General features: G+C 51.8%; 111 protein-coding genes (1 of these 111 running past the window's edge). 37 read left to right on the forward strand and 74 right to left on the reverse strand.

The features are described from left to right. Positions 1–410: 410 nt before the first annotated feature. Entirely contained in the window at positions 411–977 is a 567-nt protein-coding gene (gene gmhB, locus ACHHZ7_RS06055; protein ID WP_008786280.1) for a D-glycero-beta-D-manno-heptose 1,7-bisphosphate 7-phosphatase, read from the reverse strand. A gap of 189 nt (positions 978–1,166) precedes the next feature. Between gmhB and metN the strand changes: the two genes are divergently transcribed. The 6 genes from metN to proS all read left to right on the forward strand — a co-directional run bounded on the left by metN (position 1,167) and on the right by proS (position 6,761). Further along, on the forward strand, positions 1,167–2,198 hold the full coding sequence (gene metN / locus ACHHZ7_RS06060; protein WP_003829140.1) for a methionine ABC transporter ATP-binding protein MetN: 1,032 nt from the start codon (positions 1,167–1,169) through the stop codon (positions 2,196–2,198). Further along, on the forward strand, positions 2,191–2,844 hold the full coding sequence (locus tag ACHHZ7_RS06065) for a methionine ABC transporter permease MetI (RefSeq protein WP_003018471.1): 654 nt from the start codon (positions 2,191–2,193) through the stop codon (positions 2,842–2,844). The genes metN and ACHHZ7_RS06065 overlap by 8 nt, the downstream gene beginning before the upstream one ends. A 44-nt stretch (positions 2,845–2,888) precedes the next feature. Then, entirely contained in the window at positions 2,889–3,704 is an 816-nt protein-coding gene (metQ, locus tag ACHHZ7_RS06070; protein ID WP_003829145.1) for a methionine ABC transporter substrate-binding lipoprotein MetQ, read from the forward strand. Between the two features lie 116 nt (positions 3,705–3,820). Next, positions 3,821–4,225, forward strand: coding sequence for an Rcs stress response system protein RcsF (gene rcsF, locus ACHHZ7_RS06075; RefSeq protein ID WP_003018477.1), 405 nt, complete (start codon positions 3,821–3,823; stop codon positions 4,223–4,225). Next, on the forward strand, positions 4,222–4,929 hold the full coding sequence (gene tsaA / locus ACHHZ7_RS06080; protein WP_008786279.1) for a tRNA (N6-threonylcarbamoyladenosine(37)-N6)-methyltransferase TrmO: 708 nt from the start codon (positions 4,222–4,224) through the stop codon (positions 4,927–4,929). Before rcsF ends, tsaA begins: the two co-directional genes overlap by 4 nt. Before the next feature lie 113 nt (positions 4,930–5,042). Then, on the forward strand, positions 5,043–6,761 hold the full coding sequence (proS, locus tag ACHHZ7_RS06085; protein WP_003829149.1) for a proline--tRNA ligase: 1,719 nt from the start codon (positions 5,043–5,045) through the stop codon (positions 6,759–6,761). A 44-nt stretch (positions 6,762–6,805) separates the two neighbouring features. Here the strand turns inward: proS and nlpE are convergent, their stop codons facing one another. Genes nlpE through ACHHZ7_RS06100 form a run of 3 tightly spaced genes read right to left on the reverse strand, consistent with a single transcriptional unit; the run spans position 6,806 to position 8,499 of the window. Further along, the gene (nlpE, locus tag ACHHZ7_RS06090) at positions 6,806–7,504 is read right to left on the reverse strand and encodes an envelope stress response activation lipoprotein NlpE (protein ID WP_085951559.1); all 699 of its coding nucleotides are present in this window, start codon (positions 7,502–7,504) and stop codon (positions 6,806–6,808) included. A 30-nt stretch (positions 7,505–7,534) separates the two neighbouring features. Continuing rightward, positions 7,535–7,957, reverse strand: coding sequence for an alternative ribosome rescue aminoacyl-tRNA hydrolase ArfB (gene arfB / locus ACHHZ7_RS06095; RefSeq protein WP_032942412.1), 423 nt, complete (start codon positions 7,955–7,957; stop codon positions 7,535–7,537). Beyond that, entirely contained in the window at positions 7,954–8,499 is a 546-nt protein-coding gene (locus tag ACHHZ7_RS06100) for a YaeQ family protein (RefSeq protein ID WP_003018497.1), read from the reverse strand. The genes arfB and ACHHZ7_RS06100 overlap by 4 nt, the downstream gene beginning before the upstream one ends. Before the next feature lie 188 nt (positions 8,500–8,687). On the opposite strand from ACHHZ7_RS06100, the gene ACHHZ7_RS06105 reads away from it, so the two are divergent. Both ACHHZ7_RS06105 and rof read left to right on the forward strand, forming a co-directional pair. Next, complete coding sequence (locus ACHHZ7_RS06105; protein ID WP_003018499.1) at positions 8,688–8,888, forward strand: YaeP family protein; 201 nt, start codon at positions 8,688–8,690, stop codon at positions 8,886–8,888. Then, positions 8,875–9,135, forward strand: coding sequence for a Rho-binding antiterminator (gene rof / locus ACHHZ7_RS06110; RefSeq protein WP_003018503.1), 261 nt, complete (start codon positions 8,875–8,877; stop codon positions 9,133–9,135). The genes ACHHZ7_RS06105 and rof overlap by 14 nt, the downstream gene beginning before the upstream one ends. A gap of 42 nt (positions 9,136–9,177) precedes the next feature. On the opposite strand, the gene tilS is transcribed toward rof, so the two are convergent. From tilS to rpsB, 20 genes are all read right to left on the reverse strand, one after another. After that, a complete protein-coding gene (gene tilS / locus ACHHZ7_RS06115; protein ID WP_060682718.1) occupies positions 9,178–10,473 on the reverse strand; it encodes a tRNA lysidine(34) synthetase TilS in 1,296 nt (431 codons plus the stop codon). 61 nt (positions 10,474–10,534) lie between these two features. Next, positions 10,535–10,924, reverse strand: a complete 390-nt coding sequence (locus ACHHZ7_RS06120; RefSeq protein ID WP_060682719.1) for a VOC family protein — start codon at positions 10,922–10,924, stop codon at positions 10,535–10,537. Positions 10,925–10,990: 66 nt separating this feature from the next. Further along, positions 10,991–13,129, reverse strand: coding sequence for a lysine decarboxylase LdcC (ldcC, locus tag ACHHZ7_RS06125; protein WP_048236098.1), 2,139 nt, complete (start codon positions 13,127–13,129; stop codon positions 10,991–10,993). Between the two features lie 99 nt (positions 13,130–13,228). Continuing rightward, positions 13,229–14,188: an acetyl-CoA carboxylase carboxyl transferase subunit alpha gene (gene accA, locus ACHHZ7_RS06130; RefSeq protein ID WP_003829164.1), complete on the reverse strand. Its 960-nt coding sequence runs from the start codon at positions 14,186–14,188 to the stop codon at positions 13,229–13,231. A gap of 12 nt (positions 14,189–14,200) precedes the next feature. Next, positions 14,201–17,683, reverse strand: coding sequence for a DNA polymerase III subunit alpha (gene dnaE, locus ACHHZ7_RS06135; RefSeq protein WP_008786271.1), 3,483 nt, complete (start codon positions 17,681–17,683; stop codon positions 14,201–14,203). 24 nt (positions 17,684–17,707) lie between these two features. Next, complete coding sequence (gene rnhB, locus ACHHZ7_RS06140; protein ID WP_008786270.1) at positions 17,708–18,304, reverse strand: ribonuclease HII; 597 nt, start codon at positions 18,302–18,304, stop codon at positions 17,708–17,710. Continuing rightward, the gene (gene lpxB, locus ACHHZ7_RS06145; protein ID WP_003829168.1) at positions 18,301–19,449 is read right to left on the reverse strand and encodes a lipid-A-disaccharide synthase; all 1,149 of its coding nucleotides are present in this window, start codon (positions 19,447–19,449) and stop codon (positions 18,301–18,303) included. Before lpxB ends, rnhB begins: the two co-directional genes overlap by 4 nt. Next, positions 19,449–20,237, reverse strand: a complete 789-nt coding sequence (gene lpxA / locus ACHHZ7_RS06150; RefSeq protein ID WP_003018525.1) for an acyl-ACP--UDP-N-acetylglucosamine O-acyltransferase — start codon at positions 20,235–20,237, stop codon at positions 19,449–19,451. The genes lpxB and lpxA overlap by 1 nt, the downstream gene beginning before the upstream one ends. 3 nt (positions 20,238–20,240) lie before the next feature. After that, on the reverse strand, positions 20,241–20,696 hold the full coding sequence (fabZ, locus tag ACHHZ7_RS06155) for a 3-hydroxyacyl-ACP dehydratase FabZ (protein WP_003018528.1): 456 nt from the start codon (positions 20,694–20,696) through the stop codon (positions 20,241–20,243). A gap of 103 nt (positions 20,697–20,799) precedes the next feature. After that, the gene (gene lpxD / locus ACHHZ7_RS06160) at positions 20,800–21,825 is read right to left on the reverse strand and encodes a UDP-3-O-(3-hydroxymyristoyl)glucosamine N-acyltransferase (protein WP_003018531.1); all 1,026 of its coding nucleotides are present in this window, start codon (positions 21,823–21,825) and stop codon (positions 20,800–20,802) included. A 3-nt stretch (positions 21,826–21,828) separates the two neighbouring features. Then, on the reverse strand, positions 21,829–22,314 hold the full coding sequence (gene skp / locus ACHHZ7_RS06165; protein WP_016151765.1) for a molecular chaperone Skp: 486 nt from the start codon (positions 22,312–22,314) through the stop codon (positions 21,829–21,831). Positions 22,315–22,436: 122 nt separating this feature from the next. After that, positions 22,437–24,848 (reverse strand): outer membrane protein assembly factor BamA, encoded by a 2,412-nt coding sequence (bamA, locus tag ACHHZ7_RS06170; protein ID WP_060682720.1) that lies wholly within the window; start codon positions 24,846–24,848, stop codon positions 22,437–22,439. Positions 24,849–24,877: 29 nt separating this feature from the next. Next, entirely contained in the window at positions 24,878–26,230 is a 1,353-nt protein-coding gene (rseP, locus tag ACHHZ7_RS06175; RefSeq protein ID WP_060682721.1) for a sigma E protease regulator RseP, read from the reverse strand. Between the two features lie 11 nt (positions 26,231–26,241). Further along, complete coding sequence (gene cdsA / locus ACHHZ7_RS06180; RefSeq protein ID WP_008786267.1) at positions 26,242–27,099, reverse strand: phosphatidate cytidylyltransferase; 858 nt, start codon at positions 27,097–27,099, stop codon at positions 26,242–26,244. A 12-nt stretch (positions 27,100–27,111) separates the two neighbouring features. Further along, positions 27,112–27,870 (reverse strand): (2E,6E)-farnesyl-diphosphate-specific ditrans,polycis-undecaprenyl-diphosphate synthase, encoded by a 759-nt coding sequence (ispU, locus tag ACHHZ7_RS06185; protein WP_060682722.1) that lies wholly within the window; start codon positions 27,868–27,870, stop codon positions 27,112–27,114. A gap of 187 nt (positions 27,871–28,057) precedes the next feature. Continuing rightward, positions 28,058–29,254 carry a 1-deoxy-D-xylulose-5-phosphate reductoisomerase gene (gene ispC / locus ACHHZ7_RS06190; protein WP_003829176.1) on the reverse strand — a complete coding sequence of 399 codons (1,197 nt, stop codon included), beginning with the start codon at positions 29,252–29,254 and terminating at the stop codon, positions 28,058–28,060. Between the two features lie 183 nt (positions 29,255–29,437). After that, positions 29,438–29,995: a ribosome recycling factor gene (frr, locus tag ACHHZ7_RS06195; RefSeq protein ID WP_003018547.1), complete on the reverse strand. Its 558-nt coding sequence runs from the start codon at positions 29,993–29,995 to the stop codon at positions 29,438–29,440. Positions 29,996–30,134: 139 nt separating this feature from the next. Then, positions 30,135–30,860, reverse strand: coding sequence for a UMP kinase (gene pyrH / locus ACHHZ7_RS06200; RefSeq protein WP_003018549.1), 726 nt, complete (start codon positions 30,858–30,860; stop codon positions 30,135–30,137). Positions 30,861–31,005: 145 nt separating this feature from the next. Continuing rightward, positions 31,006–31,857, reverse strand: coding sequence for a translation elongation factor Ts (gene tsf / locus ACHHZ7_RS06205; protein ID WP_003018551.1), 852 nt, complete (start codon positions 31,855–31,857; stop codon positions 31,006–31,008). A 264-nt stretch (positions 31,858–32,121) separates the two neighbouring features. Then, positions 32,122–32,847, reverse strand: coding sequence for a 30S ribosomal protein S2 (gene rpsB / locus ACHHZ7_RS06210; RefSeq protein ID WP_003018553.1), 726 nt, complete (start codon positions 32,845–32,847; stop codon positions 32,122–32,124). 449 nt (positions 32,848–33,296) lie between these two features. Here rpsB and map point away from each other — a divergent pair, with 449 nt between their 5' ends. The 4 genes from map (at position 33,297) to ACHHZ7_RS06230 (ending at position 38,229) form a co-directional block, all read left to right on the forward strand. Beyond that, positions 33,297–34,091, forward strand: a complete 795-nt coding sequence (gene map, locus ACHHZ7_RS06215; RefSeq protein ID WP_008786263.1) for a type I methionyl aminopeptidase — start codon at positions 33,297–33,299, stop codon at positions 34,089–34,091. A 113-nt stretch (positions 34,092–34,204) separates the two neighbouring features. After that, positions 34,205–36,877, forward strand: coding sequence for a bifunctional uridylyltransferase/uridylyl-removing protein GlnD (gene glnD / locus ACHHZ7_RS06220; protein ID WP_003829184.1), 2,673 nt, complete (start codon positions 34,205–34,207; stop codon positions 36,875–36,877). A gap of 31 nt (positions 36,878–36,908) precedes the next feature. After that, positions 36,909–37,733: a 2,3,4,5-tetrahydropyridine-2,6-dicarboxylate N-succinyltransferase gene (gene dapD, locus ACHHZ7_RS06225; RefSeq protein WP_003829186.1), complete on the forward strand. Its 825-nt coding sequence runs from the start codon at positions 36,909–36,911 to the stop codon at positions 37,731–37,733. 109 nt (positions 37,734–37,842) lie between these two features. After that, positions 37,843–38,229, forward strand: a complete 387-nt coding sequence (locus tag ACHHZ7_RS06230; protein ID WP_005132126.1) for a DUF3461 family protein — start codon at positions 37,843–37,845, stop codon at positions 38,227–38,229. A gap of 87 nt (positions 38,230–38,316) precedes the next feature. On the opposite strand, the gene cdaR is transcribed toward ACHHZ7_RS06230, so the two are convergent. The 3 genes from cdaR to dgt form a co-directional block, all read right to left on the reverse strand. Then, on the reverse strand, positions 38,317–39,474 hold the full coding sequence (gene cdaR / locus ACHHZ7_RS06235; RefSeq protein ID WP_003018564.1) for a DNA-binding transcriptional regulator CdaR: 1,158 nt from the start codon (positions 39,472–39,474) through the stop codon (positions 38,317–38,319). A gap of 148 nt (positions 39,475–39,622) precedes the next feature. Continuing rightward, positions 39,623–41,056: a serine endoprotease DegP gene (gene degP / locus ACHHZ7_RS06240; protein ID WP_003829191.1), complete on the reverse strand. Its 1,434-nt coding sequence runs from the start codon at positions 41,054–41,056 to the stop codon at positions 39,623–39,625. A gap of 129 nt (positions 41,057–41,185) precedes the next feature. Beyond that, positions 41,186–42,703 (reverse strand): dGTPase, encoded by a 1,518-nt coding sequence (gene dgt / locus ACHHZ7_RS06245; RefSeq protein WP_060682723.1) that lies wholly within the window; start codon positions 42,701–42,703, stop codon positions 41,186–41,188. A gap of 83 nt (positions 42,704–42,786) precedes the next feature. Here dgt and mtnN point away from each other — a divergent pair, with 83 nt between their 5' ends. Genes mtnN through ACHHZ7_RS06260 form a run of 3 tightly spaced genes read left to right on the forward strand, consistent with a single transcriptional unit; the run spans position 42,787 to position 44,939 of the window. After that, on the forward strand, positions 42,787–43,485 hold the full coding sequence (gene mtnN, locus ACHHZ7_RS06250) for a 5'-methylthioadenosine/S-adenosylhomocysteine nucleosidase (RefSeq protein WP_060682724.1): 699 nt from the start codon (positions 42,787–42,789) through the stop codon (positions 43,483–43,485). Continuing rightward, on the forward strand, positions 43,478–44,278 hold the full coding sequence (gene btuF, locus ACHHZ7_RS06255; RefSeq protein ID WP_003829197.1) for a vitamin B12 ABC transporter substrate-binding protein BtuF: 801 nt from the start codon (positions 43,478–43,480) through the stop codon (positions 44,276–44,278). Before mtnN ends, btuF begins: the two co-directional genes overlap by 8 nt. A gap of 37 nt (positions 44,279–44,315) precedes the next feature. Then, positions 44,316–44,939 (forward strand): TRIC cation channel family protein, encoded by a 624-nt coding sequence (locus tag ACHHZ7_RS06260; protein WP_003829199.1) that lies wholly within the window; start codon positions 44,316–44,318, stop codon positions 44,937–44,939. 119 nt (positions 44,940–45,058) lie between these two features. Here the strand turns inward: ACHHZ7_RS06260 and erpA are convergent, their stop codons facing one another. From erpA to clcA, 3 genes are read right to left on the reverse strand one after another with little or no spacing between them, the layout of a single operon-like run. Beyond that, positions 45,059–45,403, reverse strand: a complete 345-nt coding sequence (gene erpA / locus ACHHZ7_RS06265; protein WP_008786260.1) for an iron-sulfur cluster insertion protein ErpA — start codon at positions 45,401–45,403, stop codon at positions 45,059–45,061. Then, positions 45,396–45,461 (reverse strand): small protein YadW, encoded by a 66-nt coding sequence (gene yadW, locus ACHHZ7_RS06270; RefSeq protein ID WP_122973801.1) that lies wholly within the window; start codon positions 45,459–45,461, stop codon positions 45,396–45,398. Before yadW ends, erpA begins: the two co-directional genes overlap by 8 nt. Before the next feature lie 23 nt (positions 45,462–45,484). Continuing rightward, a complete protein-coding gene (gene clcA, locus ACHHZ7_RS06275) occupies positions 45,485–46,906 on the reverse strand; it encodes a H(+)/Cl(-) exchange transporter ClcA (RefSeq protein WP_060682725.1) in 1,422 nt (473 codons plus the stop codon). A 168-nt stretch (positions 46,907–47,074) separates the two neighbouring features. Here clcA and hemL point away from each other — a divergent pair, with 168 nt between their 5' ends. Continuing rightward, positions 47,075–48,355 carry a glutamate-1-semialdehyde 2,1-aminomutase gene (gene hemL, locus ACHHZ7_RS06280; RefSeq protein WP_060682726.1) on the forward strand — a complete coding sequence of 427 codons (1,281 nt, stop codon included), beginning with the start codon at positions 47,075–47,077 and terminating at the stop codon, positions 48,353–48,355. Positions 48,356–48,468: 113 nt separating this feature from the next. Here hemL and fhuB read toward each other — a convergent pair whose 3' ends face one another. From fhuB to hrpB, 10 genes are all read right to left on the reverse strand, one after another. Then, positions 48,469–50,508 (reverse strand): Fe(3+)-hydroxamate ABC transporter permease FhuB, encoded by a 2,040-nt coding sequence (fhuB, locus tag ACHHZ7_RS06285; RefSeq protein WP_123969806.1) that lies wholly within the window; start codon positions 50,506–50,508, stop codon positions 48,469–48,471. A gap of 14 nt (positions 50,509–50,522) precedes the next feature. Beyond that, positions 50,523–51,413, reverse strand: a complete 891-nt coding sequence (gene fhuD / locus ACHHZ7_RS06290) for a Fe(3+)-hydroxamate ABC transporter substrate-binding protein FhuD (protein WP_060682728.1) — start codon at positions 51,411–51,413, stop codon at positions 50,523–50,525. Further along, the gene (gene fhuC, locus ACHHZ7_RS06295) at positions 51,413–52,210 is read right to left on the reverse strand and encodes a Fe3+-hydroxamate ABC transporter ATP-binding protein FhuC (protein ID WP_060682729.1); all 798 of its coding nucleotides are present in this window, start codon (positions 52,208–52,210) and stop codon (positions 51,413–51,415) included. Before fhuC ends, fhuD begins: the two co-directional genes overlap by 1 nt. A 47-nt stretch (positions 52,211–52,257) precedes the next feature. After that, positions 52,258–54,507, reverse strand: coding sequence for a ferrichrome porin FhuA (gene fhuA, locus ACHHZ7_RS06300; protein ID WP_048227070.1), 2,250 nt, complete (start codon positions 54,505–54,507; stop codon positions 52,258–52,260). A 210-nt stretch (positions 54,508–54,717) separates the two neighbouring features. After that, positions 54,718–55,716, reverse strand: coding sequence for a fimbrial protein (locus tag ACHHZ7_RS06305; RefSeq protein ID WP_225623032.1), 999 nt, complete (start codon positions 55,714–55,716; stop codon positions 54,718–54,720). Between the two features lie 34 nt (positions 55,717–55,750). Continuing rightward, positions 55,751–58,237, reverse strand: coding sequence for a fimbria/pilus outer membrane usher protein (locus ACHHZ7_RS06310; RefSeq protein WP_060682731.1), 2,487 nt, complete (start codon positions 58,235–58,237; stop codon positions 55,751–55,753). A gap of 43 nt (positions 58,238–58,280) precedes the next feature. After that, positions 58,281–58,994 (reverse strand): molecular chaperone, encoded by a 714-nt coding sequence (locus ACHHZ7_RS06315; protein ID WP_060682732.1) that lies wholly within the window; start codon positions 58,992–58,994, stop codon positions 58,281–58,283. A gap of 47 nt (positions 58,995–59,041) precedes the next feature. Further along, positions 59,042–59,608: a fimbrial protein gene (locus ACHHZ7_RS06320; protein WP_060682733.1), complete on the reverse strand. Its 567-nt coding sequence runs from the start codon at positions 59,606–59,608 to the stop codon at positions 59,042–59,044. 406 nt (positions 59,609–60,014) lie between these two features. Next, entirely contained in the window at positions 60,015–62,555 is a 2,541-nt protein-coding gene (mrcB, locus tag ACHHZ7_RS06325) for a bifunctional glycosyl transferase/transpeptidase (RefSeq protein ID WP_060682734.1), read from the reverse strand. A gap of 135 nt (positions 62,556–62,690) precedes the next feature. Further along, entirely contained in the window at positions 62,691–65,120 is a 2,430-nt protein-coding gene (gene hrpB / locus ACHHZ7_RS06330; protein ID WP_060682735.1) for an ATP-dependent helicase HrpB, read from the reverse strand. A gap of 73 nt (positions 65,121–65,193) precedes the next feature. On the opposite strand from hrpB, the gene thpR reads away from it, so the two are divergent. From thpR to panD, 16 genes are all read left to right on the forward strand, one after another. Then, complete coding sequence (gene thpR / locus ACHHZ7_RS06335; protein WP_060682736.1) at positions 65,194–65,724, forward strand: RNA 2',3'-cyclic phosphodiesterase; 531 nt, start codon at positions 65,194–65,196, stop codon at positions 65,722–65,724. Positions 65,725–65,739: 15 nt separating this feature from the next. Beyond that, positions 65,740–66,444 (forward strand): DNA/RNA nuclease SfsA, encoded by a 705-nt coding sequence (sfsA, locus tag ACHHZ7_RS06340; RefSeq protein WP_008786246.1) that lies wholly within the window; start codon positions 65,740–65,742, stop codon positions 66,442–66,444. Between the two features lie 177 nt (positions 66,445–66,621). Further along, the gene (gene dksA / locus ACHHZ7_RS06345) at positions 66,622–67,077 is read left to right on the forward strand and encodes an RNA polymerase-binding protein DksA (protein WP_003829221.1); all 456 of its coding nucleotides are present in this window, start codon (positions 66,622–66,624) and stop codon (positions 67,075–67,077) included. A 70-nt stretch (positions 67,078–67,147) separates the two neighbouring features. Beyond that, positions 67,148–68,044: a tRNA glutamyl-Q(34) synthetase GluQRS gene (gene gluQRS / locus ACHHZ7_RS06350; RefSeq protein WP_060682737.1), complete on the forward strand. Its 897-nt coding sequence runs from the start codon at positions 67,148–67,150 to the stop codon at positions 68,042–68,044. Positions 68,045–68,115: 71 nt separating this feature from the next. Continuing rightward, a complete protein-coding gene (gene pcnB / locus ACHHZ7_RS06355; RefSeq protein WP_204192014.1) occupies positions 68,116–69,513 on the forward strand; it encodes a polynucleotide adenylyltransferase PcnB in 1,398 nt (465 codons plus the stop codon). Positions 69,514–69,564: 51 nt separating this feature from the next. Continuing rightward, positions 69,565–70,056, forward strand: coding sequence for a 2-amino-4-hydroxy-6-hydroxymethyldihydropteridine diphosphokinase (folK, locus tag ACHHZ7_RS06360; RefSeq protein ID WP_008786242.1), 492 nt, complete (start codon positions 69,565–69,567; stop codon positions 70,054–70,056). A 360-nt stretch (positions 70,057–70,416) separates the two neighbouring features. Next, on the forward strand, positions 70,417–71,013 hold the full coding sequence (locus ACHHZ7_RS06365; RefSeq protein ID WP_060682738.1) for a fimbrial protein: 597 nt from the start codon (positions 70,417–70,419) through the stop codon (positions 71,011–71,013). 178 nt (positions 71,014–71,191) lie between these two features. Further along, positions 71,192–71,926, forward strand: a complete 735-nt coding sequence (locus ACHHZ7_RS06370) for a fimbrial chaperone (protein WP_008786240.1) — start codon at positions 71,192–71,194, stop codon at positions 71,924–71,926. A gap of 59 nt (positions 71,927–71,985) precedes the next feature. Then, positions 71,986–74,595: an outer membrane usher protein gene (locus ACHHZ7_RS06375; RefSeq protein WP_060683752.1), complete on the forward strand. Its 2,610-nt coding sequence runs from the start codon at positions 71,986–71,988 to the stop codon at positions 74,593–74,595. After that, positions 74,582–75,145 carry a fimbrial protein gene (locus ACHHZ7_RS06380; RefSeq protein ID WP_008786238.1) on the forward strand — a complete coding sequence of 188 codons (564 nt, stop codon included), beginning with the start codon at positions 74,582–74,584 and terminating at the stop codon, positions 75,143–75,145. The genes ACHHZ7_RS06375 and ACHHZ7_RS06380 overlap by 14 nt, the downstream gene beginning before the upstream one ends. Positions 75,146–75,159: 14 nt before the next feature. Next, the gene (locus tag ACHHZ7_RS06385; RefSeq protein WP_008786237.1) at positions 75,160–75,735 is read left to right on the forward strand and encodes a hypothetical protein; all 576 of its coding nucleotides are present in this window, start codon (positions 75,160–75,162) and stop codon (positions 75,733–75,735) included. Positions 75,736–75,786: 51 nt separating this feature from the next. Then, positions 75,787–76,368 carry a fimbrial-like protein gene (locus tag ACHHZ7_RS06390; protein WP_008786236.1) on the forward strand — a complete coding sequence of 194 codons (582 nt, stop codon included), beginning with the start codon at positions 75,787–75,789 and terminating at the stop codon, positions 76,366–76,368. A 33-nt stretch (positions 76,369–76,401) separates the two neighbouring features. Further along, positions 76,402–77,622 carry a fimbrial protein gene (locus ACHHZ7_RS06395; protein ID WP_081003605.1) on the forward strand — a complete coding sequence of 407 codons (1,221 nt, stop codon included), beginning with the start codon at positions 76,402–76,404 and terminating at the stop codon, positions 77,620–77,622. A 116-nt stretch (positions 77,623–77,738) separates the two neighbouring features. After that, the gene (gene panB, locus ACHHZ7_RS06400; protein ID WP_048236117.1) at positions 77,739–78,533 is read left to right on the forward strand and encodes a 3-methyl-2-oxobutanoate hydroxymethyltransferase; all 795 of its coding nucleotides are present in this window, start codon (positions 77,739–77,741) and stop codon (positions 78,531–78,533) included. A gap of 78 nt (positions 78,534–78,611) precedes the next feature. Beyond that, positions 78,612–79,466, forward strand: a complete 855-nt coding sequence (gene panC, locus ACHHZ7_RS06405; protein WP_008786233.1) for a pantoate--beta-alanine ligase — start codon at positions 78,612–78,614, stop codon at positions 79,464–79,466. Positions 79,467–79,561: 95 nt separating this feature from the next. Beyond that, the gene (gene panD / locus ACHHZ7_RS06410) at positions 79,562–79,942 is read left to right on the forward strand and encodes an aspartate 1-decarboxylase (RefSeq protein WP_000621526.1); all 381 of its coding nucleotides are present in this window, start codon (positions 79,562–79,564) and stop codon (positions 79,940–79,942) included. Positions 79,943–79,948: 6 nt separating this feature from the next. On the opposite strand, the gene ACHHZ7_RS06415 is transcribed toward panD, so the two are convergent. The 4 genes from ACHHZ7_RS06415 to ACHHZ7_RS06430 all read right to left on the reverse strand — a co-directional run bounded on the left by ACHHZ7_RS06415 (position 79,949) and on the right by ACHHZ7_RS06430 (position 83,477). Further along, positions 79,949–81,178 (reverse strand): polysaccharide deacetylase family protein, encoded by a 1,230-nt coding sequence (locus ACHHZ7_RS06415; RefSeq protein WP_060682740.1) that lies wholly within the window; start codon positions 81,176–81,178, stop codon positions 79,949–79,951. A gap of 61 nt (positions 81,179–81,239) precedes the next feature. After that, the gene (locus tag ACHHZ7_RS06420) at positions 81,240–81,680 is read right to left on the reverse strand and encodes a PTS sugar transporter subunit IIA (RefSeq protein WP_032942385.1); all 441 of its coding nucleotides are present in this window, start codon (positions 81,678–81,680) and stop codon (positions 81,240–81,242) included. Positions 81,681–81,783: 103 nt separating this feature from the next. Continuing rightward, a complete protein-coding gene (locus ACHHZ7_RS06425) occupies positions 81,784–82,554 on the reverse strand; it encodes an ABC transporter permease (protein ID WP_003829467.1) in 771 nt (256 codons plus the stop codon). Further along, positions 82,551–83,477, reverse strand: a complete 927-nt coding sequence (locus tag ACHHZ7_RS06430) for an ABC transporter ATP-binding protein (protein WP_003829469.1) — start codon at positions 83,475–83,477, stop codon at positions 82,551–82,553. Before ACHHZ7_RS06430 ends, ACHHZ7_RS06425 begins: the two co-directional genes overlap by 4 nt. Before the next feature lie 108 nt (positions 83,478–83,585). Here ACHHZ7_RS06430 and can point away from each other — a divergent pair, with 108 nt between their 5' ends. Continuing rightward, on the forward strand, positions 83,586–84,248 hold the full coding sequence (gene can, locus ACHHZ7_RS06435; protein ID WP_003018654.1) for a carbonate dehydratase: 663 nt from the start codon (positions 83,586–83,588) through the stop codon (positions 84,246–84,248). Between the two features lie 70 nt (positions 84,249–84,318). Here can and hpt read toward each other — a convergent pair whose 3' ends face one another. The 18 genes from hpt to ACHHZ7_RS06525 form a co-directional block, all read right to left on the reverse strand. Beyond that, positions 84,319–84,855: a hypoxanthine phosphoribosyltransferase gene (gene hpt / locus ACHHZ7_RS06440; RefSeq protein WP_181490572.1), complete on the reverse strand. Its 537-nt coding sequence runs from the start codon at positions 84,853–84,855 to the stop codon at positions 84,319–84,321. Positions 84,856–85,264: 409 nt separating this feature from the next. After that, entirely contained in the window at positions 85,265–87,148 is a 1,884-nt protein-coding gene (locus ACHHZ7_RS06445) for a phage tail tape measure protein (RefSeq protein ID WP_395148799.1), read from the reverse strand. Positions 87,149–87,271: 123 nt separating this feature from the next. After that, positions 87,272–87,556: a phage tail assembly protein gene (locus ACHHZ7_RS06450; protein ID WP_191212506.1), complete on the reverse strand. Its 285-nt coding sequence runs from the start codon at positions 87,554–87,556 to the stop codon at positions 87,272–87,274. Positions 87,557–87,567: 11 nt separating this feature from the next. Beyond that, complete coding sequence (locus ACHHZ7_RS06455) at positions 87,568–87,759, reverse strand: hypothetical protein (RefSeq protein WP_279083420.1); 192 nt, start codon at positions 87,757–87,759, stop codon at positions 87,568–87,570. Continuing rightward, positions 87,749–89,410, reverse strand: a complete 1,662-nt coding sequence (locus ACHHZ7_RS06460) for a terminase large subunit (protein WP_395148801.1) — start codon at positions 89,408–89,410, stop codon at positions 87,749–87,751. Before ACHHZ7_RS06460 ends, ACHHZ7_RS06455 begins: the two co-directional genes overlap by 11 nt. After that, complete coding sequence (locus ACHHZ7_RS06465) at positions 89,394–89,750, reverse strand: phage terminase small subunit P27 family (protein WP_191212508.1); 357 nt, start codon at positions 89,748–89,750, stop codon at positions 89,394–89,396. Before ACHHZ7_RS06465 ends, ACHHZ7_RS06460 begins: the two co-directional genes overlap by 17 nt. Positions 89,751–89,856: 106 nt before the next feature. After that, on the reverse strand, positions 89,857–90,315 hold the full coding sequence (locus ACHHZ7_RS06470; RefSeq protein ID WP_395148803.1) for an HNH endonuclease: 459 nt from the start codon (positions 90,313–90,315) through the stop codon (positions 89,857–89,859). Then, positions 90,315–90,617: a head-tail connector protein gene (locus ACHHZ7_RS06475; RefSeq protein ID WP_279083469.1), complete on the reverse strand. Its 303-nt coding sequence runs from the start codon at positions 90,615–90,617 to the stop codon at positions 90,315–90,317. The genes ACHHZ7_RS06470 and ACHHZ7_RS06475 overlap by 1 nt, the downstream gene beginning before the upstream one ends. Continuing rightward, positions 90,598–91,827 carry a phage portal protein gene (locus tag ACHHZ7_RS06480; RefSeq protein ID WP_395148805.1) on the reverse strand — a complete coding sequence of 410 codons (1,230 nt, stop codon included), beginning with the start codon at positions 91,825–91,827 and terminating at the stop codon, positions 90,598–90,600. Before ACHHZ7_RS06480 ends, ACHHZ7_RS06475 begins: the two co-directional genes overlap by 20 nt. A gap of 1 nt (position 91,828) precedes the next feature. Continuing rightward, positions 91,829–92,389 (reverse strand): HK97 family phage prohead protease, encoded by a 561-nt coding sequence (locus tag ACHHZ7_RS06485; RefSeq protein WP_395148807.1) that lies wholly within the window; start codon positions 92,387–92,389, stop codon positions 91,829–91,831. Between the two features lie 48 nt (positions 92,390–92,437). Then, positions 92,438–93,607 (reverse strand): phage major capsid protein, encoded by a 1,170-nt coding sequence (locus ACHHZ7_RS06490; RefSeq protein ID WP_395148809.1) that lies wholly within the window; start codon positions 93,605–93,607, stop codon positions 92,438–92,440. Positions 93,608–93,819: 212 nt separating this feature from the next. Continuing rightward, positions 93,820–94,041, reverse strand: a complete 222-nt coding sequence (locus ACHHZ7_RS06495) for a hypothetical protein (RefSeq protein WP_191212513.1) — start codon at positions 94,039–94,041, stop codon at positions 93,820–93,822. A gap of 585 nt (positions 94,042–94,626) precedes the next feature. Beyond that, positions 94,627–96,306: a primase-helicase family protein gene (locus ACHHZ7_RS06500; RefSeq protein WP_395148811.1), complete on the reverse strand. Its 1,680-nt coding sequence runs from the start codon at positions 96,304–96,306 to the stop codon at positions 94,627–94,629. Further along, positions 96,306–96,671: a hypothetical protein gene (locus ACHHZ7_RS06505; RefSeq protein ID WP_395148813.1), complete on the reverse strand. Its 366-nt coding sequence runs from the start codon at positions 96,669–96,671 to the stop codon at positions 96,306–96,308. The genes ACHHZ7_RS06500 and ACHHZ7_RS06505 overlap by 1 nt, the downstream gene beginning before the upstream one ends. Further along, entirely contained in the window at positions 96,668–97,036 is a 369-nt protein-coding gene (locus tag ACHHZ7_RS06510; protein WP_395148815.1) for a hypothetical protein, read from the reverse strand. The genes ACHHZ7_RS06505 and ACHHZ7_RS06510 overlap by 4 nt, the downstream gene beginning before the upstream one ends. Before the next feature lie 2 nt (positions 97,037–97,038). Beyond that, positions 97,039–97,347, reverse strand: a complete 309-nt coding sequence (locus ACHHZ7_RS06515; RefSeq protein ID WP_395148817.1) for a hypothetical protein — start codon at positions 97,345–97,347, stop codon at positions 97,039–97,041. After that, positions 97,340–97,528 carry a hypothetical protein gene (locus ACHHZ7_RS06520; protein WP_395148819.1) on the reverse strand — a complete coding sequence of 63 codons (189 nt, stop codon included), beginning with the start codon at positions 97,526–97,528 and terminating at the stop codon, positions 97,340–97,342. The genes ACHHZ7_RS06515 and ACHHZ7_RS06520 overlap by 8 nt, the downstream gene beginning before the upstream one ends. Further along, on the reverse strand, positions 97,521–97,721 hold the full coding sequence (locus ACHHZ7_RS06525) for a host cell division inhibitor Icd-like protein (RefSeq protein WP_191212519.1): 201 nt from the start codon (positions 97,719–97,721) through the stop codon (positions 97,521–97,523). Before ACHHZ7_RS06525 ends, ACHHZ7_RS06520 begins: the two co-directional genes overlap by 8 nt. 130 nt (positions 97,722–97,851) lie before the next feature. On the opposite strand from ACHHZ7_RS06525, the gene ACHHZ7_RS06530 reads away from it, so the two are divergent. After that, the gene (locus ACHHZ7_RS06530) at positions 97,852–98,031 is read left to right on the forward strand and encodes a hypothetical protein (protein ID WP_191212520.1); all 180 of its coding nucleotides are present in this window, start codon (positions 97,852–97,854) and stop codon (positions 98,029–98,031) included. Between the two features lie 123 nt (positions 98,032–98,154). On the opposite strand, the gene ACHHZ7_RS06535 is transcribed toward ACHHZ7_RS06530, so the two are convergent. The 4 genes from ACHHZ7_RS06535 to ACHHZ7_RS06550 all read right to left on the reverse strand — a co-directional run bounded on the left by ACHHZ7_RS06535 (position 98,155) and on the right by ACHHZ7_RS06550 (position 101,431). Continuing rightward, positions 98,155–98,829: a phage antirepressor KilAC domain-containing protein gene (locus ACHHZ7_RS06535; protein WP_395148821.1), complete on the reverse strand. Its 675-nt coding sequence runs from the start codon at positions 98,827–98,829 to the stop codon at positions 98,155–98,157. Positions 98,830–98,872: 43 nt separating this feature from the next. Further along, positions 98,873–99,157 carry an AlpA family transcriptional regulator gene (locus ACHHZ7_RS06540; RefSeq protein ID WP_126287080.1) on the reverse strand — a complete coding sequence of 95 codons (285 nt, stop codon included), beginning with the start codon at positions 99,155–99,157 and terminating at the stop codon, positions 98,873–98,875. Between the two features lie 211 nt (positions 99,158–99,368). Beyond that, the gene (locus ACHHZ7_RS06545; protein WP_395148823.1) at positions 99,369–100,217 is read right to left on the reverse strand and encodes a hypothetical protein; all 849 of its coding nucleotides are present in this window, start codon (positions 100,215–100,217) and stop codon (positions 99,369–99,371) included. After that, on the reverse strand, positions 100,214–101,431 hold the full coding sequence (locus ACHHZ7_RS06550; RefSeq protein ID WP_395148825.1) for a tyrosine-type recombinase/integrase: 1,218 nt from the start codon (positions 101,429–101,431) through the stop codon (positions 100,214–100,216). Before ACHHZ7_RS06550 ends, ACHHZ7_RS06545 begins: the two co-directional genes overlap by 4 nt. Before the next feature lie 391 nt (positions 101,432–101,822). Here ACHHZ7_RS06550 and ACHHZ7_RS06555 point away from each other — a divergent pair, with 391 nt between their 5' ends. Next, positions 101,823–104,213, forward strand: coding sequence for a glucose/quinate/shikimate family membrane-bound PQQ-dependent dehydrogenase (locus ACHHZ7_RS06555; RefSeq protein ID WP_060683754.1), 2,391 nt, complete (start codon positions 101,823–101,825; stop codon positions 104,211–104,213). Positions 104,214–104,247: 34 nt separating this feature from the next. Here ACHHZ7_RS06555 and ACHHZ7_RS06560 read toward each other — a convergent pair whose 3' ends face one another. Together ACHHZ7_RS06560 and cueO are read right to left on the reverse strand one after the other, a co-directional pair. Continuing rightward, a complete protein-coding gene (locus tag ACHHZ7_RS06560; RefSeq protein WP_032942383.1) occupies positions 104,248–104,769 on the reverse strand; it encodes a hypothetical protein in 522 nt (173 codons plus the stop codon). 121 nt (positions 104,770–104,890) lie between these two features. Further along, entirely contained in the window at positions 104,891–106,507 is a 1,617-nt protein-coding gene (gene cueO, locus ACHHZ7_RS06565) for a multicopper oxidase CueO (protein WP_060682741.1), read from the reverse strand. 153 nt (positions 106,508–106,660) lie between these two features. Between cueO and ACHHZ7_RS06570 the strand changes: the two genes are divergently transcribed. Further along, a complete protein-coding gene (locus ACHHZ7_RS06570) occupies positions 106,661–107,008 on the forward strand; it encodes a YacC family pilotin-like protein (RefSeq protein WP_032941691.1) in 348 nt (115 codons plus the stop codon). A gap of 30 nt (positions 107,009–107,038) precedes the next feature. On the opposite strand, the gene ACHHZ7_RS06575 is transcribed toward ACHHZ7_RS06570, so the two are convergent. The 6 genes from ACHHZ7_RS06575 to acnB all read right to left on the reverse strand — a co-directional run bounded on the left by ACHHZ7_RS06575 (position 107,039) and on the right by acnB (position 114,325). Continuing rightward, positions 107,039–107,806, reverse strand: coding sequence for a DeoR/GlpR family DNA-binding transcription regulator (locus ACHHZ7_RS06575; RefSeq protein WP_008786221.1), 768 nt, complete (start codon positions 107,804–107,806; stop codon positions 107,039–107,041). Between the two features lie 9 nt (positions 107,807–107,815). Beyond that, on the reverse strand, positions 107,816–108,799 hold the full coding sequence (locus tag ACHHZ7_RS06580) for a D-threonate 4-phosphate dehydrogenase (protein ID WP_081003606.1): 984 nt from the start codon (positions 108,797–108,799) through the stop codon (positions 107,816–107,818). Continuing rightward, positions 108,789–110,060: a D-threonate kinase gene (locus ACHHZ7_RS06585; RefSeq protein WP_060682743.1), complete on the reverse strand. Its 1,272-nt coding sequence runs from the start codon at positions 110,058–110,060 to the stop codon at positions 108,789–108,791. Before ACHHZ7_RS06585 ends, ACHHZ7_RS06580 begins: the two co-directional genes overlap by 11 nt. Further along, entirely contained in the window at positions 110,057–111,010 is a 954-nt protein-coding gene (locus tag ACHHZ7_RS06590) for a 2-keto-3-deoxygluconate permease 1 (RefSeq protein ID WP_008786218.1), read from the reverse strand. The genes ACHHZ7_RS06585 and ACHHZ7_RS06590 overlap by 4 nt, the downstream gene beginning before the upstream one ends. 180 nt (positions 111,011–111,190) lie before the next feature. After that, positions 111,191–111,553 carry a protein YacL gene (gene yacL / locus ACHHZ7_RS06595; protein ID WP_020996227.1) on the reverse strand — a complete coding sequence of 121 codons (363 nt, stop codon included), beginning with the start codon at positions 111,551–111,553 and terminating at the stop codon, positions 111,191–111,193. A gap of 174 nt (positions 111,554–111,727) precedes the next feature. Further along, the gene (gene acnB / locus ACHHZ7_RS06600) at positions 111,728–114,325 is read right to left on the reverse strand and encodes a bifunctional aconitate hydratase 2/2-methylisocitrate dehydratase (RefSeq protein WP_008786215.1); all 2,598 of its coding nucleotides are present in this window, start codon (positions 114,323–114,325) and stop codon (positions 111,728–111,730) included. A 448-nt stretch (positions 114,326–114,773) separates the two neighbouring features. Here acnB and ACHHZ7_RS06605 point away from each other — a divergent pair, with 448 nt between their 5' ends. Continuing rightward, a protein-coding gene (locus ACHHZ7_RS06605) for a DUF3300 domain-containing protein (RefSeq protein WP_060682744.1) crosses the window boundary here: on the forward strand, positions 114,774–115,343 show its 5' portion. It continues 1,002 nt past the right edge of the window; only the first 570 of its 1,572 coding nucleotides appear in the window; the start codon lies at positions 114,774–114,776; its stop codon lies beyond the right edge, outside the window.

Raw genomic sequence — 115,343 nt, forward strand, 5'->3', positions numbered from 1 at the left:
CGCCAGCGTTCAATCTGAGCCATGATCAAACTCTTCAATTTAAAAGTTTGATGCTCAATGAATTAAACTTCGTAATGAATTACGTGTTCACTCGTTGAGACTTGGTATTCATTTTTCGTCTTGCGACGTTAAGAATCCGTATCTTCGAGTGCCCACACAGATTGTCTGATAAATTGTTAAAGAGCAGTTGCGACGCGCTTTAGCGCTCTGTCGCGAGGTGGCGTATATTACGCTTTCCTCTTTCAGAGTCAACCCTCATTTTCAGGTTTTTCTCTTCAACCGAACCGGCTGTTTGTGTGAAGTGATTCACATCCGCCGTGTCGATGGAGGCGCATTATAGGGAGTCGACTCAGGAAGACAAGCGGAAAAATGCATTTTTGTTTCAACCGCTCACCTTTTATCCACAACGCTTACTTTTGCTGCTTTTTTATCGCCATCGGCAGGTCTGCCAGACTATTTATAACCAAATCTGCCGCATTTTCTGCTTCCGGCGTGACGGGTTTGCCTGTGCGGACCAATACCTTCGTGCCAACATTCGCAGCTGTCGCCGCCTGCATATCTTCAATTTTATCGCCTACCATATAAGAAGCGGCCATATCGATGTGCAAGAAGTCTCGGGCGGAGATAAACATGCCAGGATGCGGTTTACGGCAGTCGCAGACCTGACGATACTCTTCTACAGTACCCTGCGGGTGATGCGGGCAGTAGTAGATACCATCCAGCTCAACGTCGCGATCGGCCAGCGACCAGTCCATCCATTCGGTCAACGTTTCAAACTGCGCCTCAGTAAATTTACCACGCGCGATACCAGACTGGTTCGTCACGATAATAAGCGCGTAACCCATCTTTTTAAGTTCACGCATGGCATCAATAACGCCGTCGATAAACTCAAACTCGTCGATCTCATGTACATAACCGTGGTCCACATTAATGGTACCGTCACGGTCGAGAAAAATTGCGGGTACAGACTTTGCCACCTTTTATAGCTCCTGAATAAGGCATGTGACTCTAGTATCGCATGTTTCAGCGGGCAAGAAAGTGCTCATCGTGCAAAGCCCGATTGATTTAGACGTCTGGATGCCTTAACATCCATCTTGTTGACGGCTTCGACCGTACCTGACAGACGAAAATGCCACGGCTAACTTAATTACGATAATAAATAACCAATGATTAAACTTTCGAATATCACCAAAGTGTTCCAGCAGGGGACTCGCACCATTCAGGCGCTAAATAATGTCAGCCTGCATGTTCCTGCCGGGCAGATTTATGGCGTTATTGGCGCCTCCGGCGCCGGTAAAAGTACGCTCATCCGCTGCGTTAACCTACTCGAACGCCCTACCGAAGGCAGCGTTCAGGTTGGCGGTCAGGAGCTGACCACGCTTTCTGAGTCGGAGTTGACTAAAGCTCGCCGTCAAATCGGCATGATTTTTCAGCACTTTAACCTGCTCTCTTCCCGTACGGTGTTCGGTAACGTCGCACTACCGCTGGAATTGGATAACACGCCAAAAGAAGAGATCAAACGCCGCGTAACAGAACTGTTGGATTTGGTTGGTCTTGGCGACAAGCACGATAGCTACCCGGCCAACCTTTCCGGTGGACAAAAACAGCGTGTGGCGATCGCCCGTGCGCTGGCAAGTAACCCCAAAGTGTTGCTGTGCGATGAAGCCACCAGCGCACTCGATCCGGCAACGACACGCTCGATTCTGGAATTATTGAAAGATATTAATCGTCGTCTGGGACTCACCATTCTGCTGATTACTCACGAGATGGACGTTGTAAAACGTATTTGTGACTGCGTGGCGGTCATCAGTAATGGTGAACTGATTGAGCAGGACACCGTTAGTGAAGTGTTCTCACACCCGAAAACGCCGCTGGCACAGAAATTTATCCAGTCCACGCTGCACCTGGATATTCCGGAAGATTATCTGGAACGTTTAAAAGCGGAGCCGGAAGCCGACAGCGTGCCGATGCTGCGTATGGAATTCACCGGCCATTCGGTCGATGCACCGCTACTTTCTGAGACGGCCCGTCGCTTTAATGTGAATAACAACATTATTAGCGCGCAGATGGATTACGCCGGCGGCGTGAAGTTCGGCATCATGCTGACTGAAATGCACGGCACACAGGAAGATACACAAGCAGCCATTAGCTGGTTGCAGGAACACCATGTAAAAGTAGAGGTACTGGGTTATGTCTGAGCCGATGATGTGGCTGCTGGTTCGCGGCGTATGGGAAACGCTGGCAATGACCTTTGTGTCCGGTTTTTTTGGCTTTGTGATTGGTCTGCCGGTCGGCGTGTTGCTGTACGTAACGCGTCCGGGGCAAATTATTGAGAACGCGAAGCTCTACCGTACGCTCTCTGCGCTGGTGAACATTTTCCGTTCCATCCCGTTCATCATCTTACTGGTGTGGATGATTCCGTTCACCCGCATGATCGTAGGCACCTCAATCGGACTGCAGGCCGCTATCGTTCCGCTGACCGTCGGTGCCGCGCCGTTTATCGCCCGTATGGTGGAAAACGCGCTGCTCGAAATCCCGACCGGGCTGATAGAAGCCTCTCGTGCGATGGGCGCCACGCCGCTGCAAATTGTACGTAAGGTATTACTGCCAGAAGCGCTGCCAGGACTGGTCAATGCGGCCACCATCACCCTTATCACGCTGGTTGGTTACTCCGCGATGGGCGGTGCCGTCGGTGCCGGTGGTCTTGGACAGATTGGCTATCAGTACGGCTATATTGGTTACAACGCTACCGTAATGAATACAGTACTGGTATTGCTCGTCGTTCTGGTTTATTTAATTCAGTTATCCGGCGATCGCATCGTCCGGGCTGTCACGCACAAATAACGTTGCACACAACACTAAAAACTCATTAAGAAAAGGAAATAAGCATGGCGTTCAAATTCAAAACCTTTGCGGCAGTTGGAGCCCTGATCGGTTCTCTGGCACTTGTGGGTTGCGGTCAGGATGAAAAAGATCCTAATCACATCAAAGTGGGCGTTATTGTTGGCGCAGAGCAGCAGGTTGCAGAAGTCGCGCAGAAAGTGGCAAAAGAAAAATACGGTCTGGACGTTGAGCTGGTCACGTTTAACGATTACGTTCTGCCTAACGAAGCGCTGAGCAAAGGCGATATCGATGCTAACGCCTTCCAGCACAAACCATACCTGGACCAGCAGATCAAAGATCGTGGTTACAAGCTGGTTGCTGTAGGCAATACTTTTGTTTACCCGATTGCGGGCTACTCCAAAAAAATCAAATCACTGGATGAGCTGCAGGACGGTTCCCAGGTCGCGATTCCAAACGACCCGACTAACCTTGGCCGTTCCTTGCTGCTGCTGCAAAAAGTGGGCTTAATCAAACTGAAAGACGGTGTTGGCCTGCTGCCAACCGCGCTGGACGTGATTGAAAACCCGAAAAACCTGAAGCTGGTTGAACTGGAAGCACCGCAGCTGCCGCGTTCCCTGGACGATGCACAAATCGCACTGGCGGTCATCAACACCACCTACGCCAGCCAGATCGGCCTGACTCCGGCAAAAGACGGTATCTTTGTTGAAGATAAAGATTCCCCGTACGTAAACCTGATTGTAACTCGTGAAGACAATAAAGATGCTGAGAACGTGAAGAAATTCGTTGAAGCATACCAGTCTGACGAAGTGTACGAAGCAGCAAACAAAGTCTTCAACGGCGGTGCTGTTAAGGGCTGGTAATTTTAGGCTGTTTACAGAATCTGTAATATCATCAGGACGGGCGCTTGCCCGTCTTGTCATTTATGCAAGCACCTGATTCAATATCTGACGTTTAGATCATTCATTGAGGAAATATTATGCGTGCTTTACCGATCTGTTTAGTAGCACTCTTGCTGAGCGGCTGTTCTATGTTAAGCAGATCCCCTGTTGAACCCGTTCAAAGCACCGCAACCCCGCCGAAAGCGGAGCCGGAAAAACCGAAAGCACCGCGCGCTACGCCGGTAAGAATCATTACTAACGCTGAAGATTTAGTAGGCAAACCGTTCCGCGATCTTGGCGAAGTTAGCGGTGAATCCTGCCAGGCTTCAAACCAGGATTCCCCTCCGAGCATTCCAACCGCACGCAAACGCATGCAGATTAACGCATCAAAAATGAAAGCTAATGCGGTATTGCTGCACAGTTGCGAAGTGACCAGCGGAACGCCGGGTTGCTATCGTCAGGCGGTTTGCATCGGTTCTGCACTGAACATTTCGGCGAAATGAGCCATTTTCAGTTCGAGCAAATAGGCGTTATCCGCTCACCTTATAAAGAAAAGTTCGCCGTTCCACGTCAGCCCGGTCTGGTGAAAAGCGCCAGCGGTGAACTGCATTTGCTCGCACCTTATAACCAGGCCGATGCCGTTCGCGGCCTGGAAGCCTTCAGTCATTTGTGGGTGATTTTTGTTTTTCACCAGACAATGGAAGGTGGATGGCGTCCGACCGTGCGCCCTCCCCGCCTTGGCGGCAACGCCAGAATGGGTGTCTTTGCCACGCGTTCAACGTTTCGTCCTAACCCTGTTGGCATGTCGTTGGTTGAGCTACGGGGCATCCGCTGCCATAAAGAGCACGTGATCCTCGAACTCGGTGGGCTGGATCTTGTTGATGGCACGCCAGTCGTAGATATAAAACCGTATCTGCCGTTTGCCGAATCGTTACCCGATGCTCGCGCCAGCTATGCTCAGGATGCCCCCAAGGCCAGCATAGACGTGACGTTCAGTGAAGATCTCGCGGAGCAGCTACCGAAGCTCGAACAACGTTACCCGCATCTTCGTCAGTTTATTGCCGAAGTGCTGGCGCAGGATCCGCGTCCTGCCTATCGTAAAAACGAGGAAGAAGGCAAAACCTACGCCGTCTGGCTGCTGGACTTTAACGTCCGCTGGCGCGTCACGCCGTCAGGATTTGAGGTCTTTGCTCTGGAAGCCCGCTAATTTGCGTCGCGTACTCTTTTGACATCCCTTTCTCGCTGGTAAACTAAACCACTTTTGTTTTGTGCCAGGCTCGTTTTGAGCCTGTTCGATCGTTCAACTGGAACCGTAACAACATGCGTACTAGCCAATATCTGCTCTCCACTCTGAAGGAGACACCTGCCGACGCCGAAGTCATCAGCCACCAGCTGATGCTGCGCGCCGGGATGATCCGCAAGCTGGCCTCCGGGTTATATACCTGGCTGCCGACCGGCGTGCGCGTCCTGAAAAAAGTCGAAAACATCGTGCGTGAAGAGATGAACAACGCCGGTGCGATCGAGGTGTTGATGCCGGTCGTTCAGCCTTCTGAACTGTGGGAAGAGAGCGGCCGTTGGGAACAATACGGCCCGGAACTGCTGCGAATTGCTGACCGTGGCGATCGTTCGTTCGTCCTCGGCCCAACGCATGAAGAAGTGATCACCGACCTGATCCGTAACGAGCTGAGCTCTTACAAACAGCTGCCGCTGAACTTCTATCAGATTCAGACCAAATTCCGTGACGAAGTCCGTCCACGCTTCGGCGTGATGCGCTCCCGCGAATTCCTGATGAAAGATGCATACTCTTTCCACACCTCTCAGGAATCCCTGCAGGAAACCTACGACGCGATGTACGCTGCGTATAGCAAAATCTTCAGCCGTATGGGGCTGGATTTCCGTGCAGTACAAGCGGATACCGGTTCTATCGGCGGCAGCGCCTCTCACGAATTCCAGGTGCTGGCGCAGAGCGGCGAAGACGATGTGATCTTCTCCGACTCCTCTGACTATGCGGCGAACATCGAATTTGCCGAAGCCGTTGCGCCGAAAGAGCCGCGCGCGGCAGCAACCCAGGAAATGACGCTGGTAGATACGCCGAACGCTAAAACCATCGCCGAACTGGTTGAGCAGTTCAACCTGCCTATCGAAAAAACCGTGAAAACCCTGCTGGTGAAAGCGGTTGAAGGCAGCAGCTACCCGCTGGTCGCCCTGCTGGTTCGTGGCGATCACGAGCTGAACGAAGTCAAAGCGGAAAAACTGCCGCAGGTTGCCAGCCCGCTGACCTTTGCCACCGAAGAAGAAATTCGTGCGCTGGTAAAAGCAGGTCCTGGCTCGCTCGGTCCGGTGAATATGCCAATTCCGGTGGTTATCGACCGTACCGTTGCAGTAATGAGCGATTTCGCTGCCGGTGCCAACATCGACGGTAAACACTATTTCGGTATCAACTGGGATCGCGACGTGGCCACCCCGGAAGTTGCTGACATCCGTAACGTGGTCGCCGGCGACCCTAGCCCGGACGGCAAAGGTACGCTGATGATCAAACGCGGTATCGAAGTCGGCCACATCTTCCAGTTGGGTACCAAGTACTCTGAAGCGATGAAAGCCGCTGTTCAGGGCGAAGATGGCCGTAACCAGACGCTGACTATGGGCTGCTACGGTATCGGGGTCACTCGCGTAGTCGCTGCTGCTATTGAACAAAACTTTGACGATCGTGGCATCGTATGGCCAGATGCCATTGCCCCGTTCCAGGTCGCCATTCTGCCGATGAACATGCACAAATCCTACCGTGTGCAGGAGCTGGCTGAAAAGCTGTACGCTGAGTTGCGCGCACAGGGTATCGAAGTGCTGATGGACGATCGTAAAGAGCGTCCGGGCGTGATGTTTGCCGATATGGAACTGATCGGTATCCCACACACCATCGTGCTGGGCGACCGTAACCTCGACAACGACGATATCGAATACAAATACCGTCGTAACGGCGAGAAAGAGCTGATTAAAACCGGCGACATCGTTGACTTCCTGGTCAAAGCCATTAAAGGCTAATACCAACAAAAAGGCCCTGATTATCAGGGCCTTTTTTCTATCGATTAATTACACGCTTTACCAGGGATAAATTTCGCGTCTTTATCCGCCATCAACGTTTTCACTTTCTCACCCGTATCCGGGTTTGACTCCAGCGTGAAATGCGCCTCAAGCGTCAGCAGTACGGACTGTCCGTTTTCCGCACGAGCGGCTAAATAGTCGCGTTCAAGCTGAGCGTTATTCGCCACCGGCATCCGTTTACCCGTTGCGCAGTCGGTAAAGATTGCCGCGTCAGCCATATAGAAATACATGCCTCGCATCGGCATTGGCGTCACCGGTAAGCTGGCGGAAACCGGCTGGAGCGTGTAGTTAAACTGTGACTCAATCGGGTTACCTTCACGATCGAGCATTTCCAGCGCCTCGCCTTTAGCCCGGTAGTACGATTTTTCACCTTTGCTGTCGGTCAGCACCAGTTTGTCGGCTGTACGCGCCCATGTGCCATAAGAGGCAAATGAAGACGGTTCATCCCGCACGCCCTGATAGCGTTCGTTCATCACCCATGTACCGTCTTTTTCCAGAAACAGAGAGGTTTCAATCCCTTCGCAGTCCGCGCAAGGTAAGATGCCACGCCAGCTTTGCTGCATCGGTTTTAATTCTGCCGCCCGCGTCGGCTGTAGTACTTCAACTTCAGTACGGTTATTACAGCCGATCAAGGAAAAAAGCGTGCATGCAGCGACCACGGACAATATTGCTGTTTTCACTATCAATTCCTTATTAATTTTTATTCCCGCTCGTCAGTCTTGCGTTCGACGAACTCTCCCGCGCAGTGCTTTCACTGTGGATTTTTGCGCCTTCGATGACAACCTGCGCTCTTTCGAGGCGCGCGTAGGGCGAGTTGCCTGTCGGCTTTTTTGCACCGCGGTTAATTCTTTTATCACCGCCACCAGTCGGGAGATTGCCGCTTCCCGATTGAGCTCCTGGCTACGGTATTCCTGCGCCTTAATGATAATAATGCCATCGCCGCTAATCAGATGATGGCTGGCGGCCAGCAGGCGTTCCTTGTAATACTCTGGCAGGCTCGAGGCCCGAATGTCAAAGCGCAAATGGATAGCCGTCGAGGTCTTGTTAACGTGCTGACCACCCGCGCCTTGTGCCCGAATCGCCGTGATTTCCAGCTCATTATCAGGGATAGAGACGTTTCGGGAGAGAACAATCATGAACGCGGCTGCCACGCGGTCAGATGAATTTCCAGATTGTTCTGAGAGTCGGACAGCCAAATAGCGCCGTCCTGAATAGTCGCCTGCAGCGCCATTGTACGACCAGCAAAATCACTCAGTTGCGCCAGCTGTTCATCATCCAGATACCACACGGTGAGATTTTTAAACTGCGCACATTTGTTCTGGTTTTGCTGCCACCAGATCTGAGCCGCACGGCTGTTGTAGGCAAACAGAGCAACCTCACCAGACTGGGTACAGGCTTTCTTGATACGGCGCTCATCCGGCAGACCCAGCTCAATCCAAAGATCGATGCCCAGATGGTCGTTACGCAGCCATGCTTCAGGCTCGTCTTCCGCGCTCAGGCCACGCGTGAACTGCAGCCGTTCATCGGCATATTTAATCCAGGCCAGCAGGCGCAGCATCATGCGCTCCTGGGTTTCAGAGGGGTGACGCGCCAGCGTCAAGGCCGCGTCAAGAAACTGGTTGCGGTCAAGATCCGCTACGTTGACGACGGCTTTATAAATTGTCGCTTTAAGCGCCATGGGAGAACTCCTTTCGAATCAGGCGCACATTGTAGCGAAAACTGCGGCAAAAGGCTGCTAACTGCTCATCTATCAAGGCGCTGATATTGCTTGAATGAGTATGGTATAGTCACCTTGCTAAACAGAGTTTATCTTCGTAGGCTTAGACTTGCATCCACGGTTAAGTCAGAGTGCTGACAGGAGGGCATGTGGAAAAATATTGTGAGTTAATACGCAAGCGGTACGCGGAAATCGCCAGCGGAGACTTAGGGTATATCCCGGATGCGCTGGGTTGCGTATTGAAGGTGCTTAATGAAGTGGCGGCAGACAGCGCCCTTCCAGAGTCGGTCAGGGAAAAAGCGGCCTATGCTGCCGCGAACTTACTGGTGAGCGATTATGTCAATGAATGAAACGTATCAACCCATCAACTGCGATGATTACGACAATCTTGAACTCGCCTGCCAGCACCATTTGTTACTGACGCTGGCGTTAAAAGATGGCGAAGTTTTGCAGGCGAAAGCGAACGACCTGGTTTCACGCAAAAACGTGGAGTATCTGGTCGCAGATGTCGCAGGTGAAACCCGGGAGCTTCGCCTCGACAAAATTGCCAGCTTCAGCCACCCGCAGATCGGTACCGTGGTGGTCAGCGAATCCTGATTATTTTGGTGCCGGATGACGGTGCAAAGCACCTTATCCGGCCTACTTTCCACGCCAAACCAGACTCACGCCTTCTTCATCTTCCGCCGCTCCCTCACGCGTCACGAAAACACCCGCAGCCGCAATCAACGTTTCGCCGTAAAACAGCATCGGTGTGGTATCTCGTCGCCAGGGTGGAATCCCCTGCTCCTGCCAGATTTTCTTTAATTTCCGTCCACCGTTACGCCCGACAATATGCAATAACCCTGGTGCTTTGAAACGAATGCTGACAGCTTCATCCGCTTGCGGCATGCGCAATTCACCCGCAGAGATTAACTGAACCGAACCCAATCCGGCAGGCAGCGCCAACGGTGTTTTCCACTCTAACCATGGGATAACGGTTTCGCTTTGCCCATCGACTGACTTCACCCACCACAGCTGTGACTGATAACGACGGACCTCGTACTCCCCGAGGCGAAAACAGGGTGAGGCATCTTCCCGCGCCAGCGCCACTTCCTGCCAGATACGTTCCAGTCCATCACGAGAAGGCATCGGCGCATTTAACCCCGCCAGCCAGCGACGAAGCAGCGCGGCACGACGCACGTCGCTCATCATCATTAACGGTACTAGTAGCAGTGTGCCATGGGCTGTGATGCAATCGGCTAAATCGCTGGCCAGCAGTTCATCCAGTAAACTCTCCTGCTCAGCACACAGCGCGGCGCTGCGGGCTACGGCTTGCGCGAAGTGCGGCCAGCGCTGTTGCAGCAATGGGGTAACGCGCAATCTGAGAAAATTGCGATCGTAGGTATCATCCTGATTGCTTTCATCTTCAATCCAGCATAATTCATGCTGCCGCGCCCATGCTTCAAGCGCCTCTCGCGTTTGCGCCAGCAGCGGTCGAATCAGCTGGGTTCCGGCGAACGGTGAGTTTTCGCCCATGGCGGAAAGTCCGGCAGGGCCGCTGCCGCGCTTAAGCGCCAGCAGAAAGGTTTCACACTGGTCATCGAGATGCTGGGCAGTCATTAGCACCTCGCCCGGTAGTAAGGTCTGCGCAAATGCCTGATAGCGCGCGCGTCGTGCCTGAGCTTCGATGCCCAGACCATCATCCTCAAGGTGTACCCGCTCAACCACCAGCGGCACCTGCCACTGCATACATACTGACTCACAGTGCTGCACCCAACTGTCTGCATGTGGGCTTAATCCGTGATGAATATGGATTGCGCGTAAAGCGACCTCAGGATGCTGCGCTCGCCACTGCACCAGCTGATGCAGGAGTACGGTTGAGTCCAGCCCGCCGCTAAAGGCGACCAAAATCGATTGAGAATTCAGCAGTGAAGTGTTCAGCGTGAGTGTCGTCATGATGGTTACTTACAATGGCATTGCCCGGCACGTTACCGGGCTAACGCCACAATGACAAGCCTTACATCTCGTACAGTTCGAGGGGCAATCCGTCCGGATCGTTGAAAAACGTAAAGCGTTTACCGGTAAATGGATCGATACGTATGGATTCACACTTCACGTGGTGTGCTTCCAGATGCGCGATCGACTTTTCCACATCCTCCACGCTGAACGCCAGATGACGCAAACCGCAGGCTTCCGGTCGGCTCGGACGGCAAGGTGGAAACGGGAAAGAAAAAAGCTCAATCACATACTGGCCGTTCAATGCCAGATCGCCTTTCCACGAGTCTCTCTCTTCCCGATAGGCTTCGCTCGTCAGTGTAAAGCCAAGCACATCGCAGTAAAATGCCTTACTCGCCGCGTAGTCCGTCGCAATAATGGCAATATGGTGAACCTGTTTTAATCCCAGCATAGCGTCATCGCCTCTTTCATTTTTCTGTCAGCACGTTACTCGTACGTCTTAGGGTCAGGCAAGTCGTTATGCCATTTTTAAGACTCTCACGCGATACACGCCATCCTCGCCCAGTTTAGCGCCATGGATATCGGTTTCAAATCCCGGGTAGCGCTGCCCCACTGAACACAGCATCAGAAGAAAATCGAGGACAGCCCGGCTTTTGGCAGTGATCATTTCCCCGGGCATCAAGAGCGGCACGCCTGGAGGATAAGGCAGGATCATATTGGCGGACACGCGTCCTACCAGTTGATCAAGCGCCACGGTTTCCACCTCACCTTTGATCTGCCTCTGCCAGGCCTGGTGCGGTGTCATTTTCATTTCCGGCAAGGTATCAAATGCCCGCAGCATCAGTCCGGAGAGATCGTGCTGGCGGATCAGCTTATGGATCCCCTGTGCCAGATCCTGAATACGCATATTGCGATAGAAATCGGGATCTTCAGCATACAGATCCGGCAGCATATTTTTCACGCGTAAATTCAGATCGTACGAGCGCTTAAATTCCGTCAGGCCACGTAGCAGCCCCATCGCCCGGGTTTTATCTATGCCAATACTGAACAGGAACAACAGGTTATACGGTCCCGTTTTTTCGACGACGACGCCGCGTTCATCAAGGAATTTCGCCACCAGCGCCGCGGGGATCCCCTCTTCGCTCATATTTCCCTGTTCATCCATTCCCGGCGTCAGAATCGTGACCTTCACCGGGTCGAGGAACATGTGGTCGGCATCAGCATCAACAAATCCGTGCCAGTCTTCACCTGGCGCTACCGGCCAACATTCTGCTTCATCGACCTTTTCCGGCTGCCAGATATCAAAGAACCAGCCATCCGACTCTTCGCGCAGACGCTGCACTTCTTTACGGAAATGCAACGCCCGTTCCACCGAACGATTGATTAACCGCTTGCCGGAATTGCCACGCAGCATTGCCGCCGCCGTTTCTATCGACGCCACAATCGGATAGCTCGGAGACGTGGAGGTGTGCATCATAAAGGCTTCGTTGAACGTGTCTTCATCATAGTCACCCTTAATGTGGATCAGCGAAGCCTGTGACAACGCCGCCAGCATCTTGTGGGTGGACTGGGTTTCAAATATCACCTTTCCCGGTACCCGTTCGCCGCTCATCCCGCTTTTCCCCTGATAGATCGGATGAAAATGGGTATACGGCACCCAGGCTGAATCAAAATGGATGGAGGACACATCCAGGGTTTGCTTGATCCAGTTGGTGTTATAAAGCAGCCCGTCATAGGTGGAGTTGGTGATCACCGCGTGTACCGGCCATTGCGCCTGAGTCGTCTCTTCTACCTTGCGTTCAATACTTGCACGGGTAAATTCCCGACGGGGTATACCGCCGAGGATCCCCAACGCGTTACGCGTAGGCTTCAGCCAGATTGGCACCACATCGCTCATCATCAGCAAATGCGCCAGCGACTTATGGCAGTTGCGGTCAATCAGTAACGTACTGCCTGCAGGCGCAGCATACATGCCGACAATCTTGTTCGATGTCGAGGTGCCGTTGGTCACCATATAGCTCTGTTCGGCACCAAAAGTACGCGCGATGTACTCCTCCGCTTCGAGGTGTGGTCCGGTATGATCAAGCAATGAACCCAGTTCGGTTACGGAAATGGACACGTCGGCTTTCAGCGTATTGCCGCCAAAGAAATCATAGAACAGGCAGCCGACCGGGCTTTTCTGGTACGCCGTACCCGCCATGTGCCCGGGCGTACAGAAGGTATACTTTCCTTCCTTCACATAGGTAAACAGCGCCTTGGTGAACGGAGGCGTGATGTTATCGAGGTATTCGCTGGTGTACTGGCGAATGCGGGTGGCAATGTCTTCAGACTGACCCAGCGCATACTCAAAAAACCACAGCGCCATGCGCAGGTCGTGCGCACTGACATCCATCGTCGAATGGGTATTAATAAAGGCGTAGAGCGGGAGATACTCGTTGAGCTGGTTGATGTCACTACACAGCTCCAGGCTATATTCATCCCAGTCAAAAATGACGCCGCAAATTCGCGGGTTGTGTTCGATAAACTTCAGCAGGTCAACGCTATTCTGCGGCCAGATAATCTGAAATCCCTGCTGTTGCAGCGCACGTTCAAGTTCCTTGATGGGCTCATCTTTATAAAAGACGCCATGCGGTCCCATGATGGCAATGATATTCATGCGTTCCTCCTGGAAAAACCTTAGTTAATCATAGCCTGGCCAAACCACAGGTAAAAAAAAGGGCCACAACGTTGTGGCCCTTTTCGGAATTAATGCAGTTTACGCGTAACCGTAGCTCATCAGACGCTGGTAACGACGGTTTTTCAGATCGTCTTTGCTTAACACGTCGAGATCGGCGAGATCGGCCAGCAGCTGTGCTTTCAGGGACGCAGCCATCACTTCCGGATTGCGGTGTGCGCCGCCTAACGGTTCCGGAATGATAGAGTCGATAAGCTTCAGCTCTTTCAGACGCGGGGCAACAATTCCCATCGCTTCTGCGGCCAGCGGTGCTTTGTCGGCGCTTTTCCACAGAATTGAAGCACAACCTTCCGGGGAGATAACGGAATAGGTGCTGTATTGCAGCATATTCACTTTATCGCCTACACCGATCGCCAGCGCGCCACCGGAACCACCTTCACCGATAACGGTACAGATTACCGGTACGCTCAGACGCGACATTTCACGCAGGTTGCGTGCGATCGCTTCTGACTGACCACGCTCTTCCGCGCCCACGCCCGGGTAAGCCCCTGGGGTGTCGATGAAGGTAATGATCGGCATGTTGAAACGCTCGGCCATTTCCATCAGACGCAGCGCTTTGCGATAGCCTTCCGGCGCTGGCATGCCGAAATTACGGCGAATCTTTTCTTTGGTCTCACGGCCTTTCTGATGACCAATGATCATCACCGGACGGCCATCCAGACGCGCGATACCGCCGACAATAGCTTTATCATCCGCATAGGCACGATCGCCCGCCAGCTCATCAAATTCATCAAACGCCAGGCGGACATAATCCAGGGTGTACGGACGCTGTGGATGGCGCGCCAGTTGGGCTACCTGCCATGCGCCAAGATCGGCGAAGATTTTACGCGTCAGTTCTACGCTTTTTTCACGCAGGCGATGCACTTCTTCATCGATGTTAATATCCAGTTTCTCATCCTGACGGCTAACCGCAGTCAAAGAATCGATTTTTGCTTCCAGCTCTGCAATCGGCTGTTCAAAATCAAGGAAATTCAGACTCATAGTATTCCTGTATTAGTCAAACTCCAGTTCCACCTGCTCCGAACCAATAAGGCCACGGAGATCGTTTAGCAAACGATCGCTCGGAGAAACACGCCACGTCGCGCCAAAACGCAACCGCGCACGTGCATCCGCCCTCTGATAGTAGAGATGTACTGGAATTGTCCCCGAGCGGTGGGGTTCCAGAGACTGACGGAGTCGGTTTAAAAGCTGGTCATCAATTTGCCTGTCCGTCAGCGAGATAGCAAGCCCGCGAGCATATTTTTCCCGGGCTTCGTCAATATCCATGACTTCACGGGCCATCATTTTAAGCCCGCCGCTGAAGTCATCAAAGCTGACCTGTCCGCTGACGATAAGTATGCGGTCTTTTTCCAGCAATTGCTGGTATTTATCCAGAGCATCGGTAAACAACATAACTTCCAGACGTCCGGAACGGTCATCCAGTGTACAGATGCCGATACGATTGCCGCGCTTGGTGACCATTACCCGCGCAGCAATGACGAGCCCCGCAGCCGTGGTGACTTTACCACGTTCTGTCGGATGCATGTCTTTCAGCCTGTAGCCTCCGACATAGCGCTCAATTTCTTTTAAATACTGGTTGATGGGGTGTCCCGTCAGGTAAAGCCCCAACGTTTCACGCTCACCATCTAATACCACCTGCTCCGGCCACGGTTGGCAACTGGCATAGGATTGTTCAATTTGCTCCGGTTCTTCCGCCAGCACGCCAAACATATCGGCCTGACCGATGGCTTCGGCTTTTGCATGCTGATCGGCGGCTTTTAGCGCATCGTTGAGCGAATTCATCAACGCCGCGCGATGCGGACCAAGGCGATCAAACGCCCCAGACATAATTAGCTTTTCCAGCACCCGGCGGTTAAGTTTTTTGATATCCGTGCGCGCACAGAGATCAAACAGCTCACGGAAGTAACCGCCTTCGTTACGCGCCTCAATAATAGCTTCAATTGGTCCTTCACCCACGCCTTTTATCGCGCCGATGCCATAAACAATCTCGCCATCATCATTCACGTGAAAATGGTAAAGCCCGGAGTTGATATCCGGCGGCAGGATTTTGAGCCCCATACGCCAGCATTCATCTACCAGCCCGACCACTTTCTCAGTGTTATCCATATCGGCGGTCATTACCGCCGCCATAAACTCAGCAGGATAATGCGCCTTCAGCCACAGCGTCTGGTAAGAGACGAGCGCATAGGCTGCGGAGTGCGATTTGTTAAATCCGTAACCGGCGAATTTCTCCACCAGGTCAAAGATTTTCATCGCCAGTTCGCCGTCTACGCCGCGCTTTTTCGCCCCTTCTTCAAAGGTGCCGCGCTGCTTAGCCATCTCTTCCGGCTTTTTCTTACCCATCGCACGACGCAGCATATCCGCGCCGCCAAGGGTGTACCCGGACAACTCCTGGGCAATCTGCATAACCTGTTCCTGATACAGGATAATGCCGTAGGTCGGCTCCAGTACCGGTTTCAGACACTCATGCTGCCATTGTACGTCCGGGTAGGAAATCTCTTCGCGACCATGCTTACGGTCGATAAAGTTATCTACCATCCCCGACTGTAGCGGACCTGGGCGGAACAGAGCCACCAGTGCGATCATGTCTTCGAAGCAGTCAGGCTGCAGACGTTTGATCAGGTCTTTCATACCGCGGGATTCAAGCTGGAAGACCGCCGTGGTCTCCGAGCGTTGCAGCATATCGAAGCTTTTCTTGTCATCCAGCGGGATAGCCGCAATATCCAGCGGTGGCTCACCGTTCTTTTCACGGCGCGCGTTGATCATTTCCAGCGCCCAGTTGATGATGGTGAGCGTACGCAGGCCGAGGAAGTCGAACTTCACAAGACCGGCATATTCCACGTCGTTCTTATCAAACTGAGTAACCGGGTGCAGCCCCTGCTCATCGCAGTACAGCGGCGCAAAATCAGTAATTTTTGTCGGTGCGATAACCACACCACCGGCGTGCTTACCAGCGTTACGCGTGACGCCTTCCAGCTTACGCGCCATATCAATCAGCGCTTTAACCTCTTCATCTGCCTCATAGATTTCTGGCAGTTGGGGTTCGGCTTCAAAGGCTTTTGCCAGCGTCATGCCCGGGTCGGGCGGCACCAGTTTCGAAATACGGTCAACGAAACCGTACGGATGCCCCAGCACGCGGCCCACGTCGCGGATAACCGCTTTTGCAGCCATCGTACCAAAGGTAATAATCTGCGAAACCGCATCACGACCGTACATTTCCGCCACGTGCTCGATAACCTGGTCGCGTTTCTCCATACAGAAGTCAACGTCGAAGTCGGGCATTGAGACACGTTCCGGGTTAAGGAAACGTTCGAACAGCAGGTCAAATTCCAGCGGATCGAGATCGGTAATTTTCAGCGCATAGGCGACAAGTGAGCCAGCGCCGGAACCACGTCCCGGGCCTACCGGTACGCCGTTATCTTTCGACCACTGGATAAATTCCATAACGATCAGGAAGTAGCCAGGGAATCCCATCTGGTTGATAACTTTAAGTTCAACTTCCAGACGTTCATCGTAAGGCGGGCGCTTCTGCGCACGAACTTCAGGGTCAGGGAACAAAAATTCGAGACGTTCTTCCAGCCCTTCGCGTGATTTCGCCACGAGGAAATCCTCGGTGGTCATATCGCCGGTCGGGAACTGCGGCAGGAAGTATTCGCCCAGACGCACCGTCACGTTGCAGCGTTTGGCTATCTCGACGGTGTTTTGCAGTGCTTCCGGAATATCGGAGAACAGCTCGCACATCTCATCTTCGCTGCGCATGTACTGCTGCGGCGAATAGTTACGCGGGCGTTTCGGGTCATCAAGGGTGAACCCGTCGTGGATTGCTACGCGGATTTCATGCGCGTCGAAATCTCCGGTTTCCAGGAAGCGGACATCGTTAGTCGCCACCACCGGTAGACCACGCGTTTCGGCCAGTGCTACGGCTGCATGCAGATAATTTTCTTCATCTTGCCTGCCGGTGCGAATCAGTTCGAGGAAATAGCAATTGGGAAAATGTTCTTCGTAAAACGCCACGCACTCGTCAACCAGTGCGCTATTGCCGCGCAGCAGGCTGCGTCCGACATCGCCCATGCGACCGCCGGAGAGCAAAATCAAACCTTCTTTTAGCTCGACCAACCAGTCCCGGTCGATAACCGGCCCTTCTGCGCCATAGCCGCGCTGATAGGCTTTCGAAATCAACAACGTCAGGTTCTGATAGCCGGTATTATTTGCGGCCAGTACGGTGAGCTGCGTGAGTTCATCGCCCAACAGCTCACTGCGGACATGAAAATCTGCGCCAACTATCGGCTTGATACCCGCGCCGTGGCCCGCTCCGTAAAACTTCACCAGACCACACAAGTTGGTAAAATCGGTGATCGCCAGCGCAGGCATGCCTAACGCGGCCGCCTTTTTCACCAGCGGCCCGGTTTTCGCCAGCCCATCGATCATGGAGTAGTCGCTGTGCACCCGTAGGTGGACGAAACGTGGTTCAGACATCTTCAGATTCCTTCGACACAAGAATCAGGACGAGAGTCCCAGTGCGCGTTTGACGGGGCCAAAGCTGCGGCGATGGTGCTCAGTCGCACCATGCAGTGCCAATTTTTCCAGATGAAATGCGGTTGGATAGCCTTTGTGCTGTGCAAAACCATACTGTGGAAAAACCGTATCCAGCGCCGCCATTTCAGCGTCACGGGTCACTTTTGCCAGAATCGATGCGGCGCTAATCTCCGCCACGCGGCTATCACCTTTGACCACCGCCATCGACGGTACCGGTAATGCCGGGCAACGATTGCCGTCAATCAGCACGTATTCAGGCGCAATATGCAGACCCGCAACCGCACGCTGCATGGCCAGCATGGTGGCCTGCAAAATGTTCAGCTCGTCGATTTCATGCGGTTCCGCCCGACCCAGGCTCCAGCTTAACGCTTTTTCTTTAATTTCATCAAACAGCGCCAGGCGACGTTTTTCTGACAGTTTTTTTGAGTCGTTAAGACCGATAATAGGGCGAGCCGGATCCAGAATGACGGCAGCAGTGACGACTGCGCCAACCAAAGGGCCGCGCCCGACTTCATCCACACCCGCCACTAAATGCGTATGCGGATACACAAATTCAATCATTGCGCTAACTCCAGGACCGCATCCGCCGCCTGCTCATCAGCATTGCAACGGATCTGCTGGTGCAGTTCACGGAATGTGTCGTGCATCGCATGGCTGGTTTTACCATTTGCCAGCAATGGCAACAGCGCTTGCGACAGCGCCTGCGGTTCACACTCTTCCTGCAACAGCTCTTTAACCAGTTCTCTTCCCGCCAGCAGGTTAGGTAGCGAAACGTAATCCGTTTTCACCAGGCGCTTCGCCAGCCAAAAGGTGAAGGGTTTCATACGGTAGCCAACCACCATCGGGCATTTTGCCAGCATACATTCCAGCGCGGCGGTACCTGAAGCCAGCAGTGCGGCATCGCTGGCCACCATTGCTTCACGTCCCATCCCATTGAGCAGATGTACAGAAAGCTCCGGTGCAACTTCCGCTTTAATGCGTTCAAACTGCTCGCGACGTTTGGCATTCACCAACGGCACCACCACTTCGAGATCCGGATAATGCTGGCGTAATAGCTGCGCCGTTTTCAGAAAATCGGCGCTGAGCATCTCCACTTCTGCACCACGGCTTCCTGGCAGTAGCGCCAGGCAGTGAGCGTCATGAGGAATACCCAGAACATCACGGGCCGCATTTTTATCCGGGTCCAACGGCATGGCATCCGCCATGGTATGACCGATAAAGCGGCACGGGACGTTAAATTTGTCATAAAACGCCTTTTCGAAAGGCAGAAAGGCCAGCACCATGTTGGTGGATCTGCCTATTTTGAAAACGCGTTTCTGTCGCCACGCCCAGACGGACGGACTGACATAATGAATGGTTTTAATGCCCTGTTTTTTCAAGTTCCCTTCGAGGGTAATATTGAAATCAGGCGCATCAATGCCGACGAAAACATCCGGCTTTAAGTCGGTGAATCGGCGAGTGAGGTCGGCACGAATATGCAGTAAACGGCGCAGGCGTCCGAGCACTTCAACAATGCCCATGACCGCCAGCTCTTCCATTTCGTACCAGGCTTCACAGCCTTCGGCCTGCATCAGCGGACCCGCCACGCCAACAAAGCGCGCATTGGGAACGCGAGCCTTGAGTGCACGGATTAACCCTGCACCAAGAATATCGCCGGAGGTTTCTCCGGCGACGAGGGCAATCGTTAAAGGACGCTGTTCAGTCATTAACGAATCAGGCCACGCGTTGAGCGCTCAAAGAAGTCGCTGAAAGCCTGAACTTCGGGGTACTGTTTCGCCAGTTCCGCGATTTCTGGTTTCACTTCTTCCAGCGTTTTACCGCTACGGTACAACGCTTTGTAGGCGTTACGAATCGCGGTAATCGCTTCGCGGGTGAATCCACGACGCTTCAGACCTTCGATATTGACGCCAAACGGCGTCGCGTGGTTGCCCTGGGCGATAACGTACGGAGGCACGTCCTGGGCTACACCAGAACAGCCGCCAACCATCACATGAGCACCGATGATGCAGAACTGATGCACCGCAGTCATGCCGCCGATGATAACAAAATCATCAAGCGAAACATGTCCGGCAAGCGTGGCGTTATTCGCCAGAATACAGCGGTTGCCTACCGTACAATCATGCGCGACGTGCGCATTAATCATCAGTAAGTTATCGCTGCCCACCTTCGTCACTCCACCGCCCTGCACTGTGCCACGATGAATGGTGACGCTTTCGCGGATGCGGTTGCGATCGCCAATTTCCACACGGGTCGGTTCGCCAGCATATTTAAGATCCTGGTTAACTTCACCGATGGAGGCAAACTGATAGATCTCGTTATCGCGACCAATTTTTGTATGGCCATTCACGACAACGTGAGACTTCAGTACGGTACCCTCACCAATTTCAACATGGGGTCCAACAATACAAAATGGGCCAATGTGAGCATTGGCACCAATGCTGGCGCCCTCTTCTACAATGGCGGTCGGGTGAATAAAGGCGGATTTATCAATCACGTATCAGGCCTCCCGGCTACGGGCACACATCATCGTTGCTTCGCACACAACTTTACCGTCGACCAGCGCAACCCCTTTAAAACGGGTCAGGCCACGGCGCGTTTTCTCGAAAGTCACTTCCATGATCATCTGATCGCCAGGCACGACAGGACGCTTAAAGCGTGCTTCATCAATACCAGCGAAATAATACAGTTCGCCTGGTTCCAGTTTTCCTACGCTTTTAAACGCGAGGATACCGGTAGCCTGTGCCATCGCTTCCAGAATCAATACGCCAGGGAAAATAGGTTTACCCGGGAAGTGGCCCTGAAAGAAAGGCTCGTTAACGGATACATTTTTCACTGCGCGCAGAAAACGACCTTCTTCAAAATCCAGCACGCGGTCAACCAGCAGAAACGGAAAACGGTGCGGCAGAAGTTCTAAAATCTCTTCAATATGCAGAGTATGAGTGTTAGTAGTCAAAATACTCTTCCTGTCAAAATATACTAAAAGGCAATAATAACACGGCCTGTCGCAATCGTATGAATGGGACAGGCCGAAAAGTCAGACATGCAAAAACGGTGCTTTAGTCTTGTTGATTAACCTTGCGCTCAATCGCTTTGAGGCGCTTGCTCATATCATCAATATTCATCACCAGTGCAGCTGTTTTACGCCATACCTTGTTGGGTTGTAGCGGAATGCCTGAGGAGTAGACGCCAGGTTCAGTGATAGGACGCATCACCATACCCATGCCAGTTACCGTAACTTTGTCGCATATTTCCATATGCCCATTGATCACGCTGGCACCGCCAATCATGCAATAACGGCCAATCTTCAGGCTACCCGCCATAATGACGCCACCGGCTACCGCCGTATTGTCGCCAATCACAACGTTATGCGCAATCTGGCACTGGTTATCAATGATAACACCATTACCGATCACAGTATCGTCCAGAGCACCACGGTCAATGGTGGTACAAGCGCCGATCTCGACGCGATCGCCGATAATCACGCGACCAAGCTGGGGGATCTTCACCCAGTTACCACGATCGTTCGCGTAACCAAATCCATCAGATCCAACGACAGTGCTGGACTGGATCAGACAATTTTCACCGATCTGGATGTCGTGGTAAATCGTCACATTCGCCCACAAGCGTGAACCTGCACCGATTTTGGTATTTTTTCCGACGAAGCAGCCTGCACCGATAACCACGTTATCGCCCAGTTCTACGCCAGACTCAATGACCGCATTTGCGCCCACAGAGACATTATTACCCAGCTTCGCCGTTGCATCGATCACTGCACTGGGTGCAATGTTCTGTGCAGGCTGAGGCGTGGTATCTAAAATTTGCGCCATACGTGCATAGGTCAGGTAGGGATTCTTCACTACCAGCGCCGCACTCTTAGCAAAAGGAAGATCGTCCTGCGTCATCACAACGGCAGACGCCTGGCATACGCCTAAATGTTCACGGTATTTAGGATTCACCATGAACGTGATATTGCCAGTTTGCGCAGATTGCATGGACGCTACGCCGGTGATGACGATATCGCCATCACCGTGTAATTCTGCATCCAACTGCTCTGCTAAATCAGCCAGTCGAATTGAAGGCATTACTTATTTAACCTGTTTCAGTACGTCAGCGGTGATGTCTTTTACATCGCTGCTGTTGTATGCAACGGTGTTTGCGTCAACGACCAGATCAATGCTCTGGCTGTTAGCAACAGATTTCACCGCTGTCTGGATACGAGTAACCAGTTTGCCACGTTCTTCGTTGGAACGACGTGCACGATCCTGCTCGAAAGCCTGAGCTTTCTGAGAGAAAGTCTGGCGCTGAGCCATAACGTCTTTTTCCAGCTTGGTACGATCGCTACCCGCTTTCATTGATTGCAGACGCTGCATTTTAGATTGCAGATCGGATTCCATACGCTGCAGTTCGCTGGCACGGCCTTTGAACTCGTTTTCCAGAGTAGCAGAAACACCCGTCTTCTGTGCAACCTGTTGGAACAGGCTACCCATATTGACGATTGCAATTTTGTCAGCAGCCTGTGCGGACGTTGCCATCGCTAAACCGAGACCTGCAGCTAATAACCACTTTTTCACAATTAACTCCTTACCATCCCATTTGCACCCGAAGGTGCAGTTCTTTGCGTGGCCAGGCGATCCCATGCAAGATCGCCTAAAGTCATCGCTACACTACCACTACATTCCTTTGCGAAGAACAGTTACCAGGTTTTACCAATGTTAAACTGGAACTGTTCCGCTTTGTCTCCATCGTACTTCTTGAACGGCTGGGCGTAGGAGAAAACCAACGGCCCCAATGGGGACATCCATTGTAACGCGATACCCGCTGACATACGGATATTGCTCGGATCACTATAGTCCGGCACATCCGACGGCGCAGATGACGGATCCCAGTTCGTATCCCAAACGGTACCCATATCCCAGAAGAAGGAGGTACGGACCGAGTTAGCATACTTATCGCTGATGAACGGCGTCGGGGTAATAAATTCCAGGCTGGCGACAGCCATGGCGTTACCACCTACCGCATCATCTGATTTACAGCCTGAAGCCTGAGTACATTCTTCGTTATCACCGTCGTCCCAGTCAGTTCTGGCACCATTTTTATAAACCGCTTTCGGACCAATGGTGTTGGACTGGAAGCCACGCACGGTACTGGAACCACCGGCGTAGAAGTTCTCGTAGAACGGCATCTCTTTGCTGCCAATGCCATCCCCATAACCTACCTTGGTACGGCCCAGAACAACCCACTTGTGATCGTCATCGATCGGCACATAGGTCGCGGTATCCATCGACAGTTTGTAGTATTCGTTGTCTGAACCCGGAATGGTGACTTTACCGTTCAGGTTGACACGCGAACCGTCTGTCGGGAAATAACCACGGTCTAACTTGTTGTATGTCCAACCGTAGTTAAAGGTGAAATCATCAGCGGCAAAACTGCTGGTATCAGCGGATTGTCCCATCGACTCAAGATAACGATCCATCGCAACCTGCGGCTGCATATTGGACAGTTTGTTATGTACATAACCCAGGCCCGCACGCAACGTGTTGTATTCGTTGACCGGGAAGCCCAGCGTCACGTCTGTACCATAACTTTTGTTGGTATAGTCGGACAGGTCTGCATCATCCGCTTCAAAGTCGTTATAGAAGACGCGGCCACCAAGGCTCACACCATCAACGGTGAAGTACGGGTTAGTGACAGACAACTCAGTATAGGTCTGGTAGTCGTTTTTGGTGCCGTTAATCCCGACAGAATAACCGGTACCTAACCAGTTATCTTGCTGAACGCCAGCCTGGAAACTCACGCCGCTCTCGGTACCGTAACCGACGCCGAAGTTAAAGCTACCGGTGTTACGCTCTTTAACCTTGTAGACCACATCAACCTGATCTGGACGGCCCGGAACACGCTGAGTATCGGTATCAACGGTTTCAAAGTAACCCAGACGGTTCAGACGCTCTTTACCCTGGTCGACCAGATCGCTGCCCAACCATGCGCCTTCCATCTGACGCATTTCGCGACGCAGAACGGAGTCTTTAGAAGTGTCGTTACCTTCAAAACGGATCTTACGCACATAGAAACGGTTACCCGCATCCACGTTTACACGTAATTTAACGGTTTTGTCGGCGTCGTTGATTTCAGGCTGCGACTGAACGCGCGGATAGGCATAGCCATAGCGACCCAGAAGCTTCTTGATGTCATCTTCCATTTTGGTCACTTTGGTGCCGTTATAGAGTTCACCTGGCTCGATCTTCGTCAGGGTCTCAATTTCGGCGGAGTGCCCGGCCAGGTTACCGCTCACCTGAACCCCAGAAAGCTTGTACTGCTCGCCTTCAGTGATATTAACGGTGATGTAGATGCCTTTTTTATCCGGCGTCAGGCTGACCTGAGTGGAATCAATATTGAAGCGAGCATAACCGCGATCCAGATAGTAGCTACGCAGGGTTTCAAGGTCGCCCGCCAGCTTCTGTTTCTGGTATTTACGATCGCCCACCACGTTCCACCACGGTACTTCGTCACGCAACTGGAAGTGAGAGATAAGTTCGTCAGTCGAGAAGGCATGGTTGCCGACGATATTGATCTGTTGGATCTTCGCCGAAACACCTTCCTGGAAGACCAGCTTGAGGTCAACGCGGTTACGCGGCAACGGCGTCACCACCGCTTTCACACTGGCGCTGTACTTACCGACGCTATAGTAGAAATCTTCCAGGCCCTTTTCGATATCGGCAAGCGTTGTGCGATCCAGAGACTCGCCAACACGCACGCCAGACGCCTCGAGGTTTTGCTTCAGCATGTCATCTTTCACCGATTTGTTACCGGAGAAAGTGATGCTGGCAATCGTCGGACGTTCTTTTACCTGAACCAGAAGGGTATCACCATCGCGCAGGACGCGGACATCCTCAAAGTTTCCGGTGGCGAACAGAGCACGAATGGTATTACTGATGTCTTCATCATTAACCGTGTCGCCTGTGCGCACCGGCATACTGAGGAGAGCCGCACCAACGGCGACTCGCTGTAGGCCTTCGAAATGAATGTCCTTCACTACGAACCCTTCAGCACCGTATACGGTGGCGCTGCTAAACAGCAGCGACGCTATGAGCAACTTTTTCATCGCCATCGTTATTATGCGTTCTTCCTAACACTCTCTTACAACCGAGAGAAATCATTGAAAAGTGCAAGCCCCATTAACAACACCAGCAAGATAGAGCCAATGCGATAACTAAAGTCTTGAACCCGCTCGGATACCGGACCGCCCTTCAGCTTTTCTATCGCCAGGAACAGCAGATGCCCCCCGTCAAGAACGGGCAACGGAAACAGGTTGATTATCCCTAAGTTCACGCTGATAAGCGCAAGGAACATCAGGTAATAAATAATCCCGAACTCCGCTGACATCCCAGCCCCCTGGGCGATAGAAATCGGCCCACTGAGGTTGTTCAGTTTTACATCACCGGTAATCAATTTTCCCAGCATACTGACCGTCAGCTTCATCAACTGCCACGTTTTATCCGAGGCTTCGAGGATGGCGCTGAATGGCCCATACTGGCGTACAGTCTTATACTCATCAGGCAGAGGAATAACTTTAGGCACCACGCCCGCAAACCCTTCTGCCTTACCGTTAACCTGTTTTGAATCTGGGGTTAACGTTAAAGACAAGGAACTTCCTTGTCTTTCAATATCTAGCGCTAACGGCGTATCCGGATTATCGCGCACCAGCGCCACGAACGTCATCCATTGCGTCAGCGACTGACCATTGACTTTAACGATCCTGTCGCCAGCTTGCAAACCTGCCTTACTTGCAGCGGAGTTAACCTGCACTTCTGACAGTACCGGTTCAATCTGCGGACCACGCGGACGCATACCCAAACTAGAGACAGGATCCTCTTTGTCTGGCTCAAATGCCCAATGGCGTAAATCCAGCGTTTTGTCCTGTCGCTGGTTACTGCCAAACTGCGCCACGCTGAGGGTCGTATGCTCATCGCCAATTTTGGATACCAGTTGCAATCGCACGGCATCCCAATCAGGGGTTTCGATGCCATCAACCGCTTTTAGTTCCGTACCCGGCTGAATTTGCGCCTGTGCAGCAATCGAGTTGGGTGTTATTTCACCAACAACCGGACGAACGCCAGGGACACCAATGATAAACACCAGCCAATAAGCAAAAATAGCAAAAAGGAAGTTTGCAATCGGACCCGCGGCGATAATGGCAGCACGTTGTCCAACCGTTTTATTGTTGAAGGCGTAATGGCGCAATTCCGGTGCGACCGGTTCAGCGCGCTCATCCAGCATTTTGACGTAACCGCCGAGGGGAATCATGGCGATGACGTATTCCGTACCTGATTTATCGGTACGCCGCCAAAGCGCTTTTCCAAAGCCAATGGAAAAGCGTTCGACGCGGACTCCGCAGCGCCGCGCAACCCAGAAATGACCAAATTCATGCACGGTGATAAGCACACCAAGTGCGATGATGAATGCAGCCAAATTCCAGAGAATACTCAGCATAAGACCATCCGTTAGAGCGTCCTGAACACCAGTAACAACAGGCAGGCAAAGACCGGTACCGCAGCCGTCAGGCTATCAATACGATCCAGAATACCGCCGTGTCCTGGAATTAAGTGACCACTGTCCTTAATACCTGCTTCACGCTTAAACATACTCTCGGTCAGGTCACCCAGCACGGAGGCCAGGGCTGCAACGATGGAGCAAATGAGCAAGGTGACAGGCGCAACTTCAAGATTCGCCCACATGCCATAACCCCATGAGATTACGGCCGCAGTGGCGAGTCCGCCAAAAAAACCCTGCCAGGTTTTTCCAGGAGAAACCTTCGGCGCCAGCTTATGTTTGCCAAATAGCTTACCAAACATATACGCACCAGAGTCCGCTCCCCAGACGAGGATCATGACATACAGCAGCCATAGCGCGCCACTATAATGATTCTCATCATAGTGCCATGCACGCAGCGCCAGCATTCCCCAAAAGAACGGGACAATGGTTAATACGCCGAAAATTATGCGTAATGTTTTGGAATTACGCCAGACCGACGCAGACCCTGGGTAAAACAATACCAGTAACAGCGCTACGACCCACCAGCCCAGCGACGCCCACAGCGATACTTCAACCAGCGGTTGATGGATATCGCGATGGTATTCTGGCAGCAAAAATAGCATCAGTGCCAGCAATAGCCCGCACAAAACCGCCAGCCAGACTCGCTGCGTACGCGTGGTAAAACCGCTTAACTGTCCCCATTCCCAGGCGGCCAACATACAGACGACCAACGTAACAATGGCGAACCCCACCGGCGGCAGCAAAAACAGCGCCGCGATGACAACGGGTATTAAAACAAAAGCAGAAATCAGGCGATACTTCAGCAAAAGCGACCCCCATCAGGCTTTTTCATCACCGGGTTCGGTGCCGCCGAAACGACGCTCACGATTAGCAAAGGCATGCAGCGCACCTTCAAAGTCTTGTTCATCGAAATCGGGCCAGAGAACATCGGTAAAGTAAAGTTCGGCATAGGCAATTTGCCACAACAGAAAATTACTAATTCGGTGCTCTCCCCCAGTCCTTATCACTAAATCCACAGGAGCCAGCTCATGCATACAAATTTGCTGCCCAAGCATCTCTTCATCGATTTGCTCAGGATGCAGCACACCGTCCTGCACCTGTTGTGCCAGTTGCCTGACTCCCTGGACAATATCCCACCGTCCACCGTAATTCGCTGCAATATTCAGCGTCAACCCGGTATTCTGGGCGGTAATCGCTTCTGATTTGCGAATCCGTTCTTGCAAACGTGAGTTAAATCGACTGATATCCCCGATAATACGCAGGCGTACGTTATGGCGATGCAGGTTTTTCACTTCGCTATCAAGTGCCCACACAAACAGTTCCATTAACGCGCTCACTTCCTGCGCAGGTCGGTTCCAGTTCTCACTGCTAAAGGCATACAGCGTTAACGCATCAATACCGTTATTGGCAGCAAAAGAGACAGCCCGGCGGACGGATTTTGCTCCAGCCTTATGCCCAAAGGCGCGAATCTTCCCTTGCTTTTTCGCCCAGCGGCCATTGCCATCCATGATAATTGCGACATGGTGACAACCATGTGCTGGCAAATTTTCGCTTAATGGTTTAGTTGCAGACAACATAACGCGTTATTAGTCCCTGAAAGGATTTACGGTACTCAGGAATACTGAAGCCTATCCACAAAAAAGCCGTGTCAAACCACGGCTTACCCGACCGAAAAAAAGCAAATACCCGCGATCGGGTGGCGCAGACTATATCACTGAAGCCCAACGCTAACAAATAGCACGATTCTCCGTAGAGGGATTATCATCAGCTTGAGAGTCGCATCACTTCTTTTCTGGCGACTTCCCGCGCGATGGCATCGACCTTCAACACGTCGTCAACGCTCTGTGGTTCCTGCAAATCCATCTTATCCAGTACAGATAAATTGAGATCGGCAATATCGGTAAATCGGATCTGCTGCGCCAGGAATGCGGCAACGGTAATTTCATTCGCGGCATTGAGTGCGGTCGTCGCCGCCTGGCCTTGCTCAAACGCGTCCATCGCCAGTTTCAGGCACGGATAACGCTGGTAATCAGGTGCGGAAAACGTCAACGCACTGAGTTTGCAAAAGTCGACAGGCTTAACACCGGACGTCACACGTTCTGGCCATGCCATCGTATGGGCAATAGGTGTACGCATATCAGGTTCACCCAACTGCGCCAGAACACTACCATCCTGATAACGGACCATCGAATGAATAACCGACTGCGGGTGAATCAGCACTTCCATCTGGCTTGCACTGGCATTAAATAACCAACGCGCTTCAATGTATTCCAGACCTTTGTTCATCATGGTGGCGGAATCGACAGAGATTTTTCGTCCCATCGACCAATTCGGATGACGGCATGCCTGATCGGGGGTCATAGAGACCAGATCGCGCAATGGCGTTTCACGGAATGGGCCACCAGACCCGGTAAGCAGAACTGACATGACGCCGTTTTGCTCAAGGTCAGCGTATCCCAGATTGTGTTGGATAGGTTGCGGTAAACTCTGAAAAATCGCGTTATGCTCGCTATCTACCGGCAAAAGCTGCGCTTTGTGGCGTTTCACGTCGTCCATAAACAGACGACCGCAGGTCACCAGAGATTCTTTATTCGCCAGCAAAATGCTTTTGCTCGCACGAATTGCCGCCAGCGTCGGCAGCAAACCCGCTGCGCCGACAATCGCCGCCATGACCTGATCAACATCATCCAGTGCAGCCATATCACAGGCAGCCTGCTGCCCGCTCATCACCTCGGTACGGCTACCCTGTGCCAAAAGAGCAGCTTTTACCTGTGCCGCGCTTTTTTCATCATCCATTACCGCATAGCGAGGCGCAAACTCCAGGCATTGCTCTACCATACGGGCAACATTTTTACCCGCTACCAACGCAGCAACACGAAATTTTTCCGGGTTATGGCGTACTACATCCAGCGTACTGCAACCAATGGAACCGGTTGATCCCAGGATGGTTAATTGCTTCATCGGACATCCAGAAGAATTTTACTCGCCATACTTCAAGTTGCATGTACGTTGGCTTTACTCGGCCTTTGGCGTCACCGCCTTCCTGCAACTTGAATTATTTAGAGTATGTAGACAGAAAAAAGCAAAACGCCGCCATCCAGCCTTCTCAGGCCTTCTAAGCGGCGTTTTTAGCGTACAGGCGAATCAGAACTGCATCAGTTCTGCTTCTTTCTCTGCCAGCGCCGCATCAACTTTTTTGATTGCTGCGTCAGTCAGTTTCTGTACGTCGTCCTGAGAACGGCGATCGTCATCTTCGCTGATCTCTTTTTCTTTCAACAACGCTTTCACTTTGTCGTTTGCATCACGGCGTACGTTACGTACCGCAACACGCGCGCCTTCAGCTTCACCACGTACGATCTTGGTCAGATCTTTACGACGTTCTTCGGTCAGCGGCGGCAGCGGAACGCGGATGTCAGAGCCCGCAGAGCTTGGATTCAGACCGAGGTCGGAAGCCATGATTGCTTTCTCAACGGCTGGACCCATAGAACGGTCAAATACGTTGATTTTCAGGGTACGGGAATCTTCAACCGTTACGCTTGCCAGCTGGCGCAGCGGAGTCGGCGTGCCGTAATATTCCACGACAATACCATCCAGCAGGCTAGGAGAAGCACGACCCGTGCGAATTTTGCTGATTTGGTTTTTGAACGCTTCGACGCATTTGTCCATGCGTACTTCAGCATCTTTTCTGATATCGTTGATCACGTTACGAATCCTTGAAAGCTTGTTTCAGTCAGACCATACCCGCCACACAAGATGTGACAAGTATAGTCTTGATTAATTTTGAGGGACGTATCCCGCGACATTAAAGCGGAATATTACCTGCATTTAGCCGCAACGGGAATTATTCCGTGATTAACGTGCCTTCTTTTTCACCCATAACAACACGGCGCAGTGCACCTGGTTTGTTCATGTTAAAGACACGAATCGGTAATTTGTGGTCACGAGCCAGCGTGAACGCGGCAAGATCCATTACTTTCAGCTCTTTATCCAGTACTTCAGTGTAGGTCAACTGTTCGTACATAGTCGCCGTTGGATCTTTAGCCGGGTCGGCAGTAAATACGCCATCGACTTTGGTGGCTTTCAGAACCACATCCGCTTCAATTTCAATACCGCGCAGGCAGGCTGCAGAATCGGTGGTGAAGAACGGATTGCCGGTACCCGCAGACAAAATAACAACGCGGTTGTTACGCAGCAGGCTGATAGCTTCGGCCCAGCTGTAGTTATCACACACGCCGTTCAGAGGAATTGCGGACATCAAGCGAGCGTTCACATAGGCGCGGTGAAGCGCATCGCGCATCGCCAGACCGTTCATTACGGTGGCTAACATGCCCATGTGGTCGCCCACAACGCGGTTCATCCCCGCTTTCGCCAGACCAGCGCCACGGAACAGGTTACCACCACCAATCACTACGCCAACCTGAATACCCAGCTCAACCAGCTCTTTGATTTCCTGAGCCATGCGGTCGAGGATGCTTGCATCAATACCGAAGCCTTCTGAACCTTGCAGAGCTTCGCCACTTAACTTAAGCAGAATACGTTTGTAGACGGGTTTTGCATTGGTAGCCATGTTTCTTTCCTGAGACTGTCAACGAATGAGATGAGTTAATTCCGGCGACATTGTATGTCGCTTTTCAGCATGACCACTATAGCGGTTCGCTGAATTTACAAGCCAGACACAAAAAGAAGCCGCCCTCAGGCGGCTCCTTTAAAAATTAAGACTGCTTGGACATCGCAGCAACTTCTGCTGCAAAGTCAGTCTCAACTTTCTCGATGCCTTCACCCACTTCAAAGCGGATGAAACCAGTTACGTCAGCGTTATGCTCTTTCAGCAGCTGACCAACAGATTTGCTCGGTTCCATGACGAAAGGCTGACCGGTCAGAGAAACTTCGCCGGTGAATTTCTTCATGCGGCCTTCAACCATTTTCTCTGCGATTTCTTTCGGCTTGCCAGACTGCATAGCGATGTCCAGCTGAACCTGGTATTCTTTTTCTACCACTTCAGCGGAAACGTCTTCCGGCTTAACGAATTCTGGTTTGCTTGCAGCAACGTGCATTGCCAGCTGTTTAACCAGTTCTTCGTCAGCGCCAGTTGCAGCAACCAGAACACCGATACGAGCACCGTGCTGGTAGTTACCCAGAACTTCGCCTTCCAGGGAAGCAACGCGACGGATGTTGATGTTCTCACCGATTTTAGCAACCAGAGCAACACGTTCTTCTTCGAACTGTGCTTTCAGAACTTCAACATCAGTGATTTTGCCAGCAACGGCAGCGTCCAGTACTTTGTCAGCAAATGCCTGGAAACCAGCATCTTTAGCAACGAAGTCAGTCTGGCAGTTAACTTCCAGAATGAAAGCGATGTTGCCGTCGATTTTGGTTTTGATTACGCCGTCAGCAGCAACGTTGCCTGCTTTTTTCGCCGCTTTGATTGCACCGGACTTACGCATGTTTTCGATTGCCAGCTCGATGTCGCCATTAGCTTCAGTCAGTGCTTTTTTGCAATCCATCATGCCTGCGCCAGTACGCTCACGCAGCTCTTTTACCAGGGATGCGGTAATTTCAGCCATTCTAAAATCCTCGGAAGATTTGATCTGCCCGGCATGAAACCGCACAGATTTAAAAGTGAAAAAGGGGGCCATATACAGGCCCCCTAACCAAACGTGATACTACCTGGCCTATATCCGTCATTCTTCCAGCTGCAGGTGCGTTGTTTTCCTTACTCACCCCAGTCACTTACTTATGTAAGCTCCGGGGGATTCGTTGCGTCAACGCCTTCCTGCAACTCGAATTATCTTGGATATATAAGGGGTCGCTCTAACGAGCGTGCCTTATTATTCAGCTTCTACGAAGCTTTCTTCCGCCTGGGAAGCCAGATCCTGAGAACGGCCTTCACGAACGGTAGTAGCTACAGCGCCCAGGTACAGGGTCACAGCACGGATTGCGTCGTCGTTACCCGGGATAACGAAGTCAACACCGTCCGGATCAGAGTTGGTATCAACGATAGCAAATACTGGGATACCCAGGTTGTTTGCTTCTTTGATAGCAATGTGCTCGTGGTCAGCATCGATTACGAACAGAGCGTCCGGCAGACCGCCCATGTCTTTGATACCGCCCAGGCTGTTTTCCAGTTTCTCAAGCTCACGAGTACGCATCAGCGCTTCTTTCTTGGTCAGCTTTTCGAAAGTACCGTCCTGAGACTGAGTTTCCAGATCTTTCAGACGTTTGATGGACTGACGAACGGTTTTCCAGTTAGTCAGCATACCGCCCAGCCAGCGATGGTTCACGAAGAACTGGTCGCAGCTGTTAGCAGCTTCTTTCACCGCTTCGCTTGCAGCGCGTTTAGTACCAACGAAAAGGATTTTACCTTTACGAGCAGAGATCTTGTTCAGTTCAGCCAGAGCTTCGTTGAACATCGGTACAGTTTTCTCAAGGTTGATGATGTGAACTTTGTTACGCGCACCGAAGATGAACGGCTTCATTTTCGGGTTCCAGTAACGGGTCTGGTGACCGAAGTGAACACCAGCCTTGAGCATGTCGCGCATGGAAACAGTTGCCATGATTAAAACCTCTATATATAAAAGTTGGGGTTAAGCCTCCACGCATCCCATATTACCGACCCCAAAGGGCACCCCGGAATATGTGCCGATACGTGTGTGTTGTTACACAAAGTGAGATTTGTCGCTCCCGTCCATCGTGTGTAGTCTTCGAATGGATCGGAAGTCCGGCGCGCTTTATACCACAAATACGCCACCGACACCAATAATTGTTGGCGGTCTGTGCTGAATGAACGATGAATTTCGTGTTACAGGAAGGCGGCAAATTTTTGAATCCCCGGGAGCTTACAACCAGTAAGTGACTGGGGTGAAAAAATGTAGCCAACGCATCTGTGGCACGAAAGGCGAAGTTCAGAATGATTCTCAATTTGGCAGGGTACACCCCTGACTGATACCATTGACAGCACTTACACAATTATTGTCGAAATAATCGACACTGATGGACAGAATTCATGGCTATCTCAATCAAGACCCCTGAAGAAATCGAAAAAATGCGCGTCGCTGGCCGCCTGGCCGCTGATGTACTGGAAATGATCGAACCGTTTGTTAAACCGGGCGTCAGCACCGGCGAGCTGGATCGCATCTGTAATGACTATATCGTGAATGAGCAACAGGCTATTTCCGCCTGCCTGGGCTATCACGGCTATCCGAAATCCGTGTGCATCTCTATTAATGAGGTGGTGTGCCACGGGATCCCGGACGACGCTAAACTTCTGAAAGACGGCGACATCGTCAACATCGACGTAACCGTGATTAAAGACGAGTACCACGGCGATACCTCCAAGATGTTTATCGTCGGCAAACCTACTATTCTGGGCGAGCGTCTGTGCCGCGTCACACAGGAAAGCCTGTATCTGGCGCTGCGAATGGTAAAACCGGGCATTCGCCTGCGCACGCTGGGCGCTGCGATTCAGAAATACGCGGAAGGCGAAGGTTTCTCTGTTGTTCGTGAATACTGCGGTCACGGTATCGGTCGCGGCTTCCATGAAGAGCCACAGGTTCTGCACTACGATGCAGACGACGGTGGTGTGGTACTGCAGCCGGGCATGACGTTCACCATAGAACCGATGCTGAATGCCGGTGATTACCGCATCCGCACCATGAAAGACGGCTGGACGGTGAAAACCAAAGACCGGAGCTTGTCTGCACAGTACGAGCATACTATTGTAGTGACGGAAAACGGCTGTGAAATTCTGACGTTACGCAAGGATGACACCATCCCGGCGATCATCACACACGGCGAATAATGTTTTGCCTGATGGCGATGCATTCGCATCTTATCAGGCCTACAAATTGTACTACTTAGTAGGCCGGATAAGGCGTTCACGCCATCATCCGGCTTTTTAATGGGTGGCGCATAATGAATACACTTCCTGAACAGCACGCAAATACTGCCCTCCCCACCCTGCCTGGCCAACCGCAAAACCCAGGGACATGGCCACAGCAAGATCTCAACTGCTCCGGCATTAAAGCGCATATCGACACCTTCCAGAACTGGTTAGGCGAAGCGTTTGACAGTGGAATTTCCGCAGAACAGCTCATTGAGGCCCGCACCGAATTTATTGACCAACTGCTACAGCGTTTGTGGATAGAAGCTGGGTTCGGGCAAATAGCCGATCTGGCGCTGGTTGCCGTTGGTGGCTACGGACGAGGCGAATTGCACCCGCTTTCCGATATTGACCTGCTGATCCTGAGTCGTAAAAAGCTGCCTGATGCGCAGGCCGAGAAAGTCGGTGAGCTGTTAACGCTGCTATGGGACGTGAGGCTGGAGGTTGGGCATAGCGTGCGTACGCTGGAAGAGTGTCTGCTGGAAGGATTGTCAGATTTAACCGTCGCCACCAACCTGATTGAAACTCGCCTGCTGATCGGCGATGTGGCGCTGTTTCTGGAGCTGCAAAAGCATATTTTTAGCGAAGGTTTCTGGCCTTCAGACAAGTTTTACGCTGCCAAAGTGGAAGAGCAGAATCAGCGCCACCAGCGCTATCACGGCACCAGCTACAACCTGGAGCCGGACATCAAAAGCAGTCCCGGCGGCCTGCGCGATATCCATACCCTGCAATGGGTGGCCCGCCGCCATTTTGGTGCCACCTCACTGGACGAAATGGTCGGCTTCGGCTTTTTGACACTGGCAGAACGCGCCGAGCTAAATGAATGTTTGCATATCCTGTGGCGGATTCGCTTCGCCCTGCATCTGGTCGTTAGTCGTTACGACAACCGCCTGCTGTTTGACCGCCAGCTCAGCGTGGCGCAACGGCTAAACTACGGCGGCGAAGGCAACGAGCCTATCGAGCGGATGATGAAAGACTATTTCCGCGTCACCCGACGGGTCAGCGAACTGAATCACATGTTGTTGCAACTGTTCGACGAGGCGATCCTCGCCATGCCCGCCGATGAAAAACCGCGCCCGATTGATGACGACTTCCAACTGCGCGGCACGTTGATCGATCTGCGCAACGACGACCTGTTTATCCGCAAACCCGAAGCGATACTGCGGATGTTTTACATCATGGTGCGTAACAGCGCGATCAGCGGGATTTACTCCACCACGCTGCGCCATTTGCGTCATGCCCGCCGTCATTTAACGCAGCCGCTGTGCTACATCCCGGAAGCGCGATCGCTGTTTCTCAGTATGTTACGCCATCCGGGCGCGGTGAGCCGCGGTCTGCTGCCGATGCATCGCCACAGCGTGTTGTGGGCCTATATGCCGCAATGGTCGCATATTGTCGGCCAAATGCAGTTTGACCTGTTTCATGCCTATACGGTGGATGAACACACCATCCGCGTAATGCTCAAGCTGGAAAGTTTTGCTAACGAAGAGACCCGTCAGCGCCATCCGCTATGCGTGGATCTATGGCCGCGTCTGCGACAGCCGGAGTTGATTCTGATTGCCGCGCTGTTCCACGATATCGCCAAAGGTCGCGGCGGCGATCACTCGGTGCTCGGCGCTCAGGACGTGCTCAAGTTCGCCGAACTGCACGGCCTGAATTCCCGCGAAACGCAGCTGATCGTGTGGCTGGTGCGCCAGCATTTGCTGATGTCGGTGACCGCTCAGCGCCGCGATATTCAGGATCCCGAAGTGATCAAGCAATTCGCCGAAGAGGTACAAACGGAACACCGTCTGCGCTTTTTGGTGTGTCTGACCGTCGCGGATATTTGCGCCACCAACGAAACGCTGTGGAATAGCTGGAAGCAAAGCCTGCTGCGTGAGCTGTACTTCGCGACGGAAAAACAACTCCGTCGTGGCATGCAAAATACGCCGGATATGCGTGAGCGTGTACGCCATCATCAGCTTCAGGCGCTGGCGCTACTGCGAATGGACAACATTGATGAAGAAGCGTTGCACCACATCTGGTCACGCTGTCGCGCCAACTACTTCGTGCGTCACAGCCCAAATCAGCTGGCCTGGCATGCGCGCCATCTGTTGCAACACGATCTCAGCAAGCCGCTGATCCTGCTCAGCCCACAGGCCACGCGCGGCGGGACGGAGATTTTCATCTGGAGCCCTGACCGCCCTTACCTGTTTGCCGCCGTCTGCGCTGAACTGGACAGGCGTAATCTTAGCGTCCACGATGCGCAGATTTTCACTACCCGCGATGGGATGGCGATGGATACGTTCATCGTGCTGGAACCGGACGGCAGCCCGCTGTCTTCAGACCGACATGAAGCGATCCGTTTTGGACTGGAACAGGCCATCACGCAGCGCAGTTGGCAGCCACCGCAACCGCGTCGCCAACCGGCAAAATTACGCCACTTTACCGTCGATACTGAAGTTACCTTTTTGCCGACCCATACCGACCGAAAATCATTCCTGGAGCTTATCGCTCTCGACCAGCCCGGCCTGCTGGCGCGGGTCGGGCAGATTTTTGCCGATCTGGGAATTTCGCTGCATGGCGCCCGAATTACAACCATTGGCGAGCGAGTAGAAGATTTATTCATAATCGCCACCGCCGACCGGCGCGCCCTTAATAATGAGCTGCAGCAGGAAGTGCATCAACGGTTGACAGAGGCCCTCAATCCAAACGATAAAGGGTGATGTTTTTATTTATTATGGAAAGAGTTTAACAATGCAGCAGTTACAGAACGTTATTGAGTCCGCTTTCGAGCGCCGTGCCGACATTACTCCGGCAAATGTAGATACCGTAACCCGCGAAGCGGTGAATCAGGTTATTTCTTTACTGGATTCCGGTGCACTGCGCGTCGCAGAGAAGATTGAGGGTCAGTGGGTCACGCATCAGTGGCTGAAAAAGGCGGTCCTGCTCTCTTTCCGTATTAACGATAATCAGGTCATCGAAGGTGCGGAAAGCCGTTACTTCGATAAAGTACCGATGAAATTCGCCAACTACGACGAAGCGCGCTTCCAGAAGGAAGGTTTCCGCGTGGTTCCGCCTGCGGCCGTGCGTCAGGGTGCGTTTATCGCCCGTAACACCGTGCTGATGCCATCTTACGTAAACATCGGCGCTTATGTTGATGAAGGTACGATGGTTGATACCTGGGCGACAGTCGGTTCCTGTGCGCAAATCGGTAAAAACGTACACCTGTCCGGCGGCGTTGGTATCGGCGGCGTACTGGAGCCGTTGCAGGCTAACCCGACCATCATCGAAGACAACTGCTTCATCGGCGCACGCTCTGAAGTGGTTGAAGGCGTGATCGTCGAAGAAGGTTCTGTTATCTCCATGGGCGTGTACATCGGTCAGAGCACCCGTATTTACGATCGCGAAACTGGCGAAGTGCATTATGGTCGCGTTCCGGCAGGCTCCGTGGTCGTCTCCGGCAACCTGCCGTCGAAAGATGGTAAATACAGCCTGTACTGCGCGGTGATTGTGAAGAAAGTCGATGCCAAAACGCGTGGCAAAGTGGGAATCAACGAACTGTTGCGCACTATCGACTAACAGCGATTTGAAAAAGCGGGCTTAGCCCGCTTTTTTTACATCTGCGAGTGGCATAAACAAGGCTTTTCGTTAATTATTCAATGGTTATAGTGAGCTTAAGGGTACCGCTATGTATGACAATCTGAAAAGTCTGGGCATTACTAATCCTGAAGAGATCGATCGTTACAGCCTGCGGCAAGAAGCCAACAACGATATCCTGAAAATCTATTTCCAAAAGGATAAAGGCGAGTTTTTTGCCAAGAGCGTGAAGTTCAAATATCCCCGTCAGCGCAAAACGGTGGTAGCTGATGGCATCGGCCAGGGTTACAAAGAAGTGCAGGAGATCAGTCCCAACCTGCGCTATGTGATCGATGAACTGGATCAGATCTGCCAGCGCGATCGCAGCGAAGTCGATCTTAAACGCAAGATCCTTGATGATTTACGTCATCTCGAAAGCGTCGTGACCAACAAGATCAGCGAAATTGAAGCCGATCTGGAAAAACTAACGCGTAAATAACCGCACGTGAATGTATTCGTAGGCCGGGTAAGGCGAAGCCGCCACCCGGCATTTTGCCTGATAAGCGTAGTGCCATCAGGCAATTAATCAATGCTGTTCATCCAGTTGTAACGCCACATACAGCAGCAGTCTGTCGTCAAAATTCCCCAGATCCAGCCCGGTCAGTTCTGAAATACGATTCAGGCGATATTCCAGCGTATTGCGGTGAATAAACAGTGCCTTTGAGGTGGCCAGCGGCTGGACGTTATGACGAAACCATGCCGCCAGTGTCCGACGCAGCAACCCATTGTTATCCATCGCTTTCAGCCTCACCAACGGACGCGCCAGCTCATTGGCCTGCCAGCCGCCGCGCAGGCTGTCCAGCAGTACTGGCAGCATCAAATCCTGATAGAAATAGCTACGGCTTTCCGGCATCCGCTGCTTGCCGACCATCATGGTAGTGCGCGCCGTACGATACGAACGGGCAATGCTACCGGGCCCGGTAAAATAGTTGCCCAGCGATACGCGAAAACGCAGCTGTCCGTTCTCTTTCATACGGGCAATAAGCTGCTCAACCCGCTTACGATGATCTTCAGCGTCCCAGCGGCCAAACTGATTGAGCGCCGGTTTCAGCACCACCATCTCGGTCAGAGAGACAATCGCAATCAGATTATTACGTTCGGGCGTGGTCAACGCATTCTGCAATTGCTGTAGCTCCGCCATCGCACTGTCAACGCCAAGCTGGCCGCTGTCAACCTCCACTACCGCCACCACGCGCGGCTGGTTCAGATCAATGCCCAGGCGCTGGGCCCATTCCATCAGCGCCGGTGTATTCTCTTCCGCCTGAATCAGGTTCATCACCAGCTCTTCACGCAGACGGCTATCCTGCGCTAACAGATGCATCAAGCGCGACTGTTCCAGCATCATTTCGGCGGTCATACACACTAACTCGCCGTATTTACGCAGATGCTCCGGCTCGCCGGTAAGGCCGATAACGCCAACGATTTCGCCTTCCAGACGTAGAGGCAGGTTTATCCCCTGTCGTACACCGTGCAAGTGACGTGCCACCGCATCGTCGATATCGACCACCCGACCCTGCGAAAGCACCAGCAGCGCGCCTTCGTGCAATTCACCAATACGTTCGCGATCGCCGCTGCCGATTATCCGCCCACGGGCATCCATTACGTTGATATTGGTATCAATGATGCGCATGGTACGCGCCACGATATCCTGCGCCATTTTGGTATCAAGATGCCAACCAGCCATAAACCCCTCCTGTGAGCAGAGCTCAAGCATAGGGAAGATAATAAGCGGCGACATTGTGCAAATGCACAAAGCGAAAGGGAGAAGTATGGAGTTGTGGGAAGTATCACAAAAAGAAACCCCTTCCTGTGCAGGAAGGGGTTGAGGGAGATTACTGCATCAACAGATAGATGGAGCTGTCACCGCGCTGAATGTTCAGCGCCAGTACAGCCGGTTTGCTGTCGAGGATTTTGCGCAGTTCAGCGATGTTTTTCACCGGCTGCTGGTTCGCGCCGATAATCACATCCCCTTTCTTCAGGCCAATCTGTGCAGCCGGAGAATTCGGTTTCACGTCGCTTACCACGACACCTTTGTCCTGGCCTTTGTTGCTCATATCGGCACCTTCGATGCCTTTAAAGATAGAGCTGGAGTCAACCTGAGTCTGGCTGCTCTGCTGCAATTCCAGGTTCACGGTGACCGGCTTACCGTCACGCAGCAGACCCAGGGTGATTTTGCTGCCAACCGGCATCGTACCGACCTGCGCACGCAGGGCGGCGAAGCTGCTGATAGGTTTGCCGTTCAGGGAGGTAATCACATCCCCGGCTTTAATCCCCGCTTTCGCTGCGGAAGAGTTCGGCATCACCTGACTGACGAATGCGCCACGCTGGGCGTCAACTTTCATCGCTTTCGCCAGCTCAGAGCTCAGCTCGGTACCCATAATGCCCAGCTCACCGCGTTTAACCTGGCCAAACTCAACCATCTGCGAGGTCAGGTTTTTCACCATGTTGCTTGGGATCGCAAAACCGATACCGATGTTACCGCCGTCCGGTGCGAGGATCGCGGTGTTAATACCGATCAGCTCACCGTTCAGGTTGACCAGCGCACCACCGGAGTTACCCCGGTTGATCGCAGCATCCGTCTGAATAAAGTTTTCGTAGTTCTCCGCGTTCAGGCCACTACGGCCCAGCGCAGAAACAATACCGGAAGTCACCGTTTCACCAAGGCCAAACGGGTTACCAATTGCCACGGTGTAATCACCCACGCGCAGCGCATCGGAATCTGCCAGCTTAATCGCCGTCAGGTTTTTCGGATCCTGAATTTGGATCAGCGCGATATCGGAGCGCGGATCTTTACCCACGATCTTCGCATCAAATTTACGACCATCGCTCAACTGAACTTTAATCACCGTGGCGTTATCTACCACGTGGTTATTGGTCACGACATACCCTTTCGCGGCATCAATAATTACGCCGGAACCGAGTGCCATAAATTTCTGCTGCTGGCCGCCGCCATTGTCAGCGCCCGGTGCGCCGCCCTGGCAGAACGGTGAACTCTGGAACGGAGAACCGTCCTGGCAGAACGGTGAATTATCACCGAAGAACTGCTGGAAATTACGCGGCATGCGCGGCGTATTTACCGTCGTGCTCCCCTCGACGTTAATACTTACCACCGATGGCATCACTTTTTCGAGCATCGGGGCCAGGCTTGGCATCTGTTGGGCGGTCATTGCTGAAGACGACGTCTCAGCCGCTGTAGCAGACAGGGGGGACAACGCCAAACCTAAACTCAGAGCCAGTGCACTCATTGCTAATGTGGTTTTTTTCATGTGTTTCGTTCTCGATTAACAGGTAACGCAAAATTGCTGTATACGTCAGAGTCGTTTTATAGCGCTAAGTTCCAGAATTAAGTTTAAGGAAAAAGTAAAATTTTATTGTCCGTCTTTACAAATGAGTATTTATTGTTCTACGGCCATCAAGCGACGATATTCATCCCAGGCATACAAATCTGTCATTCCGCTGATATAATCCTGAATCAACCGGCAGCGATAATAATATTCCAGAACCGAATACTCGGCGCACCCCGTCGATATTTTACTAACCGCCTCAACATACGCAAGACGATGGCGGGTAGACAACTTCTGAAATAAACGGGACTCGATAGGAAAACGTTTTACTCTTTCATTGTCGACCAGTTCAGAAAAATCTGACTGAGACATTTTTAATAACGGCTGATAGATCTCCAGCAACCCGCTGATCACCCGATAGCCCTGTAGTTCCAGTTGTTCAACATCCGGATGGCTAAACACATGTTTTACCGCCACATTTTTATAAACACCCAGTAACTGGCTGAAGCTACTTGCATCTTCTAGCAGCGCATGATTAAAGCTGCCTTCATAAATCTGCGGCAAATTATCAATAAACCGCTGGGCCGCATATGGCACCAGTTTATTCAGCGTATTGACGCGTAAATACATAAAGAACTGATCTTCGGTACTCCGGCTTAATGTATTTGAACGTGACTTCTCCCAGGCGTTCTCAACAACCTGGCTAAACAGGGAACCTTTTTCATGCTGCCCCCACGCCTCATACAGGTGGTGATAAAGTTGCTCGACGCTAAAGATTCTTTTCTCAACGGCATCTTCCAGATCCGCCACGCAATAAGAGATATCATCGGCAGCTTCCATAATCCAGGTTAATGGAAAGCGACTGTAAGGCGCTAATGATAATTCTTTACGCAACCGCTCAATATACGGTTCTTCAGAAAGGTAATAACCCGGCTTCTTCATTAAATAGTTGTGTGTCTCGGGTGCACTGCCGCGCCACCACGCCGGACGGGTATATTTTAAAATACCGCCAACCTGCGCCCAGGTAAGGTTCATACGCATCAACGTATGCACAAGGCGAATACCCTGCGCATTGCCTTCAAAATGGCACAGGTCCTGGCGCACCTTGCGGCGAATATCATTCAGCGACTCTTCGCCTTCACGCAATCGTAATGCCGTCACCTGGCAACGGTCATCACTTAGGGGCTGACTTTCTGCGTCTGCGGGATACAGTCGCTGGCGAAACCAGTCATTAATTGCCGCCTCCCCAAAATGGCCAAACGGCGGATTACCAATGTCATGCATCAGGCAGGACATTTCGACAATACTCTCAAATGGCCCTGTCAGTTCATCCAGGCCATACTGCTCCAGCAGCTTTAGTTCTTTCAGTCGGCTGAGGATCTCTTTCGCGATATAGCGCCCAACCTGCTGAACTTCCATCGAGTGCGTCAAGCGCGTGCGTACTGCCGCATTACGCTCCAGCGGAAAGACCTGCGTTTTTTGTTGCAGTCGGCGAATTGCCGGAGAATTGATAATACGTCCGCGATCGCTTTCGAAAATACGCAGGATCTCATGCTCAGTCTTCACGCCCTGCGGCGAACGGTAACGACGATGCCAGTTTATTTTTTTTCGGAAATCGATCTGTGCCATGTCCTCTCCCGCCTGAGAAATGCGCTACCCCTTAAGCGCATGATAGACTATGCCCTCAAATCTGGCTTATCGCGAGTAAATCTATGAAAATCGGCATCATTGGTGCAATGGAAGAAGAAGTTACGCTGCTGCGTGACAAAATCGAAAACCGTCAGACCATCGCGCTCGGCGGTTGTGAAATTTACACCGGCCAACTGAACGGTACAGAGGTTGCGCTGCTGAAATCGGGTATCGGTAAAGTGGCTGCGGCACTGGGCGCTACGCTGCTGCTTGAACGCTGCAAGCCGGACGCCATCATTAATACCGGTTCTGCGGGTGGCCTGGCCTCTACGCTGAAAGTCGGGGATATCGTAGTTTCTGACGAAGCGCGCTATCACGACGCCGACGTCACTGCCTTTGGCTATGAATTTGGTCAGCTACCGGGCTGCCCGGCGGGTTTTAAAGCCGATCCTGCGCTGGTTGCCGCAGCAGAATCCTGCATTGCGGAACTGAATCTGCATGCCGTTCGTGGGCTTATCGTCAGCGGCGATGCCTTCATTAATGGATCCGTAGGGCTGGCTAAAATTAAGCACAACTTCCCACAGGCGATTGCCGTTGAGATGGAAGCCACCGCTATTGCGCACGTTTGCCATAACTTTAACGTACCGTTCGTCGTGGTTCGCGCTATCTCTGACGTTGCCGATCAGCAGTCCCATCTCAGCTTTGACGAATTCCTGGTGGTTGCCGCGAAGCAGTCAAGCCTGATGGTTGAAACGCTGGTACAGAAACTGGCGCATGGCTAAATTACTCTCCAGGGCGCTGGTCGCCCTGCTTTTCACTCTCCCGGCGTTCCTTTACGCCGCGCCGCGTGTTGTGACGCTTTCTCCTGCCAATACTGAACTCGCTTTTGCCGCTGGCATTACCCCCGTTGGCGTCAGCAGCTATTCAAACTACCCGCCAGAAGCCAAAAATATTGAGGAAGTCTCAACCTGGCAAGGGATGAATCTTGAACGTATTGTGGCGCTGAAACCTGATTTGGTCGTCGCCTGGCGCGGGGGAAATGCTGAGCGGCAGGTGAATCAACTGACCTCTCTGGGAATTAAGGTCATCTGGGTGGATGCCGTTACCATTGAGCAGGTTGCCGATGCGCTACGCCAATTAGCAGCATGGAGCCCCAAGCCTGAACAAGCTAAACAGGCGGCGCAAACCATGCTTGATGACTATGCTTTACTTAAATCTCAGTATGCCAACAAACCGAAAAAACGCGTGTTTCTCCAGTTTGGTGCCAATCCTCTGTTTACCAGTGGAAAAGGTTCTATTCAGCACGAAGTTCTTGAGGTATGCGGCGGAGAAAACATCTTTGCCGGTAGTCGGGTTCCCTGGCCGCAGGTTAGCCGTGAGCAGGTCCTGGCACGAGCCCCCCAGGCTATTGTTGCCACAGGCGGTCCGGGTGAAACTCTGAAAATTGAGCAATACTGGGGAAACCAGCTAAAAATACCCATTATTACACTTAATAGTGACTGGTTCGAACGCGCGAGCCCGCGTATTATCCTCGCCGCAAAACAACTCTGTAATGCGCTTTCACAGATAAATTAGCGCCTGCCCCCACCAGGTCTGTTGTGAGGATTTAAAAATGCTCGTCTATTGGCTTGATATTGTCGGCACCGCGGTATTTGCAATCTCTGGCGTATTACTGGCCGGAAAATTACGTATGGATCCGTTTGGCGTCCTGGTACTCGGCGTGGTTACCGCCGTTGGTGGTGGTACGATCCGCGATATGGCGCTGGATAATGGACCGGTTTTTTGGGTTAAGGATCCGACCGATCTGGTGGTGGCGATGATCACCAGCATGCTGACGATCCTGTTGGTACGTCAACCAAGACGCATACCGAAATGGATCCTTCCGGTGCTGGATGCCGTTGGTCTGGCTGTGTTCGTGGGTATTGGGGTCAACAAGGCATTTCTCGCAGGAACAGGGCCGCTGGTGGCGATTTGTATGGGGGTGATTACCGGCGTTGGTGGTGGGATCATTCGCGATGTGTTAGCTCGTGAAGTCCCGATGATTTTGCGCACCGAGATCTACGCCACAGCCTGTATTATCGGCGGGATCGTGCATGCGACAGCGTTTTATACCTTTGATGTTTCACTGGAAAACGCCAGTATGATGGGGATGATTGTCACGCTGCTGATTCGGCTTGCCGCCATTCGCTGGCATCTGAAATTGCCGACGTTTGCGCTGGATGATAACGGGCGTTGATATGACGATACAGAACATGTAGGCCGGATAAGGCGTTTACGCCGCCATCCGGCACATTGCCCGGTGGCGCTACGCTTACCGGGCCTACAACATCAGACCATCAGTATTACAGACAGCAATCAGATGCTGAAAGAAGAACCACACCCGCAGGTGCTTTTCGCATTCGGGTTAGTCACAACGAAGCGGGAACCTTCCAGACCTTCAGTATAGTCAACCGCGCCGCCCACCAGATATTGCAGACTCATCGGATCAACGACCAGACCAACACCTTGTTTCTCGATAGTCATATCACCTTCATTGACCTGATCATCAAAGGTGAAACCGTACTGGAAACCGCTGCAACCACCGCCAGTGATATACACGCGTAATTTCAGATTCGGGTTATCTTCGTCAGCGATCAGGCTTTTAACTTTATTGGCTGCTGCTTCAGTAAATTGCAGTGGCAGCGCTACGTCATCACTCATATTTTGCTCCAAACGACATCGGCAATTGGGTAAATTTCAACCCAATATTTTGGGCCATTATCTAATACCCTGGTATTTCGTTCAAGTATTCTCGCCAGCGGCAGTACCCTGGCTTTTTGCCGCCTGCTCCGCTTCCTGTTTTGCCAGCGTACGAGCCAGGATAGTCGAGTATAGCGGCTTTCCGCCCATAAATTGGGCTAATAGTGTTGCGCCAAGACAGGTAATAATCATTGGCAAAATGAGCTGATAGTTATCGGTCATCTCCAGCACCAGTACAATACCCGTTAGCGGCGCACGCACCGAAGCAGCCAACAAAGCCCCCATTCCGGCAATGGCAAAGGTTCCGGCCTCCAGGTGATACTGCGGAAAAGAGGCTGCCGCAGCCATACCGAACGCCGTACCAAGCAACGTCCCCAACGCCAGCATCGGGGCAAAAATCCCACCGGGCGCGCCGGACGAGAAGCACAGTAGCGTGGTGACGACCCTGGTAATAAATATAAACAACAGCAGACCGACGCTAAAATTGCCTGCCGCGGCAATCGGGATCAGGTTAAAGCCACCGCCTGCCGCTTCCGGTTGAATTAACCCGAGGATCCCGCACAGACCGCCGATCGCGCCGCCCATCAGCACCCATTTTTTAATTTCACCGCCGTGAAAGCGCTGGAACATATCCTGGGTGCGCAACACCATGGTGTTGAACAATGGCCCGACACAGCCAAAAATAAGCCCGAGCACGAGATACAGCCACAGCGTATTCACCGGCGCATTAGACAGTTTCCCGACTTCAATTATCGGGGCTTCACCGTTGAAAACACGAAACACAATGCTCGACATAATAACGCCGGTAAACACGGCTTTGATCGACACGAGGTTATAGCGAAACTGTGGACGCATCTCTTCAATAATGAACAGGATCCCCGCCAGCGGAGCGTTAAACGCCGCCGACAAGCCCGCTGCGGCACCGGTAGCCAGCAGGGTATGCCGCGCTTCGGCGCTGCGCATACGGAAAATATCCAGCACCATGCGTCCAATGTTGCCGCCAATCTGCACGGTCGGCCCTTCTCGCCCGAGCACCATGCCAGCACCCAGCGTGCCCATGCCGCCGATAAATTTCACCGGCAGGACACGCCACCAACGCACAGGTCGCAGCTCTTCCAGCGCACCTTCAATCTCTGGGATCCCCGAACCACCGGCTTCCGGCGCAAATTTACGCACCAGGAAATAGCCGACCATCGCCAGCAACGCCGAGAGAATAAACGCCAGCGGCCACAGCAGAATGTCATGGTCCGCAACCTGAGCCAGCGCGCCAATGCGCTGATTCTGCACCCAGGTCACCGCTTTCTCAAATGCCACGCCAACAAGCCCTGTCACAGTACCCACTACTGCAGCCATCAACAGGATCGCCAACGGCGTTTTGTCTCGTTCCAGGAGACGACGAATTTGATCCCTGCGGCGTAAACGCACAATTTGCTGTGCTTCAAAAGAGGGAGTGTCTGTCTTCATCAGATGATCATTAATTGGTAATACAAATACGGAATCGGCATTCTACTCGCACATTTCGCGAAAATCCCCTGCAAATCGCATTGTTTCAAATGCGTAAAACTTTCATAACCTTCTCTGAATAACTAGAATAGCGGGCATTTACTTTTTCTACGAACCAGGACCCCATCCATGAGTAAGTCTGAAAATCTCTACAGCGCAGCACGCGAACTTATCCCAGGCGGCGTTAACTCCCCCGTTCGCGCCTTTACTGGCGTGGGTGGTACTCCGCTGTTTATCGAAAAAGCGGACGGAGCGTATCTGTACGATGTCGATGGTAAAGCCTATGTCGATTACGTCGGTTCCTGGGGACCGATGGTACTGGGTCACAACCACCCGGCAATCCGTAATGCGGTGATTGAAGCTGCGGAGCGCGGTTTAAGCTTCGGTGCACCGACCGAGATGGAAGTGAAAATGGCGGCGCTGGTCACCGAATTAGTGCCGACCATGGACATGGTGCGCATGGTGAACTCCGGTACGGAAGCGACAATGAGCGCAATCCGTCTGGCGCGCGGTTTCACCGGTCGTGATAAAATCATCAAATTTGAAGGCTGCTACCACGGCCATGCTGACTGCCTGCTGGTCAAAGCCGGTTCCGGCGCGTTAACGCTGGGCCAGCCGAACTCCCCTGGCGTTCCAGCTGATTTCGCGAAACACACCCTGACCTGCACCTATAACGATCTCTCTTCAGTGCGTGCAGCGTTTGAACAGTACCCGCAGGAGATTGCGTGCATCATCGTTGAGCCGGTTGCCGGCAACATGAACTGCATCCCACCGCTGCCAGAATTCCTGCCAGGCCTGCGTGCATTGTGCGATGAGTTTGGCGCGCTGTTGATTATCGATGAAGTGATGACCGGTTTCCGCGTGGCACTGGCCGGTGCGCAGGATTATTACGGCGTTGTTCCGGATCTGACCTGCCTCGGTAAAATCATCGGTGGCGGAATGCCCGTTGGCGCATTCGGCGGTCGCCGCGATGTGATGGACGCACTGGCGCCGACCGGTCCGGTTTACCAGGCGGGGACGCTTTCCGGTAACCCGATCGCGATGGCGGCAGGTTATGCCTGTCTGACCGAAGTCGCCCAACCGGGTATTCATGAAACGCTGAACGAACTGACGACGCGTCTGGCGGAAGGTCTGTTGGAAGCTGCCGAAGAAGCGAATATTCCGCTGGTGGTTAACCATGTGGGCGGGATGTTCGGGATTTTCTTCACCGATGCAGAAACCGTAACCTGCTATCAGGATGTGATGGCATGCGACGTCGAACGCTTCAAGCGCTTCTTCCACATGATGCTGGATGAAGGAATTTATCTGGCGCCGTCTGCTTTCGAAGCGGGCTTTATGTCCGTGGCGCACAGTCAAGACGATATCAATAACACCATCGACGCCGCGCGCCGGGTGTTTGCGAAGTTGTAAAAAAGAGAACGTGCAGAAATGTAGGCCGGGTAAGGCGAAGCCGCCACCCGGCTTTTTTATTGCCGGATGTCGACGCAAAGCGTCTTATCCGGCCTACATGAAAGGGGTCAGCCTCAGCGGCTCTGCTTTCTCAGCAGATAGATAAAGTACGGCGCACCAATAAACGTCGACAATAATCCCGCCGGGATCTGATACGGAAACAGCACCATCCTGCCGCACCAGTCAGCAAAGACCAGCAACACGCCACCCGCCAGCGCCGAAATCAGCATATGCGGCATCGCCCGGCGAAAACCCATCATACGGGCAATATGTGGAGCCATCAGCCCGACAAAGCTCAACGGTCCAATTGTCATGGTGGCTGTCGCCGTCAGCCCTGCCGCCAGCAGCAGTAACCCCACGCGTGATGGCGTGATAGCCATACCGACAGCCCGCGCCGTATCGCAGCCTAGCGGTAAAATTGTTAGCCAACGGCGGCACAGTGGCGTCATCGCCAGCAGAATCACCATCACAATCCCGGTACGCAGTACCTGCTCTCCGCTCGCGTTATAGGTTGAACCGGAAATCCAGGTCAACACGCCCGCCATGCGCGGATCGCCGCTGGCCTGCAGCATCATCAGCAGCATAGTAAAGGCCGTACTGAGCGCCATACCGGCCAACAGCATACGGTGTGGTGAAAAACCACCGCGCCCGGCGGCAATCATAATGATAAGCAGAGTGCCCGCGGCCCCGAGGCTTCCGGCAGGCAGCAGCCAGCCAAAAGCATTTCCGGGGACCAAAAACAGCATGAGCACCACGCCAAATGCCGCACCGGAGCTAATGCCCAGCACTTCCGGGCTGGCCATCGGGTTGCCCGTCAGACGTTGAATAATACAGCCCGCTACCGCCAGCATCACCCCGGCAATCAGGGCCGCCAGAATGCGAGGCCAGCGCCAGGGCATCAGCTCATCCAGCATCGCGCCGCTGGCCCATGTCCAGCCATGTGCGTCGCGGCCAAACGACAGCGCCACCACGAGGGTTAGCAGCAAGATTACGCCACCCGCCAGCGCAAACATCAGCACATTCTGACGCTCAGCGGCGATGCGATTACTGACGTTCATATCCGGGGCGCTCATACTCCTCAAGCGCGGCAACAACCACAGTAGCAACGGTGCGCCAATCAACGCCGTCACTGAACCGGTGGAGACTTCCATCCATACGCGGGTCAGCCACAGAATGATTTGGTCGGAGAGCCAGAGGATCAACGCACCAATCAGCGGGGCCAGTACCAGACGTGCCAGCAAACGACGCGCACCGAGCATTTTCGCCAGCAGCGGTGCAAACAGGCCAATAAAGCCGATAATCCCAACCGCGTTAACCAGTAAGGCGCTGATGACAATGGCCAGCGATAACGCCGCCAGACGTGCCAGCGACAGCGCCAGACCGAGGTTGCGCGCCACGCCGTCATCCAGTCCCATCAGCGTCATTGGGCGTAATAACAACAGAGTCAGCATAACACCGCCCAACAGCTGCGGCCACAGACGCTGTACGCCGCTCCAGTCGGTTTGCGTTAACGTGCCGCTGCTCCATAAAAACATGCTTTGCAGCTGATCGTGATGGAAGATAACCATCAACTGGTTAATCGCCCCGCAGTACAGGCTGACCACCAGCCCGGCAAGGATTAACGTCACCGGAGAAAGACGCTTGCCCCAGGCAACGCCAAACACCAGCGCCCCAACGACACATGCTCCCGCCAGCGCCGCAAATTGCGTGGTCAGCGCACCAGGAATAGCCCACAGCGTGGTAACCGTAATGCCCAACTGCGCACCAGTCGCAACGCCCAGCGTGGTTGGCTCCGCCAGCGGGTTACGCAACACCTGCTGAAACAACACGCCGACCAGACCCAGCCCGGCGCCGACCAGTAGCGAAATCGCCAGCCTCGGCAGCAGGCTATAGTGAAAAACCATCTGCTCAATGATGTCGATATCCGGTGACCAGATAGCCTGTTGCCACTGACTGCGCGGTAGAGCAACGGAGAAGTTAACCCATGTCAGCCAGCAGGCAGCAACAAACAGCACCAACAACAGCAACGCCGGATGGCGGCTTCGCCTTATCCGGCCTACAAAGCGCCCAAACCGTAGGTCGGATAAGGCGTTTTTCGCGCCGCCATCCGGCATTTCAAGTTTCCTGCTCACGCTTTGCCTCCCAACGCATTATCCAGAATACGGGCAAAATGCATGGCCGATAGCGTTGCGCCATAAAACCAAACGGCAGGCACACGTTGAAAACGTCCGCCACGGACAAACGGCATCGCCTGCCATAATGGCGTAGACATCAGCGCAGCCATCTCTTTATCGTTGCCGTGATCAAAGCACAATACATCGACATCCTTATAAGCAGCCAGACGGTCAATACTCACGGCAGTGCTGCCCCAGAAGTTTGTTTCTCCCTGCCAGGCGTTAGGGATCCCATATTCGTCCAGTACGTCCTGGAACAGGCTGTTTGAGCCAAACACCAGCATATGTCGCGAATCAAGCAAGGATGTCAGGAGCACGGGACGCGCGCCGCGTTGCATAAAGCGCGGTTTCAGGCTGGCGATATAACGATCGTACTCAGTCAAATGGCGTTCAGCAGAGGCTTGCAGATTGAACAATTGCGCCATTTCCTGCAGCGACTGTCGCGCAACGGCCAGCGGCTTTTTGCCATCGCTGAAGTTAAATCCCCGGCCAGGTGCAATCCGCGCCAGCTTTTCAGGGGAAGGACCGTAACCTGCCGACCAGAGCAGAAACGAGGGCTTCATTTCGGTCAGCAGTTCGAGATTGGGTTCCGTACGTAGCCCGACATCAATTACCGAGTCCGGCAGAGGAGGCTCACTGACCCACAGCTTGTAGTTAGGGATATCTGCGATGCCATACGGCGTAATACCCAGCGCCAGCAGCAGCTCTACCGGCAGCCATTCCAGCGCGACAATGCGCTGGGGATCAACCGCCGCGGCGTGCGCCGTATTCATCCGCCACAGCAGAGGCGACAGCGCCATCGCCGTAAGCAGCCGCCGACGGGTAATATGATGTAATCCGATCATTAATAGACAAAACTCACGGGTGCGGCACCGGCCGGATGCGGCAAAATGCCCATCGGGATACCGTAAATTTGTTCCAGAGTTTCACTGCGCATCAGTTCAGCAGGCGTTCCTTGAGAAATCATCTCACCGCCGCGCAGCGCAACGAGGTAATCGCAGTAACGGGCCGCCATATTGATATCATGCAGCACCGCAACCACCGTCAGCCCGCGCTGCTGGCTTAAGCGGTGCACCAGCGCCAGCACGTCAACCTGATGGGCGATATCCAGCGCGGAAGTTGGTTCATCAAGCAGCAGACAGCGGCTGTCCTGTGCCACCAGCATGGCAATCCACGCGCGTTGGCGTTCCCCACCGGACAGGCTATCGACCAGACGGTGCGCCAGCAGCTTTAAACCTACCAGCGAAATTGCTTCTTCTACTTTCTCTCTGTCGGCAACGCCAAAACGCCCCAGCGCCCCGTGCCACGGATAACGACCAATCGCCACCAGTTCGCGTACGGTCATCCCTTCTGCCTGAGGCAGCTGTTGCGGCAGATAGGCGACCTTGCGGGCAAACGCTTTACTACTCCAGCTCTCCAGCGGCTGTTCGTCGAGCAGGATTTCACCTTCTGACGGCGGCTGATGACGTCCCAGCATTTTCAATAATGTCGATTTACCGGAACCGTTGTGGCCGATAAGACCAGTCACTTTCCCCACAGGAAAAGTTAATGAGAGAGGATGCAAAAGCGTGCGGCCAGGCACACGAAAGGAGACATTACGCAACGCAAAAGTGGTGTCGGGATGGGATCTGTTTTCCTGCATAGCAGCCAACTTGTAAAACGGGCACGCAAAGCGTGCCCAAAGAGAAATTAGAAACGGAAGGTTGCAGTTGCAACGACCTGACGTTCTGCGCCCCAGAAGCAGCCATAAGTATTGAAGCAGCTGGCGACGTATTCACGGTCAAACAGGTTGTTCACATGCAGCGCCACGTTGGAGCCAGCCATACCTACACGCGCCAGATCGTAACGCACTAACGCATCTACCAGCGTGTAGCTTCCCACTTTGAAGGAGTTTGCCGGATCGCCATAACTGGAACTAGTATAACGAACACCCGTACCCAACGTCAGCCCGGAAAGCGCACCATCATAGAGGGTGTAATCCCCCCACAGTGATGCCATATGTTTTGGCACCTGGGCAGGCGTATTGCCTTTGTAGTTGGTGTCAGTGGTGTATTCCGCATCGGTATAGGTATAAGAACCAACCACGTTAACGCTGGCTGACAGCGCCGCTTTCGCTTCAATTTCTACACCACGTGAGCGAATTTCGCCGCCTTCAACTGACCAGATCGATCCATTCGGGTCGGCCATCAGGTTGTTGGTTTTGGTCAACTGGTAAACGGCACCGGTCAACACGATCGGACGATCGCTCGGTACGTACTTCACGCCCGCTTCGTACTGCTTACCTTTAGATGGCGCAAAGATATTACCGCTTTCCCCAACCTGAGAATTTGGTTCAAACGATTCGCTGTAGCTGAAATACGGGGTTACACCGTTATCGAACAGATAGTTAACACCGCCACGCCAGGTGAACTGTCGGTCATCACGGGAGTCCAGCACACCAGAAACTCGGTTCAGAGAGTCCTGCTTAGCCCAGTCGTAACGACCGCCCAGAGTGACCAGCACCTTATCCCACTGCATCTGATCCTGAGCGTACAGGCCCGTTTGTTCCTGTTTATTCAGAACGCGATAAGCTGCGCCAGGTCCAGGGTGCGAGCCAAAGTCAAAATCGCTACGGTCAAGATTATAGATATCAGACGGCGCTACCGAACCAGCCCAACCAAACCAGGAGTTGATATCGTTACGCATACGCATATAGTCAACGCCGGTCAGCAATGTGTGATCCAGGGAACCGGTGGCGAATGTGCTCTGCAACTGCGTATCAACAGAGAAATTCTGCAATTTTTCATTATCGTCAACGTACTGACGAGTCAGCGTGTGATCCCAATCTGACTGAGGGATGCTGGCGCAAGGGCTGTTAGCCGGATCCTTGGTATACAGCGGATCGGAGCACATGCCGTAGCCGTACACGCTTTTCTGCGACACTTTGTTTTGCGCATAACGCAGGTTCTGACGTACGGTAAAGGTGTCGTTAAATTCGTGGTCGAAGCTATAGCCCACCATCTTCTCGTTACGAGAGTAGGTATTGTTGTCCGCACCTTCGTTGAAATCGGTCGGCAAACGTGAACCATTTGGCAGCTTAGACACGGTCCCCTCTTTCGGCAACCAGCCGTAATAACCGGTTTCCGGCTCGTTCTGGAAGTAGGAGAGGAAGGTGAAATTCGTCTTATCATCCGGACGCCATGTGAAAGATGGCGCGATGGCATAACGCTGTTCTTCTGCGCCCTGCTGCTGCGCATTCGCGGAACGCGCCAGGCCGGTCAGACGGTATGAGTACACACCATCGTCATCCAGCGCATCGCTGAAGTCAAAACCGGTCTGGAACAGGCTGTCAGTGCCCATTTTGAACTGAACTTCTTTCAGCGGCTCCGTTGTCGGGCGCTTGCTGACCATGTTCAACAACCCACCCGGGTTGCTCTTTCCGTACAGAACGGAAACCGGACCGCGCATCACTTCGGCGCGCTCCAGCATATAAGGGTCGATGACCGCATCATTGTAGAAGTTGCCCTGCATCTTCAGGCCATTCAGATAGTTATTCTGACTTTGGCCGTCGGCGGCAAATCCGCGAATAATCAGGTAGTCATAGGTATTGGACGCGCCACGCGTACCCACGGCAACGCCCGGGGTGTAGCTGAGCGCCTCTTTGACCGATTTTGGCTGATGCAACGCCATCTCTTCGGCGGTGACCACTGAAATAGACTGAGGAACTTTTTGAATCGGAGTGTCGGTTTTGGTCGCCGTAGCAGACTGTCGTGCAGCGATGGTTGCCGCAGGCCCCCATGCGCTTTCCTGCGGAGCAGGTGCAGCAGTTACGGTGATGGTTTCTTCTTTCGGGTCAACCGCCGCCTGTGCATAGACAGACATGCCGCTAACCGCTGTGGCTACCACTACTGCGATTTTACGCAGTGATGAACTTGGCTGAGCAGTTTTAAGACGCGCCATTGGTATTTCTCTGATTAAAGTGAATGATAACGTAAACGAGAATTATTATTATAACGGCAGCATAATATTCGAAACTCTGGCGAGATAGCAAGCAATACGCGTCCCTACTAAAACTGAGGGGTTAAGAAATAACCAGATGAAAAGAAAGGGTTAATAAATTAGGCTGGAATGTTTAAAAGAAAAGCCTGCAAATACACAGGCTATTTTTGGCTAGCGGTAAAAAACGCTAAATGTCGCAACAGAGTCAACCTTTCCCGCTTTTACAGTGCCTGTTTGTACATATCTCGCTTTCAAAGGGATAGTGACAGACTGCCTATCGGTTGTTTGCGCTACCGCGTTGTAATCTTGATCAAATTTCAGCACATTATTGTTGCTGTCGAGGATTTGTAATCCGACCCCTTCGGCCGCGTCATTACCACTGGCGATCTCCAGGATGTCGCTATTGCCACTCACGCCAGTTGAACCGGCAGTGGTGAATTTATAATCAAGTTTGATGCCAGCAACACACTGTTCCAGCTGAATCTTGAAACTATCATCAGATACAACATCGGAATAACCGTCCACAATATCGCTAGTCATGATTCTCTTAAGCGGCACTGTGATATTTTTTTCAACTAAATTGCAGGTGTTAGCAGTAACGTTAATAACTATTGGCGCAAAGCGAATTTGAGCAATAACCTGCGAATCATAAATCCAGTCCGCATTGAGCATGTTGACGTCAATAACTCCTGACTGCACAACACCAGTGACGACAAATTCAGCTCTCGCACGTGATTGAATACTATAGTCACTTAAGTGGGTTGTTTTTGACGTCCCTAGATGCATAGGGGTAACCACCGAACCTTCTGTTAGGGCGGAAGCGTTATCTTTAACCCAGGCGACCCGAAAACCTATTCCCGGAACATTTGTTTGATAAACGCGGCTAAGGGGATTATCCGTGCGGGCATCGCTACTCGTGAATACGGTATAGCCTGTATAGATATCGCCATTATCTGTACAGTCCACGACTTTAATAAGATCGCCAGTCACTTCCTGGGTTGCAATGATCGTACCTGGAGCGGCGTCCGCATTTACCGTAAACGACGGCATATTGAACGTAGAGGTTGACGGCGACGCATCATTATCTATTTTGCAGGATGCCTGAACTGATTGCTGTGCGAACAATAGACCGCAACATAGAATCAATCTAAAAATCATATAATTATTCATATTCCCACAGTCCATTTTATGTTTTCCCTTTACACTATCGACACTCAACCGCAGCCTGATAAATAGAGGACTCGATATCATCTGGGATCTGCGCATTTCCTTCACAGCGCTGTTCTGGAGCACTACCCCACTGTACTTTAAACGGTACATTACCTTTCAAACCGGTCAGATAAACTTCGCCACCATCTCCGACTATTGAGGAGCCCCCCTCAATTGACAGTACCGCGCCGAAAGGCACAAAACTCGATCCATGGTGAAGTGTTAATAAGGCGCGAATACCCTGGCGGGCAGAGAAATTAGCTGCGACAACTGCCCCTTTCGTAGGTACGACATCTTTGGCCGGTTTTTCGATATCCAGATCGTCGCGTTCCCCGCTGTTCACCGTGACGGTATTACGACGATAATTAGTTAGATATGGTACGACCGCATTTCCCCAGTAGTCAGTGTAAATACCTTGCATATTCTGGACTTTAACATCTGCTCCCTCGTCAATATGGACAATAGCAAAAGCATCCTGGACAGATTGCCCCAGCGTAATACCATAAGGATGTGCGACGACGGATCCTTGCGCGCTGTAGTTCCACTGTTTGCTATCTTTGGCATAGCTATAGTTCGCCCCAATTTCACCGTATGAGCCACGATAACGCCCCGTCATGCTCGCACCATATCCAGTATCGTGATCGGTATAGCTTTGCTGCAGGTTATAACTTAAGTTGTTATCTTCCAGCGCAGTCCCGCCAATCCCAACCTGATGCACGGTATTGCCATTTTTAGCGCTGTTTAGGTTGTAGGTCGCCCAACTGTTTGACAGCCAACGTGACAAAGGAATATTGACGGAAAATGCAACCTGCTGGTCATTATCGCTGTTTGGTGTTTTTGTCAGGCTATAGTTCACAGACCAGGTGATGTCCTGCCAACTGGAGCTGAATCCCATACTGGCACTGCGCTCATGCCCACTCATATCCCAGTAATCTTGTTGATAACCATTGATATACACAGACCCGACAGATCCCAATGATTGCGACATACTCAACTGTAAACGGCTACGACGATTGTTCGTTTTACGGTAATTGTAAATTCCATCATCTTCGCCCCTATCGCGCTGATCGAGAGCTTCCTGGAAGGTATAAAAACCAGAAGTGGAATAACGGTAACTGGCCAGCGTCACCGTGGTATCTGTTGCAGAAAAGTCTTTGGAATATTGTGCACGCCAGGATAAACCGTTGGCATTACCACGCCCATCGTCAAACTGGGTTCTGGCCGCAGTAACATCTACAGACACAGAACCAAGCTCACCGAGATCGGCCCCCGCCCCGACCAGACCGGCACGGTAAATTGATGCTTCGAGCACTCCGCCATACAGCGTAATGCCATGAGGCATGCCGTAGATTACCGTCGCCTGACCAAACCCAGGTTCCTCGCCGTTATCGCTATCGCGGTATTTTCCTCCAGCAAGGCTATATTTCAGCGCACCTTCACGCTGTAAGATGGGTACCGAAGCGCTTGCCTGAATAAACGAATGCTCGCTTCCATCAGCCTCTTTAACGGTAACTTGTAGATCTGACCCTGCTGTTACCTGACTGAGATCTCTGATTTCAAAGGGGCCGCTGGAGACATAAGTCTGATATATCGTGTAGCCATTTTGCTTAATCGTTACTTTTGCATCGCTATTAGCAATTCCGCGCACAACAGGCGCAAACCCTTGTAAGCTATTGGGTAACATGCTGGTATCGGTTTCCAGCTTCACCCCTGTCATCTGTACGCTGTCAAACAGTTCGCCGTTGGTATATGTCTGGCCAATTTCAAGCTGGCTTTGCAGAAATTTAATATCCCGCTCCAGCGTGGTGCTGATCGCATCCCAGCCATCCGAATTGCTGTAGGTACTTGAATTACGAAGCCGCCAGGCGCCAAGATTTAGACCGGAATTAAGGCTTGCCCAGTTCGAGTTATCGTTCTCGCCATTTACTTGCTGGCGGTTGCCGCTAATGTAATAGCTGCTCCATGCCGCAGGAATGCCATCGTCCCAGTCTTTAATAGGGATAGCGCCAGCGACTTGCTGGTCGCGATAAATTTGCGGGATCCGCATGAAAAGAGTTTGGCTATCGAGTTGAAAATCAAACTTTGCTCCCGATATGTACTGGGCGATGTCGCCAACTGGAGCCGTATCAGCCAATGATTTCAAGCCGGGAAGGCTATCGACCTTCACCCCCAGCTCTCTGAGATCCCCTTTGCTGAACTGCGGGAGTAATTGCGTCTTATCCTGTGATAGTACGTAAGTAATATTTCGCTTATCAATGCGATCATAATCCCACATCACTTCAGTCAAATAAGTCCCTGGCTGTAACCCATTATTTTGCAAAAAGGTTTCCAGTGTTGACGTATTCTCTAACGGTGTACCGAGTTCCAGAATATGCAAATTGAATTCATCTTCAGCACTCGCTGGGTGCAAAAATGAGCATAATGCCAGCGTAATGCTGTTGAGCAAAAAGAGTCGGCAAGATCGCAAAGGATAAGGCTGCATATAATAAAGTCCCTTTAATTTTTACCCATACGCGTCATTGCGTTTATAGTTGTTGGCGCTTTTTCACCGTTGCAGCACCATAGTCATTCACTGCAGCCCATGACACATCACCTACTGCAGCTGCAGGTATTGAAAATATCTGTTCCCCAAAGGGAGGAACCGTCATTGACAATGACTCAGGTACAGAACTGTCTGCGAGAGGTTTTACCTGCTTTCCGCCAACAGAGAGTTCTAATAACGAAATATGAAATGGCGTTGGATTTTTTGCGGTTAATTGAGAACCCTGACGGCTAAACCGTAATTTTTCCCACGCACCGGCAGCGGCCGATTCTTTAAGACCCACTGGCCGCCAAAAAAGTTTCAGCTGTGTTTTCATCGCAAACTGCAGCGTATTTTTATCTTTTAATTCATCAGGCATAGCCGAAACAGATTTAAAGTTGGCAACAAACATCGATTCACGGTCTTGTGGTAGCGATCCTTTATCGCCAATAAAGACGATATGCAGCAGAGCCTGGCCATTAGCGTCCATTTTATAAATCGGCGGAGTGATAATAAAAGGCGCTTTTGTGTTATCTGTCTTTGTTACCCAGCTTTGTATCAGATATTTATTGGCATCTTCTTTATTCTTAATAGATATCTGTACTTCTTTTTTATTCTCCGGGTAAATGATTCTAGTTCCCCCCAGGACAATGCTGGCCTGTGCATTTATGGCAATAAGCCCAATGATGGCAAAACAAATTCGCGCATATAATTTCACCCGCAATACTCCCTGGTCAGGCAGCCCTGAAGGGCTGCCTGTCATACTTAACGATAGAATACGGTAAAATTCGCGGAGGCGTGATATTTACCTGCAGTCGGTTTTTCATCACCAATCTGAATCACTTTCGCGGTATAGTTGAAAATAGAAGGCGTTGCTTCATCGCCAGTATTCGCCACATCCGTGGTTGATACCGGAACGGAGTCATCAAACACAACGTCAGTGTTACCACCATTATTATTGGTAACGGTAATACCCACATTTGTTGCAGCACTCGCATCACTAAGGTCGTTCTTCAGGCGTAATTTCTCGCCGTCAGTAGTGTCACCACTGAACCTCAGGTTTAAACTTGCTATAGCAGGGTCACATTTAGCCAGAGAAATCTGGAAATCTTTTGTCGGGCCAATTGCCCCATCAGAACCAAAATTATCCGGGTAAGCATCAGCAAAAGTAACCACGGTATTTGCTCCTGCGCCATCGACATCAATAACGCAAGTGTCGGCAACAATACGGCCAGAAAACTCTACCTTACCCGTATCTTCTGCAAATGCAGAAGTATTTACAGCGGCAATCAGGCTTCCGGCCATCAGCACAGTAAGAAGCTTTTTATTCATTAGAATCCCTTAATCAGAACGATTGAATGACAAAGTCCCATTGCCAATAATAAATTACTGGCGAGAAATATTGAGGGTGAGCACGGAGAGAAAAGAATAAAGATATGCAAAAAACATGATCTTCTGAAATCCCTTCATCAAATCAATACAATGAATCGTGTATAGTGTTCACTCGCGGATTAAATCAAACCACCGGAGAGACTGTCTATAGCCTGCGATTTTTCACACACCATAAAAGAAGTTAACTATTTAATTTCCAATGTCTTTTGCAAACATTTGTTTTACTTAATTTGTTCTTAATTAAAATTAAATCAATACAATTGCATCATGAAAAAATAAAAATCATTTTACCCAGAAATAAAAACACCCGCTAATAGCGGGTGTTTAGGTCTAATTTATTACTGAATTAATTACTACCAAACATCTCTTTAATCCAACCGGCTACGCCATCGCCGTCCTTCTTCTCTTGCTGCGGCGGTTGCTGCTGTTGAGGCTGCTGTTGCTGCGGCTGCTGAGAAGATTGATCGAACGGATTACCCGACTGCTGCAGCATCTCACCTTGCTGACACAGTGAATCCGGATCGGTGGTCCATACAGGAAGCGTGCGCATCCCGCCGCTACAAACGAAGTTACCGTCGTAGTCTACGCCCATATCCACCACATCCTCCGGCGGCGTCAACACCAGCGGTGTTGGCGTCTGGTTGGCCAGATAACGCTGATAAATCGACATCGCGCCGCTGGCACCGTACAGCTTGGTTGGCTGGTTATTATCGCGGCCCACCCAGGTAATGGTCACCTGGCTGCCGTCGATCCCGGCAAACCAGGTATCCACGTTGTTGTTGGTGGTCCCGGTTTTCCCTGCCAGATGCAGACCCGGATACTTCGCGCCAAGCTGGCGACCTGTACCACGCTGAACCACCTGCTGCATAGTCCACAGCGTCATATACGCTGCTTGCGCCGGAACGGCACGCTCGGCCTGTGGGAAACTCTGGTACAGTACGGTTCCATCTTCGGCAATCACCGAACGCAGCGCCGACAGCGGCGCGCGGTTCCCGCCGCTGGCGATAGTCTGGAATGCCTGCGCCACTTCAATTGGCGTCAGGTTCAACGCCCCCAGCAGCATGGCCGGAACCGGGTTAAGCTGATCTTTCGGCGCCCCCAGCTTCAACCAGGTATCGGTTACAGCAGGCAGGCCCAGCGCCATCCCCAGATTTACCGTTGGCACGTTCATTGAACGCGTTAACGCATCCACCAGCATCACTCTACCGCTTTCGCTATAGCGACGGTCATCGTTCTGCGGTGACCACACCTGGCCGTTCGGCTGACGCAGTGCAATCGGCGCGTCGGCAATCCAGGTATTCAGGCGGTACAACTTCGGCTGGCTGAGCGCGGTCAGATAGGTCGCAGGCTTGGCCAGAGAACCAATCGAACGACGCGCCTGCATCGCACGGTTATAGCCCGCAAACTGCGGTTCTGCTCCGCCGACCATGGCGCGAACTTCGCCGCTAAAGCGGTCAACAACCACAATCGCGGTTTCCAGATCGCTCAGCTTACGCTGTTTCTTCAGTACCGGAATGCCTTCCACCGCCGCTTTTTCTGCGGCGTCCTGCGCCACGGAATCAAAGGTGGTGAAAATCTTCACGCCGGAGAGATCTTTAACTTTATCGCCCAGCTTCGCCTGGAGCTCCTGACGCACCATCTGCATAAAGGCAGGCTGCGGGGAGATCACCCCACCACGCGGCTGTACGCCTAACGGACGCGCACTCAGCATGTCATACAGATCCTGGTCGATAATCTGCTGCTGTTGCAGCAAACGCAGAACCAGGTTACGACGCTCCAGCGCCAGTTTCGGGTTACGCCACGGGTTGTAGATCGACGCCCCTTTAACCATCCCCACCAGCAGCGCCTGCTGGTCGAGGCTCAGCTCTTCTACCGGACGACCGAAATAATAGAGGCTCGCCAGCGGGAAGCCGCGAATCTCGTTATCACCGCTTTGGCCGAGATAGACTTCGTTCATGTACAGCTCAAGAATGCGGTCTTTGCTGTAACGCGCATCCATGATCAGCGCCATATAGGCTTCGTTGGCCTTACGCCAGTAGGAACGTTCGCTGGACAGGAACAGGTTTTTCACCAGCTGCTGAGTCAGCGTACTGGCCCCCTGTACCGTACGACCCGCCGTCAGGTTCGCCAGCACCGCACGGCCAATGGAATAAAGGCTGATACCGTCATGCTCATAGAAGTGACGGTCTTCGGTCGCCAGCAGTGTGTCCACCAGCAGATCCGGGAAGCCGCTACGCGGAACAAACAGGCGCTGCTCACCGTTAGGTGAAGAGAGCATGGTGATCAGACGCGGATCGAGACGGAAGAAACCGAACTGGCGGTTGTTATCCATATTCTCGATGGTGTCCAGATGATCGCCGTCAAAGGTCAGACGCGCACGCACCTGCCCTTCTTTACTGTCCGGGAAGTCAAACGGACGACGAATCATCTCGATGCTCTTCGCCTGTACGGTAAATTCGCCCGGACGCGTCATCTTCGTCACCTGACGATACTGCGTGGCCTCCAGCAGCTTCACCATCTCGTTTTTGCCGATAGGCATTTCTGGCTCAAGGTTAACCATACGGCCATAAACTGCCGCAGGAAGCTGCCAGACTTTGCCATCAATACGGCTACGGATTTTTTGGTCCAGATAAACGCCGTAAATGGCGATCAGTACCAAAAAGACAATCGACAGTTTTACCAGCAGCCAGAACCAGCCGCGCTTACCACGAGGCTTACGCCCTTTGCCTTTACCCTTACGCGGCATCGGTTCTTCATCCTCATAGTCATCATCATCATAATCGTCGTCATACTCATCATCTCTGAGTTGACGACGGCTCACCTTTTGTTTCACCGGACGCGAGGGTTTTCCTTTACGTCCAATTGGCTCGCGGTCATTCCCCGCCATGCTTTTTCTCCGCAACATTCAGGCGCAAGGGCCCGATTCTCTGTTCTTCCGTCCTGCGACAGAAGAAGAAATCTCTCAATTATTACCGCTCTTTCGCCGGATGCGGCATAACGCCTTATCCGGCCTACAGTTACATTACGAATACTTTTTGGTGCGCCGCGTTGGCGCGGTATTCGCCGGATCGTCCGGCCAGACATGTTTGGGATAACGCCCTTTCATCTCTTTTTGCACCTCACGGTACGATCCCTGCCAGAACGCGCTCAGATCGCTCGTCACCTGTAGCGGTCTTTGGGCCGGAGACAGCAGCTCCAGCACCAGCGGCACGCGCTCCTGGGCAATGGTTGGAGTCTTTGCTTCACCAAACATTTCCTGCATCCGAACCGCCAATACTGGAGGATTATCCTCATGATAGCGAATGGCAATCCGGCTTCCCGTCGGCACAGTGTAATGCGCAGGCAGCTCACTATCCAGACGTTGCAACATTGACCAGTCCAGTAAACCGCGCAACGCCTGTCCCACATTGAGTGCTTTTAATGCGCGTAACGAGTGCACACCGCTCATGTGCGGCAGCAGCCAGGTCTCCAGCGACGCCAGCAGAGAATCCTCATCTACCGCGGGCCAGTCGTATTCTGGCAACCAGTTTGCCGCACATTGCAGACGCAGTCGAAACTGCTCGGCTTCCGGCGTCCAGTTGAGCACACTTAGCCCTTTATCGCGAATGCCATTCAACATCGCCTGATGCAACTCCTCTTCCGAGGGTTTGGCCAATGGCTGTACTTTTACCGTGAGCTGACCAATGCGCGACCGACGCAATGCCTTTAACGTTCCCTGGGTTTCATCCCATTCGATGGTGTCGGACTGTTGCAGCAGCTCAGGACATGCCTGCATCAGCGACTCGATATCCAGCGGTAGAGCCAGCAAAATACGCGCGTCTGGCGAAGCGCTGCCCTGCAACAAAAGTGGCGCTATCAGCCATTCATGGCGTCCTGAAGCATCATCGGCATCCAGCATAGCGCCCATGCCATTCGCCAGTTGATAGCGCCCTTCCTGCCCGCGTCGACGCGCTATCCGATCGGCAAACGCCCGCGCCAGCAATGAGGGGAGCAGCGTGCTGTCGGGCTGCCCGCTGCTAACGTTAAGCCGTTTCAGCAACTGTTGACTGCGCTGCTGCCAGGCGGGCTGATTTCGTGCAAACGCCACGGTCAGATCGGTACTTCCACCGCGCGGCGGCTCTTCCAGAATCGCGGCCAGTTTTGCCGCCGTAGCCGCTTCGGTATTATTTTTGGCACCGACCAGCATCGCCGCTAAACGAGGATCGTTACCCAATGCCGCCATTTTCTGCCCGCGGGCACTGAGCCTGTCGCCCTCAAGCGCGCCCAGCATCTGCAACAGCCGTTTTGCCGCCTGCAGGTTGATGGCGGGCGGCATATCCAGCCAGTTCAGTTGTTCAGGTTCGGTACATCCCCATTGCAGCAACTCCATCAGTAGCCCGGACAGATCGCTCTGCAATATCTCCGCTTCCCCCTGCGCTGCCGCTCTTTCTGCCTGCTCTTTGGCAAGCAGATGCAGGCAAATACCGGGCTCCAGACGACCCGCACGTCCCGCGCGCTGAGTCATCGAAGCCTGGCTAATGCGCTGGGTAATCAGTCGCGTCAGACCGGTACGCACGTCATAGCGCGCCACGCGTTCCTGGGCGCAGTCCACCACCAGTCGGATGCCTTCGATCGTCAAGCTGGTTTCAGCAATATTGGTGGCCAGCACCACTTTGCGTTTGCCTTGCGGCGCGGGCACAATCGCCTGACGCTGCTCGGAAAGCGTTAACGCGCCGTACAGTGGACACAGCACAACATCGCTGCCTACACGCGTAGCCAGCTGCTCCTGTACACGCAGGATTTCGCCCACACCCGGTAAAAATAGCAGCAGTGACCCGCTTTCATGACGCAATAGCTCCGCCGTCGCTATCGCCACCGCTTCATCAAAACGCAAATGCGCCGCCAACGGCTGATACCGCCGCTCAACGGGAAATGCGCGGCCTTCAGAAACGATCGTCGGCGCATCGGGCAACATCTGCTGCAAACGCCCGTTATCCAGAGTGGCGGACATAATCAACAGTTTCAGATCGTCCCGCAGCCCTTGCTGCACATCCAGCAATAGCGCCAGCGCCAGATCAGCCTGTAAACTCCGTTCGTGAAATTCGTCGAGGATCACCAGCCCGACGCCTGTCAGTTCAGGATCGCGTTGGATCATCCGCGTCAGGACGCCCTCAGTTACCACTTCCAGCCGGGTCTGCGGCCCTACGCAACTTTGTGCGCGCATGCGATAGCCCACGGTTTCACCAGGCTTTTCGTTCAGCAATTCCGCTAATCGTTGCGCCACATTGCGCGCTGCCAGGCGGCGCGGCTCCAGCAAAATAATCCGCCCCGTGATACCGCGATGCTCAAGAAGTCGCAACGGCAGCCAGGTCGATTTCCCTGCACCGGTCGGCGCCGTCAGCAGAACCTGCGGCGAGGCATCAAGGGCGATAAGCAGTTCAGGCACTACGGCAGCAACGGGCAACAACGTCACAAATGGCTCCAGAGGGTTAACATTCTTCGCGCTGCATTGTAGCATCGCGTTAATTCATAACCGAGTATCCATCATGTCTGAGCCAAAAAGGCTGTTCTTTGCGATTGAATTGCCAGCCGGGGTTCGGGAGCAGCTAATCCACTGGCGGGCCGCGCAGTTCCCCCCTGAAGCGGGCCGCCCCGTCGCGGCTGATAATCTGCATCTGACGCTGGCCTTTTTAGGCGACGTCAGCGCTGAGAAGCAACAGGCGCTGTCGCAGCTCGCGGGGCGTATTCGCCAGCCAGGTTTCACGCTCAAATTCGATGATGCCGGGCAATGGCTGCGCTCCAGGGTCGTGTGGCTGGGTATGCGTCAGCCGCCGCGCGGGTTGCTGCAACTGGCGAATATGCTACGGGCGCAGGCAGCGCGTAGCGGGTGCTATCAAAGCCCGCTGCCGTTTCACCCGCATATCACGCTGCTGCGCGATGCCGGTCACGCGGTTCCAATCCCTCCACCGGGCTTTGGCTGGTCATTTCCGGTAACGGAGTTCGCACTTTACTCCTCCTCATTTTCACGAGGACGCACGCGTTATACGCCGCTGCAACGCTGGACGCTGACTGAATAATTAAAGGGACTGCTTATGCAATTTTCTCCACCTTTACAACCTGCAACGCTCATTCAGCGCTATAAGCGCTTTTTAGCGGATGTGATCACACCCGATGGCACAGCGTTAACGCTACACTGCCCAAATACCGGTGCGATGACCGGATGCGCAATGCCAGGTGACACCGTTTGGTATTCGACATCAGAAAATACTAAACGCAAATATCCACATACCTGGGAATTAACGCAAACCCAATCCGGTGAATTTATTTGTGTTAACACGCTGTGGGCCAACAGATTAACGAAAGAGGCGATTCAGCAGGCGTTAATTTCGGAAGTTTCAGGCTACAGTACTTTGAAAAGTGAAGTAAAATACGGCGCCGAAGGGAGCCGCATCGACTTTTTGTTACAGGCAGATTCCCGACCTGACTGCTATATTGAAGTGAAATCAGTCACGTTGGCGGAAAAAGAGCAGGGTTATTTTCCCGATGCCATCACTGAACGAGGTCAGAAGCATCTTCGGGAATTGATGAGCGTAGCGGCTGAAGGCAAGCGGGCAGTGATATTTTTCGCCGTGCTACATTCAGCCATTACACGGTTTTCACCCGCGCGCCATATCGATGCAAAATATGCGCAATTATTAGTTGAAGCACAGCTTAAGGGGGTTGAAATTCTGGTTTATAAAGCGGAACTTTCTGCCCACGGTATGACTCTTAAAGAGCCGTTGCCCATTACCTTGTAATGGTGTAAATATCTGGTCAATTAGTATTCTGGGCGCGTGGGCAAATACGCTTTTCCTCACAGGGTTGTCAAGTGTTACGTTTAGATAATTGCTATCCGGAAAAGCATCTGCTATTTATAGCGACCTGATTTTTCCCCCGAACATGGGGATCGATAGTGCGTGTTAAGGAGAAGCAACATGCAAGAAGGGCAAAACCGTAAAACATCGTCCCTGAGTATTCTCGCCATCGCTGGGGTGGAGCCGTACCAGGAGAAACCGGGCGAAGAGTATATGAACGAAGCCCAGCTGTCGCACTTCAGGCGTATTCTTGAGGCATGGCGCAATCAACTTAGGGATGAAGTCGATCGCACCGTAACTCATATGCAAGACGAAGCGGCTAACTTCCCTGATCCGGTGGACCGCGCCGCACAGGAAGAAGAATTCAGCCTTGAGCTGCGTAACCGTGACCGTGAGCGCAAACTGATCAAAAAGATCGAGAAGACGCTGAAGAAAGTAGAAGACGAAGATTTCGGCTACTGCGAATCATGCGGCGTAGAAATTGGTATTCGCCGTCTGGAAGCGCGTCCGACAGCCGATCTGTGCATCGACTGTAAAACGCTGGCAGAAATCCGCGAAAAACAAATGGCAGGTTAATTCCGGTCATTTTTACCACGTTTACTACAGGCGGGAGCTTCTCCCGCCTTATTATTTGTTAGTCCGCAAAATGAGCGATTCACACTATATAGGCCGCTTCGCCCCTTCCCCTTCTGGCGAACTGCATTTCGGTTCACTAATTGCCGCCCTCGGGAGTTACCTGCAGGCCCGCTCACAGCGCGGAATCTGGCGAGTGCGCATTGAAGATATTGACCCCCCTCGTGAAGTTCCCGGTGCTGCAGATACGATTCTGCGTCAGCTGGAACATTACGGACTGCACTGGGATGGCGATATTTTATGGCAATCCCAACGTCATGATGCCTACCGCGAGGCGCTCGCCTGGTTACATCAACAGGATCTGAGCTATTACTGCACCTGTACGCGGGCACGTATTCAAAGCGTCGGCGGTATTTATGACGGCCACTGCCGTGAGTTACGCCTCGGACCAGAGCAGGCGGCTGTCCGCATAAAGCAACGCCATCCGGTGATGCAGTTTACTGACCAACTGCGCGGTGAGATTCAGGCTGACCCGCAGCTTGCGAGGGAAGATTTTATTATCCACCGACGCGACGGGCTGTTTGCCTATAACCTCGCTGTGGTGGTTGATGACCACTTTCAGGGCGTAACGGAGATTGTACGCGGCGCCGATCTTATCGAACCCACGGTGCGGCAAATCTCTTTGTATCAGCAGTTTGGCTGGCAAGCGCCTGACTATATTCATCTTCCGCTGGCGCTCAACGAACAAGGCGCTAAACTTTCAAAACAAAATCATGCACCTGCGCTGCCGCAAGGCGATCCGCGTCCGGTGATTATTGCCGCGCTGCGCTTTCTCAGCCAGCGTGCCGATATCCCGTGGCAGGATATGCAGGTTGATCAGATCCTGGAGTTTGCCGTTGAGAATTGGCGTCTGACAGCGGTGCCTGAATCGGCGATCTTAAATCCGGCATTCTCAAATGCATCATGCTGAGCTATGATTAGCCGCTATTTTTACACAGCAACACTTGTTCTGATTGAAGTTTGACACTACCGAGGTGCACTATTTTTACCCGAGTCGCTAATTTTTGCCGCAAGGTGCTAAGCCGCGAGGAGCGCGAGGCTGAGCTCGCCGTCGCCCGTCCACATATGACGGTAATTCCGCGTGAGCAGCACTCTATCTCCCGCAAAGATATCAGTGAAAATGCCCTGAAGGTAATGTACAGGCTCAATAAGGCCGGATACGAGGCATGGCTGGTTGGCGGTGGTGTACGCGATCTTTTGCTGGGCAAAAAACCGAAAGATTTTGATGTCACCACTAACGCAACGCCGGATCAGGTGCGCAAACTGTTTCGTAACTGTCGCCTGGTCGGTCGCCGTTTCCGTCTGGCCCATGTCATGTTCGGCCCAGAAATTATCGAAGTGGCAACGTTCCGCGGCCATCATGAAGGCAGCGAATCCGATCGCACAACATCGCAGCGCGGACAAAACGGTATGCTGCTGCGTGACAACATCTTCGGCTCCATCGAAGAAGATGCACAGCGTCGCGATTTCACGATTAACAGCCTGTATTACAGCGTGGCCGATTTCACCGTACGTGATTACGTCGGGGGAATGCAGGATCTCGAAGAGGGCATCATTCGCCTGATCGGTAATCCGGAAACGCGCTATCGCGAAGATCCTGTGCGCATGCTGCGCGCCGTACGCTTTGCCGCCAAGCTCGACATGCGTATCAGCCCGGAAACCGCAGAGCCGATCCCACGTCTGGCTACCTTGCTTAACGATATTCCTCCTGCGCGCCTGTTTGAAGAAGCGCTCAAGCTGTTACAGGCGGGCTATGGGTACGAAACCTATAAAAAACTGCGTGAGTACAGCCTGTTCCAACCGCTGTTCCCAACCATTACGCGCTACTTCACCGAAGACGGTGACAGCCCAATGGAACGCATCATTGCCCAGGTACTGAAGAATACCGATAACCGCATTCACAATGATATGCGCGTTAACCCGGCGTTCTTGTTTGCTGCCATGTTCTGGTATCCGTTACTGGAAGCCGCACAGAAAATTGCGCAAGAAAGCGGTCTGGCCTATTACGATGCTTTCGCGCTGGCAATGAACGACGTGCTGGACGAAGCCTGCCGCTCGCTGGCGATCCCGAAACGTCTGACCTCACTGACCCGTGATATCTGGCAGTTGCAGCTACGTATGTCGCGTCGCCAGGGTAAACGCGCCTGGAAGCTGATGGAGCATCCAAAATTCCGCGCAGCTTACGACCTGTTAGCGCTGCGTGCTGAAGTCGAACACAACGCGGAATTGCAGCGACTGGCGAAATGGTGGGGTGAATTCCAGGTTTCTGCGCCGCCAGAACAAAAAGGCATGCTGAACGAGCTGGATGAAGAGCCAGACGCACGTCGTCGCCATCGTCGCCCGCGTAAACGTGCGCCACGCCGTGAAGGCTCCGCATGACCTATCACGTATACCCAACAAATTTCGAGTCGCATCAAGGTGGTGACACAGATGCAGCTTGAAAAACGACGGGTATATATCGCCCTCGGCAGTAATTTAGCCTCCCCTCTGGAGCAGGTTAATGCTGCCGTGAAAGCGATCGGTGAAATCCCTGACAGCCGAATCGTGGCTGTCTCCTCATTTTACCGTACGCCACCATTAGGCCCACAGGATCAACCCGATTACCTGAACGCCGCCGTCGCACTGGAAACCACCCTCGCGCCGGAAGAATTACTCAATCACACCCAACGCATTGAGTTACAGCAGGGGCGGGTGCGCAAAGCCGAACGCTGGGGACCACGAACGCTGGACCTCGACATTATGCTGTTTGGCGATGAAGTGATTAACACCGAACGTCTGACCGTACCGCACTACGACATGAAAAACCGTGGTTTTATGCTGTGGCCGCTCGCTGAAATCGCGCCGGATCTTATCTTTCCAGACGATAAACAACCACTTGCGTTTTTCATCCAGCAAACCACTCCTCGTCCGGCGCAATGGTAACCGCGTTATATAATAAAATTAATTATGAAAAGCCTCACTCAAATTAATTAAACTACATTTTCCTTTCAGCAAATCTAATTAACACATACTACTCAGACATCATCCATGCAAAACAATTATTATTAAAGACCAGTAGTTGTTTGTTCCTTGCGCTTTATCACACAAACCTATATCCCATAAAAATATATTTCAAAAAACAAAGAAAGCCCTCCTACAATAATTTTAAAATAAAATGATTTTATAAAACCCATAGACCCAAGTTATTTTACAAAACATTACTAACCGCTAGAATATGCCCCTGCTATTTAATATAGCAAAGTAGTAATTATCTAATATTTCAAATCCTGTAAGGATACAGTAATGAAAAAAGCAATTTTGGCAGCAGCTATGGTTATGGCAATGGGCTCAACTTCGGCAATGGCAGCGGATGCAGAAGGTGGCCAGCTTAATTTTCACGGTTTAGTCAGTGCTACAACCTGTACTAAAGTCGTTTCCACCAGCCGTGGTGATGAATCCACTGATGGCAACATCTATCTGGAAACCGCAACCCCGGCGGATATCACCACTGAAGTCGCTGATGCTACTTACGGCGCAAAAGCAGAACCTTTCACCATCATTCTGAACTGTAAAGATGCATCCGGAGTCACTGGCGGCACCACCGTTGCAAAACTGTCAATGGTCTCTTCTTTTGGTAATACCAAAGGCACGCTGGATAACGACACCAACCTGACTGCCGCCGGTATGGCTGCTGCGAAAAACGTAAACATCGCGATTCACGATGCAGACACCAAAACGCTGATGAAAGTTGACGGTGCAGACGTTCACGAAGCCACCTTCGATGCCAGCCAAGTCGCTACCTATAACTTTGTAGCTTCTTACGTTAAAGCAAACGGCACTGATGACGTAACCCCAGGTCACGTTACCACTAACGCAATGTATACCTTTACTTATCAGTAAGCATTAACGCTTTACTGATGAAATAAGTATACAAAAAAGCGCGTTAATAGCATTAACCGGAATTATTACACCGTTTGTCATTAACACAGCTTGTAATAACGAGGTGAGAATTACGATTACTATCGCACCTCGTTTCTTAAATTAAGAACACCAAATCATCCACTGGCAAGGAATGCTCATGTTGAATTTTAAGAAAACGCTTACCACATTGGTACTAGCAGGAAGCTTATTGAGTAATACCAGTCATGCCGATATTATCATTTCCGGCACGCGTATCATTTATGATGAAAATAAAAAAGATGTCAGTATCCGCCTGGAAAATAAAGGTACCCGACCGCTGCTGGTGCAAAACTGGATTGATCTCGGGAATGATAATGCCGATCCAGGCAGTATTAAGGCCCCATTCGTCTCCACTCCTCCCGTTTCACGTATAGAACCAAAGCACGGTCAATCCGTGAAAGTAATGTTTACCCAAACCACAGCATTGCCAAAAGACCGTGAAAGCGTGTTCTGGTTTAACGTGCTGGAAGTACCGCCAAAAGCAGACGCCAACAAAGAAGAAAACAAAAGTTTGCTGCAGTTAGCTTTCCGCACTCGTATCAAACTGTTTTACCGCCCTGCCGGTTTACAGGGTTCGCCTGCAGAAGCCACCAAACAGTTGAAGTGGCAGATGGGGAATGAACAAGGCCATACGACGCTAAAGGTTAATAACCCAACACCTTACTACGTTTCATTTAATGATGCTGTCGTTACGGTTGGCGGGAAGCGCTATACCGTTGATGCCACCATGGTTGCGCCTTTGAGCAATGCCTCTTTTAACGTCAAAGGTCTACAAAATACCGTATCAGGCAAACTGGACTACCACGCCATTAACGATTATGGCGGCATGATCGAAGGCTCTGTTTCACTGTAATCGATTAATCAAAACGCAGGATGCAAAAGACGGTGCAAAACTTTCCTTATACCGAATCGATGCCGAAAAAAACGCTACTGGCGATGTGCTGTGCACTGCTTTACAGCCAGCCCGGTTTTGCCGCAGAAAACGTCGAGTACGACAGCTCATTTTTAATGGGAAGTAGCGCGGCTAGTATCGATATCAGTAAATATTCCGACGGCAACCCTACGCCAGCGGGAACCTACACTGTGAAAGTTTTCGTCAACGAGAAATCAGTAGCAAGCCTGACCCTTCCCTTTGTTGATGTTGGTAAAAATAGCGCGCAAGCCTGCCTGACGTCGAAGAATCTGGCACAGCTGCACATTAAGCAGCCTGAGATCGGCAACGAACACGCTATTCTGAAAAAAGGTGATGAAGATGGGGATGACTGCTTAAACCTACCTGCACTTATCGAGCAGTCAAACGTAAGCTTTGATATGGGTGAGCAGCGCCTGGATATCTCCGTTCCTCAGGCGTGGCTCATTAAAGGTTATTCTGGCTATGTCGAGCCCTCCTTGTGGGAAAGCGGCATCCCGGCTGCCCTGTTTTCCTATACCCTTAACGGCTACCACAGCACCAACCACGATACTGACAGCGATAGCTTGTATGCTGCATTTAATACGGGCATCAATCTCGGTGCATGGCGTCTTCGTGCCAGTGGTAACTACAACTGGGCGAAGGACGGCGGCAGCAATTTCGAATACCAGAACCGTTATCTGCAGCGCGACCTCCCGGCACTACGCTCACAGCTGATTGTCGGCGAAGCCTATACCACTGGCGAAACCTTTGACTCGGTGAACATCCGCGGGGCACGTCTGTATAGCGACACGCGTATGCTGCCTTCACAGTTGGCTAACTATGCGCCTATTATCCGCGGCGTCGCCAACACTAACGCCAAAGTGACCGTGACTCAGGGCAGTTATAAGATTTATGAAGCGACCGTTCCGCCGGGACCTTTCGAGATCAACGATATCAGCCCTTCCGGCTACGGTAGCGACCTGATCGTCACCATCGAAGAAGCTGATGGCAGTAAACGTACTTTCTCCCAGCCGTTTTCTTCGGTCATGCAGATGCAGCGCCCGGGCGTCGGACGCTGGGACGTGAGCGTCGGGGAAGTCAATAACGACGAACTTCATGACAAACCAAACCTGGCGCAGGGCTCATACTACTACGGTCTGAACAACTTTCTGACGGCCTACACCGGTATTCAGGCAACGGACAACGACTATTTCGCTGGACTCCTCGGTCTGGGTCTGAATACACCCTTTGGCGCACTGGCGGTTGACGTTACCCATTCACGCGCAGATATCCCTGACGACAATACCTATCAAGGCCAAAGCTATCGCTTGACCTGGAACAAACTGATTGAGGCGACCGATACGTCGTTCAACGTCGCGGCCTATCGCTACTCGACGCGAGACTACCTGGGCCTGAATGACGCGCTAGAGCTAATCGACGATGCCAAATTCAAAGGTACTGACGCAGAACGCAATACCATGAATAACTTCTCGCGTATGAAGAATCAGGTCACCGTCAGCATGAACCAACCTTTGCAGTCCGCTGAGGTTGATTACGGTTCATTTTATCTGTCAGCCACCTGGACCGACTACTGGGCAAGCAACGAAAGCCGCAGCGATTACAGCCTGGGTTATGGCAAAGGATTTTCCTGGGGCAGCATGAGTATCAACCTGCAGCGCACCTGGGATGAAGAAGGCGAAAAGGATGATTCGCTTTATATCAACTTCAATATTCCGCTGGAGAACCTGCTGGGTGGTGAACGTCGCCGCTCAGGGTTCAGCAACTTGAGCACCCAGATGCGTACCGATTTTAACGGTGGGCACCAGATCAGCATGAACAGTAGCGGCAGCAGCGAAGACAATAAGCTGAACTACAGCGTGAATACAGGCTACACCATGCAAAAAGAGGGGAAAAACATCTCCGATATTGGTGGATATACCAGCTATCAGTCCCCATGGGGAGATCTTTCAGCATCCGCCTCGGCGAATAACGACAGTAATCGTCAGTATTCGCTCTCCACTGACGGCGGTTTTGTGTTGCACAGCGGTGGTTTAACGTTTACCAACGACAACTTTGGCAACAGCGATGCCATTGTGCTGGTGAAAGCGCCTGGCGCTAAAGGCGCTCGGATTAACGGTGGAAGCAGCACAATTGATCGCTGGGGTTATGGCGCAACGAACTCACTGACGGCCTACCGGGAAAACCAGGTCAATCTCGACATCGATACGATGGATAACGACGTCGAGCTGAAGAGCACCAGCACCACACTGGTACCACGCGATGGTGCGGTCGTTTTCGCCAGTTTCGAAACCGATGAAGGACGTTCAGCCATTCTCAACATGACGCGCAGCGATCACCAGACGATCCCATTCGGCGCCGAAGTTTATGAGAACAATGTACAGATCGGCAATATGGGCCAGGGCGGCCAGGCTTTTGTCCGCGGTATTAGCGATAACGGCGAACTTACGGTGCGCTGGTTTGAAAATAACCAACCCGCAACCTGTACGGCAACCTTCCTGTTGCCAGCAACGCAACAAACGGTCGGCACCAGCCAGACCCTACTGTTAGACAACATTACGTGTCGTGTCATTAACCACAATACAAATGGAATCCCCAATGAAAAGGAATAAGCGCTTTTTAGCTGCCTCCGTACTTGCGATGATATTTCCGCTAGCCAGTCACGCAGAATCTATCAACGTCGACTTTACTGCTACGGTAATAGCATCAACCTGTAACATTAAATTAACAGCACTCAATGGTTCGAGTGTTACAGACAATGGTGGGGATAAATACACTTTAACAATCCCTAATGTCGGCCTGGATAAAATTGAAAATGCAACGACTGCTGCGCAAGCCGATTTTAAATTAGTCGCGACGGAATGCAGTGCTGGCCTTAATAGTATTGTGACCAAAATAACGGGGACGACTATTTCCGGTAAGTTAATTAAAAACACGCTCACCGATACGACCGCTGCAGAAAATCTTGGCATGGGATTTAAACTTGTTAATACAGAGGATTCAGAGTTTATTACTCCAGATGGTTCAAGTAGTGTGACATGGGACGCCAATAATATTGCAAATGGCTTAGACATGACCGTTGCATTACGTGAAATCACGCAAGGACAAGGGACTCCTGGTGACTTTGAATCCTCAGCAACTTTTAGCTTTACCTATAATTAACAAGGACGAATAGCATGAGCCTAAAACTAACTAACACACTCTTGTTTAGCACACTATTAACAATAGGTACAGTGCATGCTGCTGAAACCAGCAGCCTTGAGCTAAAAGTAAAAACGACCGTCACATTGGGAACATGTTCTGCTCAGGTTATGGATGGTGATATTGCTACCAACACCATCGCTCTGGGAGATGTAACTTCATCGCAAGTTATAGCAAAAACATATACCAAACCGTTTAAAATTCGATTCAGTAATTGTGCTGGTTTGCCAGAGAGTAAAGCAACTATCAAATTTGACCGCAAGTCTGGAACCTCCTGCGCAGGTAGTAACGGGCCAGGGTTTCGAAATATTGGAGGAACATCATCCAGTATAGGACTTGAGCTATGGACAACAGAACAACCATCTGGTGCAGATAGCGTGCAATTGCTTTGTAACACACCCAACGCACAGGTAGTTGATGTATCTACAGCGAAAGGAAATACGAACTTCGACTATAAACTAAGCGCTCGATTGTTTGATGTTAGTGGTTCGGGTAAAATAGGTGCTGGTACATTCACATCGCCAACGACTTTGACAATTACATACCAATAATAGTTGATATAAATAGAACAACTATTTACTAAAAAATATATTGGGGTAAATATGTCATTGCATAGAAATTTCTATTTATCTTTATACTTAGGGCTGACAGCAGCCCTTTTTTCGCTATCCTGTCACCCCAGTATAGAGTTAGATCTTACAGCTAACATTATTAACAATACGTGTAATATTGAGGTTAGTGACGGCGGTACTGTTACTTTTCGTACAGTAGGGCTCGGTTATTTTGTACCTGGCATAACCTCTGAATCTGATTACGAAGGTGGTGAAATATTTTCCATCAAACTGTTGAGCTGTCCTGTCAGTGATAACGAAATAACCAAGGTGACGTTTGAGTTCACGCCGCAAAGCGGGCAGTTTGCCATCGGCAATCAACAGGTGTTTGCCAACGAGCTCACCAAGAGCGCAGGTGGGGCAGAAAACGTCGGCGTAGTGATATTTACCACGGACGTCCCGCGTAAGAATGTGTTGAATACTGATGGTACATCGCGAGCAACCTTTAGTGCAACGTCCTACAGCGATACCAGCTGGACCTTTTATTCCAGAATGCAAAAAATCCTTGATAGCGGCACGGTGACGCCAGGTCAATTAAGTAGCCATGTACTTGTCAATGTCACCTACCAATAAAATTCGGAACGACCATTAATAGGGAAATTAGCCATGAAGAAAAACATAGTCCTTTTAATATCATCTCTATTTTTATGGTTAGGAGCCAGCAACGCTTATGCCTGGTCTGTCTATATTGGGCAAGCGACCTCGTATCAAGGAGGTGCAGAATATGCAGATGTACAAGACTACTCAGTTCCATTCTCATGGAACCTGCTCCCTTCAGTTGCCGCCCATACAGAATCAGGATTACGCGAACTTGCTGTTTCTAATGCGACAGAATTTGATCCCAAGCATGGACTTAATTGTAACTATAACCACGATGTTCATAGTGTAAATCTTTATCATGGTTTTCAGAGTGCGGGTATTAAAAATAATAGCGGCAATCCATTATGGAAAACAAATACTACGGGTTTGTATCTTGGTATGGAAATTACCAAAATTAACTTTGGCACCGCCTATTATCCAGGGAGTTCATTTTGGGTTGACTGGAACGGCGGTGGTACGGATTATAAGTCCTTTGATCTGAATTTCATTAGTACCTCTTATGCAGATTTCTCCACTTTCTGTGATTCAATCGCATGGAAGAAAGGTTATTTTGAAATGGGGGGAATTGTTCCGTGGATTAAATTCCATCTTTATGCTGATGATACATTTAAGCCAACCACATCAGCAGTTAACGTTACCTTTCCAACAAGTACCGGATACAACTTCCGATTTAAGCTTTCAGACACCAGTATCGGTGGTGGCAACCACTACCTTGATTACGTCATCAGTCCAGGTTCAATAACGATTCACTACCCAACATGTACCGCCACTGCCGTTACAGGTGAAGGTGTTTCAGGATCTACCGTGCCTTTTGGCAGTCGCAACGCAGAAGAACTGAAAGGCGACGGTGTGACAAAAGACTTTTCAATAAAATTAAGTAACTGTACCTACATTAAGAATGTCGAAGTGAAGTTAGGATCAACAATAACAGGCAGCAGTGACAACGCATTATTGGGTAATACTTTAACATCTGGTGCCGCCAGCGGTATTGGCGTGACGGTTGCCGGCGAGAAGAATCCAGCAAGCATCAGCGACTGGATGACGATCATGCCAAACAACTCCAGCTCCGTTTATAAGTTTACGAATATGGAAGACTATACCTATAGCAATATCGGTAACCCCGATCAGATTCTGAATTTCAGAGCAACGCTGAAACAAGACGGTAGCAACACCATCAAACCCGGCGAGTTCAAAGCGACAGGCAGCTTCACTATCGACTACCCCTAAGCGCGTTAATCCGGCGGCTCTCGCTGCCGGGAATACACACAAAGGGCTAACGCTTTTCTGCTTCATTCCCCTACAATGCGGCCATTATATTCATCAATATTATGGCCGGAGAGGTTATGAGCAAACCCACCACTATCGCTGTGTTGCAGAAATGCAAACAAGAGAAAAAGCGCTTCGCGACTATCACCGCCTATGACTACAGCTTCGCTAAGCTGTTTGCCGATGAAGGCATCAACGTGATGCTGGTCGGTGATTCACTGGGCATGACGGTACAGGGGCACGACTCCACCCTGCCCGTCACCGTTGAAGACATTGCTTACCACACCCGAGCCGTGCGTCGCGGCGCACCGAATTGTCTGCTGCTCTCCGACCTACCGTTTATGGCTTATGCCACTCCGAAGCAGGCGTTTGAAAACGCTGCGGTGGTCATGCGCGCGGGCGCTAATATGGTCAAAATCGAAGGCGGCGCCTGGCTGGTAGATACGGTGAAAATGCTCACCGAACGCGCGGTGCCGGTTTGCGGCCATCTGGGATTAACGCCCCAGTCGGTGAATATCTTCGGCGGCTATAAAATTCAGGGCCGCGGCGACGCCGGGCAGGTACTGCTGGATGATGCGCTGGCCTTAGAAGCCGCTGGCGCTCAGTTGCTGGTGCTGGAGTGCGTGCCGGTTGAGCTGGCGAAGCGCGTCACTGAAGCGCTGTCGATCCCGGTGATTGGTATCGGTGCCGGCAACGTCACCGACGGACAAATCCTCGTCATGCATGATGCCTTTGGCATTACTGGTGGCCATATCCCGAAATTTGCGAAGAATTTCCTCAATGAAGCAGGCGACATGCGCGCCGCAGTGCGGCAGTATATGGCTGAAGTGGAGTCCGGCGTTTATCCGGGTGAAGAGCACAGCTTCCACTAATTTTCTGACCGTGCCGGATGACGACGCTACGCGTCTTATCCGGCCTACGGTACCTCAGGCAACTCAAGGAGTCTTGTCGTGTTAATCATTGAAACCTTGCCGCTGCTACGCCAGCATATTCGTCGTCTGCGTCAGGAAGGCAAACGCGTCGCACTGGTTCCCACCATGGGCAACCTGCACGACGGCCATATGAAACTGGTCGATGAAGCAAAAGCGCGGGCTGATGTGGTGTTCGTCAGCATTTTCGTTAACCCGATGCAGTTTGACCGACCGGATGATCTGGTGCGCTATCCGCGCACCCTGCAGGAAGATTGCGAAAAGCTGAACAAGCGTAAAGTCGATTATGTCTTTGCTCCGGCCGTTGAAGAGATCTACCCGCAGGGTCTGGAAGGCCAGACTTTCGTTGATGTTCCCGGCCTCTCTACCATGCTGGAAGGCGCCAGCCGCCCAGGCCACTTCCGTGGTGTTTCCACTATCGTCAGCAAGTTGTTTAACCTGATCCAACCCGATATCGCCTGCTTTGGTGAAAAAGATTTCCAACAGCTGGCGCTGATCCGCAAAATGGTAGCGGACATGGGTTATGACATTGAGATCGTTGGCGTACCGATTATTCGCGCCAAAGACGGTCTGGCCCTCAGCTCACGTAACGGTTATCTAACGGCAGAACAGCGTAAAATTGCGCCAGGCCTGCACAACGTGATGAACGGTATCGCTGAAAAGCTGATTGCGGGTAATCGTGAGCTGCAAGAAATTATTACCATTGCCGAACAAGAACTGAATGAAAAAGGCTTCCGCGCCGACGATATTCAGATTCGTGATGCCGACACGCTGCTGGAGTTGACTGAAACCAGTAAACGCGCGGTGATTCTGGCCGCAGCATGGCTGGGTCAGGCTCGTCTGATCGATAATCAAAGCGTTACATTAGCCCAGTAGACAGGGGTTAAAAATCGGGCAATACTGCCTGAAGATTTCTCAAAGCAGGCCAGTCGCGCCTGCTTAGCCAAGGTAAACGACAGGGTATAGAAGTTATGATTCGCACCATGCTGCAAGGCAAGCTCCACCGCGTAAAAGTCACGCAGGCGGACCTGCACTACGAAGGCTCCTGCGCCATCGACCAGGATTTCCTCGATGCCTCAGGTATTCTGGAAAACGAAGCTATTGATATCTGGAACGTAACCAATGGTAAACGTTTCTCAACCTATGCCATTGCGGCTGAACGCGGCTCCAGAATCATCTCGGTGAACGGTGCAGCGGCGCACTGTGCTGAAGTTGGCGACATTGTGATTATCGCCAGCTTCGTCACTATGTCTGACGAAGAAGCCCGTACATGGCGTCCGAAAGTGGCCTATTTTGAAGGCGACAACGAAATGAAACGCACTGCAAAAGCCATTCCGGTACAGGTCGCCTGACAGCCCTTACCCCTGCGGCTGATTGACTATCAGCCGCGACATTGTTTCCAGCGAATCCGTCCGCAGGATATACAGCCGCTTTAGCAACATCGGGTTATCGCCAGGCTTCACCTTCCCTTTCACCGTCGTCACCGCCAAATGAAAACCGGCATCATGCGCCGCTTTCACCGCCGTCGCGTTATAGCCGCCAAACGGATAGGAAAGATAGAGCACATGCGGATTAAACTGCCCGAGCGCCCGACGGGAGTGTTCAAAATCAAACAGAATATTGTGATAATTACGGCTGAGTAAAATTGGTCGTCGCTGGCCATCCACCCGATGCAAGAAATGGGTGTGCGACTGGAAGTCGAAAACATCTTTAATCCCTTCCAGCTCGGAAATACTCATAAACTGCAGCGACTTCGGATCCCACTTTTGCGGGTGACGTTTGATACGTGAGCTAATGATAAACGCCGTCGCCTTAAAGCCATACTGCTTGAGGACGGGATGCGCATAGCGGCTAACGGACTTCAGGCCATCATCGAACGTAATAACGACCGAACGCGCCGGAAGGTTTGCGCGATTATTGAGGTAGTCTTCTAACTGATACATCGTCAGCGTGGTATAGCCCATATCTCGCAGCCAGGTCATCTGGTTACTGAACGCGCGCACTGATGTGGTGGTGGAGGTATGACGAAAACGCGTGTTCTCTTCATCGCGCAGAATATGATGGTAAGTCAGAATCGGGATACCGTTATCCTGCTGAGCATCCAGCGCGCTAATGTAGGCCAGTCTGCCGCCAATGCGGATCTGGTACCAGGTCTGGTTGAGACGGTCTTTAAGCTTGCTGATAACCGGATATCGCAGATTATCCGCCAGCACGCCAAACGGAGCGCTACCGACATCCGGAGCGTTATACACCGGCGTATCTTTCCAGGTAATCAGGTTCTGGTTACTCAACGGTTTATTTAAGTCACCCAGGCCGTCTTCCACACGCTGACGCCCCTGCACAGGTTCCAGGTGCCCTTTGTCGATGTAGCCTTTGCCAAAACCGAAGTTGAAGGTGTAGTAATCCTTTGCATCCGGTTCAACGGCAATAATCTGTCCCGCGCGTAAATTACCGACAGTCTCAGTCTTATTGCCAACATGTGCCCAAATCACCGCATCTTCCGTGGTTTGCATATAGCGAGCGGGCAAGGCCGCACCTACGCCACCAGAAAACAGGAGCAACAGAACAAACAGAACGCGCATAACCATATGATTTAACCGAGGCGAGAAACCTCGGTTATTGTAGCAAAAGCATCATCAATACCAATGATTAATACTCATACAAATCATGCTTCAACACGAAGGGGGGATTTTTTTGTTGTTGATGCCAGAGGCTGGAGACTTCGGGGCCGCCAAGCGCGACGATGCAATCGCGAAACGCAGAACTGCTCAGCGATTCCCGTGACGAAATCATTCGCTCAAGCAATGGATAGCTGATACCTGAAATCACTTCGCATTGGGGATGTTTATGACTCATTAACGAAGCCACACGGTAAGGTGCAGCCCCGGCCATATCCGTCAGGAATACTACCCCTTCACCAGAGTCTGTGGCATGCAGGGCATGGCACATCATGCGGCTTAACATATTCGAGCTGAGCCCACGCCAGAAACTTACCGCCTGACATTGCTCCAACGGACCGTACTTTTTCTCCAGACGATGCAGCATATCCTGTGCCTTATCGTCATGACAGGTAATTACCCAACCTAACATTGCCTACCTCCTTAGCAGGCAAGTAGTTTATCAGGGTGATAAATCGGTAATGGTGATAAGCATCAAAAGTCTTCCTCTCCCGAGTCAGGAGAGGAAGAAAGAATTAGCTACGTAGGCCGCGTCCGCGCTGAATCAGGTACCAGCACAGCAAGTAAAACGCCGCAATGAACACCACCAGCACGCCAAACGTGGTGACCAGCGGAACATCGTGAATACCCAGGAAGCCGTAGCGGAAGCCGCTAATCATGTAGACAATTGGGTTCAGATGCGACAGTCCTTGCCAGAACGGCGGCAGCAGCGTTAACGAATAGAACACGCCACCCAGATAGGTCAGCGGTGTCAGCACGAAGGTGGGGATCAGGCTGATATCGTCAAAGGTTTTTGCAAAGACTGCGTTCAGCAAACCGGCCAGCGAGAACAGTACCGCCGTTAACACCAGCGTGAGCGCCACAAAGACCCAGGAATGCACCTGGAACGGCACGAAGAACAGTGAAATAGCCGTCACCAGAATGCCTACGCACAGGCCACGCGCCACGCCGCCGCCGACAAAACCGGCGATAATCACGTGCGTCGGCACCGGGGCGACCAGCAGCTCTTCGATATTGCGCTGAAACTTGGCGCTAAAAAACGACGAGGCCACGTTGGCATACGAGTTGGTGATCACTGCCATCATAATCAGCCCCGGTACAATAAACTGCATGTAGCTAAAGCCATGCATTTCGCCGATACGCGAGCCGATCAGGTTACCAAAGATAATAAAATAGAGCGTCATGGTGATGACGGGAGGCACCAAAGTCTGGACCCAGATACGCATAAAGCGGTGGATCTCTTTCGCCCAGATGCTTTTCAGCGCAACCCAGTAAAGCTGCATCATGCGCGATCTCCTTGTTTTTCATGCACCAGAGAAACAAACAGTTCTTCCAGTCGGTTCGCTTTGTTACGCATACTCAATACCTGAATGCCCTGTGCGCTCAGCTGAGAGAAGACGCTGTTGACCCCTTGTTCACGCAGAACCTCCACTTCCAGCGTGGAAGTGTCGACCAGTCGGTACTGATAACCTTCCAGTTTCGGCAGCGGACTTTTTGGTGCCAGATCGAGGATAAAGGTCTCGGATTTCAGCTTGGAGAGCAGACTCTTCATCGAGGTGTTTTCCACCAGCTCGCCGTGCTGAATAATGCCGATATTACGACACAGCATTTCCGCTTCTTCGAGATAGTGAGTGGTCAGAATAATGGTGGTGCCTTTGTCGTTTAAATCCTTTAAAAAGCCCCACATTGAACGACGCAGCTCAATGTCGACGCCCGCCGTTGGTTCATCCAGAATGAGTAATTTCGGCTCGTGCATCAGCGCACGGGCAATCATCAGACGACGTTTCATCCCACCAGACAGCATGCGCGCGCGCTCGTTACGTTTTTCCCATAAATCGAGCTGCTTTAAATATAGTTCGCTACGCTTAACGGCTTCTTTATGCTCAACGCCGTAGTAACCTGCCTGGTTGACCACGATCTGCTGCACGGTTTCAAACGGGTTAAAGTTAAACTCCTGCGGCACCAGACCAAGCTGGCGTTTAGCGTTAACCGTATCTTTTTCAAGATCGTATCCGAAGACACTCACCCGCCCGGAGGTTTTATTCACCAGCGAGCTGATTATTCCAATGGTGGTGGATTTTCCTGCGCCATTCGGTCCCAAAAGCGCATAAAAATCACCCGCTTCGACTTGCAAATCTATCCCGCGTAACGCCTGAACGCCACCGGGGTAAGTTTTTTTAAGTTGTTGAAGTTCCAGAGCAATGGTCATGGTTTTTTACTTACCTTACGTTCTGACATTTTATATATAGTTTAATTAATGCTGGAGTTACCCTATATTAGCCCATCGAATTTATCTGGCTTCGGGTCGTACAACTCCATGAAAGACATAGATACACTCATCAGCAACAATGCACTATGGTCAAAGATGCTGGTAGAAGAAGATCCCGGATTTTTTGAAACGCTGACACATGCCCAGAATCCGCGTTTTCTGTGGATTGGATGTTCCGATAGCCGCGTTCCCGCTGAACGATTAACCGGTCTTGAACCGGGTGAATTATTTGTTCACCGCAATGTTGCCAATCTGGTTATTCACACCGACCTGAACTGTCTCTCAGTGGTTCAGTATGCGGTGGATGTACTGGAAGTGGAACATATTATTATATGCGGCCACTATGGATGCGGCGGCGTCCAGGCGGCGATTGAAAATAAAGAACAGGGGCTGATTGATAACTGGTTACTGCACATCCGCGATATCTGGTTCAAACACAGCTCACTGCTGGGCGAAATGCCGCAGGAACGTCGTATGGACACCCTGTGCGAACTGAATGTCATGGAACAGGTCTATAACCTGGGCCACTCAACCATTATGCGTTCAGCCTGGAAGCGCGGTCAGAAAGTGACCATTCACGGCTGGGCTTACGGTATTCATGATGGCCTGCTGCGCGATCTCGACGTCACCGCCACCAGCCGCGAAACGCTGGAACAGCGCTATCGCCAGGGGTTGTCTAACCTGAGTCAGAAACACAGTAACCATAAATAATGTGACATTGCCGGGAGGCGGCGACGCCTTACCCGGCCTACAAACCTGCGCCATCAGGCGCTCCAGCCAGTTACTCGTCCAGCAGCACCACTTTGCCAACATACGGCAGATGGCGATAACGCTGGGCATAGTCAATGCCGTAACCGACCACAAACTCATCAGGAATTGAGAAGCCGATAAACTCGACCGGAACATTCACTTCACGACGAGAAGGTTTGTCCAGCAGCGTACAAATAGCCAGGGATTTCGGCTCGCGCAGGCTCAGAATTTCACGCACTTTGGACAGCGTATTGCCGGAGTCGATGATGTCTTCGACAATCAGCACGTCCTTGCCACGAATGTCTTCATCCAGGTCTTTCAGGATTTTAACATCACGCGTGGTAGACATTCCGCTGCCATAGCTGGATGCCGTCATGAAATCGACTTCGTGAGAGACATGCACTTCACGGCACAGATCCGCCATAAACATAAATGAGCCACGTAACAGACCAACCAGCACCATATCGCTGCCGCTGTCCTTGTAACGTTCGTTAATCTGACGCCCCAGTTCAGCAATACGCGCTTTGATCTCCGCTTCCGGGATCATGACTTCAACAATATGTTTCATAATCTATATATCTCACTGATTTTAACCAGTTAAAACCCAGCTCAGACTACGCAAATCAGTGAGAGTTGATACACCGATTGATATACGGATTATCGCACAAATCCGAAATGATGCGATAGCATGAGCACAGTGGAAAGGCGGCGAGTATACAGCATCGTGAGAGAGAATAAAAAAAGCACCGACCGAGATCGATGCTTTGCTTAGCTAAAAATGCTCTACCTGCGCGGCTTATCTGGCCTTCGCCACTCATAAGGCTGGGCGTTCATTCTTTGCCTGTACCTCGCTTTAGCAGCCTGCACTGAAGCTACTTTTGTACGTACTATTAATCGTTCCTGTGCGTTCAACACATGTCCAGATAAGCGGGCCATTTCAGTTAGCACATTCTCGATCTCTTCGTTATTCATAACGATTACCCACGAGGACGGCCAATGGAAGTGTACCCCACATCGTAGCTTAACCACGGAGTTGCCGTCGCGGCAGGCGTGACCTTCATTCCTTGGGGCGCACCTTCAAAGCTCACCTTCAGCTCTGCCGGTTGTCCTCGATTTAAAGATACAGACGGGGAGTATCGCCCCTGAGGGATGGAATCGCCGATCCCCAACAATTCACGCAGCCGAGGAATAAACCCCTTATAGCCCCGCTCATGCTCATTAGACTGCATTTTATCTACAAGGAACTGCCCTTTGCTTTTTCCTGCCTGCGTTGATTGCTTTTCCAGGTCTTCCAGCTGCTTGAACATGGATAACGCAATACCGATAGTGACAGTCATTGCACCCAATGAAGAGATACGCCCCAAAATACCTGACAGGGACTGTGCAGTACCCAGCGCAGAACGAAGAGAACCAACGGTCTTGACCATGAACATTCCGGCCATCACCGTTGAAATTGACGTGATTGTCGCCTCCCAGCCGCCCATAGACTGAGCCACTTTATCCAGCTCCCGCCAGACAGACTTCACAACCGGCCCAACTTTGTCCCAGTTACTGATAGCCAATGTGGCGCCCAAGGTGAGAAGAGATACCACTCTTCCGAGGGTTGACATCTTCATCACACCTTCCAGAATTTTAGCCGCTCGTGAAGCTGTGCCGAACGCTGCGCCAACGCTGAGTAGAGCTACGCCAAGCTTAAAGGTGTTTTTCACTACATCAGGGTTATTTTTGACATATTGCCTGAATTGCTCCAGTACCGGCTGCACCTTCTTCGTGAGTTGAGTAATGTAGGGTAAAAACACCGAGCCAATGGTGACGCTCGCTGCATCAAACTGGTTGCGTAGAAGCTGCACGGCGTTCTGGGTGGTTGCCGCCCTGGATGCGTACTCTTTTTGCATTGAACCGGCGTATTGCTGCGCATCACTCACACGCCCAAAATTCGTTCTCAATAAATCAAGGTTTGTCAGCAAAGGAACGATTGCTTCTGCGGATTCAGAACCAAAAAGTTTTAGTGTTGCAGCCTGATGCCTGTCTTTCGATATCTTGCTGATCGAGTCTAATACTTTGACAATGGTGCCCTTGGCATCCTTCTGCATATCCTTGGCAAGTTGGGTATTATTGAAGCCAAGCATTTGAAAACCGGCGATCTGGTCTTTCGTCATCGCCTTACCAGCGGTGAGTGCTTTGGTCAGGTTTTTAATACCAGTAGAGGCAACCTCGGACTGAACGCCAACGCCAGTGATAGTTGCACCTAAAGCGGCGACTTCACCACTGTTTAGGCCTGCGGTTTTACCGATACTGCCAACGCGGGTAACAACGTCAGAGATTTTCTTCGCATTAGCTGGGCCTGTGTTCCCCAGGAAGTTAATCTTATCCGCAAGCGTGACAACCTCACCCTGCGTCATTTTGAAAGCAGTGCGCCAGGTAGCCATCATCTGCCCCGACTCTTCTGCTGTCTGGTCGAATGCAATCCCCATTTTCACTGCATCACTGGCAAATCCAATCAACTCTTTACGGGCAATACCAGCCTGCCCACCAGCTGCGACGATCTGTCCGATGCCTTCAGCAGCCATTGGTAGCTGTGTTGAGAGTTTAAGGACAGCTTCGCCCATTTCAGAAAACTGTTTGGCGTTATCGAAATCCACCACCTTTCGAATATCGGCCATCGTTGACTCAAAGGCCATCGCTTTATTGATCGGGAGAGCAAAGGCCGTCGTCAATGCCGTTCCCATTGCCAGTGCCTTAACGGCTATATCCCCGGTTTGTTCCCTGAACTTTTTGATGTTTTTCTGCATCTTTTTAAGTTCAGGGGTCAACTTATCTACCCCCGAGATAATGGCTTTTAGCTGAAAATTATCTGCCACGATTCATCTCCTCACCGATTCTGACCGCCTCCTGTTCCAGCTCCAGAAACTGGCTGAGGGGCTGATGTTTCAAATCCAGCGGGTTAACCCGCCAGAAATGTGCAACATTGTAGAGTCGCTCTCTTAGTCCTCTTGGTTCCCCGACCCCGTAAAAAAACCAATCACGGCCATACCCACACTAAATACATCCCCCGGAGTCATCTGTTTTGCTGAGGAACGGGGAATACCGGCCAGAACCGGGATATATTTCAGCGCAGATGCCGTGTTTAAATTCATTTCGCCACTGGCGGTGTAACTAAACGGGATGCCCAGAGATTCGATCTCATCGTAAGTAGGCTCACGTAGTTCCAGTACACGAACTTCTTCGCCATGAGCGGTAATCGGTTTGCTGAGAATGATTTCTTTCATTAAATGGTTCCTTATTTTGCTAATTTTGAAGAAGTGATCAGACCCGCGGCGATCCGCGAATCAGGGCAGAGTTGGCGTACATTAACGCCGCCGCACAGCTCACTAATACGGGGCATAACGTTACGCATAGATGCTGGGATGTTGATGCCATTACCGAGCGTGGCCGCGTTGAAATGCGGGGTGGAAATGCGTTTAGATACCATTGAAATTCTCCAACCAGGATTGATGTTCTTCACTTACGGAGTAAGCGAACTCTTCGTTTTCATTGAGACACGTACCGAGTGCCATCAGAAAAGCAACGGCAGGGTCGATCTTGTTTGCTGATTTCTTTTTATTCGGTTTGATGTTGGCTGCAGCATCGGTTTCCATTACGACGTTGCTGATTGCCCAGGCCAATATAGGATCGCCGTTGTGCTGGATAACCTTGCGGTTAACGAATACCTCAGCGGCCTTGGCTACTGGGCTAAATTTCTGGAAGGTCTGTGGGAAAGGTACAACATCAAACCCGGCCCCCATTAACTGAGTGCGTAAATGTGTGGCATTCCATGTATCGAATCCGACCTGCACGACATCGAATTCTTCAGCATCTGCGAGAATGTCATCCCGGATGCGATCGTAATCTATGCAATCACCAGGCGTAGTACGGAGCCAACCAGCCTTTTGCCAGCCTCGGTAAAGTTGACGGTTTTTATTTGCTGGGTTCGCCAGTTGCAATTCAGGAAGATAGTGTCGGGTGACAATTTTAAGCTCCCTGCCCAGTGGGAATATGTAGCTGACGCTGGAAATGTCGCTGGTTGAGGAAAGATCCAGACCTATGTAGCAACGGGCGCCGGTCAGTTCAGCATCCTGATAGTCCACCTGACAGGCATCCCACATCCCGCGACCAAGCCAGGGCGTTGCTCCCTGACACCAGATATTGAAACGCTTGGTAAGCATCTCCACCCACTGGGAGGGTATTCCACGTGCTTTCTGGATGGTGTCACTCAGCGCATCACGGTTTACCGATACATCCAGATTGGGGTTAGCCTTCACCCATAGCTCTGGCTGGTCGATTTCTTTCTCATCATCCAGCTCGTAAATCAGTGCAAACAGCGAGTCATTGACCTCATCACCGTCAAGAATCTGGCAGCAATAATCATAATGCTGCTTACATGCTGACACGATGCTGCTGCCTGCGGTCGTGATGGCAAACAGAAAAGGCTCGGGGCGAGCCCCCATCCCCAGTTCCAGCGCAGAGTAAACACTGTTATCCGGGTGCAGGTGATATTCATCGACAATAGCCAAGCTGGGGTTTGTTCCCTCGATAGTGGCCGCTTTAGCCGCCAGGGGCTTAAGCAGGCTATTTGATTTCGGGTAAACCATTTTATGCTGCTGAATTGCCAGTCTTTTGCGTAATGGTTTCGACAGCAGGCTCATTTGGCGGGCATCATCAAACACGATACGGGCCTGATCGCGACTCACAGCCGCGGTGTAAATATCCTGTTGTCCTTCTTCCATCACCAGGAACCAGTTAGCGAGTATGGCCGCTACCGTTGATTTGGCATTTTTGCGTGGAACCTGGATGTAGGCGCTACGGTATTTCCTCAACCCGTTAGCTCTGACCCGGAATCCCAATAAGCAGGCAAAAGCGAATTGTTGCCATGGCTCAAGCACAATAGGCTGGCCGCGTAGAGGCCCTTTCACATGAGGGCAGACGCGGGAGAACGCAATAAAACGCTCAACAACGGCGTTATCAAACACGTAACGAGGGTCTTCGAGGTCGGAAAAGTACCTGATTACCGCCTGTTTAATGCGCTTACAGGCAGCAATTTCCCCATCTTTTATGGCAACTGCGTACTCATGCCATGCGGTCAATTTCATCATCCTCATCAGTTTCTACCGGGTTACGGCGGCGGCTTACAGGGTCAAAGCCCAGCAGCGAGGACATCTTAATCATGATTTTTTCCGCATCGGCCTTTGCACTCAGAGCGGGATTTCGGCTCTCGCTGCCTTGGCTGTTTGTAATGCTGAAGCCACGGCTGGCCACGTCCTCAACCGCCTTCCGATAAATCGAATAATTGGCGCAGTAAAGTTCAAGATTGATCCAATCTGCCGGGGTCAAATCACCACGTTCTGCCAATTGCTTCGCTTTTGCCTTCCATTGCTGGCTGGCTAGTTCATCCAGGTAAGCTGGCGGTTTCGGAGGTCTTGCCATCGTTCGTCCTTATTTTCAGAAAAAATGCCGTGCGAAAAAATTTGAGGGGGCGCTCGGTCCCGGCTGCTTTGCCGTTTGTTTTGAAAACTCCCCCCACCCCATGCGCTCAGTCACCCTTCACCCCTGTCTTGCCCTGATGGAACTGCCAGTCTCTCGCATATGCAGCTCTGCGTTCTTCGGCCAGGTAGTAGCCAGCCGCTCGATTAGATTTGGTTAACGGATCATCCTGCACGGTCTTACGGTTATGGCAGGCATGACATAGCGGCTGGTGATTCCACTCAGGCCAGAACAGCACATCAGCCTCACCATCAATTGGAATGATGTGATCAACAATGACGGCTGGAGTGAACTGCCCTGATTTCTGGCAGGATTTACATAGAGGGTTAGCTTTCAAATACCGCAGTCGATATCGCTGCCAGCGGTTGGTATAGCCGCGCTCAGTGCGCGTGACACGTCGTGAGTCGTGCTCAGCTCTGGCCTGGCTGCGATGCTCAGCACAGCGTCCTGATTTAACCCGCGCCTTACAGCCAGGAACGGTACAGTAACGAAGAGGGGCAAACGGCATTAATAAACCCCCGGATCACGATAGATACTCCAGAGGGCGCTGGTTGCGAGAGGTACTTCACTCTTCTCTACTTCTGACACCATGTCACGGTTCTCGTACAGAAACGCCATATACATCAGACATCCCACCCTGATTGCTGGCGTGAAATCGAGAGAGTCACCGAACCGCCTGCCGATATGGGTCTGGCAAACCTCCAGTGCTGCAGCAATGAGCCCGGTAAGCAGCTCATCTTCGTAATCAAAATCGTTATCCAGCCTCAGGTGCGCTTTCGCTTCTTCAAGGCTAATCTGAGCTGCTGCCATCATTTCCCCCCTTCACTTCTACCGTTTGTTTCCATGCCTGGCTGTATTCATCGCCGCCTTCACGTGGTGGCATACCTTCACGCTCGCGAGCCTCGTTGGGGCACATAACGCCAGATTTGATGCCTTTCTCATAAGTGCCAAAGCGTTCCGTTGGGTTTGCACGCAGCAGATCAGCAGAGTCAAATTCGACCTGATAGCGAACACCAGGGATTGCCGAAGTGAAAAGGAGTGATGATTTGATTTGCTGTTCAAAGTTCGCCAGCCATGGGCGCATAGTCATAGTGAGGAACGCTCGGCTCGCTTCGCTAAAGTTGCTGTACGAGCTGTTGCTGTAATCCTGCAGGAAGATAGGCGAGACGTTGAACATGCGAGCGATGTCTTCAATGGAGAACCGACGCGATGCCAGCCATTCGGCATCCTGATTACTCATTCCCAGTTGCTTGTAGTCCATTCCACCTTCAAGGATCGGAACCTTCCCGGCATTTCTGGCACCCTGATAACGTTCCAAGACCTTTTTGACCTTTTCACCCTTGGGCCCATCAAGGTACTCACCCGTGGTCAGGACACCGCTAGCCAGCATTCCATCTTTCATGGTGCTGGCGCCATGACGTTGCTGGGCCAGCCCGAGACCCAATGTTTCGCGGCAAATGGTGACAGGAGAACGCCCCAGGAAGCCGTCGTCAGTTGCATATCGCAGATGAAGAATTTCTTCCTGAAGGTAGGTTTTCACGGCTCCTGAGTATGGTTCGGTAATCGTGTACTTATAGCGCTTGTCGCCAATTCGCTCAGGCACAACAGAGCCTGGGGCGTATGGATGCAACGCTTTCGGCTGGCCGTCTTTACCCCAATCGATCACCGCATAAGCATTCCCATTGAGCAGGCAATGACGCATCATCGTGCGCTTAAACTGATAGGCCGTCTGGTAATCATTGGGGTGTTCATTGAGGAGCAGATCCACAGGGTGGGCGCTCAACCATTCCCGGGCCTCACGCCCTTTGTCATTCCTGACCAGGTAGAGAAAGCACGGCATGGTTGCCACGGCTTCACTGATAACAGCAACGGCATTCATCACCGCCGGCAGGGACTCCGCAGTACCCGTCGAGACATATTCTCCCGAGCCGGTATTTGGAATCCCTGCCATCGCCAAAAACTCATCAATGGTCATGCTTCGTTGTTCAGGCTTGCGGCTAAAAGGCCAAAGATTCCACATATCAAAGCCCCGCCAGCACAGCCCAACGACTGCGATTATCAACGCCGCCGCGCAGCTGAGGATGTTGTGAGAACAGAGAACGATGCGCAATTTCCACACCAGACTCAGGATATGCAGGCATGGAAGTAACTGTTATTTCGCGCAACTCAGCGGCGGTGACGGTACGAATATATGGCTCAGGCGTGATGTCCCATGATTCTTTCAAGGCACGGAACCCAAAACTCATACCAGAAAGATCACCACGTTCCACCAGCGCCAGTACATCATTACCGAGCTGGGTATTCGGTGGGGTTAGCTCAAAGCGCAGACCGATATCATCTTCTGCCAGCACGAGCGTCCCTGATTTTGTGCGCCCCAATAGCTGGGTATAGTTATGTTCATACAGCGCACGCACATCACTACCGGATGCCAGGCTGTCTTTAAACGCCCCTGGAGAGAACTGTTCGCGGAATTCATCCCAGATCACTTCTGACAAGCTATTCCAGCGCACCGCATAGCCCACCAGCTTTCTGTCGCTGGCGCTCAGCTCAGAGGTTCGGATTTCAAAATCAATACTTTTCATTGCCAGACTCCACTGAGGCAAAAGGGGCCGAGGCCCCTAAAGTTCGAATCACGGTGCCGGTTTCATTTCCAGGACTTTGATCGCATTGGAATCAACAACGCCACCACCCAGATATTTATCGGTGTGAACCTTGTAGAACCCTGGTTCCGTAATGTTGTCTGGACGGGTACGAACACCAGTGGTGTGATCGACAATGTAATAACCGCGCTTGAAGTCACCCACTGCCAGCGGTGCTTTACCCACGCCGATATCAGGCATGGTTTCAAGGTACTGAACTGGCTGACCCAGCAGCATGTCAGGAGAACCGGCCACCAGGCGATCACGCCAGATGTAATCGCCATTGCTGTTTTTCAGTTTCTGCAGCGCAGCAGCTGTCTGTGAGTTCATCACCCACACGGCGTTTTTGCGGTACTTCGCTTTCAGCTTGAACAGCAGGTCGATCAGTTCATCGGCTGCAATGGTCGCAGCGGCTGTAACCATCTTTTCCAGTTTGCCGAATGCACGAGTCTTATCAGAGGTGGCTTCGCGGGTGTATGCCAGGAAACCTTTGGATTTTTTGGTACCGTCGCCGTTAACAAAATCATCTTCTTCGGTCTCAGCGAAGGTATCGGTGACTTCAGAAGTCAGCCAGCCGAGGATATCCACTTCAGAGAAGTCGAGAATCTCCTGGGTGGTTTTTGGATAGGCGTAAATCGGGTTGAGGACAATCTCAACTTCATTCAGCGTTGGCGTATCAGTGGTAGTACGATCAGTCCCTTCAGTCCCCCGAGCAATCTTTGCACCACCAGCAGAAACCAACTTCTGGTATTTATTGGTTTTGGTGGTCCTTACTGTGGCAATCGAACGCATGACCGAATCATCTTTAAGCTGGCGCATGATTTCGCGATCCAGCTCAGGGATAACGGTATAGCCGCCGTCGGCGTTCGTAGTCGTGGAAAGTGCACGAGTATCGCCAGTGGTGATGTAGTGGCGCAGCTCGTCGTTGGAGATGGTCGCAACTTCAGGTTTTTTACCCTGCAGACTACGTTCATCGTCGGCTACGGCTTCAAGGCGGGCAATTTCTACATCAAGGCTTTCGGCCTGGGCGCGGAGTTCGTCAAACTGCTTGCCCTCTTCGTCGTTCAGGCTGCGCTTTTCAGTTTCGGCTTTATCCAGAAGCGAACGCATCTGGTTTTTGAAGGTGGTCTTTTGCTGGCGAAGTTCGAGTAATTTCTTCATGCTGGTTTCCATCATTGATTAATAATCGGACGGGAAACCAGATCGTTCGAGAAGGGTGGCAGCTTACCCCCGCGTAATAGAGTAAGCTGCCTGTGACGGCTCCCGCCGGAGTGTCACCCTTCAAGATATACATGAAATAAATCAAGTAAACGCCTGTTTTTATAGCAAAACAGTAGTAAAAACAGGAGAACAGGTAATTTACAAAAGATAAGCTACCGCGACATATTGCTACGCTGGCTATTGAGATAATCAATAAGCTCATCCAGTTGGCTCTGGTTGGCAGCAATACGAATCCCATCACCAAAAACGAGGAACCCTGCCGGGTCGAACCATAATAAATTGTCCCCTTCGAGCAGCTCCCGGTAATGCTCAATATGCATTGTTTCGAGCTGATGCGGGTCTACATCCAGTACTTCGTTTTTTCCAATAGACATAAAAATTAGACTCCTATTTTCAGGGGGGGTGTATACAAAGACAATCCATACCTGACGCGGCTTGCAGCCCCAAAAAGGTTAACTTTTTATACAACCTCACTAATTTATGCACTGGTAGTGTATACACCCCATAGCCAGCAATGGCGCGGCTTTGGGAGTAGCACTGTATAGTGCGTAAGGTGTGAGATCATTTCTGCTGATTTATTCATCAGATGTTAACTAGTGACGGTTCTGCGAACTATTCAACTAATGGTCGAATTTGAAATCTGAACGTGTCTACAAGAAGAGGCGAACACTATGCCGGTGAATGCCACTATCGAGACGCAATAAGCTAATCAGGGCGTTTTGCTGTACCACCTGTACCACTAGCCACAAAAACCAGTTGTGGCGCGGCTTCTGGATGGTATAGCACTGCTGGTATAGCTAAATATGACCTGTACCACCTGTACCATTCATAACGGCATTTGGTATAGGTGGTATAGGTCTGGTATAGGTCTAAAAAAAACCTGTACCACTCTTAAGGCCTTGCTGTATGCGGCTTTTAGGCGGTGTGGTACAGGTGGTACAGGTAAAACCCCGCATGTGTTATGTAAATACTCTTTCGCTCTTTTCCCCAAGGACTGCGGCAAAGTTATTCTTCATCACATCGATATCCGGAACTTCGTAAAACTTTCCCTCTCCGCGCCCAGAGCGACCAGAGACCTCAAACCCAAGATGTGACATTACTTTCCCTAGGGCTGAGCGTGCAGCTGCCGGTTTGTAACTCTCTCCGTTTGACTCACACCAGAGCATGAACTTATCCACCAGCTCACTGGCAAAAATACGTTCCTGCCCATTGAAAGGCTTTCCACTCCACAGTTCGCCATAGAGGTATTGGTAAGCTGGTGGAAGGCTCGATAGCTTCTCTTCTATCAACGCAGCGGTCACCGGAGGTCTGCGCGGATCGAACTGACTGAGGTCGATACTGAGCAGGTACGCCAGTAACTTTGCGGCTCCCCCTTCGTTGACCCAATTATGCAGCTTGTCGAAGTACCCTTTGTCCTGTGCGCGGCTTCCATCAGGCTCCAGCACCAAATAGCGTCTCTCACGCAGCCCTGCCCTGATAACGCGGTCATGGTTACTGGCAAATACAAACCGCGCATAGTTAGGCATAGGCTCTGGATCTTTGCCTTTGCGCTCCAGGTTAATGGTTGGCTCGCTGATAAGCGCCTTCAGGCGATCTGCACACCTGGCATCAGTCAGTTCTGCTTCATCAATAAACACGAATAGCTTGTTGGCTATCGTGCCATTAAATCGACCAGCGATCTGACCGGGGCCGTTAACCTGAATCCCATACATGCCAAGAATCTCCAGCAATGGGCGAACCATTGAGCCTTTACCTGTTCCCTCAATGGACTTCATCACCACCGCTACAGACGGTTTCTCATCGGGTTTTTGCACCATATGGGCCAACCAGCCCACCAGATAACGGAATGATTCATCGTCACTTGCGCAAATAACCAGCCTCAGATGGTCCAAATAAGGATTAACATCACCCTCTTCTGGCAGTACAGCCAGGCCGGTGAACAGGTTATAAACTCCATCAGGGCAACGCTCAGGGTTAGGGTAGAACCCAACACCGTTGAGTTTTTTCGCATGCCCAGGCCATTCAAGCCAGGCACCACCAAGACGGCGGCCAGCAACACGGCCAGCATCCAGAAAGTTGTTCCTGAATGAGTTGAGCGTCTGAAAGGCATGCGTCTCCCCTGTCACTGGGTTGGCCTTCATGCTAACGACATGATGATCACCAAAAGCCAGAACGTGCGTGTAGGTTTCATTCAATCCCACCAGTTGATGGCGATCCTCTTCGTTAATCCGGGTGCCATCCCCCAGTTCGTCGATTGATGCAGTAAGCTTGTCTCCTGATAAGAGGGAACTAATAGCCTTTTTATTTGGTGGGAAGATTTTGTGAATACGCCGGGTATCGCACAACCATGCCCCCACCTCTTCTTCTCCAATCTCATCGATCAGCAGTTTACGGCGCGCCGCAATCATGCGTTTAGAATCGGTATCGAGATATCCAGCATCGCATAACGTTTCATACGGTGTTTCAAACACTTCACGCAGACGGAGAACCAATCGTCCGTAGCGCGTTGAAGGGTCCTTGTGCGCCTGCAGGGCTTTATCCAGATCGCTACGTGCATACTGCTTACCATGCGCCCAGAGGTAAGAGCACGTGAACAGCGCGTCAGATAGGCTCTCAACTGGTACCAGTGCTGGTTTCATCAGTGCACCACCTTGTCTGACACGTCTGTCGCCAGTTCTTCATGTAAGTATTCAAGATGACAGCTTTTAACTATCTCCAACCCCAAATCACTCAGGTCGCCATCGTCAGTAAAGCAGGTCAAAAGAATATTGCGCAGGCGAGTTAAACCCTCTTCACGGCCAAATTCCTCAGCGCAGCCGAAGACCATGAATTTGGCCAGCACGTTATAAGTGGCCACTGGCTCCAGAGTGAAACGATAGCGGGCCATATACTTATCGCTCTCCACCAGCAGTGTTGCCGAACCGGTTTCTGCTATTTGGTGGGCAATACAGGCATCTGTCAGCTTGGTGAACAAAGCCCCCAGCACGTCAAAAATACCGGTCATTGTGGGATACCTCCGCTCATCTGGAACTTGCCTAACAACGGATGAAACCAGTATGCCGATCCGTATTTACGCTTGGCGCTACGCAGAACCAGTCGCGCCGCCTCCCTGAATTTCTCGTCAGGTGCGATGAAACCGCCAGACTTCATCTTGACCAGCATTACGCCGGTGTTCTTCGCCAGTTCCTCTGCCTTTTTCGTCGATATGCCGAATTCTGCTGCTAATGTTGCTACTGGTGTCATACCAGGTGGAATCTCCCCGCCCTGGCTGTCGGTGAGTGCATGAATTTGGGATTCAAGCCTAATGACCTTTTCCACCAGCAGATCCATGCGTTTTTCCAGCTCGTTAAACCTCACATTGCTGATCATGATTAACCTCCGGCTTTGTTACGCTTGGTGCGCACGTAGTCAGCAGCTTCCGCACTCTGGCTAAGTGCCAGAGCCATTCGTGGGAGATGTCGCAATACATGGCTGACTAGGATCAGGTCCCGACGGGCATCGTCATCGGCATAGTCTTCGGCGGCTGTAGCATCCAGAGCAAGATTTCCGATCAAAGTCAGAGCGCTGTTAATAGCAAATGCCCCAGCAGCATAAATATCACTAGACTCGACTAAATCCTCATTTGATAGGTCCTTAAAGTCATGGGAGCTCTTAACAAGGTGATGGTAGAGATCACGCATTTTTGCCCCCTTTAGAGCTCTGCTCCAGCATGTTGGCTGCCAGTTCGTCAGATATTCTTCTTGCCAAGCTGATGAGGTTTTCGCGTTCAACAGGATGGACATCACACTCTTCAACCACCATCAGCAAAGTAGCCAATTCGCAGGCGATAGAGTTCGCTTTCTCATTCGACATTTCACGCATGCAGAACCTCCAGCACCGGGACTCGCGCCGCCAGCGAAAGGATGAAATGAGGTGCCAGAATACGGCGAGCTTCACGTTCGGTAGCGGCCTCAACAGACAGGCGGCATGGTTTGGCTTTTATGTCGTGACGATTCAGGGCCAGAAAACGCCATGTAAATTTGGGGTGAGTTTGGGTATGCTGTTGATCAGCCATAACTGTTACTCCTATTAACGGTTTGGTCAGACGCCTCGGTAGTGTTCCCGCACCCCGGGGCGTTGCTTTTTGCGTGTCATGTATGTAATGTGTCATCACACACAAACACAATACATCGGGTGTAATTGACGTGTCAACACACAAAAATGAAAGACGTGGTAACCCACCATTCCAGTTCAGGCTGGACCCTGAACTACGCGAATTAATGGAGACGGCACAGCAGCAAGATGGTGACGAGTCGTTAGCTGCATGGATCAAACGCATAATCCGCAAGGAACTACAGCAGCGTGGCATAGAGCCAAAAACCTGAATGAAATCAGCTGGCGCAAAATTGTGCCGGGTGAAGCTTTGACCACCTTCAATAAGCCTGGTATTCTGGTTCAGCTTTAGTTTTTGGTCGGAACATGGGCAGCTCTGCAAAGCTGCCTTTGTTTTATTTAGCGCCAGCATTCGACACCTCCGGCAATACACCACCCACGATCAGTTTCTTCGTTAACCACTGCTCACCTTTACCGCTCAGCATCGTCGTGAATGACGCTCGGGTTTCTCCGTGGGCATCGTATGTGCTCTGGCGAACGGCAAAATAGCCACGCTCGATATAACGCTGCATTGGTAAGTTATGTCGCTGACCGCCGCTAATCAGTATTTCCTGCTCACGCATCCACTCGAATAGTTTGATGGGACCAAGCCCCACGGCTTTGGCGTAATTCGGTATGGATATGCCTTTTTTAATATCGGCAACGCGATCAGCAAAATCGATTTTGGGGGCCGCATCGGCGAGCTGGTTCTGTAACCGAAGAGTCGTTTCTGCTAAATCAGCGGCATGCCGAAGTGCCTGAGGATAATCAGCAGGCAAAGCGCACTTACTCTCCAACTCACGAAGACGCTTAATTACGCGAATACGCAGAATGGCGCTGTATCCTGTAATTAGGCACTCAGTGTGTTCTCGGTCGAGTAAATATTCAGTCTGCTGGCGGTTCATGCTATCCCGATAGATACGCTGAAATTTCAGCGCATCTTCCCCCAGCTCATCAAGCATGCGCCGGATATCAACGGTAACGTTTTTATGCTCTTTCCCGGTAAGATCGGCAATTTCTCTGCTTGTCATTTTTAGCGAGGGTGTGCCTTGAGTTAACAGATTCATAGGCACCTCATGCAGATTTGCGATTGTAGGGGTTGTTTACGTTCTCAACTGCTGGCGGGTTACGAACCCACCAAAGAACGTCAGAAAGGAGCCATGCGCAGCTGTTACGCCCAAAATGGCAGCGGGTAGGAAACTTACTCTCATTTTCCATGTTCCAGCGAGTGGAACGGGAAAGGCTGGTGATCTCAAAGCATTCCGCTTCGCGGATACGACGATCATATTTAAAACCATAATCCTCAAGGATTTGGCGACGCTGTTCAGCGGTTGGTGGGTTGAAAATAGTAGTTAACATGCTTCCTCCAATTAACGCATTCAGAAGGATGCTTTCCTGTCTGTTCTGGCGTTATTTGGATTTTGCGTTAATTATCTAAAACATATAATTGTCGTAAAAAACGATAAAAAACACATTTGTACCCCATTGATGGAAAAGAATGAAAATGGTGGGTAAAAACACCATTGGGGTAAAACATTGTACTCACTTTGATTTTACCCCAATGCAAACTTCATCTATTATCAATCGGTGATTGTTGAATGCGCGAACGAACTTCCTCTAATGTAATTTCTTCATTCAGCATGACACTACTTATTGCAGCTGTAATATTATAAAGTGGCGAATCAAAATACTTTAAGAAGAATGCAGAAACTTTTCTTACCATGTAAACAGACATTACATCATTTTTTCTTTTAATAATTGAAACTGGCTTATAGTTTGCTGATTCTCTGAATAAATCCTGTAATGCTGATGACATTTCTACGGGAGGAACACCATATCGCGTCCAAAAGCTTGACACCTCATTTTGTTCACTATCCTGATAAAATTGCCCTTTGAGCTCAAAAAATTTGCTTAACTCATTTTTTGCCAGTAATTTTCTTTCTTCTTTAAGTTCAGAAATAAACCTGTCAAAATAACCACTATATCTCATATAGTGAGTGACATTTTTATCAAGAGGTGTATTCGTCAGCTCAAAATATAATTCCTTAGCAAGTTTAGATATTTTTGAAACTTTTAACTCTTTTTCTTTTTGAGTTAAAGAGTCCCAATCGCCAGGACCTTTTGATGCTTCAGACAATTCATTGAAGAATTCTAAAAAGAGCATTGTCTGCGGCGTGAATTTTTTAAAATGGCGTGAAAGTGGAGACCAGACCTTTTCCATTCTTTTGTCATACATCAATTTTTCGAGACACTCTTTCTGAGACAGTCCTTCTCGCCAACTCTTTATGTCTAACTTAAGTCCCTGAGCCTCAAGCTCCTCAGGCGTTTCAGTAGGGGTGGGCGTTTTAGAATCAGATACAAGGCCACTGAAGTAAATTTCGGTAATTAACTGAGGAACGTAATCAGGAATTTTCTTCATCTTTTAACCTTAAATAGGTAAATATTTTCATTTGAAATTAAAGATTCAAGCCGCTCAAACCATTTATTAAGAGCATCCAGTTTTTCTGGCAAATAAAGACTTCGGTTATAGATAGCCATGACCCCAGGCAAAGCATGCCCCAATAAAAGCTCAACAATGTGCGGCGCTATCCCCATGTTGTTTAACCCAGTGGAGAACGTCCGGCGTAAATCATGGAGTGTCCACGGTTCTTTATGATGAAAATCACCAAATAGCCTGCGCCCTTTCAGTGAGACAGCCTGTCGGGTGCGCTCTTCACCCAGCAGTAGCCCTGTTTTCCCTGTTTCACGCTTCAGCTCTTCTAACCATGGCCGTATAGCTTCAGGGATTGACCGTACGATCTTCTCACGTGTTTTGCTGTGCTCTTTGGGTACCGTCCATATCCAGGAGGTGAAGTCCCACTCAGTCCAACGAGAGAGACGGACTTCCATTGTTCGCGCACCGAACAATACAAGCAGCTTAAGCAGCCGTGAATAATATGGCTGCTGATCTTCACTGTATGTGCATCTCCATACATCAGCTAGTTCGCTATCAGATAGCACACGGTCGCGCTGCCCTGATGGCTGGCCAACATCCTGAATAGTGAGAATTGCCAGTGCATCACTAGAAGCGTAGCGACGCACCTTACAGAAACGCAATGCCTGTTTGGATATCTGGAACATGCGTCCAGCGGTCATAGGTTTTGTCTGGTTGATTTCATCAAAACAGGCCACCCAATGGCGGGTTTCACATCGTGTCAGAGGATAGCGGCCGAGGCGTGGATAAATATGCTTACGCAGCTGAGCCCTCACAAGTTCCTCGTCACTGCGTTTTCGCCTGGCGTAATTCACCAGCCAGTATTCGAGGGCGTCTTTTACTGTTACGGGTTTAAGGGTTTCTTCGGTGCTCAGTTCAATCTCGGTTTTTGGATCAAGCCCACCAGCAAGCCATTGACGGCATTGCTCACGCTTCTCTCTGGCGAGCTTTAGCGACATATCCGGATACCGGCCAAGCGTGAGACGTTCAAGCTTACTTCCGCGCCCACCTAGTCGATAAGAAAAAACCCAGCTTAACTGGCCCAGCTTCGACGCTTTCACGCTCAGCCCTTCACCATCTGCAAACATGGCTGGAGCCTCACGTTCGACGCTCTGGAGTGCTTTTAACTTTTTATCACTCAGCTTGTTAGTGCCCGCCATACCTGCTCCGGCCGTTGCGATTGATACACCGATTGATACACCGTTCGTTGTTACAGTCAAAAAATGCACATAAACACACGAACAAAAACAAATGTATCTTATTGATAATAAATATCAAATTAGAAAAAACACGAAACCACGAAAAAGCATAAAAACACGAAGTTTTTTGCTTCAACAGTATGTTTCATATATCTAACCATATGATTTAAAAACAAATCACTTAATGCTTACTTTAAATAAGCCAGCATCTAAGCGCAAGGCACGCAGTATACCAGCAAAAGCATTCATACGCGGCATCTGTTGATAAAGTTCATAATGTGACAATGGTCACGCGTTTTAGCTCCTATAATTAACTGCTATTAAAGAAATAACACATGTGATGGTATTTTTTATGGCAAATAACAACGTACGTTCTCAACGGCTTATCGTGACCCTGAGCGCCGTATTCGCGGCACTTTGTGGACTGTATCTCCTGATTGGCGGAGGTTGGCTCGTCGCCATTGGCGGCTCTTGGTATTACCCGATCGCGGGCCTCGCCATGCTCGGTGTGGCGCTTCTTTTATGGCGCAGTAAACGCTCTGCCCTTTGGCTGTATGCCGCCCTGCTTCTCGCCACCATGCTTTGGGGCGTATGGGAGGTCGGATTTGATTTCTGGGCGCTGACGCCGCGTAGCGACATCCTGGTTTTCTTTGGTATCTGGCTTATCCTGCCTTTCGTCTGGCGTCGCCTTATTATCCCTTCCAGTGGCGCAGTAGCGGGGCTGGTGGTGGCCCTGCTGATTAGCGGCGGTATCCTGACCTGGGCTGGCTTCAACGACCCACAAGAGGTTCACGGAATGTTGAGTGCTGATGCCACCGTGGCCGAGGCTATCTCTCCGGTTGCCGATGAAGACTGGCCTGCTTACGGTCGCAATCAGGAAGGTCAACGCTACTCTCCGTTGAAACAAATCAACGCAGACAACGTTCATCAGTTGAAAGAAGCCTGGGTATTTCGTACCGGGGATTTAAAACAACCCAACGATCCCGGTGAAATCACCAATGAAGTCACGCCCATAAAAGTAGGCGATACCCTTTATCTGTGTACCGCCCACCAGCGACTTTTTGCCCTGGACGCAGCCAGCGGTAAAGAGAAGTGGCATTTCGATCCTCAACTTAATACCAATACCAGCTTCCAGCACGTAACTTGTCGCGGCGTTTCCTATCATGAAGCCAGACCGGATACGGCTTCAGCAGAGGTGATGGCCGACTGTCCGCGCCGTATCCTTTTGCCGGTCAATGATGGACGACTGTTTGCATTGAATGCCGAGACCGGCAAGCCATGTGAAACCTTCGCCAATAAAGGCATTTTGAATCTGCAGACCAATATGCCGGATACCACGCCGGGTCTGTATGAGCCGACATCACCGCCCATCATCACTGATAAAACCATTGTGATTGCCGGATCGGTGACTGATAACTTCTCCACCCGCGAAACCTCCGGCGTTATCCGTGGCTTCGATGTGAATACCGGTAAGCTGCTGTGGGCGTTCGACCCAGGCGCCAAAGATCCTAATTTCATTCCTTCAGATGAACATACCTTCACCTTTAACTCGCCGAACTCCTGGGCGCCTGCGGCCTACGACGCGAAGCTGGATCTGGTATATCTGCCCATGGGTGTCACCACGCCGGATATTTGGGGCGGTAACCGCACACCGGAGCAGGAACGTTATGCCAGCTCCATCCTGGCGTTAAATGCCACTACCGGGAAATTGGCCTGGAGCTATCAGACCGTTCACCACGATCTGTGGGATATGGACTTACCGGCGCAGCCAACTCTGGCGGATATCAACGTCAACGGAGAGAAAGTTCCGGTCATTTACGCCCCGGCAAAAACCGGTAATATCTTTGTGCTCGACCGCCGTAATGGTGAACTGGTGGTGCCAGCCCCGGAAAAACCGGTGCCGCAAGGTGCAGCCAAAGGTGATTATGTCAGCAAAACCCAGCCGTTCTCCGACCTCAGCTTCCGTCCGCATAAAGATCTCAGTGGCGCGGATATGTGGGGCGCAACCATGTTTGACCAGTTGGTGTGCCGCGTAATGTTTCATCAGTTGCGCTATGAGGGCATTTTTACCCCACCTTCAGAGCAGGGCACACTGGTGTTCCCGGGTAATCTCGGCATGTTCGAATGGGGCGGCATCTCTGTTGATCCTAACCGTCAGGTCGCCATTGCCAACCCAATGGCGCTGCCGTTTGTTTCGAAGCTGATCCAACGCGGTCCCGGCAACCCAATGGAACCGCCAAAAGACGCCAAAGGTACAGGCACGGAGTCCGGTATTCAGCCGCAATACGGCGTACCGTTCGGCGTAACGCTTAATCCGTTCCTTTCACCATTTGGCCTACCGTGTAAGCAGCCAGCATGGGGTTATATCTCCGCGGTGGACCTGAAAACCAATCACGTGGTGTGGAAAAAACGTATAGGTACACCGCAGGACAGCATGCCGTTCCCAATGCCGGTTCCGGTGCCGTTCAATATGGGGATGCCGATGCTGGGCGGACCTATCTCAACCGCGGGGAACGTGCTGTTTATCGCCGCGACTGCAGATAACTATCTGCGTGCGTACAACATGAGTAACGGTGAAAAACTGTGGCAGGGCCGTCTGCCGGCCGGTGGTCAGGCAACGCCGATGACCTATGAAGTGAACGGTAAGCAGTATGTGGTGATTTCCGCTGGGGGCCACGGCTCATTTGGTACGAAGATGGGCGATTATATCGTGGCATACGCGTTGCCGGACGACGCGAAGTAAAATGGTTAACGCCCGCGATTCAGCGGGCGTTTTTTTATTCAAACTTCAGTGACAGTAGCGACGCTTTTGCGGCTTCCTGATACTGAGCCACCAGATCTTTGGTCATATTGAAGGAGACCTGCACCGCTTTCTCATTTTGCGAGGTAATCAGCAGCATATTGAGAATTTCAGTATCCGGCGCTTGAGAACGGAAGGTAATCAGCCACGCTTTATGCCCATCAACCGTGACAGGTTCGGCCTGCGGATTGAAGTTGGTCAGCATCTTCAGCGTCGCATCCTTTGCCATATCCAACTGAGCGGCAGGCAATGCGTTGCGCCCGGCGGTAATACCTAAAGACGCTTTACCGCGTTCGTCACCGTAAATCACCTGTGGACGGTTTTCAGAAGGGTATTTGATTTTTGCCATTTCGTCCGGCATCGGCGTGAGCGTCTGAGGAATTTCAAGGCTTAAATTCAGTTTTGAAATCTGTTGGCGTTCCATCTTCATCGCAGCTTGTGCCGAAACCGCCAGAAGCATAATAAAAGATGCCGTCAGTACTTTACGCAAAAGGGTCATGCATACCTCGTGATAAGTGATTAACCTCATCAGTATATGCATGCTTCTACTGGACGATAGGGTAATAATCCGTTTTTGGAATAAACATTTAGCGGATAGCGCCACCGCTATCCGCCGCTGTTTATACGGTGAAGCCGAGCATCATCCCGGTATCTTCATGCTCTAACAGATGGCAATGCGCCATATAGGCATGCTCTTTTGGCGCGTCGTGGTCAAACTTCACTAACACCTCGCTCACGCCGCCTTCTACCCGCACAGTGTCCTTCCATCCCGCGCGGTGTGCGGCAGGTGCTTTGCCATTCTCAGACAGAATACGGAACTGCGTGCCGTGAATGTGGAACGGATGCAGCATCATGTCGCCCTGGCCGGAAATCACCCAGCGTTCGTGCTGACCTTTCGCCGCGGCAAACATCGGTTTATTCATATCAAATGCCTGGCCATTAATCCGGTTGGCATTATGGAAGTCGAATGATCCATGCTTCATGTTGCCCATGTCGCCATGCTGCATATTCCCCATCTTACCGTGGTTCATATTGCCATGATTCATATTGCCGTGGCCCATATTGTCATTATTCATATGGCCCATCATCTTCCCATGATCCATACCCGCCATGGCCTGACCGCCGTATTTCTTCATCAGCATTTGCATGCCCATCATATCGAGCATCGGATCCATCGACAGCTGCAGCTTGCGCACCGTCAGCCCTTCCAGTGACGGCAGCGATGGCATGGATGTCAGCGAATCTGGCAGCGTGCCGGAAGCGGTAATCAGCAACGGTTGAACGCGCATCACCGGGTGCGGCTTATCGAATGGCGCAATCGCCATCCCCATCTGGCTGACTGGCAGAGTGACCAGATCAAAAGCTTTGCCGTCGCTCACATCCACCAGCACTTCAAAGCGCTCGCCCATCAGCATAGGAAGCTCGGTCACTTTTACCGGTTCCGCCAACAGTCCGCCGTCGCTGGCAATGACGTACAAAGGACGATTGTCGCTGGCCGCAATGTTCAGTGAGCGTGCGTTACAACCATTCAACAGGCGTAGACGCAACCAGCCACGTGGTGCGGCATGCTGAGGATAAATCGCCCCGTTGGTCAGCAGCGTATCGCCAAACCAGCCGACGGCGGCGGTCATGATGTCCAGTTTATAATCAACCTGCCCATCAGCAGAGAACTGTTTGTCTTGAATGATCACCGGCACATCATCAATGCCCCACTGCTTAGGCAGCAGCAGCTTGCGAATCTCTTCATCTTCAATCAGCACCAGTCCGGCCAGTCCCATCGCTACCTGACGACCGGTCTTTCCATGCTGATGCGGGTGGAACCAGCAGGTTGCCGCCCACTGATCCGGCGTGAAGGTCACCGAACGTTTCCCGCCCGCCGGGATAATGCCTTGCGGTCCACCGTCGACTTCACCGGGGATTTCCAGGCCGTGCCAGTGCAACGTCGTCTCTTCGGCAAGCTGGTTATGGATATCCACGGTCACCGACTGCCCTTTGTTCAGCTTGACCGCAGGTCCGAGTAAATTGCCGTTATATCCCCATGTGGTAGCAGTTTTACCTGCAAAGCTCGACTGCCCGGCTTGTGCAATCAACTGAATGCGATTAGAAGCATCGGCGGTTAACAGGTCTGGAATGGGTAATGCGGGACGGTCTGCGGCGAATACGCTACGGCTCCACAGAGGTAATGCTGACGCGACGCCCAGCGCCACGGAGTACTTTAAAAAGTCACGACGTTGCATAATCACTTCCTTATATTCAGCAGCTTAAGCAGGCTATCTTTTAAGCATAAGCCTTCCCCTTACGGGAAGGTCAAGTAAACGGCTAATAATAAAGGTCGTCGCTTCGCTCGCAGTGTGCTAACGTTTAAATTCCGTGATGCAGTGGTAGAAGCAATGAAGACGTTTTTCAGAACAGTTTTGTTCGGCACCCTGATGGCCGTATGCGCAAATAGCTACGCGCTCAGCGAGTCCGAAGCCGAAGATATGGCCGATTTAACGGCAGTTTTTGTTTTTCTGAAAAATGACTGTGGATACCAGAATTTGCCAAATGGGCAGATCCGTCGCGCACTGGTCTTTTTTGCCCAGCAAAACCAGTGGGACCTGAGCAATTACGACACCTTCAACATGAAGGCACTGGGTGAGGACAGCTATCGCGATCTCAGCGGTATCGGCATCCCAACAGCAAAGAAATGCAAAGCGCTGGCGCGTGACTCTCTGAGCCTGCTGGCCTACGTTAAATAATCTCCGGCGCAATCAGGGTTGAGATTGCCGTTACTCTGGCTGTACCAGCGTCAGGGCAACGGATTGCGCTTTTAATTCAGTCTGCGCGTTTGGCGGTAGATTCACATCGGTAACAACATCGGTAAAGCAACTAAGCGGCGCGACGTTAAATAACGAATGTGCGCCGTACTTACTGCTATCCGCCAGCAATACCTTCCGTTGGGCATTCGCAATAATTTCCTGCTTTAATCCCGCTTTGTCTTCCGTTGGCGTGGTTACACCCTTTTCCATACTCCAGGTGTTACAGCTCATAAAAGCAATATCAGGATAGACGCTGCGCAACATTTTCCGGCCAAACTCACCAATACAGGACTGGCTGCTGTCATCGATGCGTCCACCGACGATCGTCACCTCTATCTGACGGAATTCTGACAAAAACAGGGCAATATGCAGATCAACGGTAATCACTCGCAGCGGCAAATGCGTCAGACATTTTGCCAGCTCCAGCATTGTGGTACCGGCATCAAGCACCACGGCATCACCCGCACGCACCATTGAGGCGGCAAAACGCGCAATCGCCCGTTTCTCAGCAGGCGATCGCAGTTGCTTTTCGTTTGTGGTTGGCTGCGCAGCTTCAAAGCGTCGTAACGCAACACCGCCGTGGCTGCGGCTGATCACACCCTGTTCATCCAGCTTGATGAGATCGCGCCTGATCGTTGCTGGAGAGGCGTCAACCGCGTCAACCAACTGTTCCACGGTAACCAGCGTATGATTTTTCAAATACGCCACAATCTTATCCAGACGGTGTTGCCCTTTCATAACAGTAAATTACGCCAGTTGCATTGCCAGTTTGATCGATACGGCCATGCTCTCAGATTTTGCTTTTCCCGTCCAGGCGATATCAAATGCCGTACCGTGATCGGCAGAGGTACGAATAAACGGTAAACCTGCTGTGATATTTACACCATCATAGAAACCCAGCAATTTCAGCGGGATATGCCCCTGATCGTGGTACATCGCCACCACCATGTCATACTGACCTTCATAAGCCTGTAAAAACACGGTATCCGGCGGGCACGGACCGTAAACATCCATCCCCTTCGCTCTCATATTCTCAATCGCGGGTCCGACAATACGAATTTCCTCATCGCCAAACAGGCCATTCTCTCCGGCATGTGGATTCACCCCCGCAACGGCAATACGCGGGTGTGCAAAGCCTACGCGCTTCAGGAAGGTATCTGCGATACCAATCACCGTTTCGACACGTTGCCCATTGAGCGTATCAAGGAATTTGCGCAGTGCGATATGCGTCGAAACATGGATAACTTTCAGCTTATCGGTGTACAGCACCATCGCATAGTCGCGGCTTTCGGTTAGCGTTGCCAGCAGTTCGGTATGTCCAGGATAATTGTGTCCGCCGAGATGCAGCGCTTCTTTGTTCAACGGCGCGGTCGCGATGGCATGTACATCCCCCTTCATCGCCAGTTCAGTCGCCCGCTTCACACAGCGATAGGCCAGATCGCCCGCCTGCGCCTGCACTGTACCAGGGACCAGTTCGTCAGGTTTCGCCAGCGGTTCATCAATCACATGAATCGTATCTGGCGTGAATCTGGCATCGGCGACCTGTTCAATAGCGCGAAATGTTACTCCGTCAGCCAGCCCCTGAGCCTGTAACCGCTGCAGCGTTTTTAGGCACCCAACCACCACCAGCGGTGCACCATTAAGTTCATCTTCGCGTAGCGCTTTAACAATAATTTCCGGACCAATCCCCGCCGGGTCTCCCATCGTAATCGCAATTGTTTTAGTTACCACGGTACATCTCCTCAATAAAATACAGCGCATCGCAAAGGGTCGTATCAGAACCGAATCCACCCGCTTTGGTAATAACCGGCAAGTCGTCAATCTCGCTATTCACAAACGTTCCGCACGGAATACAGGGGGCGACCTCACTGTGGATGCGATACCCTTCAGCACCCAACGCACTGGCGACCGCCGTGGCAATATCGCCTCCGGTCAGGAACAATCCGCCGATACGTGCTTGTTCAATAATGCGCAGCGTTATCTCCCCTAGACGCTGACTCAGCAGTTCTCCCAACTGCTGGCGACTCATCCCCACGTTGAAACACAGCGTGTCGATCATGTCCCGGTCTTCTGCACATCGACTGGTGCGTAAGATCGTGTGCTGCTGCTGGCTCAGTTGCGCGCAAGCCTGTTCAATAACAGAGTCCATTTCCGGTGCAAATGACGATGCAACCAACCGCGCGGCATCGATATCAACGACTTTTGCCCGACCCTGACACACTGCTTTTTCCACCTGACGTCGCGTTGCCTCACTCATTGAGCCAGCCACAACCAACACCGGTAATTCCTGCTTTTCTTGCATAAACGTTGCGGCCGGTAGCGCATTGGCCAGCCCTGCCGCCCCTACGAGCAGCGGCATCTGTTTTTGCTCACAAACCGCCTGCGCAATGAGCGCGAGATCTCGCTCTTCCACGGCATCCACCACCACCATACATTCGCCGGCTTTTGCAAAAGCACTCAGCAGCGCACTCAAACTTCCCCGACGCACATCCACCAGCGACACCTCATGTACAGGGACATCGCTTTGCAGTGCGACCAGTTCAGCAATACGCGAAGAGTGAATAGGCGTTTTTGGATCGCTGGCGAATTCCGTTTCCAGCAGCGGCACACCATGGACCAGGCACAAGCCATCCTGCGTAGTGCGCCCGGCAGCAGGAATTGCCGCCGCAATCACGGCCAGCGTCCGACCGGCTGTACGCATGGCTGCAGTGACTTCAGCCCCCACATTGCCACGAAATGTCGAGTCTATTTTTTTGTATACCAGCGGTGTTGCTTCGCCCTCACACCATGGCGCTAACGCTTGTTGTACAGCCGCGGCGGCCTGCGTTGCCAGCATCGCCCGGCTTTCCGTATTGATGACCAGAACATCGGCGCGGCGCGACGGTTTCTGCGCTGGGGTCAGCATTACTTCGGTACGCGCCCCTTTTTTCGCCAGCTGTACGCCGGTATCGTTAGAGCCCGTAAAGTCATCGGCGATAACGATCATTTTCATGCTTTCTTCTCCTGCACGGCCTGACGAGACTGCCTTTTCGCGACCCACGACGTAAGAATTGGCGTCAGAATTGCGGTTGTAATGACTGACGCAGCGATCAGCGGCGCTGCCGCAGCGGCAACCTCTGCCAGCGAGGGATCGGCCTGTGCTATAGCCAGTGGCGTCGCGACGGCGTTCCCCGCCGTACTGGATGCCGCAGCACCAGCAATACCACTCCCGCCTACCAGACGATCGGCTCGAATGTTAAAGAAACCGCCCACAAAGGTGGTCAGTACGCCCAGCAGAATGCCCGCCAGACCGCCTTGCAGCAGCATTTCCAGGTTAATACCGGCTCCAAGTGCAAATGCAAAGAAAGGAATGAGCAGTGGACCGCCTTTGGTCAGGAAGTCACGCATATTGGCATCGAGGTTACCGAGGATCATGCCAACCACCAGCGGAACAAGAACCGCCACCAGCGCCATGATAGGAATATTTGCCATACCCGCCGCGCCCAGCGCGATCATGGTAAAGAAAGGCCCGTCATTCAGAGACAAAATGGAGATCGCACCGACATCACGTTCATTGCCAAACTCGCCAACCAGCGCCGCGTAAAGCCCGCCATTGGAGTTACTCATTGCCGCAATAATGGCAACACCGCTTAAGCCAAAGATGCCCTCCGCGCCAAACAGGTGTTCAACCCCGAGACCAATTGCAATCGCGACCAGTAACTTGGTCAGCGTAATCGTGCCGCCTTGTAGCAAAGCTTGCGGCGCCGCCTTTACGCTAATTCCCGCCCCCATACAGAGCAGGAACGCGCCAATCAAGGGAGCCGCGCCATTTTTAAATAAAGCCGTGGTGAATCCACCGATCTGCAACGCCTGCGGGGCAAAAGTGTTGATAATGGCACCGATAACCAACGGCACAACCATCATGCCGCCGGGTACGCGTTCTATTGCCTTCTTGATGTTCATGGTCTTCCCGCCTGTTGTTATGTTGTGATTAAATAAAATCACAACGATTATATTCAATCAAAATCAGATCACAAACGCGGTAGATCACAGTTTTTGAATGATTAATAAAAATCAAATAATCATTCGGACGAAAAAAAAGCCGGGTTTGTCTCACCCGGCTTCATTGATATCTGAAATATCTCAGGATTGATGCACAAATTCGCGGTATGCCGCCACAACCTGAAGAAAGTCCTCTACACCACAGAGCGAAAAACTTTCTTCGTCGTAGTAGCTCATCCCCTCTTCCATCTCATCGCCAGAGAACTCCAGCTGATTAGCGCGAACCATCACTTCTTCGCCATCCAGCCAGAGCGTGTATTCATGCCCTGCTCGCTGCCAGGAGCGCTCACTGCCCTTAACCGCACGCGCTGCCTGTTCCACTTCATCAAGTAAGGCCAGGTTTTCTTTCACTTCCTCATTAAACCAGTGCCCCACCACCTCGTGGCCCATGGACATACGCACTTTTACCACCCCGGTAATATCGCGCAGAAATTCGTAATCCATAATGTCTTCCTCTACTCCCGGCAATGCGCCAATACCGCATTGCGCCTTGCTGTAATTATCGCAGCAGCGCGGCAGAAAAAAAGCGTAGTGGGTATAAGGAATAGAAATAAAAATGCCCGGAGAAGCAGACTTCTCCGGGCATTGATGCGTTTTTACACAAAATGCTTTAGGGCATTACACCGCGGTCTGGAAAATCACACCATCGGCTTTCTCGGTGTACTGAGACAGCTGGTCGAAGTTCAGATAACGGTAAGTATCTACGGCCGTTTTATCTACCTGCGCCACATAGGTCTGGTACTCTTCCGCCGTCGGCAGTTTGCCGATCAGCGCCGCAACCGCCGCCAGCTCCGCAGAAGCCAGGTAGACGTTCGCTCCGGTACCTAAACGGTTCGGGAAGTTACGGGTAGAGGTCGACACCACCGTTGCGCCGTCGGCTACACGCGCCTGGTTCCCCATGCACAGAGAGCAGCCTGGAATTTCGATACGCGCACCGCTCTTACCGAACACGCTGTAATAACCTTCTTCGGTCAGCTGTGCCGCATCCATACGGGTTGGCGGAGCCACCCACAGACGCGTTGGCAGTTGGCCTTTGTGCGCATCCAGCAGCTTACCAGCGGCACGGAAGTGGCCGATGTTAGTCATGCAGGAGCCGATGAACACTTCGTCGATCTTCTCGCCCTGTACGTCAGACAGCAGACGCGCATCGTCCGGATCGTTCGGTGCACACAGGATTGGCTCTTTGATATCCGCCAGATCGATGTCGATCACTGCCGCGTATTCTGCGTCAGCGTCGGCTTCCAGCAACTGCGGATCCGCCAGCCATTTTTCCATGCCCTGCACACGACGTTCCAGCGTACGGCGATCGCCGTAACCTTCTGCGATCATCCACTTCAGCAGAACGATGTTAGAGCTCAGATACTCAACGATCGGCTCTTTGTTCAGCTTGATGGTACAACCGGCAGCAGAACGTTCAGCGGAGGCGTCGGTCAATTCGAACGCCTGCTCTACTTTGAGATCCGGCAGACCTTCGATTTCAAGAATGCGGCCAGAGAAGATGTTCTTCTTACCTTTCTTCTCAACGGTCAGCAGACCCTGTTTGATCGCGTACAGCGGGATGGCGTGTACCAGATCGCGCAGGGTGATACCCGGCTGCATTTTGCCTTTGAAACGCACCAGAACGGATTCCGGCATATCCAGCGGCATCACGCCGGTCGCAGCAGCAAACGCCACCAGACCAGAACCTGCCGGGAAGGAAATCCCGATAGGGAAACGGGTATGGGAGTCACCACCGGTACCTACGGTATCCGGCAGCAGCATGCGGTTCAGCCAGGAGTGAATAACGCCGTCGCCCGGACGCAGCGACACACCGCCGCGGTTCATGATGAAGTCTGGCAGCGTGTGATGCGTGTTCACGTCAACCGGCTTCGGATACGCCGCAGTGTGGCAGAAGGACTGCATCACCAGGTCAGACGAGAAGCCCAAGCACGCCAGGTCTTTCAGTTCGTCACGGGTCATAGGGCCAGTAGTATCCTGAGAACCGACGGAGGTCATCTTCGGTTCGCAGTACGCGCCCGGACGGATACCTTTTACGCCGCAGGCGCGGCCAACCATTTTCTGTGCCAGGGAGAAGCCACGGCTGCTTTCCGCCACGTCTTTCGCCTGACGGAATACGTCGCTGTGCGGCAGGCCCAGCGCTTCGCGCGCCTTGGTGGTCAGGCCACGACCGATGATCAGCGGGATACGGCCACCGGCGCGTACTTCGTCGATCAGGACTTCGGTTTTCAGCTCAAAGCTTGCCAGCAGCTCGCCGGTTTCGTGGTTGCGTACTTCGCCTTTGAACGGGTAAACGTCAATCACGTCGCCCATGTTCATGTTCGACACGTCCACTTCAATCGGCAGTGCGCCCGCATCTTCCATGGTGTTGAAGAAGATAGGTGCAATTTTGCCGCCGAGGCACAGGCCGCCGCCGCGCTTGTTCGGCACATGAGGAATGTCGTCACCCATGAACCACAGCACGGAGTTGGTTGCGGATTTACGCGAAGAACCGGTACCGACAACATCACCCACATAAGCCAGCGGGTAACCTTTTTTCTGCAATTCTTCGATCTGTTTGATCGGGCCAACCACACCCGGCTGATCCGGTTCGATACCTTCACGGGCGTTTTTCAGCATCGCCAGAGCGTGCAGAGGGATATCCGGGCGAGACCATGCATCCGGTGCCGGAGAAAGGTCATCGGTGTTGGTTTCCCCCGTCACTTTAAAGACAGTAACGGTGATTTTTTCAGCCAGAGCTGGACGGTTCAGGAACCATTCGGCATCAGCCCAGGATTGCATTACCTGCTTCGCATATTCGTTGCCCGCTTTGGCTTTTTCTTCTACATCGTAGAAGTTATCGAACATCAGCAGCGTTGAAGAGAGCGCTTTGGCGGCAATCGGCGCCAGTTTTGCATCGTCCAGCGCGTCGATCAGCGGATGAATGTTGTAGCCACCCTGCATGGTGCCCAGCAGTTCAATGGCTTTTTCTGGGGTAACCAGCGGGGAGGTGGTGTCGCCTTTTGCGACAGCGGCGAGAAAACCAGCTTTAACATAAGCGGCTTCATCTACGCCAGGAGGAACGCGGTTGATCAACAGGTCTAACAGGAATTCTTCTTCGCCCACAGGCGGGGTCTTCAGCAGCTCGACAAGTGCAGCCATTTGGGTTGCGTCTAAAGGTTTTGGCACAATCCCCTGGGCAGCACGCTCAGCTACGTGCTTACGGTATTCTTCTAGCACGACGATATCTCCTCGCTCTCATTGTCATAATGCGGCGCTTTTGTAGATGGGCGATTCTCTTCACGCTCCTGTGAGACAGTAGTTAGTAGGGTAAATGCCCGGTACCGCATAAGGCACAATAACAGGATTTTCATTAAGTGTTAATCCGTTTACAAAAAAGCAACATAAAAAATTGGCTGAATCGTTAAGAATGGTATAGCGACAAGGCGAGGCGAAATTAAGTCAGCTTAAAACCACCCATAAACGGTTAATTTTCAAGCGCGATCGGCTGAATATTCCAGCGATTTTTCCGCCATCACATATAATTGTGTAATAAATACTCACACTCTTTTTTCGGACCTACCTGGTGAATCAACCATAAAAGTCAAAACTGTCTAACACGGGTGAATAATACTCGCGGCAACAGGAACGCCTCACGGCACAGCGCTCGTCTCGTTGGAGTCATTTTATGAAGTTGCCCCTTAAGCCACATCTGCTTGTCCTTTTGTGCAGTGCCGGGCTGTTTGCCGCCTCTGGCGTGATGTTTGTTAAAAGTCGCACAACGGAGCCTGCTGCTCCGGCCCCCGTTGCGCAGCAACCGTCAACACCGGCCCCAGCTCCCGTAGCGGCCCCCGCCCCGGTAGAGCAAACTGCACCCGCCGTGGCACCAACCTACTCAGCAGCACAAATCGATCAGTGGGTTGCACCTATCGCGCTCTATCCAGACTCGCTGCTGTCGCAAATTTTGATGGCCTCAACCTATCCGGCTAACGTCATCCAGGCCGCACAGTGGTCAAAAGACAATCCCAAAATGCAGGGCGATGCCGCCATTCAGGCCGTTGCCAGCCAGCCCTGGGATCCCAGCGTGAAATCGCTGGTCGCTTTTCCTCAGTTGATGTCACTGATGGGTGAAAATCCGCCGTGGGTACAAAGCCTGGGCGATGCTTTCCTCGCACAGCCGAAGGACGTCATGGATTCCGTTCAACGTCTGCGTGTACTGGCGCAACAAACCGGCGCGCTGCAATCAACACCGCAACAG

The sequence above is a fragment of the Citrobacter freundii complex sp. 2024EL-00216 genome, assembly GCF_043945515.1.
Lineage (GTDB): Bacteria > Pseudomonadota > Gammaproteobacteria > Enterobacterales > Enterobacteriaceae > Citrobacter > Citrobacter portucalensis.

Coding starts and splice junctions, on each gene's coding strand:
- ACHHZ7_RS06465 (WP_191212508.1), bottom strand. CDS start 89,750: ATGGCAAGACCTCCGAAACCGCCAGCTTACCTGGATGAACTAGCCAGC.
- mrcB (WP_060682734.1), bottom strand. CDS start 62,555: ATGGCGGGGAATGACCGCGAGCCAATTGGACGTAAAGGAAAACCCTCG.
- glnD (WP_003829184.1), top strand. CDS start 34,205: ATGAATACACTTCCTGAACAGCACGCAAATACTGCCCTCCCCACCCTG.
- dapD (WP_003829186.1), top strand. CDS start 36,909: ATGCAGCAGTTACAGAACGTTATTGAGTCCGCTTTCGAGCGCCGTGCC.
- erpA (WP_008786260.1), bottom strand. CDS start 45,403: ATGAGTGATGACGTAGCGCTGCCACTGCAATTTACTGAAGCAGCAGCC.
- cdaR (WP_003018564.1), bottom strand. CDS start 39,474: ATGGCTGGTTGGCATCTTGATACCAAAATGGCGCAGGATATCGTGGCG.
- rpsB (WP_003018553.1), bottom strand. CDS start 32,847: ATGGCAACTGTTTCCATGCGCGACATGCTCAAGGCTGGTGTTCACTTC.
- gluQRS (WP_060682737.1), top strand. CDS start 67,148: ATGAGCGATTCACACTATATAGGCCGCTTCGCCCCTTCCCCTTCTGGC.
- ACHHZ7_RS06420 (WP_032942385.1), bottom strand. CDS start 81,680: ATGTTAGGTTGGGTAATTACCTGTCATGACGATAAGGCACAGGATATG.
- ACHHZ7_RS06545 (WP_395148823.1), bottom strand. CDS start 100,217: ATGAAGAAAATTCCTGATTACGTTCCTCAGTTAATTACCGAAATTTAC.
- can (WP_003018654.1), top strand. CDS start 83,586: ATGAAAGACATAGATACACTCATCAGCAACAATGCACTATGGTCAAAG.
- dnaE (WP_008786271.1), bottom strand. CDS start 17,683: ATGTCTGAACCACGTTTCGTCCACCTACGGGTGCACAGCGACTACTCC.
- ACHHZ7_RS06380 (WP_008786238.1), top strand. CDS start 74,582: ATGAAAAGGAATAAGCGCTTTTTAGCTGCCTCCGTACTTGCGATGATA.
- rnhB (WP_008786270.1), bottom strand. CDS start 18,304: ATGATTGAATTTGTGTATCCGCATACGCATTTAGTGGCGGGTGTGGAT.
- ACHHZ7_RS06430 (WP_003829469.1), bottom strand. CDS start 83,477: ATGACCATTGCTCTGGAACTTCAACAACTTAAAAAAACTTACCCCGGT.
- ACHHZ7_RS06555 (WP_060683754.1), top strand. CDS start 101,823: ATGGCAAATAACAACGTACGTTCTCAACGGCTTATCGTGACCCTGAGC.
- fhuB (WP_123969806.1), bottom strand. CDS start 50,508: ATGCCGGATGGCGGCGCGAAAAACGCCTTATCCGACCTACGGTTTGGG.
- ACHHZ7_RS06550 (WP_395148825.1), bottom strand. CDS start 101,431: ATGGCGGGCACTAACAAGCTGAGTGATAAAAAGTTAAAAGCACTCCAG.
- ACHHZ7_RS06450 (WP_191212506.1), bottom strand. CDS start 87,556: ATGAAAGAAATCATTCTCAGCAAACCGATTACCGCTCATGGCGAAGAA.
- degP (WP_003829191.1), bottom strand. CDS start 41,056: ATGAAAAAAACCACATTAGCAATGAGTGCACTGGCTCTGAGTTTAGGT.
- ACHHZ7_RS06415 (WP_060682740.1), bottom strand. CDS start 81,178: ATGGTTATGCGCGTTCTGTTTGTTCTGTTGCTCCTGTTTTCTGGTGGC.
- hemL (WP_060682726.1), top strand. CDS start 47,075: ATGAGTAAGTCTGAAAATCTCTACAGCGCAGCACGCGAACTTATCCCA.
- hpt (WP_181490572.1), bottom strand. CDS start 84,855: ATGAAACATATTGTTGAAGTCATGATCCCGGAAGCGGAGATCAAAGCG.
- btuF (WP_003829197.1), top strand. CDS start 43,478: ATGGCTAAATTACTCTCCAGGGCGCTGGTCGCCCTGCTTTTCACTCTC.
- ACHHZ7_RS06485 (WP_395148807.1), bottom strand. CDS start 92,389: ATGAAAAGTATTGATTTTGAAATCCGAACCTCTGAGCTGAGCGCCAGC.
- rcsF (WP_003018477.1), top strand. CDS start 3,821: ATGCGTGCTTTACCGATCTGTTTAGTAGCACTCTTGCTGAGCGGCTGT.
- ACHHZ7_RS06570 (WP_032941691.1), top strand. CDS start 106,661: ATGAAGACGTTTTTCAGAACAGTTTTGTTCGGCACCCTGATGGCCGTA.
- tilS (WP_060682718.1), bottom strand. CDS start 10,473: ATGACGACACTCACGCTGAACACTTCACTGCTGAATTCTCAATCGATT.
- ACHHZ7_RS06455 (WP_279083420.1), bottom strand. CDS start 87,759: ATGGTATCTAAACGCATTTCCACCCCGCATTTCAACGCGGCCACGCTC.
- proS (WP_003829149.1), top strand. CDS start 5,043: ATGCGTACTAGCCAATATCTGCTCTCCACTCTGAAGGAGACACCTGCC.
- ACHHZ7_RS06365 (WP_060682738.1), top strand. CDS start 70,417: ATGAAAAAAGCAATTTTGGCAGCAGCTATGGTTATGGCAATGGGCTCA.
- metQ (WP_003829145.1), top strand. CDS start 2,889: ATGGCGTTCAAATTCAAAACCTTTGCGGCAGTTGGAGCCCTGATCGGT.
- ACHHZ7_RS06395 (WP_081003605.1), top strand. CDS start 76,402: ATGAAGAAAAACATAGTCCTTTTAATATCATCTCTATTTTTATGGTTA.
- mtnN (WP_060682724.1), top strand. CDS start 42,787: ATGAAAATCGGCATCATTGGTGCAATGGAAGAAGAAGTTACGCTGCTG.
- cueO (WP_060682741.1), bottom strand. CDS start 106,507: ATGCAACGTCGTGACTTTTTAAAGTACTCCGTGGCGCTGGGCGTCGCG.
- ACHHZ7_RS06540 (WP_126287080.1), bottom strand. CDS start 99,157: ATGTTAACTACTATTTTCAACCCACCAACCGCTGAACAGCGTCGCCAA.
- ACHHZ7_RS06305 (WP_225623032.1), bottom strand. CDS start 55,716: ATGAATAATTATATGATTTTTAGATTGATTCTATGTTGCGGTCTATTG.
- ACHHZ7_RS06470 (WP_395148803.1), bottom strand. CDS start 90,315: ATGCCGTTTGCCCCTCTTCGTTACTGTACCGTTCCTGGCTGTAAGGCG.
- panB (WP_048236117.1), top strand. CDS start 77,739: ATGAGCAAACCCACCACTATCGCTGTGTTGCAGAAATGCAAACAAGAG.
- ispU (WP_060682722.1), bottom strand. CDS start 27,870: ATGTTGTCTGCAACTAAACCATTAAGCGAAAATTTGCCAGCACATGGT.
- ACHHZ7_RS06375 (WP_060683752.1), top strand. CDS start 71,986: ATGCCGAAAAAAACGCTACTGGCGATGTGCTGTGCACTGCTTTACAGC.
- lpxD (WP_003018531.1), bottom strand. CDS start 21,825: ATGCCTTCAATTCGACTGGCTGATTTAGCAGAGCAGTTGGATGCAGAA.
- ACHHZ7_RS06560 (WP_032942383.1), bottom strand. CDS start 104,769: ATGACCCTTTTGCGTAAAGTACTGACGGCATCTTTTATTATGCTTCTG.
- ACHHZ7_RS06510 (WP_395148815.1), bottom strand. CDS start 97,036: ATGATCAGCAATGTGAGGTTTAACGAGCTGGAAAAACGCATGGATCTG.
- ACHHZ7_RS06425 (WP_003829467.1), bottom strand. CDS start 82,554: ATGATGCAGCTTTACTGGGTTGCGCTGAAAAGCATCTGGGCGAAAGAG.
- ACHHZ7_RS06505 (WP_395148813.1), bottom strand. CDS start 96,671: ATGACCGGTATTTTTGACGTGCTGGGGGCTTTGTTCACCAAGCTGACA.
- pyrH (WP_003018549.1), bottom strand. CDS start 30,860: ATGGCTACCAATGCAAAACCCGTCTACAAACGTATTCTGCTTAAGTTA.
- folK (WP_008786242.1), top strand. CDS start 69,565: ATGCAGCTTGAAAAACGACGGGTATATATCGCCCTCGGCAGTAATTTA.
- ACHHZ7_RS06535 (WP_395148821.1), bottom strand. CDS start 98,829: ATGACAAGCAGAGAAATTGCCGATCTTACCGGGAAAGAGCATAAAAAC.
- ACHHZ7_RS06390 (WP_008786236.1), top strand. CDS start 75,787: ATGTCATTGCATAGAAATTTCTATTTATCTTTATACTTAGGGCTGACA.
- ACHHZ7_RS06590 (WP_008786218.1), bottom strand. CDS start 111,010: ATGAACATCAAGAAGGCAATAGAACGCGTACCCGGCGGCATGATGGTT.
- sfsA (WP_008786246.1), top strand. CDS start 65,740: ATGCAATTTTCTCCACCTTTACAACCTGCAACGCTCATTCAGCGCTAT.
- ACHHZ7_RS06120 (WP_060682719.1), bottom strand. CDS start 10,924: ATGCTGGGATTAAAACAGGTTCACCATATTGCCATTATTGCGACGGAC.
- ACHHZ7_RS06100 (WP_003018497.1), bottom strand. CDS start 8,499: ATGGCGCTTAAAGCGACAATTTATAAAGCCGTCGTCAACGTAGCGGAT.
- ACHHZ7_RS06065 (WP_003018471.1), top strand. CDS start 2,191: ATGTCTGAGCCGATGATGTGGCTGCTGGTTCGCGGCGTATGGGAAACG.
- dksA (WP_003829221.1), top strand. CDS start 66,622: ATGCAAGAAGGGCAAAACCGTAAAACATCGTCCCTGAGTATTCTCGCC.
- tsaA (WP_008786279.1), top strand. CDS start 4,222: ATGAGCCATTTTCAGTTCGAGCAAATAGGCGTTATCCGCTCACCTTAT.
- ACHHZ7_RS06495 (WP_191212513.1), bottom strand. CDS start 94,041: ATGTCTATTGGAAAAAACGAAGTACTGGATGTAGACCCGCATCAGCTC.
- ldcC (WP_048236098.1), bottom strand. CDS start 13,129: ATGAATATCATTGCCATCATGGGACCGCATGGCGTCTTTTATAAAGAT.
- thpR (WP_060682736.1), top strand. CDS start 65,194: ATGTCTGAGCCAAAAAGGCTGTTCTTTGCGATTGAATTGCCAGCCGGG.
- bamA (WP_060682720.1), bottom strand. CDS start 24,848: ATGGCGATGAAAAAGTTGCTCATAGCGTCGCTGCTGTTTAGCAGCGCC.
- ACHHZ7_RS06500 (WP_395148811.1), bottom strand. CDS start 96,306: ATGAAACCAGCACTGGTACCAGTTGAGAGCCTATCTGACGCGCTGTTC.
- lpxB (WP_003829168.1), bottom strand. CDS start 19,449: ATGACTGAACAGCGTCCTTTAACGATTGCCCTCGTCGCCGGAGAAACC.
- yacL (WP_020996227.1), bottom strand. CDS start 111,553: ATGGATTACGAATTTCTGCGCGATATTACCGGGGTGGTAAAAGTGCGT.
- ACHHZ7_RS06475 (WP_279083469.1), bottom strand. CDS start 90,617: ATGGCAGCAGCTCAGATTAGCCTTGAAGAAGCGAAAGCGCACCTGAGG.
- arfB (WP_032942412.1), bottom strand. CDS start 7,957: ATGATTGTTCTCTCCCGAAACGTCTCTATCCCTGATAATGAGCTGGAA.
- tsf (WP_003018551.1), bottom strand. CDS start 31,857: ATGGCTGAAATTACCGCATCCCTGGTAAAAGAGCTGCGTGAGCGTACT.
- ACHHZ7_RS06525 (WP_191212519.1), bottom strand. CDS start 97,721: ATGGCTGATCAACAGCATACCCAAACTCACCCCAAATTTACATGGCGT.
- panD (WP_000621526.1), top strand. CDS start 79,562: ATGATTCGCACCATGCTGCAAGGCAAGCTCCACCGCGTAAAAGTCACG.
- ACHHZ7_RS06480 (WP_395148805.1), bottom strand. CDS start 91,827: ATGTGGAATCTTTGGCCTTTTAGCCGCAAGCCTGAACAACGAAGCATG.
- ACHHZ7_RS06310 (WP_060682731.1), bottom strand. CDS start 58,237: ATGCAGCCTTATCCTTTGCGATCTTGCCGACTCTTTTTGCTCAACAGC.
- ACHHZ7_RS06230 (WP_005132126.1), top strand. CDS start 37,843: ATGTATGACAATCTGAAAAGTCTGGGCATTACTAATCCTGAAGAGATC.
- ACHHZ7_RS06320 (WP_060682733.1), bottom strand. CDS start 59,608: ATGAATAAAAAGCTTCTTACTGTGCTGATGGCCGGAAGCCTGATTGCC.
- ACHHZ7_RS06575 (WP_008786221.1), bottom strand. CDS start 107,806: ATGAAAGGGCAACACCGTCTGGATAAGATTGTGGCGTATTTGAAAAAT.
- accA (WP_003829164.1), bottom strand. CDS start 14,188: ATGAGTCTGAATTTCCTTGATTTTGAACAGCCGATTGCAGAGCTGGAA.
- map (WP_008786263.1), top strand. CDS start 33,297: ATGGCTATCTCAATCAAGACCCCTGAAGAAATCGAAAAAATGCGCGTC.
- ACHHZ7_RS06490 (WP_395148809.1), bottom strand. CDS start 93,607: ATGAAGAAATTACTCGAACTTCGCCAGCAAAAGACCACCTTCAAAAAC.
- ACHHZ7_RS06260 (WP_003829199.1), top strand. CDS start 44,316: ATGCTCGTCTATTGGCTTGATATTGTCGGCACCGCGGTATTTGCAATC.
- fhuC (WP_060682729.1), bottom strand. CDS start 52,210: ATGCAGGAAAACAGATCCCATCCCGACACCACTTTTGCGTTGCGTAAT.
- rof (WP_003018503.1), top strand. CDS start 8,875: ATGTCAATGAATGAAACGTATCAACCCATCAACTGCGATGATTACGAC.
- fhuD (WP_060682728.1), bottom strand. CDS start 51,413: ATGATCGGATTACATCATATTACCCGTCGGCGGCTGCTTACGGCGATG.
- ACHHZ7_RS06585 (WP_060682743.1), bottom strand. CDS start 110,060: ATGAAAATGATCGTTATCGCCGATGACTTTACGGGCTCTAACGATACC.
- ACHHZ7_RS06515 (WP_395148817.1), bottom strand. CDS start 97,347: ATGCGTGATCTCTACCATCACCTTGTTAAGAGCTCCCATGACTTTAAG.
- dgt (WP_060682723.1), bottom strand. CDS start 42,703: ATGGCACAGATCGATTTCCGAAAAAAAATAAACTGGCATCGTCGTTAC.
- ACHHZ7_RS06520 (WP_395148819.1), bottom strand. CDS start 97,528: ATGCGTGAAATGTCGAATGAGAAAGCGAACTCTATCGCCTGCGAATTG.
- metN (WP_003829140.1), top strand. CDS start 1,167: ATGATTAAACTTTCGAATATCACCAAAGTGTTCCAGCAGGGGACTCGC.
- fhuA (WP_048227070.1), bottom strand. CDS start 54,507: ATGGCGCGTCTTAAAACTGCTCAGCCAAGTTCATCACTGCGTAAAATC.
- rseP (WP_060682721.1), bottom strand. CDS start 26,230: ATGCTGAGTATTCTCTGGAATTTGGCTGCATTCATCATCGCACTTGGT.
- ispC (WP_003829176.1), bottom strand. CDS start 29,254: ATGAAGCAATTAACCATCCTGGGATCAACCGGTTCCATTGGTTGCAGT.
- ACHHZ7_RS06370 (WP_008786240.1), top strand. CDS start 71,192: ATGTTGAATTTTAAGAAAACGCTTACCACATTGGTACTAGCAGGAAGC.
- clcA (WP_060682725.1), bottom strand. CDS start 46,906: ATGAAGACAGACACTCCCTCTTTTGAAGCACAGCAAATTGTGCGTTTA.
- ACHHZ7_RS06385 (WP_008786237.1), top strand. CDS start 75,160: ATGAGCCTAAAACTAACTAACACACTCTTGTTTAGCACACTATTAACA.